Below are 115343 nucleotides of genomic sequence, written 5' to 3'. Positions count from 1 at the left end.
TCTCGCATAACTGAAGCCATCCCCCCGGGGCAAAGTTTTGAGCCATTGATGACAATCTTTTTGACCAATGAAACAACCCCACAAACCATCGCCGAGGCGAAGGCGTTGGGAGTCACCGCAGCCAAGCTTTACCCCGCAGGAGCGACCACAAACTCTGATGCAGCAGTAAGTCAATTAGACTATCTTCAAGGAGTTTTCGAAGCCCTTGCTGAAAATAAGATGCCACTGCTCGTTCATGGAGAGGTCACAGATCATCACATCGATATCTTCGACCGAGAGAAAGTTTTCATCGAATCCAAGCTCGTTCCTATCGTCGACCGGAACCCTGATTTAAAAGTTGTTTTAGAACATATCACCACCAAAGAAGCTGCTGAGTTCGTACTTGCTGCATCAGATCGCGTCGCGGCCACAATCACCCCGCAGCATCTTCTTCTTAACCGTAACGATCTGCTGGTAGGTGGGGTTCGGCCTCACAATTTCTGTTTGCCCGTATTAAAACGTAACACTCACCAAGAAGCTCTTCGAAAGGCTGTAGCCAGCAAAACCCATAAAATTTTCTTAGGTACTGATTCTGCGCCTCATGAGAAGTCTAAGAAAGAAAATGCCTGCGGATGTGCGGGTTGTTACAGCGCTTGGAGCGGCATTGAGCTTTATGCACAGATTTTTGAAGACCTTGGGATTCTCGATCACTTGGAAGCTTTCGCTAGCATCAACGGGCCCAAATTCTATGACTTGCCCATCAATTCGGATACTATTACCTTAGAAAAGTCTGCCTGGCAGATCCCCAAGGAGATCATCCTCCCCAACGGACGGCCAATCGTACCGTTTTTTGCAGGGGAAACTGTTGCTTGGCGCTTAGTCGACGGCTCGAAGTAAGCGCGAATACTAAGCTTCCCCGTGCGAATCGTTAAACGGTTGTCGGGGACTGCCCACACCCCGAATTGCCGAACCCCCTTCATAACTAGTCAAAATTAAAAAAGAATCTTCACCTTGCCAAGAAGTTGTAGTAAATCTTTCATATCATTCTAACTTCAAAGTCTGTTCTTGCTAGTTTAGCCACGGCCCTGAGCCTACTATCCTGAGCTGTTAGCAAATATTGATACCATTGGAGTTAAAAATGAAACGATCTTCCCTTCTTTGTGGAGCTTTTACCCTTCTGGGATTGGCTTGTCATCGGTCCGAACCTTCTGCCTTGGATGGTGTTGTTGCCCTAAATTTTAAGTGGCAAGACCCAAGTCGTATCCCTGTATGCTTCATCAATCCAGAGCAAGCCTCTGGCTATGATACTCTGCTAGAGGATTTAGAGACGAAAGTTCGAACTGAATATGAAAAAACCAGCCAAGTAAGATTTGTCTCCTGGGGTGAATGCTCTGAATTAACGGCAGAAACCCGCGACAACACAGTTCGTATCTATCTCGACCGCGACGACTCGTTTTCTATAGGTGGAGGGGTCAGCCTTGTGGGTGCGACGCGAGGCAACCAATTAGATGATTGCGAAGACTGTACTATGCGGATTGGTATCAATCACTACGATAAACCTTGGGGGAAAACAGCAACATTAAGCACCGCTGTCCACGAGTTCGGTCATGCTGCAGGTCTTTACCACGAGCACGAGCGAGCAGATCGCAGCGATGTTTGCCAAACAGGAGGCATTCGCCATACGCGAGTCAAAGATGAGTCAAGCTCCATCCGCTACATCGACGAATACGACCCCGACTCGATCATGAATTATTGTGCTGATCGTGATATCACATCCCTTTCGCCATCTGATATTCGCGCACTTGACTATCTCTATGGTGCCATCAAAACCTTTGATCAAAACGCTTTTACCTATTTGAATGGTGTACTCCCTGTAGCCAATTACTTTCGTTCGTCACAAGATGCTGGATTTTTAGGTATGGAGATACCAGAAGCATACCGAGGAAAAACAATTATGGCTCAGGCATCATTCGCGATTTTTTCTGGCTGTGCTCGAGTCGGCTTGGTTTCTATGGACACGCCGAATCAGGAGCCCCTCGCCATCGGTGACGAGGAACAGTGCACCAACTGGATTCAGCCTTTTGCCTTGGAGCTTACCGTACCCGATGAAGGGCGATTCGCCTTTGGTATCATCCTTAACAAAGGGGTTGGTAGCATTCCCATTGAGATTGCCTACGAGAACTTAGACTTTCTCTCTAATGTGGATGCACCTCCATCCACTGACGAACAGGATTAAAATACCGCGGGCCGCTCCATGAGGATCCTAAAACTAGCTGCGATACTGCGACCGGGGGCTGTAATAGCGAAGCTCCCTTCGGCAAAAACTCCGGCATCTTCGTGAACAAGGCGAGCCCGCACTCCTTGAGCATTACCTACAGCTGGCCGAGGTCCCCACTTTTTAGAATTGGCTGCGAAGGGGAATGCGAAGGGACTTATGGTTAGCTCATGACCATCCAAGCGCAACCACAAATTTTCCCGTTGATCGGTGAGCGTTGTCAAAGGAACCATCGTAAAGCCCAAACCTCCATTGGCAAGCCTGATGCCTTGCAGCTCCAAATACTCAATTTGTACTTCAGATCCTAGGGTAAGACTTACCTCCATATAGAGATTTTTAGGAAGCTCATATTGGGGGTTAGTTGCAACTACAAATGATTTGATACGATCAGCGGTGAGTTGACCACCGGTGATAAACGGTAGGCCTTGAAGAACCTTAAACTGATATCGTTCTCCCAGCTGAAGACCAGCTTTGGGACTGGCGACAATTCGCAAGCCTTCAACGGATACCTCCACATCCACAGCCTGGCCAGAACTATCAAGCAATGTAATATAATCAGCAACCGCTTGCTTATTGAGTCGCAATTGGTGTTGATCGATCGGATCGAAAAACTCGACCCAAGGCTGGACATTGGGATACACCGATGAGTTCTCATAGATTTCGGGAAACATGCCACCAGGAGCACTGCCTTTAGCTGTAAGCTGACTGACGAACGCTAGAATCTGCTGACGTTCCTGATCTGAAAACGGACCACGGCCCCACGATTCTGAGCGATCGATAAATTCATTCACGGCCTGTTTCAATGTAGTTGCTCGACCATCTTCAAAGTATATCCCATGGCGGTACGCACCAAGTAGACTAGGGACATCAAGGGACTTTCCCGATGGCAACGGAATCGCTGTCTGATTCGTAAAAACAGGTCCACTGTGACAAGCAACACATTGGGCTTCGCCTTCAAAGAGCACTTTGCCTTTTTCAGCTTCCAAGGTGAAGCTCCCATCTCGATTCGTCGCACCATTAGCTCGGGGAGCCCCTATGAGGGAGTCCATAAAAGCTGTCATAGCCTTTGCTTCATTGGCGCTCAAGGGCTGGGCGACAATGGAAGCAGGAGCTGCAATAGCATCCACCGACGAATTAGCAACATAGGAGTACCAATGATGAGGAGGCGTCGCCGCCAAGAGCTGCAAGGGTCTGACATTGGACCATAGTGCCGACCCAAACCTCCAGATCATACCTTCGTTTTGCCCTTCTAGATGGCAGCTATCACAAGAGTGATTGCTCGCATAGAGATTGCCCGGCTGATAAAAGATCTGCTCTCCCTGAGCAATCAGTGGGGAGCGGGAGTCTTCCGCTAAGCTGATTATTTGCAAAACCTGCCCTTTGGTCGAAAGCAACCATAGTTCAAGGCTTTGGTAGCAGTGCACAGCTAAGACACCACCTCCCAAGTTGATGATTCTCCTCGGCCCCTTACCCACATTAACCCGTAGGACTTCTTCTCGGGAGCTATGGTCCAAGGCGATCACTTGGTTTGACGATACCGCACTGAGCCAAAGATACTCTCCCCCACGAACGACTCCAGATGGCCCTACAAAGGGCCCCGAAGAGCTTGGTTGATGGCTGAGATCCACCCGTGTCACCACACGCCCGAAATCTTTGTTTGCCGGGTCGCCTTGAACCCCCACCAATTCATGAACGAACGGTAGTACTCCCTCATCGACAGAATAATCTCCTTGATTGGGATAGGGATCACCATTGGTAGCCGCAACCCAAAGCAGCGACGACATGCCATCGAAATACAGGGAGCGATTGACCGCAGATACATCATTGATTTGTCCAAGGACGGACAACCCCTTCACATCGATTATCCAGATATCTCCTGCCACCTCTTCAGGGTAGCTGCCATAAAGATCCGTATTTTGGTTCCGTGACCGATAGGAAGCTACAAAGAGGAGCTTGCCATCTGACGAAAGACTCATGGCTCTAGGATCAAAGCCAACATCAATGTACTTGATGAGGCGTCTCGATTGAATAGCGACCACAGCTAGTTTGCCCATCGTCGGTAGACTCACAAATGCCAGTTTTCCATCATTTGAGATGATGATTTCCGTTGGCTCGTCCCCTACCCAAACGCTGTCAATGAGTATCATCCTTCTAGTATCGATGAATCCCAAGGTGTCACTCCCACGATGGGCCACCAAAAGATAAGGACTTGCCTTTTGCCATGCTACCGCTCCAGGCCATGAGCCCACCTGAATCTCTCCGGTTTTCTGCCAGGCTCCGCGAGCGGTTCGCGATAGCTTGGAGACAGTGTAGGAGGAGCCATTAGCAGTCCATAGATCGTCATCCACTTTGGTCACACCTGCATAAGGGGGCAAATAATGGTTTCGAAATCGCTTCTTTGGCCCCCAATCGTCTACCTGTAGAACCAATTGATCTTGGATTACCTTGCCGACGTCTTCTAGGGCAAATCGATAAATCCCTGGTAAATCGGGAGTAAAACGTGCGTGATCGTTTTTCATGTTAACCACTGAGTTCTGGCTACCAGATGGAGCTCTTTTAATAGTCCAACGAGACGACTTTTGACAAGGTTTCAAGATCTTCGGCAAGAAAAAAGTTTCGCCCAGGGGAAATGACTTTTGGTTTTGCAAGGGCAGCGGAGCCTCGTGGCACCGCGACTCCTGTCTAAATTGACTTTGGACGGCAGTTGCAAAACACAAACTGAAACAAAAGAAGAATGCCCCGCAGAAATAGGGTTGATTCATCACACACCTATGAGTTGAATGGAGACCGAAAAATTCTGCTCAGAATAATTCGCGAACCTAGAAAACTCAAGTGGTGGAAACCCTTAATTCACTTGCCTTTGGGGAAGCTGAATCAACCGTTCATATGAAAATCTATTCACGAACGATCTGGATCTTGGTGTTACCTTCAGAATAGACAAATAGCTCATCGACGGCGACACCAGGTGCAAGAGTCAAAAGAAAGTTGTTATTCAGTCCTTTATCTTTCAGGTAGATCCCTTTGAGAGAGACTAAGCTTGCTACATCGATAGTGGCCTGGTTGCCAAGAGAGTACACACACAAGTAAGACCCTTCGGCGTCGTACCCCATAGTGACATCGATGGTTTGTTCGTTGCCACTTAAATCGATCTGTTCCGATTTACTGAATAGGTATTGACGGGCTAAACGATCGTCGGTAACAACTGTTTGCGCTGCATCGGTGCAAGACCCATCAATGGTTGCCTCGTCTACGGGGCTCACCTCAGATGGAATTTCTTCGGGGCTTGCAGCCACCACTGGATCGGGTTGAATTTCACTCACTGCTTCAGGACTCTGGTCTGTGTTTGCCTGCTTGCTCTCATTCTTACCTAAAAATCCTGATTGATTACAAGCCACCCCAAAACTAATACACACGACAAATAACAAAGTCTTCATAGTCCTACCCTCAAATCATAGGTCTCAGTAGCTCACAAGGAGAACTACTTACACCATTCGTTCTCGCCATTTTCAATGGAAAAGCTGAAACATTTTATTATGATCATAAATATATTAGATACTTGCAAGATATTCAGACTCCATTCAACGGTAGTGATTGGCCTCACCATTTTCGATACGTTTTCAAACTGTATCGTGCTTAGACGGGGGAAGGATCGGCGAAGGTTCCCGAGCTGGCGATCTGCCTTATCAAAAACTCAAAGTATCCCCTAAGAGGTCGATACGACTAGGGGCCGATCTAAAATTCAAAACTTTCATGATACTTGGTTGATTCGATGTTCATTCATCAGTTTTTGCTGATTTCCATTTCTGTGGCATCGATGGCTTTCATCGAAACAAGAGCGATGGCGAAAGCTTTTGTCTTAGGTGAGGCCCCCCTCCCCAGCTCGCTGGGGTTATACTTGGATCTTGCCGAGGAGCCTCCCACCGCCGGTTGGTCGGTCGAGGATGCCTTACAGGCTTATGAAGCTCAACGATTTACGGCTAGCGAGGCAAGTATTCCAAACTATGGAGTAAATCCAGCTGTTCAATGGGCCCACTTCATCATCCATAACCCTAAAGAAGAAAATGTAAACGTTACACTGGTCAACTTTTTTCATTGGACCGACAAAACCACCGTCTTCCAATGGGTTTCACAGAATCGGTGGTTGGAAACTTCTATCGGCGATCAAACCAGATTTAGAGAGCGTCCCATAAAAACCAGAACCAGCGCGTTTCCGATCCGTTTACACCCTGGTGACAATCGATTCATGATTCGGGTATCTGCCCAAGGCGCCTTGCAACTTGATCTTAGACTTTACGAGCCCGAATCTTATCGAGACTACAATGTCGTTGAATCTCTGTTTATTGGCCTTTTGTTTGGCTTTCATATCGTTGTCGCTTTTTATAACCTATTTTTGTATCGAAGCTTTCAAGACCGTACCTATATCCACTATTTTCTCTACGTGATGGCCAATGTTTCCTATCAAGGCTTCAGTCTATGTGTGGCTCACCTTGTCTTGTATAGCTTGTTAGGCATCAGCGAAGTTCCAGGCCAAATGGCGATAATATCTGTAGATGCTGTTGTGATTACCGCACTTCTTTTTTCAGACAGGTTCCTAGATATCAAAACCTACATGCCTAAATTCCATCGTCTGAATAAGTGTATGATGATTTGGGCTGTCATCAATATGGTGATCACTCAATTTAATTTGTATCTCGGCGCAGTGATTTGTATTCTAGACGCAACGATTACAATTAGCTTACTCCTATTTCAGGGATTTTACTGTTTGAGTAAAGGCCACCCCACAGCTAAGTATTTCACCATCGCTTGGGGTGCCTATCTAGTAGGATCAACCGCCACTGTAGTCAATCTAGGCGGCTTAATTCCAAGCAACTCCTGGACATACTGGGGTCAGTTTGTGGGAGGCTCTTTAGAAATTGTGATACTGTCCCTAGCCTTAGCCAATCGGATTAACTTTTTGCAAGGTCGATTAAGCCGCTCCCTTCATCATCAAGAGCAAGTGGAAGGGATGCTTCGTCATTCCCAGTTTCTTGAAGAACGCCTTGATGAGAATGGTAGGAAAAATTTCCAATATGCCTATTGCTCGCGAACGGCAGACTCCATTGGCGGAGATTTTCTGGGAATCAAGATTACCGAGCAGAATGAAGCTTTTATCATCATTGGTGATGTCACAGGTCATGGAATCGAATCCGCAATGCTGTCTGTGGTCGCCTCTGGCATCATTCGGGGGGCCATTGGTGAGCAAAGCCTCAATCTTCAAGGAGTCCCTCTCGATCAACGAGTTCTGAGAATCATGGAGACTCTCAATCAGACAATCTTAGATATTTGTAAGAAGTACGATCGGTCCATGACCGTTTGTATTCTGGCTATTGATCTAGAGACTGGCCTGGGCCACTACTGTAACGGTGGCCACACTCCATTTGTATGGAAAAAAGGGGATTCCAGCTTATGCCTGGTGAATCGAGGTAGCATGGTTGGCCTATTAGAGGAACCACAATTCTCTGTGAGTGATATTCAGCTGCAAGATAAGGATATGATTATCATGATCACGGATGGATTGATTGAAAATGTTGGCCATTCACGGCGACTTTATACATTCAAGGATATTCAAAAGCATACGGAAGACAGTAGCAGTCCCTATCAGCTACGTGATCGCATTGAAATTGATCTCCAGGACCATTGGCAGGATATCCATCTGGAAGATGACAGTACTTATATCATCTTCCAGATGGATCGCAATACCAACCAAGCGGCATGAGACTAACCTACTCGATCGCTGACAGGTTGATGCTCACCGAGCCTAGATAGAAGTCATCGATGTCATTTACCCCTGTCACCGGTGCACTTATCATTTGAACCGTGTACTCTCCTTCAGAGAGGGCACCAAAATCATAGGAGACATCACCATCGGTAAGGTTTTGAAGAGCAATTCGTTCCCCACTCCCATCGAGAAGTTCCACATAGCTCGCAGCTGTAACCCCACAAATTTCTGAAGTCAGAACCGTCAAAGTCTGCCCTTCTGCGACAAAAAAGTTTTTACTTACACTTGGCTTCGATGGTCCAGCGACTAGATTCATGAGATCGATACATCGCAGTGGATTTGACCCTATCGATAGGCCATCTCCCATTTTCGCATTTTTTAGAAAAACTGTGCTTGATGCTAAAACCGGTTTTATAATTTCCAGGTCCATAGGGATCTGGTCGTCCGCAAAGCCGTCGATCTTTGCGACAACTCTATAATGACCCGAAAATGGAGTCGGAAACGAAAATTTGAACGGCCACTCAAGTTCGCTACTCGATTGGATATCAGTCAAACTATAGAAAAGCTCATCGTTAAACCATACGTCGAAGCTAGCCAGTGTACCTTCTTGAATGGCAATCGGGCCTTGATTTTGATCTCTCGCACCACAGGAAACATCGGCTTGAGCTATCTCATCGCCCAGCTCGGGATTCGCTGCATATCGTTGATCCACTCTACAAACGAGAAATGAGCCGGCAATCATCACAGGCTCTGATACCACTAAATCCTCGTCTTCTGCCATGGCTTCGGGTGTCTCTAATAAAGCGTCGGGCTGAGAAGAGGCTGCTCCTGAGAAACTCTCAGTGTTTTCACATCCTTGATTCAGGAAAAGTGAAATCACCAGAATGAGTCTGTAAAATCCAATCACAATAGCTCCCGTTTGGTTGTTCAGGCTACGATCATGCTATGCTAAGTGTAAAACTATTGATCTGTAATCTCTCTTCGGACGCGCCCTTCCAAGAGTCAAGTTATTTTGATTAAAGACTATTTTTCATATATTTTCAGATACTTAAACCATAGAACACAGTCACATTTTCGGAAACAAGCAAACCTTTCGAGCTTCAAGTAAGAACTCTATTAAGGGGAGCCGATCCTAAGTGACCAGGCTTAGTTTAGAGTTGTATGCTAGGGTCTACCAGACCTATGGTCTGTAGTTTTCAAGGATCACTAGGTAATATCTGACAACATGTCATCTCATATAGATTCCAAACTTAGCCGACAAGCCTTAATGAAACGCTTGAATCCCGCGAGTTCTTTATGTCTAATTTCGAAAATCTCCGTAATTTTATAATCATCTCGATTCCATACTTTATGTTAGTATCTACATTTCTAGCTACCCTAGTTTTCTCCCTAGGTTTTTGGCTGCGATCGAAGGATAAGAATGATGCTCGACAAGTCTATCTTGTAGCTGGCGTCTTAAATGTAACCATCTTTCTAATATGTGCCTTCTACCTGACAGTCCTGATTCAGTCTGTTCTCGATTGGGAAAATTACAAACTGTTTTTAGTAGCCACGTTTGTGTCAGGCCTCACAGCCTCCACCAAGGCTATGTTTGAAGCTCTCAATCAAGATCTGAAGTCAAAGTTCGAGGCGCGCTGGTTCTTATACTACGTGATCCGCCCCGTTTGTGGGGGACTCATCGGTGGAATATTAGCCTGGGCGCTGTTCTCAATGGTGCTTACTGCCAATGGTGAGGCTGTCAGTTCCAAAGACTACCCTCCCCTAATCATTTCTGCAGCTTCATTTGGTTGGCTCTGGGAAAAGGTTCAATCAGCTTTAGGGTCAAGCCGGGAAGATCAGCAACAAAGCACTCCAAACCCTCAAACTATCATTGTCCACCAAGAATCACGAGACGATGACAATCACCGTGCGGCAAGCTAATACCTACCTATCTATGCCGCTTTTTGACTAGGAAGTTCCTTTACCCATTGGATGAATAGCAGGCAAATATCATCGTCAATATTTGAACTACCAAAACGCTCTGTGACTAGCTTACAGAACGTTTCAGATGTTTGATCAAAGTCAGGATTAGTGAGGATTCTCCTGATAAATCGCGATTTGATGGCTAGATTGGTGTTGATATGATTCTCAATCAGCCCATCGGTAAACAGAAAAAGGTAGTCTCCAGGACTAAGGCGAAACTCTCGCTGGCCGAAGGTGCCATTGGGAACACGGCCAAGGGGATCTCCAGGAATTAAAAGACTATGAACCATGTCGTGATCATGAACTAGCACCGGCCGATGACCAGCATTCAAATAATATCCTTCTCCAGTTTCGATATTGAAGCCAACGAAGGCCATAGTCATATATCGCGAGGTAACTTGGCTATAGTAGTAAACCACACGATTTAGCTCCTGAGCCAAAAGTTCAAGGACATCTTTACAGGTAAGACTCTGCAAGCGGCTTAGATAGTTCATCGCTAGCTTGATTGCTCCCGCAACAACAGCAGTAATCATCGCCGACGGCAGCCCGTGTCCTGTGACATCACCAATGAAAGTGAAAAAGTTGCGATTTTTCTCGTCATAGAAGTAGCTGTACCAATCACCACCTACATTTTCTGCTGGCAGGTAAAGCGAATTGATCTTTACATATTCCAAAGGAGGTGGTCGCTCAAATGTTGCTTGCTGGATTACTTTTGCAGCATCAAAGCTGGACTGCATTTTCACTTTCTGAATTTCGAGCCTAAGGTTCTCTAGCTTGATAGATTCAAGTTCTTGAGAGATTTTGTTCGAGTGATTCAACTCACTCACCAGAAGGCTGAGTTCGTCTTGATATTTCTCTGATCGCTCCAGGCTTAAAGGTGGCGATGATGAATCTCTATCGCGACTGTAAGACTGGATGTAATCAGAAATGCGATTAAGATGCCTGGTAACCAGCAGGTAGAATATGATAAGTATTAACGTTGATACAATGATCGTCTTAAGGCCTTGTGTCAGAAAAAAAACAAGTGCTTTATCGATCAAGCGCTTGTAGATAGCTCCCTTAGAAACTACCACTGTTGCAAGGCCGATTTTTTCCTTTGGTTCTCCAAAATAGAGGGGAAATTCATTCTGAACGCGAAACTGAGCAAAAAATCTATCAGATGGATTTTCCTTTCCTTCTGCGAAAGCCACTTCGCCAGTACTATGAGTAATTGTGATCTCTTGAATGGCTGAAATTCCTAAAACTCCCTTGCCGATAGTCTGCACCATCTCCTGATCCAGGTTGTAGAGCGACTCTTCAAGGCTTGGAATGGTAGATGTTTGAATGCCGTGGAGGGTTTGATCAAGAACACTCATTTCGGAGACATAGTCGAGCCAAAAAGCAATTGCAGTAAAAGCCGTTGTCGTTACCGAACTCACAGCCAGGATCCAGATCAAGAGGCGTTTGCCTAAGCGATAGTTGCTAAATTGTTTCATCTTTTGGCTTTACTCAGGGTACTATGTCTATACCTGTTATCGGTTGTCGCAATCCAAATTCAAGCCCGGAGGGAAACTTATGCAAGCTGCCATCATTATTGCAATTTTTTGCATTCTTTCAACCCCTCAGAAAAACGTTTACGCTAAAGAGCAGGGGCCCATCAGCTTGGTTGGTGAGGATCTGGAAGACATCACGCAAACAGATGGAAAAGGTCTTTATTGGGAAGTTTTTGAGAAGATTTTTTTAGATGCAGGGTTCCAGATAGAAAAAAAAATTCAACCCTACGCTCGCGGCCAGCATCTGGTCCAACACAAAAAAGTGGATGGCTTAATAGGTGCCTACAAAGACGAATTCGATCAAGCGATCTTTCCAAAACTGCATTTTGACCACGACAAGGTTCTCGCCCTCTTTCGCAGCGGAGATTTTAAGAATTGGCAGGGGCAACCAAGCTTATCGAATAAGGTTGTAGCTTGGATACGAGGCTATGAGTATGATGCTTACTTAGAAATTAAGGATTTTACCATTAAACAGCTTAAAAACCGAAGCCAGGCGTTTCAGATGCTGAAGCGAGGCAGGATTGACATTTTTCTCGATCCTAAAGAAGATCTCAATAACGAGCTTCAAAAGCAAATTGAAAAGAAAATGGTGAAGAAGGATGAGTTTAAGACTCAGCTCGCGATAACTCTAAATCTATACATTGCATTTCAAGACACAGAACGAGGCAAGAACTTGGCTAGTGTTTACGACCAGCAGATTGCCAAGTTTGTTAAAAATGGCAAGCTCAAGCCACTTTTTGAGAAGTGGGGCGTGGAATACCCCCACTAGTGCTTAGTCACATTGGATTCTCAGCTAGGCGTCGAGGAATGATTGAGGAGATAGTACTCCCGTACAGCGACGATTGAGAGACGAAGACAACAACGCTGAGGATTCAATGTGACTAAGCACTAGTGCCTAGGACTCTATCCCCGGCCACGGCGTCGAGGACGGCGACCCTGCGACCCTGACTTCGATCGCTCCCGAGGTCGCTGACCTTGCTGTGAACGACCACCTTCATCTCTGTTTCCAGATCGTTGGGGCCGCCGCCGCGGCCCAGCAATACCATCGAGAGTTTCATTTTTTGCAAGGTAGTTAGAAATTTGAATTCCAACTTCTTTTCGCAATAGAAGGATCTCGTCTGGAGTGAGTTCATAGGGGCTTTCTTCGAAAGACTCAAAGAACGAAGCAAAGTAGTAATGTAGTGTGAGAGCCTTGACATTGTTTTCGGCTCGTTCAAGAGCCACCGAGCCCTTGATAGGTGCCGTGTCGATGTCCACCCACTGCTTTCTTGGCTTCTCCTGGCTGACAACCCGAAGGACATTTTCGAATGACTCGTAAAGGACTTCCTCATACTGATCCGAGTCAAACGGCGTATTCAGTAAGCGAAAGATCATGGGGAAAGGAACATTCATGGCCCGCAAGGCCTTGGTCCCTGATTTATCGATGCCGAGTTCCTTCGCGACACGACTGGCAGCCTGTTCTAGGATTTGAGCTTTATTAAAACGCTCAGAATCGACCATATGAGCTTGGCGAGCCTTCTGCCACGTGTACTTATTTTTAGCCGCTAGCGTTTGAATGATCGACGAAAGTTCATGATTCAGAGTCTGATAGGAATCCCAAAGCTGACGGTAGGTAATCGACACATAGACACGATCGATCTTACCTAACTTCTTATAGAAGCCATCGCGAATCACAGATTCATCAACCTGGAACTTCGTAAGTCCAGGCACAACACCAACTTCACCGGCCTCCTGGAACATCCCGTAACGACCAGCTCGACCCCCAATTTGGATTACTTCAGTACCTTCAAGGTCTCTGATGGATTCACCGTCAAACTTATCACTTTGAGAGAATAGAACCCTCTTAATCGGTAGGTTCAAACCCATGCCGATGGCATCGGTAGCCACCAGTATATCAGTTTCGCCGGAACGGAAACGTTCAGCCTCGGATCGCCGCACATCTGGTGATAGGGCACCGTAGATCACAGAAACCGTATACCCCTCATTCAATAGACGGTTACGGATCATATGAATCGACTTCTTAGTAAATGCAACGATCGCAGTACCTTTAAGATCGTCTTTCGTGCCTTTACCCAAGGAGTAGCGGCCAATCCAGCTCAGTGGATTCTTCCGTTCCAAGCGTTTAACCTTGAAAAGGTCCCCCGTGAGGCTGCAGATTTCCTGAACAATCTCTACAGCGTTGTCTGAGCCTGTGAGCACGACCTTGTCGGCATTGATATTAAGGAGAGCTTCCATAAACGCACCACCGCGCCCCTTATCGGAGATCATCTGAATCTCGTCAATGATCGCACAGTCATACTGCTGCTCACGATCAAAGGTTTCGATGGTCTGGCTAATGTGAGTTGCGCCGGGAACGATATCTCGCTCCTCACCAGTGATGAGGGATACTTTCTTACCGCGCTTTTGTAATTCTTCAACCCCCTCAAGGGCCAGCAGTCTCAGCGGACCGAGATAGACGCCGGTCTCATATTTGGCAAGCTCTTCAAAGGCCATATAGCTTTTGCCACTATTTGTGGGGCCAGCGTAAAAGAGTATTTGCCGTACGCGACGGTCCTGATGACCCTTAAATATATCCGCGTGGCTGGTTGCAAGGCGAGCGAGACTAAAGTCAGCAAAGCGTTTCTCCAGAATGGCCTTGAAGTTTTTGGCTTGTTTTAAGCTGCCACAGGCAAAGGAGTTATGCCGCTCTGCAAAGGTATGAAAACCATCTTTCTCCATGTTTTGCTCAATGAAGAACTTACAGGTATCGAGATACTTATCACGCTTCTTAAGAAGCCCATCGGAGTTTGGTAGCTTGTTTTGATTGAGAAAACCTTGCAATAGTGAAAATTTGGCCAAGTCTTGAGCAACTTCTGGCTCCATCCCCAGCAACAGCTGCCTTGACCTTTTGTGGCTCAAAACACCTTTATAGGTTTCTTTCCAAAAGCTTTCAATTTTGAGCTGGCAGCGATAGCCCTCAACTAGATCCTTAAACTGGAATCGATAGTCAACTTGTAGCTCCCAGGGATGCCGCGAGTGTACTTCAAAGTGGGTGTCCACCTCGACATCAGAGTGTTTCGACAGCTCATCATAGGCCGCAACTTGGTGGCGATATAGAGGCTCCAAGTCCAGCGATCGATCGAGCTCAAACACAATGCGTGGAGCAGCTGGGAGAATGTTAGCTTCTTGACTATTCTTTACTGTATGGACCTTCATCTTGAACGCTTGCTCGAAGCTACTCCCCACCTGGAGCATAAGACGCTCCATCGTTTCTAACCAAGGGTCGAGTGCAAGACTTGATTCTATCTTGGTCAATGCCGCTTGGTAGCGATTATACAGAGGATGTTCTAAGTGAAGCGTCCCTTGGTTTGATAATATAGTGACCAGGTACTCACCTGCCTTGGCAACAGCATTCTTAACGGTGAGCTTGACTTTTTCTTCTTTAGTCCAAGTGACAAACGAATCACGAAAGTCTGGATCGTGAACTGCATCCTGAAGCAAGCGGTTGAGGTGATCATAAGCTTGGGTAAGCGATTGCAGCTCATCAGCTAAAGCCTTGGTCATGGGCTCTTGGGCCTCTCGAAGGCTACTTTCGTAGGATTCAATCGTTTCATTTATACCGGAGACCGGGGCAAACAATGAATGCTTGGCTAAGCGCTCTTTAAGAGCTGCCAGATCTTTGAGAAGGCGTTCAAATCGCACCTGCACCTGGCCCATACCTTCGATGTGGCCGCTGGGATCGTATTGCTCGTCGAGGTAACGTTTGGCCTCCGCAACGATAGAATCAAGTGCTTCGTCGAGACGGCCGTGGACTAGTTCGTCGCGAACTCGCTCCGACTCTTCAACCATCTCCTGAATCACTCGCTCAGCCGCTTCAAAATAATGAAGATTAGGTTTCTTCACCCAAATGCCAGCTCGCTTCTTAGATATGGGAGGTATCACGAGAACATAGCCTGCCTGCCCCGCTGCCACCGCAGATAGCCCAAGATCTGAAAGTGTCACACCATAATCGAAAGCTGTGCTTAGCTCGGGAATTTGGCTGTAGGGTTTTCGAAATGCATACTCAGCTAGGTAGGGGTATGGAATCAAGCGTAGCTCCTCATCATCGTTCCAAAAGGCATCTGCCAAACTGTTAGACCGTCATAGCTATCACATCGGCCTCAGTAAAATCACCACAAACTTCTACACCTTTAGAATTACAGCATATTCTTTTCATTGACAAAGCAAAATTAGCGGCCACTCAGGCTCTCAACAGCTAGAACAAGCCTATAAAGCCCGGATGGTGCTAGAAAAGAACGATAGCTCTGGGGGAGAAAATGGCAATTTTCCCGACTATCCTGGCCACTCCCAGCCGCCTATACTTGATGCGTCTTATTTGCAGTTGCTCGGATCGTAGAATACCTTAGGGTCTTGATAAATGAGGAGGATACATGCGAGTTGCGATTGTTGGGGCAAGTGGATTCATTGGCGTAAGCTTACTCAAAGCCTTGACTGGCACCTATCAGTGCCAAGCTCTGTCGCGGAGTCGGCCGCGCCTCGACGACGGTGAGTACGACTGGGCTCCCTGCGATCTTCATAACCTGCGAGATCTGGAAAAAAGTCTCTCCGGCTGCGACGTTGCGATCTATCTGGTTCATTCGATGCTAGCATCGGCCGGCCTCAACCAGGGAAACTTTCAAGACTTCGATATTTCCCTAGCCGACAACTTTGCTAGGGCAGCCCGTACCTGTGGTGTCAAGAGGGTGATTTACTTGTCGGGACTCATTCCAGATGGCAAGCGTTCGACACACCTGGAAAGCCGGCTCGAAGTGGAATCTCTGCTACGCACCTATTACCCTGACGTCACAATTCTTCGGGCAGGAATTATCGCAGGATCTCGGGGTTCGTCGTTCTCCATGATGTATCGCCTATCAAAGAAGTTACCATTGATGCTTCTCCCATCATGGACAGAGACCTTATCCCAACCGGTTTATGTGGATGATGTGGTCCTTGCTATTGAGCACTGCCTAAGTCAAAGCGAAACTTCCGGCCACACCTATGACTTAGGCAGCGAGCCACCCTTGTCCTATGAAACCATGATGAAGATGATTGGCAAGAAAGTTGCTCGCGAGCCTAAAATCGTGCATATCGACACTTTCTCACCGACTCTTTCGAGCCTATGGATAACTCTGATTTCTGGTGCGCCTTTGGAATTGACGAGACCTCTGGTGGGAAGTCTTAAACAACCTATGCTCGTACGCGATCAGCACCGGCTTAAAATTCCAGGCCACCGATTTGTCAGCTTCGCCGAGGCCTTAGATAAAATTTTTGCTAGTAAAGATATCGAATCATTCCGCCCCCCACATGCCTTCCGTTCGTGGTTTCGGAAGCAAAGTGGGCGCCAGGTTCGCTCTATCCAGCGCCTCAGCCTCCCCAAGGGCTGGACGGCAGATGATGTGGCTCACGAGTATTTAAATTGGCTGCCTCGGGCCATGCGCTACATCATATCCGTTCGCGTCGAGGATAACTGTGCTTATTTCTACATTAACCATACGCGAATCGATTTACTCAAGCTCCAGTACTCCGCAGAAAGGAGCGAACCAACTCGAAGCTTGTTTTATATCAAAGGGGGAATCTTAGCCCATAAGCAGAAGCAACGAGGACGCTTGGAGTTCCGCCAACTGCCTCACGAAGACAGTATACTGGCAGCGATCCACGACTATGTCCCAGCTCTGCCCTGGATGGTTTATCGCTTCAGCCAGGCGATCATTCACGGCTTGGTCATGAGACAATTCACCAAACACCTCTTTTCAGCTAAAGCGAAGTTGCCCGTTGCGAGAAAGCATGATCGCTTAGCGGCCCAGGAGAGACCACAACAGACGCAAGCTTAGAAACCAGCCCAGCATAAGAATGGGTATAGCGATCAATGTCATTGCCGAAAGACTTGGAGTTTTCCCATGAGACGTCGGCGTCAAGCGTTGATCCATCTTCCAAACTTGATAGAAAAGATAGTGGATTAACGCCCATCCTCCACCAACACTGAGAATCCAATCCGTAACCCAATGCTGCATTTGCATAGATCGACTGACTCCCATCGCAAAACTAAGTGAGATTGAAGCCAGCAGTGCTAATACTAGGATCAAACGGGTCTTTTGCCGATAAAAACGATGATAGATGCAGTAGGATAAGGTGATAAGAATCAGAAAGGTCGAGGTATGGCCGCTAGGGAGGCTTCCCGAAAAACGATCACTCATCCAATCAAAGGCACCAGGCAGATACCAAGGGCTAAATGGAGCTTCGTCTTTCGCCACCAGATAGGGTCGAGCTCGTCCCCATAAGTGTTTCAGTGGATGGATAAAGCCAATAGCTGTGACCAGTCCCGAATAGAGGATAAAACTCGACCAAAGCCAAAGCCGCGCAAGGCGATCATGCTTGGCCTTCCAAGGCAGGATCAAGATCAATACCACTAGTGCAATGATGTATAGGAAGACCGGATAATCGCTGGCCCCAATAGGATCGCCTTCAAAGATGCTTTGATGCCAATACTGGGCAAAGCTTGCCACGCGATGCTCCGCTAGCCAATGAGTCAATGGTTGATCCCAAGGCCCTATAGCGGCCAACACAAAGCAAGTCGCTACGAGAATTTTTATGGTGCCAGCCTGTGGAACTAGCTCTTGAAGCCTGGTCAGCGCTAGCTTTTGATGTTGCAATACGCGATTCCTAGTGAGACTCTTTCAATCCAAAGGTGCCTAGAACTGGGTAGTGATCGGACACCACTTCTCTAATGATCGCCGAGTCTAAAGAATCCAATCGGTCATTGTAAAGCAGGAAATCGAGACGTAAGGTTGCTAGCGTGTCATTCCGGAAGGTAAACCCGCCAAACCAGCTATTTTCGAGACGATTGTCTTTGAGGTTTTTACCTAAGGCTTTCAAGGGCCAGGAGCCTGGGGTTGCATTCAAATCTCCCCCAAGAATGATGGGGCCATCGAGCTGGCTTAAGTAGTCTTCGACAAAGGCAAGTTCCTGCTTCTGAAACTGAAAAAGCTTCAATCCCCACCGAAACTTATCCCACGGATGATGACTTGGTGCCCGGCCAGCGATCAAACGCAAGGAAATCACATGAATATTCTGACCGTGAATCCTCACCACAGCATGACCGAATTGCCGCCTACTCATGTTAGAAAAGTTCATATCGGTGTTATGCCGCGTCAAAGACACTTCAGGGGATGGCAGCGGCACATCCGTATAGGAAACCAACTCGTGGCGAGTCAACACGGTCGTTGAAGATGCGCTATGTCCCCAGTAGTAGTTGGGAATATGCTCCGCAGCGAGATCCTCGCCATGCTCCTGACGCTCTCGGGTGAGACAGTTTTCGGAAAGTAGTACGACATCTGGCTGAAAGTCTTCGATAAAGCCAAATACAGCCTGAACGCCCTTGGTATAGCATTGGGCGTTAAGAGCGAGTGCTTGGACCTTTCGGTCTTGATTTTTACCATCAGCGTAAAGCTCAGCGCTCTTGATGGCTTGGCTAAACAAGCGATGATCGCCGTCGATACCATAGCTTAGCCCAGCAATGGCAATAGCCACCAAGCCCATCCTACTATGGCCTACCGATGCCAGGAGAGCAAACGCTAGGATAGCCAGACCGATAGCAAAATGCGTGGGTAGGTACGATGCTACAGCTATGGGGTCCCAGGCAAGTGCTGCTGGGATCGCCGCCATTGAGCGTAGTAGAATGAGGGAAAGCAATAGCCAAGATATCCCATAAGCTATTATTTTGTATATGGTTTTCAAGGGTGAAACGACAATGACCATAGCTTCCTCACAACGTCAGTGGTCCCCATAAGGCCTCCCATCGCTAAATGGCGAGACCTTAGCCTAGGCTACAAAGCTGATAGAGTACGCCAATAAATTTTCGATAAATGATTGCAGTATGTTTCATAATTGGTATTTAAATTTTCCGAGGCGTAGGTTTGAAAGATCGGGCTGAAATTTCTCGCTGAATGATTTAGGATCGGTCACCTTGTGAGATGGTGAGTTTCTGCCTCGTCAGAGATTAAGACTTTTAACGGGAATTTAGTTTGTGAAGGCCATATGACCTCCTTTGTCAGCTCGTACCGCACGGCACTTAAGCAGTTTTTCGAACAATCATGGCTTGGCTACCTATTCATTGCTCTGTATGGCATCCGCTATGGGATGGCAGCAAGCATCCCTTTGGGCAATGACGAGGCCTACTACTGGGATTGGGGCCGCGCGCTCCAGCTTTCCTACTACGATCATCCACCCTTCGTAGCCTGGCTTTCAAAACTCGGCCAGTGGGTATGGCCCTTTTCTGGCTACCTGGAAGGCCGGTTTTGGATTCCCATCGCCCACTTAGGCCTCAGCTTGAACCTCATCTATATTGCTAGCAAACTGAGTAGAAACGCTCTTAGCGTAAATCAGAAGCTTGTTTTTCTTCTGGCAACCCAATTGGCCCCTATTATCAATCTTGGTGGGTTTATGCTGATGCCAGATGCTGGGCTACTTCTTTGGCTTTCTGCATTTCTCGCCTTAGGGATTTACATTTTAAAAGAGCAGCACGGTCAGCTTTCTAGTTTCCAGGGCTTTCTTCTAGGCTTGCTGGTGGGTCTCTCGTTTCTAAGCAAATACCACGGCATTGCTATCGGTGGTGCTGGCAGCCTATACTTATTCCTTGCTTGCAAAGACTGTCGAAAACTCAGTCGGGTAAGTGCCTACCTGGTGGGCTTTGCCATCGCAGTGAGTCCCGTGGTCTTTTGGAACATAGCCAATCAATTTGCATCCTTCCGATTCCAACTCAGCCATGGCTTTGCAGAGCCTAGCTTCCATCTCGACTGGGGACTCAGAATCATAACAGCTGAATTACTCCTACTCACGCCCTTAGTCCTGTGGGGGCTGATCAAAGGCGTAAGACTTGGAATAGGTAACCAAGGGGTTCAGCTCCTGTGTGCCGCCTCCTTACCCTTGCTTGCCCTTGTCATTGCCATGAGCTTTTTCAAAGAAGTGCTACCTCACTGGCCTCTACCAAGCTTGTGGCTATTGAGTCCGGTGATCGTTTTAGGCAATCCATCGGCGAAGTCGTGGTGGTTCAAGGGCAATGTGATTTATAGCACAGCGTTGGTAGGAATTCTGGCTCTTGCCGTTGGGGTTCCTTCCCTTCGACAAAGTTTGCTGACGAGCCTGGGTGGTAAACCTCAAGGACTTGGTGAACTAACCCTTTGGCCTTATCTAGTCGAAGACCTAAAAGAGCGAGAGGCCTTTAGTCCGGCTCACTTTTCCCACCTCGACCTTCCCGCACACTGTAAGGACCAGCCGCGGATTGGCAGTTTCCGCTGGTTCTGGGGTGCCCAACTTTCGTTTTATATGGATGGTCAGCCATCGATTCATGTATTCGATCAAAATCGCCCCAGCTACTACGACTTCCGGGATGACCTTTCATCCGATGTTGGTTGCCCTATAGTTTTTATCGGCGACAAACGCCATGCGAACCAGCCATGGCTTTCTCAGTATATTGACACAATCGACACGGAAGTTTTTCTGCCCTCGATGCACCAGGACCGAGAATCCATTATCATCTGGGGAACCATTCGCAAGCCATTCAATCGATTATCCCAACTGGGTAAGGAAGCAAGTAAGGGTAAATCCTAGCTCTTAGGCCGAGGAGTCGAGGAGCTTATGCTTGGTATCAAAGTCATTGCGAAACGCTAGAAATCTGGCCTTCGAATCATCGCGGACCCGATAATTTCGGTCTTCTAAGTTAATCACACGGAATCGGGCCTGCTCCTCTGGAGGCAACTCCTCATAAACATCCTGCTGAATCGTAAGTATATTGGAGAGGGGCACCCCTTCTCGGTCAAATATCAGCTTTCTCATCGCCTCGTACCTTGTGGCGAGTACCACTGCTGGCCCCCAAAGGTCGTGACGGATCGCCCCAGCTTTTGAGAAGTAGCCCTTCACCTTTCCCTTAGCAATTCCGATCGAGCAGTTAAAAGGCCTCTGATAAGGGTCTTTGTTCATGATTTCATTGAATAGACTCATGAATTTCAAAGCTAGGTCTAAAGCGCTGCTAGACTGATTGTTACCAACCTCGCGAAACGGAAAGCCCACTGAGCAAAGAAAGACATCGCCCATTTCTTTGATCAAATAGGCTGATGATCGCAGTGTTTTCCTATCATAGTCGTCCGTCATCATTATCCGGCACTGAGACATAAATTCTTCCCAATTCTCAGCAAAAAACTCTGAATCAGCACGAGAGCTACCGATGACATCAAAGGCCAGCACACAAGCTTGCTCGATCCCAACTGGCATGGTGCTTTCAAGAACTGCACCTTGCTTCATCTGTTCCAGCTGATGTGGATAGAAAACCTTTGCTAATTGCCGGTAGCTATGTTCCCGCTCCCGCTCAGTCACTAGAATTTTTTGGGCCATCGCGGCAAGCATAAAGAGGTTTTCAAGGCTCGTGCCGTAGAGCATCGCTCGTTTTAGGACTGGATAATCTAGCACGTTGAAATTATATAGGACATTAAGCAAAACGCTGACAATCATAGTTCCGTAGCCCACACAATAAATAAGTGCATAAGCCGTGCGATCTCTGATGGCGACAAAGACTCCACATGCTAACAGGAATGGTGAGCAGAACAGCACGATGGTTTGTAGAAAATCAAATCCTTTGAGGGGATAAAACATGGTGTAGACGGTGCCCAACACCGTCATGATACAAGTTAATTGGCTCAGCCTAAAAATAATTTTAAAGCGGCTAAGGCTTAGGAAGTACATGGAGTAGAGCGTGGCGAATAGAGCCATCACTCCTGCGCTCACTCCGATTCCATCATTTTCCCCCCAGAGACCGTCGGTAACCCGCCAAACAGATATTGCCCAGAAGGCAAAGCCTACTAGATAAAAGAGATAAGAGAGGCTGGTACGATCGGAATAGGCGAGAAACAGCATGATATTGAAGAAGAGGCTCATGAATATGATGGCAAGAACAATCGAAAACTCTAGGTCTCGTTGATGCCGCGTTACCAAATATTCACTTAAGGTATCCCAATAGCGAAGTGCAAAGATGATCTCTAGCTTTGGCTGAATTTTGAAATGAACAGTTATCTGTGTATCAGCTGGAATCGTAAGTGGAATCGATCGATGATTGTGAGATTCCCCTAGCCGAAGAGTCCCTCGAAGCTCTCCGTTTACAAACATATCCGTCTGTCTATAGCGAAAACCATCAGCATCGAAGTAAATAGTTTTTGAGTGATTTCCTGAGTTAGCGAATTGAAAACGAGCCCATATGTGGCGGCTACTACCGTGGATCTTGGGATCAAGGCTCGCAAAATGGAAAAAGTCTCTGGAGCCGGCAACAAACTTCACCTGATTTTCTGGCTGCAAAATATCTTGGATAGACATTTCATCTGCTACCAGAAATTGCCCATAAGTTCCAAGAAAACGCCCCTGCCACTGATCGCCCGCAACATCAACCACACCAGCCCAGGAGTGCGTGCCTAGTATAAGTGCAAACGTGATGATGGTAATCCGAAGCATACAAACCCTAACGAACGTAAGTTTCCTCATGTACCACTCGGCAGACTAGATACTCGACTAGCAGGCAATTTTTACTGGCCTAGAACGCAACATTTTGGTTTTTGACTGATTGGGTGAATTTTAACAGTATTGGGCAAATAGATTAGGCCTGTCGACGACAAGCCACAACGTATGGCGTTCATCAGGGCATATCAATTGTTTGTGTTCCCAAACGTCAACAGCCCCTAGTCAATGCCATCGTTCAATGACCATTGCTAAGACTAGACGAAGAAAATTTTACGACAGTTTGGAGGACGAGCTTTTTTAAACGAAACTTTTCCCTCTGTGAACTGATTAGGGATTTCTTAATGGGGCGCTCTCAGGAGCGCCCTGCTTCTTTGTTCCTATTGCTTTGCAACTTCGTAAACGGTGGTTGTTCCGCTCACTTCATGGCCAACAATCAACAGGTTGCGCCCCGTTGGATTTTGATCGGCACTGACAAAAACCAAACCCTCAGGACCTAAATCTCCGGCACCATCTTGGCTCGCATCGAGAGCTTCGAAATTACGGCTGCTAAAGTAAGTAAGATAGCGACTGTTCGCTGGATCGGTGATGTCATAGACCATGATACCGCTCACACGTTCCAAACCGATAAATGCGAGAGTTCGTCCATCGATTGTCCCCAGAGCAACACCCTCCGGCTCCGGCCCTTTATCATCGCTTCGATTGTCAACACTTTGGTTTTTATCATTGGTCTGATTGAACTGATTTGGAAAGTCTTGGGCTAAAATGGATTCAAAATCCGATGCACTGTCAAACACTAGCTGACCATCGTCCTTAAAGATACTGAACGAACGTGCACCAAAGGAATATAGCTTCTGGTACACACCCAAGCGATCCGCACCTTGGGATGCCGTTACAGTAAGCCTTAGATCCTGAAGTTGGCCAAACTTCGGCCCCAAGTCAAGATCTGAAAGCCGTGCTTCTTCATAATCTCTGGCATCTCCTTCGTTGGCAGTAACGATAAACGTCTCACCTTCGACTGCATAGCTGGCAATGCCATCTGGCTGATACATACCGTAAATGCCTGGATAGGCTGAAAGCTTGATGCCATCACGATCGCTGATATCGAGCTTGTTAGCCTCGATGCCATAATCTTTGTAACCCAAACCTACAATCTTTGCGATTCGCTTAGCCTTGAGATCAACAACTGCTAGAGCATTGTTTTCCTGAAGACTCACAAATGCTTTGCTGCCGTCATGACTAACGGTGATGTACTCTGGTTCAAGATCCTGGGCAACAGTTGCTCCAAGGCCAAAGATCCGCATTTTATCGAGATCTAGCTCTTGATGACGGCTGGCTCCTTTATTGAAGTCCTTAAATCCCAGGTGAGCCACCTTCCCCGTCGAACCTTGGCTCAGATCGATGATCGAAATAGAGCCTTCAGGGTCAACAGTCAAGTCTCCGTTCGGTTCGCCTTCATTTGCCACAAGGATCAACGAACCGCTAAAGGTCACCATATCAGGTAAGGCCCCCACTTCGTAGACCGACTCCACCTTCAAACTCACTGCATTCAGTACAAAAACGTAGCCTGGATCTTGCTTAACAGCAGCTTCCACCGCCACTGCGATACGATCACCGCCGACAGCCACACTATTGGCAGCGCCTAGGGGGCGCTTGATCCCTTGCCCTTTACTGAGGTCCGACACGCTAAGACTTTTTTCCAAAGCAAGTGATCCGCTGTTGCTTAACGTCATGATGTCTAGTGACGTGGTTCCCGCGTTCACCGCAATAACCCGATTCGTAGGCGTATGATACTGAATAATCTCGGAGCCGCCTTCGTCGAATAGCCCTGTCTTGTAACGGGATAAAAGCTTCAGCTCGACGCCGAAAGGCTTCGAACTGACTAGGTTTTGTTGCTGTTCTTCCACTGGGGCTGGCTCTCGCTCGTCGCTAGAGGACGAACAAGCAGACACAGAGAAAATTGTCATACTACTCAAAAGGGAGATCCAAGACCTTCGATTCAGAACCATCGCAGTAACCTCTTTGCTATAAATAAGTGGACGCCAATTTATATTGACCATGTAAAGAAAGTGTGAAGCAAGATTAAAGAATAATTGAAAAAAGTTCCAGTTGGTGGGAACTCCGATTTTTCATGAAGCTTCCTCAAAACTTAGACAACTGTCAAACATGACATTCGCGCCATTGACGCCTTTGATTCTCGAAGTTTCTCGTATTCAGCCTCGTTTACTTGAATTAGACTGACTCAACTATCTTTCTAGAGACGACAATTCATTATGCGGAGGGCAATCGGGTGAATCAAAAATATTCTCCAAAGTCACATGGAGCAGCTCATTCAGGGAGTCTGGGTCTCGTTGTGCGGGAGCATTTAAAAGAGAATTACCGCGATATCTATACTCCCGAAGCCATGAGCGCTCTTTCATACATGGCTCAATTTAACCAAGAACAGCATCTCCTCATGCAAAAACGCTATGTACGAAGAGCTGAGCGATTTCGCGATAAGCTTGCCATAACGTTCTTGGATGAAAATAGCCAAATTGGGAATACCAATATCACCGTAGGAGACGCTCGGGAGGGAAAGTTCGTAGGTTCGCCAATTCCTGACGATCTGAAGCGGCAGTGGATCCAAGGAACCGGCCCAGCGACAAAACCTAGAGCAACTTTGGCAAAAAGCCTTAGGAATGTTTCCTATGCCCTTCTTTCGGGAGCAGATGGCTGGATGTTTGACGGCGAGGACGCTCTTGGTCAAACCGAAACCATGTCTCTCGATAATCTACGCAATCTAAAACTCGCCAACACTAGCGATCCACTCTTTCTTTCAATCTCGGAACAAGTTGCTACCGAGATGAATCGCTGGTCGCAATCATTTTTATCGAAAGATATTATCGATGATGTTGAGAAGCAGCTGAAATTTACGACACGAATTTATCGGGCCCGAGGCCTACACCTCGATGATCGGCACATCCGTACTGAGGCTGGCCAGGCTCTATCGGCTTCTATTACAGACTTAACACTGTATGTCTGCAACAACTACCGAAGCTTGATGGAGCAAGGCCGTTCTGTGGTTTTGTATCTACCGAAGATTCAAACCGCAGAGGAAGCTGGCTTCTGGAATCGCATGCTCTGCGCTCTTGAAGACTATCTAGAAATTCCTGTGGGCACGATCAAGGCCTACGTTCTCGTCGAGCAGTTGGAAGCAACCTTTCAGCTCATGGAAATCAGAGCGGCACTGTCTCCCCATTTTGTAGGCTTTAACACAGGGCGTTGGGACTACATCAATAGCGTCGCTGATGCTATGGCCTTTGACCCGAACTTCATCAATCCCAATATCGAAGAAATTGGAATGACTTATGGCTATATGCGCAATTACGAAGACAGGGTCAGACGCGCTGTCAATACCCCAGACTTAGAGGGTCAATTTGCACTCTGGCAAGGGGGAATGGAGCCAAACATTCCAGTCGGATCTTCCGAGGGAGTCGAAGCTTCCATGAAGAAAGCCGTCAAAGGTGCTGAAAGAGAGCGTGAGGCTGGAGCTAGCGGCAAATGGGTGGCTCACTGGAAAATGGTCCACATCGTAAGGCCGGTCTGGGAGAAGGCAGGGGAAGAAAACCAATGCGGTCGCTCATTCCCCCCATTGACCTACACCAAGGAAGATCAGGATGGCCTAACCCTTCTAGAAGACGCCACCACCGACATCCGAGGTGCACGCAACCTGATTAGCGTTGCCCTCCAGTATGGCAATGCGTTTGCTCAAGGCTTTCAAGCGGCTGCATTGAAACCTGCCGACTTTTTTAATGATCCATCCGTACTCTACTTGATGGAAGATATGGCGACAGGCGAGATCCGGGTGAGCATTCTTTGGGAATGGCTCCACAAGGGGGCAAAGCTAACTGAAGCAGACTCCGCATTGAGTCTGAAGAAGGGCGATGTCTTCAATGAAGAAATCTTCTCAAAGCTCATGGAGCAAGAGTACCAAAAGCTTTTGGATGCTAAGGATAAAGATGTTCATGACGACTCAAAAACAACCACCCTACCCATAGCTCGAAGTATTGTGGATCGATATGTTCGTGAACCTAAAAAGTTACCTTGGTACATTGACCTTTTAAATCTAAACTTGGGTATTCATAACTTAATGACAGCTAACGAGCGAATTGAACTTTTCATTAATGAATTTCAGCGTAATGGGGTAAGAATGACTGAAAATCTAGACTTCCGGGCACAGGACAAAACCTTGGTGGATCTTGACGATCCTAATGAGTACAACAGTCAGCTCGAAGAACTGAAAGCGTGGATGAATGGCCCTCGTTTTTCAGAAATCAAGCGTCTTTACACAGCCAAGCAGGTCTTGGAACAAAAAGGCAGCATCGTAGAAAGCTTTCCCATCGCTCAGATGGCAGCAGAAGGTTTCTATGAATTACTGCGAAGCAAGTTCTCTAAAGGAGAGGCCATTACAACTTTTGGCCCTTATTCTCCTGGTCAAGCAGTTGCGATCAAACGGATGGGAATCGAAGGAATCTACCTCGGTGGCTGGGCAACATCAGCCAAAGGTTCGAAAACAGAAAACCCTGGGCCTGACTTAGCAAGCTATCCATTAAGCCAGGTGCCCGATGAAGCCGCCGGACTCGTAAGAGCACTCCTATCAGCGGATAAGAACCAAACCTACAGTCGCTCTAAGATGAGTCATGAGGATCGTGAACGCATTCCAAAGCATGACTTTCGGCCATTTATAATCGCTGATGCTGATACTGGCCATGGTGGCGAAGCCCATGTCCGGAACCTCGTGCGTCGCTTTGTTGAAGTTGGGGTTCCCGGCTACCACATTGAAGATCAGAAACCTGGCCTCAAAAAGTGTGGCCATCAAGGCGGTAAGGTCCTTGTTACTTCAGAGGAACAGATCAAGCGCTGTAACTCCGCGCGCTTCCAGCTCGACTTGATGGGGGTACCGGGAATCATCGTAGCTAGAACCGATGCAGAAGCTGCGTCACTACTTGATTCCTCAAGTGACGAGCGGGATCAGCCTTTTATTTTAGGTGCGACCAACCGCGAGGTCCCCAGCTATCGAACCTCTGTTATGGCTATGCAAAAAGCAATCTACGACCAAGGGATCACTGATATCAATGGCTTCCTGCTCTATAGCATAAGCAATAGCGCCTATGAAAAAGCAAACACCTGGCTAAAGGCGAACGAAGTCTTGCTGGTGATCGACCAAGAGATCGCCAAGTTTAGAGAGTCTGGCAAAGAAGACTTTGGCGAATCCTTCGATGTGATTTCTGGAGAATTTCATAAGCGATGGGAAGCTGCTGCCGGGCTAAAGATCTACACTCAGGCTGTCGCTGATCAGCTAGAGTCTGGCTCAAACGGTGGTATCAAATACGAATGGACGGTGGAGCAGTGGAACGACTTTGCAAAGGATGCCACTCACGAAGAAGCGGTACAAAAAGCCAAGGACATTGGCGTGGATGTGATCTGGGATTCAGAGCTTGCCCGAACTACCGAAGGTTATTATCAGGTTCGCGGTGGCATCGACTATGCCATTGCTAAGTCACTGGCTGTTGCTCCTTACTGCGATATCATTTGGATGGAAACTAAAACAGCTAACCTCGCAGATGCAAAAATTTTCGCCGACGCGATGCATGCCGTATTCCCTGATAAAATGCTGGCCTATAATCTCTCGCCTTCATTCAACTGGGACACCACTGGCATGACAGAAGACGAGATGCGAGACTTTCCCAAGGAGATTGGTAAGCTAGGTTTTGTGTTCAACTTTATCACCTATGGCGGTCACCAAATCGATGGTGTCGCCGGTGAAGAGTTTGCCACGGCACTGAAAAATGACGGAATGCTAGCTCTCGCCCGCATCCAGCGTCGTCTGAGACTATTGGAATCACCGTACAAGACTCCGCAAACCCTGGTTGGAGGCAACCGCATGGACGGTGTGTTGATGGCTACCTCAGGCCGTACCGCCACCACCCGAGCTATGGGTAAAGGCTCAACTCAGTTTCAACACTTAATCCAGACTGAAGTACAACCTAAAGTATTAGACTCCTGGCTAAAAATTTGGGGCGAAACCCACGATATAGGAGCGTCTGTAAGGGCCGAGCTTCGGCCTCATATTGCTGGTTCAGAGTTGCTTGAGTTGACCATTCGTAACGAATCGGCGCAAAGCCTAGCTAATGTGATCTTTGCGAGCTATAAAGATCGCAAAGACAAGATGATCCTATCGGTACGCGATCAAAATACAGATACCAGTATTCGTCGTAAGCGACTTATGCTCTTAGCACACCTATTCCTTATCTATCGCTATAACGTAGATTCGGTTCATTATGTAAGCCCTAGTGACCTTAATCATAAGCAGGCTGATCGGATGAAAGATCTTGGTATCTATAGTGATGTTCATAATGAAGTGGGGGATATTATTGTTGCCCATGTTGATAAGGATCTTGCTAAAAAGTACCAGTCCAATGATTTGACTGAGATTAGTAAGCTTATTCGGAAGGACTAGCCTACAGCTCAGTCCTGGACCTTTATAGCCCTACCTAGCTAGGCAAACTGAAAGTATCAGCTCGCAGCCCCAAGGGCCTGCGAGCTTCCTTCAGCTGCACGCAGTTCCAATGGTAAACGAATTTCAAATTCAAAAGGAGCAAAGCCAGAATCAGAAGGCTTCCCTAGCTTAATCTCAATAGAGCCACCCATTTTCTCAATCTCTGCCTTGACCGCATCCATACCCACACCACGACCGCTGATATCAGTCACTTCTGAGGCAGTGCTGACGCTGGGTCTAAATATAAAGTTAGCAACTTCTTCATTGCTAGCATCGTCAGCGAACGAACCTAACTCTCTAAGCTTAGGCAGATTCAAGCCGCGACCGTCGTCTTTGAAAAGCAACTTAATATTCTTGGGGTCAATCGTACTTTTCAATGAGATGGTTCCATACTCTTCTTTACCAGCAGCCGTGCGCTCACTAGCAGGCTCTAGGCCGTGGTCGAGAGAGTTTCGAATCACATGGGTAAAGATTCCGGAAAGCTTCTGCCAGTTATCTGGAGAGATTAAAACAGCGTCACCATTTGCTGAGAATGCTGGAATCTCCTTACCTAGCTTCTCCGCATCTTGCCCCACCTGGGCCACCAAGTCTTCGAGCAAGCTGCCTAGGTTGTGATTGGCATCCTGATCCAAAAGCATATGAATCTCTTGAAAAAGCTTATCCGACGCGCCACTGTCGTCCAGAAAACTAGCAATGCGGCTGCGGATCTTTTCCAGGGATTCCTGAGTCACCGCACTGGCTTGATTCGCACGGCCTAGCTTGTCATCGTTGATGTAGCGATACGATTCCATAATCTCGATAGCATGTTCCAGTCGTGAGATGAAATCTGGTGCTCGGTCTCGCTCCATCTGCTCAGTTACCGCTTCCGACTTATGAGGGAAGTCCTCTTCGATATCATGCAAAGCCGAGCTGATTAACTTCAAACCATAGGTTCTAAGTAATCCTTTCGCCGTGTGGATATTTCGAAATACAATATCTTCCTTGCCAACTGGATCACTCTTGAGTGCATCGATACATTCATTGAGAAGGGAAATGGTATTTTGATAGACCTGCTTGAACTTGCTTCCTTCAAGATGAACTAACTGATCGATCATCTCTAGATCCCGGGCCTTCTCTTGAGACGCAGCTTCAAGTTCCTTTAATTTTGTAACATCACGAACAGTGACCATGATCTTTTCGATTTTCTTTTGCTTTAATATAGGGCACCAGTCCAGTTCCAAGAATCGTTTTTCATCATCAACCGCTATGGAGTATTCTTTGGGGAGATGTTTGCGATTAAGTTTGAAGGCAATTTTCGTATTACCTAGAGATGTTAGAACGGTACTGCGACTGCATGATAGTTGCTCACTATCAAGGTCGGCATTCTTAAAGAGAAGCTCTTCAAACTCAATCCCCGCAAGATCCTTCCGATTAAAAATAGACTCAAGATAGGTCGAGTACTCGGGACGGATATTACTTTCCTTATCGATAGTGAAGATACCCTGCTCAATATTTTGCAGAATCGACATGATATCTTCAGTCTTTTCATCGATTAACTCCTGAAGATTCTCGGTGAACGTTTTTATCTGAACACGCATTTGGTCAAAGCCCACGGCGAGTGTGCCCAACTCGTCTTTTCGCTCCTTATCGATATCTTTATTCTCGCTGTAGTTCCCCTTAGCTATTGCTGATGCCATCTTGGATAAAGCTAAAATCGGGGTTGAAAAGCGCTTTGCTGAGAATTTTGCAGTTACTGTTCCGAATAGAAACAGACCTACGGCAGAGCCGAGCAGGACGATAAATAAGTTGCGCCGTGATTTTCGGCTCAACTTCGCCATAGTTTCCTCGGACTGCTTGGCACTATCTAGCTGTTGTGCCAGGATAGCATCCATCTCACCTTTGGTTCTCTTGATAGTGGTGTTAAGGGCTTCTAGTGAGATGATGTAACGCAGAAACCCGACTGGTTCTTCTTCTTCCAATCGCTCATCAATCTCGTCGATGCTGCCCTCTAAAATAGGAGTCATCACATCATAGGCTTGAATTGTTCGGGTTTCGCCATTAGGACTTTCAAATTGATATTCCTCAAGTTTTCGAACCACCGGCTTCTTTTCTGCCAGCAAATCCATAAGATTAGGATCGTAGATCGATTGATCACCTTTTGTTAGTTTCCATCTTTGCTCGTCTTCGTCATAGCTAACTCCATCGCCGACACCCTTTGGGTGTTTAGGAGTAGAAATCTGGATAGGCTGGATATCCTCCCCTTCCATACTGTAAAAGCCGGCGAATACAATATCTGGATCAACAGACTGTGATTGGATGATGTAATCTTTGATAAAGAGAATCTGATTTTCTACAAACGTTGTCGTGAGCGAAAGCTTATCCTTGGAGATCAATTGCTGTCCCTTGGCCTCGGCTTGTTTGGCATAAATCGCCACAATTTCCGATTGGGAGTAATCAGCAGCTTTGTTGAAGTTTTGAATGACTTCCCCTGAGAAGGTCTTGCTTTGACCCTGGAAGGCACGAATCAAACTTTCCCCATAAACGGCACTGATTACTGATAGAATCAGAACTGATACCATGATCGATGTGGTGATAGTCACCATTAGTTTGGTTTGGATCGACTTCAAGGCGGAGACCCCTATCTAAAGTTGTCAGCCTTAGGTCTATCGACTGCAGATGGGAAAAGTTAAAGAAATCAGATCCAATCTGCCTTTCGTTTTAGGCTTCGCGTACAGAAACTGTATTCGTCAGTAAGGGTGATACCCATCATGTTTTCCACAAATTTTCAATAGCTTATACCACAGCACGCGCTAAATCCGAGCCTGTATCCAGCCTTGAATACGCATTTTGCCTAGCTGATATCAATGAAACCTAGAGCATGCCGATAAGGTTCCCGAAACAAGCATAGAGGGACCAAACAATGAGACTCAGCCAAAGCAAGATGGCCTTTGCCATTTTATCCATTTGTATATTCAGCCACTTAGCCTGTGAAACCAAGAGGGGCAAAGTCAAAGTTAGTGGCAGTGGAAAGGGATCCGCCTCCGCTGCCGGCGTTCCCAATGCAGAGGCTGAAAGCCTACCAAGTGCCGACATAGGCGCTTCACTACCCAATGAAACACCCCTGGGAATTTCAGAGGATTTTCTTTCGGTTGCAGATCATCCCATGTCTACATTTTCCGCTGACGTTGACACTGCCTCTTACACACGATTTCGCGAGGGATTGACCTATGGCTACATGATGCCCCCTGAGCAAATCCGCGTTGAGGAGTTTCTAAACTACTTTCCTTACGAGTATCGCGAACCTAGTGCCGACGAAGTATTTTCATTTAATTTTAGCCAAGGTGTCAGCCCTTGGGCTTCCACTAACCGGCTGCTACGATTTGGTATAAAAGGCTTTAGTCCCGAGGGTATGGATCAAGCTGCAAAGAACCTGGCGATCCTTGTCGATGTCTCAGGGTCCATGTCTGGGCACTTGCCATTGGTGAAAGAATCACTGAATCTACTTGCAGATAAGCTAGGTGCCAATGATCGCATCAGCATTGTAGCCTATGCAGGAAACTCTTGGATTATCTTGCCTTCGACAACCGGAGATCAAACAGAATTAATCAAAGGGTCCATTGGCCAGCTCCAGTCTGGAGGCAGCACCAATGGCTCGAAGGGGATCATCACAGCATACGATCTTGTTAATGAGTATTTCATAGCAGGTGGCGTCAATCGTGTGATTCTGGTAACCGACGGTGATTTCAATGTCGGAGTAACCAGCGCTGATGAGCTTGTCTCGCTCGTCCAGGAAAAATCTCAACAAGGAGTGTTTCTCAATGTCCTCGGGTTCGGTAAGAATGGCAATGACCCGATGCTTGAAAAGCTTACAAACGATGGGAATGGTACCTATAACTACGTTGATTCCATCAAAGAGGCTGATAAGATATTCGGAGTCGATCTATACAAGGGCCTAGTTACCATCGCCAAGGATCTTAAGTTTCAAATTGAGTTCAACCCAGATCTTGTGGATCAGTATCGTCTCATAGGCTACAACAACCGTCGACTCGAAGACGATGACTTTGCCAATGATCAAAAGGATGCTGGCGACACCGGTGCTGGCCACGAAATTACAGCTCTATATGAAGTGATCCTGAAGGATGGAACTGATTTTAGTGCAGGCCCACTATCGGTAGGCACTTTTAAGCTTCGTTACAAGGAGCCTGAGGCTTCTGAATCCCGAGAATTGAGCCAAGAGATACAAGATGATGGGCTTGATGGGATTCTAAGTGATGCAGACTTCGCCTTTCAGGCGGGGATCGCCGCGGCAGCAATGAAATTCCGTCAGTCGGAACACACTTTAGACTATCAGTTTCAAGGTATCAGTGACTTGTTAGCACCTGGCCTCTTAAATGACCCCTTAGGAATCCGAACTGAATTTCAAAGCTTGGTGAACCAAGCTCAAGGCATGATAGTTTCCCAATAAAAAAAGCCCTTCCACGAAGGGAAGGGCTGAACGATCGTCACAACGAGAGCCAACCTTGGCTCTCATGCAGGATTAGTTCTTTGCAGATGTTGTCCAGCCAGCTGTCCAATCATTGTCTGCGTTCTCAATTGCACCAACGAATGTTGTTGCATCAAGACCTCCAGTTGACATTCCTTGAACAGCATTCACCTTAGCTAGGTCGCTATAAATCTTCTTAGGCTCGATTTCAGCTTCAACGTTGCCTGCTTCAGCCAAGAATAGCCCTTCAGTATCGGTCTCGTCGCTTGGGAAATTACTTTTGCAGTTGCCGACGACAACATTATGAAACTCAACTTCGCCTGCATCAAATGTTGCCTGGTCTTCAAGATTGATACATGCTGACTTAAATCCTGTTACAACTGAATTGTAGATCTTAGCACCAGTACCACGTCGAAGATGGAAGCCGTCGCCACCCTTCGCAGCTGCCTCAGAGGTGCCAAGCATTGTGAAGTTGGCTAGGTTTGGATTGGAGCGTGGACTACGATTCATAGACTTGCTCGAGTTATCAGCTTCGATGCCGTTATTGGCCTTGTCTCCGTACTGCTCGATCAGTACATACTGGGCATTACCAACCCATCCGTTAACCCAGTCAAGAGAGTCATCACCGTTACCAGTTAGGACTACATACTTCACATCCGCAGCACCACCAAAGAACTCGACGCCGTCGTCAGCGTTCATATGAACTTGGATGTATTCTGCTTTTGTACAGTAGCCAACACCTTGGAAAGCGATTCCATTTAGCTCGTTTTCAGGAGTGATTTCGTTTCCAGCATATTCGACACGAACGTAGCGTAGAGTACCGCTGTAGTCTTCAAACGTATCGCCACCATAAGTTCCTGTGCTACCTTCGCCTTCTGCAGTACAGGTACCTAGTTTGTCTTCACAGCCGATTGGCGCGTTACCATTGATAACAAGTCCACCCCAATCACCTCTGCCACGCTCACCAACAGCCTTTGACGAGGTGAAAACAATGGGCTCATCCTTGGTGCCACGCGCTTCGATCTTGGAACCTCGACTAACCACAAGGAAGTCCGCACCAGACTGACCAATAAACTTTGTGCCTGCCTCGATGTTCAGCGTTGCTGAATCAGTGTTATCGCCACCTACGAATACGCCACCACTGAGGATATAGGTGAAGTTTTTGGTAAGAGTCAAATCCTTTGTAATCTTGCCTTTTAGGATACAGCTACCCTCTGAAGTTCCCTTGGTTGTTCCTTCGGGACATGAGCTGCGATCTTCAACTTTCGAGAAATCAAATGCGTCTACCGCTGCACACTGAGTTCTGACGAGACTAAATCCTCCACCATCAGTAGGTGGTGCTGGAGGATTGTCGTTACCGCTATCGGAATCCGAATTACAAGCACCTAGTGCGAGAGCTAGAATCGATGAACAAAAAACCTTAGCCTTCATAACTTCTCCAAAAGTTGGATGGACAATGTGACCTATTAAAGACGGGGGGACTGTAGCAGAGGGCCTGCGAGGATATATAAATCAAATATAAATTTTTAATTCAGAATAAACTAGCGTCGAAATAACTAATATTTACTGAGTGTTGAGAGTCTGTGAAGCATCCTACCTTAATAACAATTAATAGAGCCAATAAAAGCACACTAAACTAATTCTAAAGCAACGTTCATCGATGTTCTGGTGGATTCACTCAGCTTCGTCTTCAAGATATTCACTAGAAAGCAAGCTCCCCGTGCTTTAGACTGCCACTATTTAAATCGTTGGCAGATCGATCACTCCATCCTTAAATTTAAGGACCACAGAGTAGAGAGGTTCTCTTTGAGTTTAAAGTACGTTAAGCCCGCTGGATTTAGTCTGCTTGCCATTCATGGACTCGCTCTGATCTCACTTTTCTGGCTTCAGTGGGAACTCCAGTGGGTGCTTCTCTGCATCGGTTCCTATTACATCCGGATGTTTGGTATCACAGCTGGCTTCCATCGCTTATTTTCACATAAGTCTTTCAAAGCCAAGCGCTGGTATCAGTTCCTATTAGGTGCCTTAGGTACCGCTGCCATTCAACGGGGACCCATCTGGTGGGCTGCCATTCATCGCCATCATCATCGCCATTCCGATAAGACTCTCGACATTCACTCCCCAAAGGCTCATGGTTTCTTTCAATCACACCTTGGCTGGGTATTTGATCGCTCGTATAAATCCGTAACGCAGGATCACGTTAAGGATCTTCAAAAGTTTCCCGAGATCGTCTGGCTCGATCGCCACTATCTCGTGCCACCTGCAATCTACGGAGCCATTCTGCTAGCAATCTTTGGCTGGCAGGGCTTTCTTTGGGGCTTCCTTATCAGTACTGTCTTGCTCTGGCATGGTACTTTTCTTATCAATTCTCTTTGCCATATTGTTGGTTCCCGTAGATTCGAGACCCGCGACGATAGCCGGAACAGCTTTCTCCTCGCACTATTGACTATGGGCGAAGGCTGGCATAACAATCATCACTTCTATCCCGGTTCCGCCCGCCAAGGATTCTATTGGTGGGAGGTCGATTTCAGTTATTACTTGATCAAGCTGTCTGCATTGTTAGGATGGGTTACCGCCATCAAAGAACCAATAGGGTTAAAAAATTTAAAGCTGTCGCCGAGGTAAGTATGGAATCTCTCGCAATTATTGGCTCGGGCATTGCCGGAATGGGTGCTGCTCATTTTTTGCAACATGACTATGACATTACCATTTTTGAGAAGGAATCGTATGTCGGTGGTCACACGAATACCCTATTCGTTTCAGAAGAAGGTGAAGAAGTCGCAATTGATTCAGGGTTTATGGTATTCAATCATGTCACCTATCCTAACCTGGTGCGCCTTTTTAAAGAACTCGACGTGCCCACAAAGAAAACCTGCATGAGCTTTAGCGTTAAGGATAGCCCAGGAAAGTTAGAGTACTGCGGATCAGGGCTTAATGGTCTTTTTAGACAGCGACGTAACATACTCAGGCCCCGCTTCATCAAGATGCTCCTCAGTATCAATCGCTTCAATCAGGACGCCATCGATATTCTCAATGATCCAAACTATGATGATGTCACAATTGAAGAACTAGTTGAGGAAAGAGCTTACGGAGACGACTTTTTTGATAAGTACCTGGTACCCATGAGCGGTGCAGTGTGGTCGACCCCACCGGATAAGATGAGAGGCTTTCCAGCAAAAACCTTGATTCGGTTCTTCTATAACCATGGCTTCCTTGGCCTCAATACCCAGCACCAATGGTACACCATGGAAGGTGGTAGTGAGTCCTATAAGTCGCGACTCATAGACCCATTCAAAGAACGTATCAAACTCAACCAGAACATCGCTACCGTCCGTCGGAGCAACGGCAAGGTGAAACTTGGTTTTAAAGATGGCAGCCACCGGATTTTTGATAAGGTGCTATTTTCTTGTCATGGCGATCAGGCCTTAAAACTTATTGAAAGTCCAAATCAACAGCAAGAACAATTACTATCGCCATTTAAGTATCAAAAAAACCACGTGTTGCTTCACACTGATCGTAAGGTTATGCCTAAAATCAAAGGTGTTTGGTCTAGCTGGAACTACAGGATGGAGATGAATCACAGGCAGGAAGTGATACCATCCACCATCTACTGGATGAACCGTCTGCAAGGAATTTCTAAAAAAACAGACTACTTCATATCCCTCAACGATACAGGTATCATTGATGACCATAAAGTTCTAAGAGAAATTTACTATGAACACCCTCTCTTTGATCAGGCTGCTGTCCGTGCCCAGCAAGAACTTCAACAATTAAATCAAGATGACGAGCCCTTCTATTTCTGCGGCGCTTACTTCCGCTATGGATTTCATGAGGACGGGTTTCAATCAGCGATCAATGTCTCAGAAAAGCTATTAGGGAGGCCTGCTTGGTAGAGCATCACGGTCTCCTGATCGGTGAGGTCTCACACACGAGGATGATCGAGTCAAATCAATTCAAGTATCGTGTGTTCTATCTATGCCTTGACCTCGACAAACTTGAGGAGTTAGAACGATCGATTCCTATTATTTCATCCAAAAGACCAAATATTTATCGGCTTCACCCCGCGGACTATATCAACTTCGATCGAAATTCCATCAAAGAAAATGTTATGGCATGGCTTTCAGAGTTTGGATTTAAGCAAAGAGTCGAGCGCATTCAGCTCATCACCTTACCGCGAACCTTTGGCTACAACTTTAATCCAATCTGCTTTTTTATCATCTATAGTCATGGCGTACGATATGCGCTCATAGAAGTCAATAACACATTTGGCGAAGCTAAAATGTTCTGGGCTGGCGCCCTGGATGATCAGGGTCGAGCTACAACCAAGTTACCGAAAGACTTTTATGTTTCTCCGTTCATCCCATTGGATACCCAGTTTCATTTCAAGCTTCGCTTTAACCCACAAGGGTTTCAGGCCCATGTTTGGTCGAAGGATCAAGAAAAGACCTACCTGCATGCAGGACTGAGTACAGTCAGCAAGCCTTTGACAACAGGATCCCTGTTGGCAACCATATTCCGCTATCCTTTGATTACGATCAAAGTTATCCTTGGAATTCATTACGAAGCAGGAAAACTCTTTATCCGTCGCCTACCCTATCTAAAAAAGGCGAACGATATTCATAAGCAAAGGGGGTACTATGATCGCAAGCACCATTCCAAGTTCGTTTCGTAAGTTAGAACAAAAAAGTCTCCCATTTTTTGTCGGCTTGATTAAGAAAAACTTGGGTCAGATGAAACGAGGACGCCTTATCATTCGCGATGCTCATGGCGCAAACTACTTGGAATTAGGTGAGGGAGACGAGGTCAGAGCTACGATCAATGTATATCGTCCTTCGTTCTATAAGCGCCTTGTCCTTGGTGGTGATCTTGGTCTAGCTGAAACCTATATGGAAGGCCTTTGGGAGACAAATTCCCTAGAGGATGTGTTTAAATGGTTTATCTTGAATTACGACTCTAGCCCCACAATGTCGGGAACTCGCGCCCAATCTAGTTCCATCGTTAGCAGCCGGAAGGTTATCGATCGCGTTCGCCATAACCTGAATCGCAATAGCCGAACTGGCTCAAAAAACAACATTCAAGATCATTACGATCTAGGGAACAAGTTCTTCGAGATTTTTTTAGATCCAACTATGACCTACTCTTGTGGGGACTTTTCCGAGACCCAAGACTTGGAGCAGGCTCAAGTCAAAAAATTTGAGAGATTGGCTAAAATCGGTCGCATGGCTGATGGATTGAAAATTTTAGAAGTTGGCACCGGCTGGGGTGAGTTCTCATGCTTTCTCGCGGAACATTTCAATTGTGAAGTTGTGACGACAACAATTTCCGATCAGCAGTACCATTTTGCTAAGAAGAAAATCGAAGAGCGAGGATTAAGCCACAAGATCACAGTGCTTAACTGCGACTATCGCGACTTATCGGGGCAATTTGATCGAATATTCACCGTAGAGATGCTGGAAGCGGTGGGCGATCAATTTTTATCGGAGTTTTGTAAGCAGGCACATTCTTGGCTCAAGCCTCAAGGTCTAATAGCACATCAGGTCATCCTATGTCCTGACAATCGCTATGAAAGCTTTCGCACTGGCGTTGATTTTATACAACGACATATCTTTCCTGGCTCGCTAATCCCATCACTGCAAACAATATTGGAACGCATGAATCGTAACGGTGACTACCTCCTACTTGATCTACAAGATATTGGGCGTCACTACCCCACGACCCTTAGAGCATGGCAATCCAATTTCAACCAACATGCTACTGAAGTCAAAGCTCTAGGGTTCAAGGATGATTTTATTCGGAAGTGGAACTACTACTTCTCCTACTGTGCAGCGGCATTTGCCATGAAGCATATCACCGTTGCTCAATTCGCCCTAACACGTGCGAACAACCCTTCTATTGATAGGTGACCCATGGAACAACTTCTAAGCCGCGGCGTGATCCCTGAGCCGCTCATCCGCATAGGGATTCGGCAGCTTCTCAAACGACGGATTTCCGAATCAAGCAGTGATGACGTATCCGTACATCAGGAGCGGATCAATCAATTGGTTGCGCAACTTCGCAAGTCACCCATTGCAATCGAAACCGATAAGGCAAACACTCAGCACTACGAACTACCGTCCGATTTCTTTCGCTTGTTCATGGGTCGATATCTTAAGTATAGCTCGGGCTACTGGGACCCAAGCACTAAGACTCTCGACCAAGCTGAACAAAATATGCTTGAGCTATATATTCAGCGGGCCAAGATTCAAGATAACATGAGAATTCTTGATCTGGGCTGTGGTTGGGGTTCGTTTTCCCTGTTCGCTGCTCAGAACTATCCTCATAGTGAGTTTACTGCAATCTCGAACTCACGTATCCAAAAAGACTTCATAGAGAGCCGCATCAAAGCCTTAGGCTTAAAAAACTTAGAAGTTCTCACCATGGATGCTAACAACTTAAACCTATCCACCGGATTCGATCGAATTATTAGTATTGAGATGTTTGAGCATATGCGAAACTATGAAGCTTTGCTATGTCAGCTATCAGATATTCTCAACCCAGGTGGCAAGCTCTTCGTTCATATATTCACTCACAAGAATTTAAGCTACTTGTTTGAAGATAAGGATTCTACCGACTTCCTAAGCCGCAACTTCTTTAGCGGTGGTATCATGCCTAGTGATCACCTTCTATATTATTTTAATCGCGACCTTCGAGTTCAAAAGCATTGGGTGGTCAATGGTCAACACTATTCTAAAACTAGCGAAGCTTGGCTTCACAACATGAAGCGGAACAAATCAGCCGTGATGAAGATATTCAAATCCCATTACGGCTCTGACGCAAAGAAGTGGTGGGAGTTTTGGAAGATTTTTTTCATGTCTTGCGCAGAACTTTGGGGTTATGAAGACGGTAACCAATGGCATGTGAGCCATTATCTTTTTGGTAAAGTGAATGACCCTGACTAAGCCCGGAACCTTATGGCTCTACGGACTCGGTGAGTGGGGCCCCAGTGCTCTAGAAACTTTTTTTCGCATCAACCTTCTAATCTATTGCACTGACGTGCTACTCATAGCACCAGGTGCAGCAGGGCTAATGGTAGCAGTAGGTGTGATTTGGGATGCAATTACAGACCCATGGATCGGTAAGCTCTCTGATTCCTCCCTAAGCCGCTTTGGACGTCGGATTCCGTTTATGGTTCTTGGGGCCATCACGCTTCCGATTTCAGCAAGCCTTATGTTTTTTGTCCCTCAGAGCAGCACTAGTATCTATTCCATTGGCTTTCTCTATTTATTGAGCAACACCAGTCTCACCCTCATCAATGTTCCTCACTCAGCTCTAGGGGGTGATATATCAAAGCAGGACTCGATCCGGCAAAAGATCTACGCTTGGCGTTACTTATTCACAATAGTGGGGCTTCTCAGCGGCATTGCCATACCCGGCTTGCTGCTCGAACAAGATCAAAGAGTTCAAAGTTACCAAGCAGCAGCAGTGATCATAGGTTCGATCATCTTACTGGGAACTCTGATCTGCTCATGGTTCTTCCGCGACCCAAAGCTACAAGGCCAGCCTCAAACCCCACAGCGTGGGATCGCTCAGTTTCTAAAACTTCGCAGTAACCATGCTTTTCTTATTCTTGTTGTTGCCTACCTTGCTGCCACCATAGGCCAGGCTATCAATAGTGCTACCGCACTCTACTACTATCGCTACCGTTTGCAACTTGAAGAGTCCCAAACTCAGGGAGTCCTCATTGTTTTCACTTTAGTGATCTCACTATCCATAGTTATTTGGCAAAAATTGGCCGAGCGTTACGATCTTCGCTACTTACTATTTGGCTCCATCTTCAGTCTTGGCTTAATTGGTAGCATTGTTTACCCAATGTTTCCCGTTAGTGAGGTGTGGCCAGCGTATTCCATGGCGGTGGTGGGAGGTATTCTTGTTGGTTCGATTTTTCTAATGGATGTGGCTCTAGCAAACGTCGTTGACGCTGGTGATGAACCAGACAGCTATGGTCGCTACTTCGGTTTCTGGAAGCTATCAGCCAAAGTTTCTCGGGCTCTAGCCATAGGCTTGGCTGGACTCTTACTCGAAGCTATTGGTTTCGAATCTGGTACCAAACCAGATGCCGAAACCCGATCGTATCTGGGGTTCATATTCGGCCCCGGAGTTGGGGTATTTTTCATGCTTGGAGCGGCACTGATGCTAAAATTTCCCTCAACGAAAGAAGCAAACAAAGTAGGAAAGGGCTCCTAGGCGCACCTAGGAGCTACGGATGGAAGATTGGAGCTTGTGTCTTCCCGTTTCTCAAAAACACAAACCCCCAAAAAAAGTTCTCTAAGAGGCCATTGGGATGGAGTCAAAGCTCAAGACTTCTTGGAAAGAAGTGCTCGACCTTACAGGAGACTTTTCGCGGGCGAGGCCTTTCAGCGGACTAACTTTTCTTAGCCTACGAAAAGCAAGGCAAATTCAGGTGATAAACCTATTTCACTTTCCTCGAAACTCCGCACTCCTTTAAAGAAAGACTCGGCAGCTCGCGATTTCAAATGGCTAAATGCCCGAAATATTTTCTATTTTGATTGTGGCTTTCATCAGCTCGTACCTGCGCATCAGCTTGTAGTTTGTCCGTCTCATCTTTCCTGCGCATCGCAGCCTGTAAACAGGTCAACGATTTTCTTAAGCTATGGACCCTAGGTGCCGATACAAAGCAGAGGTGTTATATGAGGGGATATAGTATGGTTCGCCAATTTTTGATGATTGCACCATTTTTCATCATGATTACTTTGACTTACTCGTGTTTGGAGCCCACTGGGGACGAAGGGTCTGCTATTGGGAAAAATACTGGTGATGAGGATACGGAAGGGGATTCAACCGAAGATGACTCAGAATCGGGAATTGTAGCAGTAACTTTTGCAGACGTAAGTGATGCCATAACCCAAGGCTGTGTCGAAGGTTGTCATGTTACTGGCGGAGTTGTTACCCCTGTTCTAGAAACCGAGGCCGATTGGAAGGCAGAATCCGCAGATGGAGTATCCAACGGAGAGTCTTCACTTGCCACACTTCAACCTGAAGCAGCGACCCCTATGCCTCCTGTAGGAGCAAGCCAAACGATTCTTCCTGAAGATAAAGCCAACTTAATTAAATGGATTGAAGATGGAATGCCTTAATTTGACATGGAAACACAAATCTTACTAAGTGCCTCATGTTCTTCTTTCTTTAAAACGTTTTCTACCAACCCACAAGTTTTCATAAGCTGGTTTTCAAGATTCAGATCCCATAGATAGAGTACATTGTCTTTGAAGAATGATACCTTGTCATGTCCAGCAAAGGTAGCTCTCACATTACCATTATTTACCCCGATATTAGGATTTCCAAGCTTTGCTCCTCGAAAGTGAGTTTTGTGCTGTACTGAAGTCTCCATAAAGTCATCAAAGTTGGCATCCCACAATGAAACAAAGCCAAACTGCTTACCGTCTTTCGTACCTAAAGTTGGACTCAACAACCATCCTTTGGTGTTCGACGGCATCCAGAAACCCACTAGTTGAGGTGAACCTGCATCTGACAACCTGAAGTCATGCATTAACGCCTGAGAATCACCGGTATAAAAATGGCTCAAATCTTTGCTAATACCTGAAAGCTGTTTCGATTGTCCAACAAAGTTGAGTGTTTTTGCATCGTGAGATATCTTAGTGCTCACAGCACCAGAATCTAAATCAATGATCCGCGAAAATCCTGTTATCCAGCCTGTAACCGCTAAAAGCTTTTCATCCGAGGATAGTGATATTTGACTAATATAGTCACTACTATCGTAATGTATGGGTTCCCGTTTTGCAGCACCATTCAGAATCGTCCAACGATCGACCGACCCATCGTAAGACGATACGATGAAACGACCAAAAGAGTCTACGATTACTCCAGATATCTGCTTTTTGTAGGCAAAGGCACCAAAATCAATGGGGTTCCCATCCTGATCAAACCCAGCGATGGACTTGTACCCACCTACTATAGTTCCTTTATAAGACGCAAAAAAGTTCAAATACTGCGAACCAGTTGAATAAGAGTTCTTCAGGCGACCCGATATATCGTATATGCCTATGTATCTATCGCCCCCCACTGAATATGACACAACAAGCTCCTTCATTGGATCATCGAATTCAACCGTGTGTAGTTTTGCCCCCTCATCAAACCGCACGATCTCTAAGAACTCTTCATTCCAGTCTTTTAAAGACCAAATGTAACTTGTATTTCGTCCGGTAAAACTCGTTGACAAACGACTAGAACCATCAGTTCTTAAGCTCGAAGCAGAAGTACCGCTGGAAATAACCAAGCCCCCATCTAGGATCTCGTCAGGTTGAAGGTTAAAATCTAACCTGACGATCTTTATGGAACTACCTTCCTTGTAAGCAAGGGATCTACCGTTTTCTAAGAAGCCAACTTGACCTAATGAGTCTGCTACTGCCTTCCTACCTAAAATAGCATCAGTCTTCGTATCAATTATGCCTAAAGTTTCGTTACTGATAAAGGCCAACAACTTCTTTTCAGCATCATAAGATATTGACCGAATAAAGTTCGTTTCAAAAACTTGACTGACACCCGGAACGCCAATGGTTAAGGATCTTAGTCCTGTTGCAAGCGAAGATTCACTCGAACACCTGTCGGAAGTCCCAAAATACAATTTATCGTCATCAGTGAGCTGTAAAGCCTGACCCACACAAGAAACTGGCTCTGTGATATCTTTGCTGATATCATCCCTAGGTATAAAAACAAACTGGTTCGCAGCTTGATTCCGCAGTTCATAGCTATAGTAAGCTATCCATTCATCGTTGACCGTTAAGCTACCTCCACTGATAGTATCTCCAGTCAAGTCATTCCGCAAAAGCACGAGTCCTGATTCTTCACTCCATCGATAAAGGCTCTTCCCAGCGATAACAATTACACTCCTGTCATCATACTGTGTGATATTTGAAATTTGATCACTACCAGACTCTCCTGAAACATCAAACTCAAGAGACTCAGATGGGTTTTCTGTGTTATAGATCACTAGCTTCTCAAGTCCCTTTCGAAAAATAAAGTACTTCCCGACAAATTGAGCTAGCCTCGCAACGACATCAAGTTCATCAACAAGAAGCACGTCACTGCTTCTAGATTCATAAAGCGATTTGAGTACAGCAAAATCAACTTGCTCCTTTTCAGCCTGCGTTACCAAGCTATTGCGTTCGCTATAAAGATCGATCGCATGAAACATATTTTTGAGACTAGACTCAAATCCTACCGTCTCCTGATTCAGCCGGATTTCAGACGAAGCCTCAGCGCGAATTCTCTTTATTTTGTCCAGGTCATAGTAAAGCAAATACTGAGGATCAGACCACGATGAGACATTTCCAACATCATCGATACTACGATATGTCAGTTGCCAATAACCCGAGTTGCTTTCACGATTACTCCGAATTCCGCCTTGATAGGTTTCTGGCTCCTGACATTCACGCGGCTTATCTTCCGATATCAGCTCCTGATAGTTAACTGGAGTAAAGCAATACTCGATTGTTTGGCTATCTGAGTCACCGCTTACTAGGGTAATGTTGCTATTTGGATCAATTTTGATAACTTCTTTATTATTAATATTTAGGCTTTCTTCTTCAGCCCATTTGGGAAGCCTAGCATCAGCAGTAGGGGCACTGCTATCGAAGGTCACTGGGCACTTGATTTGAGACCTACCCAGTGTCACGAGGTCGTTTACTTCTACTTGTAATTCTAGCCCTAAGTCTTCTTGGAAAGTGGAGTTCAGTTGCAGCTTGATACTTTTTTCTGCAATTCCATAGCCGGATAGTTGCCTCTGTGGATCTTGAACCAGCTGATAGCTCAAGGAAGTTTCGTCCAGGGGAATACCAAACACTTCTTGGAGATCCACTTGAGGCCCTATTTTTAAGCTTGATGGACACTCTAGCTTTAGAGTTGACGCCCTTTTAACTTCCAATGTGATCGATTTTGCTTCTAAAGACTCAGCCTTCGATTTCCAGGACCAGCTAGATTCTGGTCGATTTACAACAAGCCACCCTGAAGCTAAGGTATCGGTTCTTACACAGCCTTTTTCTGTAACTGCTAACGTTTCACCTGAAATATTGCTGTCAGTGTAGAGTTTGGCTTTAACCTCTTTGCCACTGAGGGGTGTACCTTTTGGACTTAAAATCTGGGTATAAGAGCCTTCGGGAACTACAGAAGGGCCACAGCGTAAAATATCATCTGCTATTTCATTAGTTTGGCGCTGGCAGGAAAGGCTGAACAAAATCACTAGGGAGATAAAGTAGTTAAACATTGAAGCTCCTCCGACATTAGAAGCAGCTTCAATACCACTATGACCTACATAATTCAACTAGTAAATCAACTGGTCCCACTCTTGTGGGAATAGCTAGGCGAAAGAGCTAGAGCAATGAGTGACTAACTCGCAGGCTAGCTTATTGGTCACGTATGACCAACGTACTTTCATCCAGCGACAGTAAGTCGCTATCAACCATCTTCACTTCTAACAACTGTCCAACTGCGCTCAATTTGTCTTTAACTCGTACAGTTGTCACATCTACCCCCTCTATGGATAGGCGAAGCTTAGCTCTCAAATAATCGTTCGAAGCTGCCTCCATCACCGTTGCCCTTTCAAAGCCTCCGCCGCCACCTTGGTTAGACGCGAAAACAGGGAAACTTGCTAGAATGAGAAATAAGAATCGAAGTTTCATGATATATCCTCCACGTCTTGAAAATCCGCAAGAATGTTGACATTTGCAATAACCTCTGGCCCAGGAGTAGGGTTTTCCGAAATATCTTGAACGGTATCCCAGTACTCTTTAGCGACAGCTCTTAGCCTCTCATAATCCGGCCAGCTCATCGAGCCACTGAAGTGGCCATAATATGCCCCATGACCGATTTTGTCTTTGTTAAAATTCCGTGCGGACTTTTCTATTTCAATCAGTACACCATCAATACTGGGAATATAGTGGTCCTCGCACAGTATCCGGCCATTAACTTCTTTCAAAACACCTTCATTCAGTAGGTGTTCCAATCTTTTTAGACCGCTAGTGTTGCCGTGCTCCCATACGATTCTCTCCCTAGTTGTACCTTCTTTTGCTCTTGCAGCAAGAATGATACGCTGGTCAAGGTCTGTTAGAACTATCGATTTGTCTTTATATTCCGAGAACGTTTTGATGAAGTCGGCCAATGGTATATCATGCAAGGAAAGGAACTTCGCTACGTCTTTCGTAGGCATTATTTGGGAAAGAATTGGAATAACTGTCTTCTCAATCGAAGGGTTACCTACTTCATTTTGAACTATCCTGCGAATAGTGGCATAGCTCACCCCTGATTTACGTTCAAGAGTTCTAAGGTTTCTGTTTCTGTGCCCGTCGAGGTAATGTCGAATCTCGACCGCCAAATCATCTACCAGACTCATATGCACCCCTCTCATCTCAGTAGAAATTTCGCCGTGAAAATTTAGTTACTCATCGTGAACACATAGTCAAGCTAATTATTTCAGAGGGCTATCCTTTGCCACCTGTGGACGTTGGCAGAGAGATGTAGCACGATGAGCACTTTTATCAGGGAACAATCTTTCATCGCGAAAAGCTTTGTAAATTCGAGTGCCTAAACAACCTTGAATTAGACACCTTAGGTGCTATGTTCAGCATTAATTACAAGGAACTAGTTGAGATGAAAGGAGGTTAATATTTCTTTAACAATGCTCTGAGTAAACCCGTTGCGTTTTCTCAGAGATCGCAATCGAATCAGCTTGGCAGGTCAATAATTTAGGTGCAAATGAAAAAGCCGACTTCAGTTATGCACCAACTGTAACTCACAATCAAATATGAAATTTAAAAGGGAACAAATGAAATCAAAATTGATCTCAATGGCATTACTCGCCCTATTTCAGGTAAGCCATAATGCGTATGCCTTTCCTACTAAGACTTGGAAGGGCCCAGAATGTGGAATCAAGGCCTATGAACAAAAGCAGAACTCTTCTTGCGGCGAGGGTAAACGAGAACAAGTGTTAACAGGTAGGGAAGAAGTAAAAGAACTAAGCCTTAGTTGCCCAGGGGCTGTCCAAGAGGGATTCACGACCATCCGAAAAATTGGCTATGCGATTATGGATGCTGGTACGAATAGAGCGAAGCTTAATAAGCTATGCCCGAGCTCTTACCCAATCTTCGTGTCACACGAAAGGAAGAGTTGGCAGCAAGGCTATGACACCTCTAATGTACGTTGCAAAAGAGAATCGAAGGCTACGTTGTGTTTTCGGGGTAAATACAAAAATATCTATGAAACAAGAACAGTTTATCCAAAGTGTGATGATAAGACGAAGCCGATATGGAACAGCTGCAAATTGAAAAAGACAGCTTCCGAGCTTGAGAGTTATCGTCTAGATATCGAGCTTGAGATGGAAGAGAAAGTGGACGAGGTAATCATACGACAATCAGCATATCTGGAGAAAGCTGAAAGCACTCCATTAGTTGCTTGTACAATCGTACGCATGACAGACAGTGGAGACCCTTTCCTTGTTTCAGCTATTTCCGAGCTTGAGACTCTGTATTTCGAACTAACTGATGATATCTTTGATTATTCTCAATGGGCAGGGTATGACTGCGCCGCCAAAGATCTCACTCCTTCCTTCGGAACAATGTCCTGTAACGACTTCGATGACAAGAGGGAGCTTTATAATCTAATCAAGAAATCATCAGGGGCGGAAAGACAATTCTACACAACTTGCTATGCAGGGCTAAGCTTGAATCAGTCTCTAGCATGGTTCGTAGATACTGAATCGGAAATCGAAGAGCTTATTAAAGACATCAAGAAGCGGGAGAAGATTTGGTCATCCGCTGCGAGTCACTTAAAGAAGCTCAACACACTAAAAGCCGACTTAAAAGAAACCTCTGAAACCATCACGAACTAAAAGAAGGATTTTCTATGAAGCGCATACGTTTGCTATGCGCTCTCGCAGCAATAGCGGGAGCCTACACAAGTGGATTTGCCCAAGAGGGCTATAGGCGGGTCGTCTTAGGAGAGGTAGTTTCGATCATGGAGCCACCTCCACCCGGCCTAAAGGATAATGACTATCATCGACGATACGAAGCTCATCTAAGGGAAAAAGTTATACCGCGGGTACAAGAAATATATGCTTGTGCTCACTACTTCACGGAAATGGAAACAGAATTTAGGTTTTGGAACGACATTGTCATTGGAAGTTCGTCGGAGCAAAAGAAAAGCAAAGCCAACCTCTACCACAATGTTGAAAAAGTGAGTGCTGAAAAGAGCAACTTTCAGCGGGACTATGATGCTTTTCTCCTAAAGTGGGAGTCAAAAGCAAGGTCCAATCGAGTAGGTATGGAAGATATTGAATCTTTCGAAAAGGCTGTCGTTAAGATAATTGATGCGAATATAAAGGTATCAGATCTAGAGTTAGCGACAATTTACCTTATGAGAAAGCATCGTACTTTCCTATCTGAGTATATGGATGCCTTATCTAGTGAAGTATTCGAACGTGTGTGCGGCAACCCAGCTAACGTTGTGAACGGCTGGATCGGAAATTTTAAGAGACGGCACGAGAAATACAAGAGTACTCTTAACTCATTCTTCGACGATTTTGTAAGTGTTCGTGAGAAAAGATTGCAAAAGCTCTCTAATGTGATTACACAAATTCGATTTGGCTTTAGAGAGTCTTATGCACAATCTCAAGGTAGATCTTTTGAAAATCTGAGCGCTCAGTTAAAGCAATCGATTGAAATTTTCAAGGTTGGCGAAGAGATCTATCACTGGGGCAAGAAGCTAGCATTTCAAGGCTACGCAAATCGATACGACACTGTAGATCTTTACTATACAGGTGCTGTAGAGACCCTGAAAAGGAATAAAAATAGGGCGCTGGATTACACGACTGTGGTCAAAAGCTATGGAGCAGCTCCCCAGGCAGCTAAGGATAAGTACCTAAACTACTTGAAAAGCAGAATCAAGTTTATCGATCACAATATTCAAAAAGTTGAGCGTATGGGTTGGAAAGGTTTTCTTGATCGCCAGAAGCTCTATGTCGAGAAAAGCCTTGAGCTCGTTGATCGGTATCCAAAAGGGTGTAAGGAAATTTTCGAAAGCTTTCTGGAAGAAGCTAAGCGGATTAAGACTAAAAGTCAGTTTTTGGCAATAGAAACCCTTTATTCGTCAAACAAGAAGAAATGTAAGGGGGTGGCTCGATGAAAAATATTCTCTTAGCAATACTTCTATCAACAAGGTTAGTTGATGTTGCGTTAGCACAGGGGACCGTAACTAAGTGTGCTGGATCATCTTGTTCAGATACAAATGTGCCTCCTTCACCCTATGATCCATCAAGTGATCCTTGGGACGGTGAAGACAAGCCATCGGGACTTCCAGGAAGATTAGATACAAGTGAGCCTTGCCGTGCGGACTTATGCGAACTGGTCGAAACAATTGCAGGACCTATAGAAGATTTTTTTGGCCAGTTCGATGCTGGGTACAACAAGCGTAAGAAGTTGCATAAAGAGCGAGATAAGCTTGTTAAAGCCATCGACTCATATAGGAGGAAGATAAGCGAGATACATGAAATCGGGAGAGAGTTGCGCCGAACTCACGAAACAGCTAACTATCGAAGTATCGACAGTGTTGACAAGAATCTTCCCGGCTATCTAGAAGAGATTGAGATTGAAGAGGTTGATCTCGGTAATCCCGACACAAGAACACTTCCAGACTTCGAATCATCTGTGGTGAGTATCGGCGGTGAAAAAGTTCGATCTGCTTGGGAATCATACGAAGATAAGCGAGATGCTGCTCAGAGCTTAGGTATAGAAAGCTTTGATACATATGGCGAAGCTTCCAAAAGGGCAATATTCAAAGCTGATAGAGCTTATTCGAAAGGAAATAGTGAATTAGGTGACATCGGAGTCGCGGTTGCAAATGAAGCCAATCAAATCGGGATCTCTGGTTCCCCACACTATGGCGCTGGCAAGGAGTGGTATCAGGCGATTACAGGTCAATCCCCTACCGGGAGACTGCTGTCGTCGAGAGCCTGGGGAGGGTCTACTTACGAGGTGGCAAACGTTGTTTGGGGAAACAATGCCCTTTCTAACCACCCGCTCTATAACCCCAACCCTCAAGGACCTAATCCTTTTAGAGTTATTCAAGGAGGAGGTGGTAGTAACCCTGGTCCGTCCATATGGGCTGCATTAAGGGCGGGTGCGGCTGCGGCGGCGAGACGCTACTGGCCTGTAGCTGGAGTTTTTATTAGCGAGTCTACTGGAAAAGGAGCTGATGGTCGTTACTTTGATGAGGCAGCGATAATTTTTCCAGAGGATATCGGTGACCCTAGAATCACTCGTAAGTCGCCACCTCTAAACGCTGACCCATCAGAGTGGGCTGAGTACATTACTGGAACCGGTCGCTACGATGATCAGATTGGCTTAGTTGAGCCAGCTGATCGAGACCTTGCTAAGTCGGTCATTGAAGCTGGCTATCGAGATCCAGCTCAGATTGCTAAAATAACTGGCTCTGCACGTAAATTTGGGGACGATCTAGCTAGGTTTTATGAAGCTCCGACAAATGTGCTGGGTAGACGAGTTTATAAGCATAAGACAGCTATCAAACCAGGTGTTCCAGAAAACGTGCATTCAAGTGTCAATCCGTCTATTAGGCAAAGAATAGCCAATGGTGAGACAAATGTAGACCTGATGAGAAATGGCAACGCTCCGATTGGCTCTGATGGTAAACAAGTTGAACTCCATCATTTGCTTCAAGAAGAGCCTGGACCGATGGCTGAAATTGTCAGTAGTATGCATAAGGATTACCACAAGGTTCTGCATGGGCTTAGGGAAGAAAGTTTCAGAAAGAACCCTCAACTAAGAAGGGAATACGCAAAGTTCCGTAGAAACTACTGGAAGAAGCGAGCGGAGGATTTTGATTGATGGCTTTCGACAAAGCAAAAATTGAAAACTTAGTTGCAGAAGTTAGGAAGGCTGGATTAGAGGTTGATCTATCACCTGCGGGGGCTTCGACAGAGTCTCTACTTGAGGTAGAAAGCAAGTTAGGGGTGACTTTGCCTGATGACTTTAAAACCTTTCTAAGAGAGTACGGCAATATTCATGTTTCCGGTTCCTATATAGCTGGAGTTTTTAATGATGACCTGACAGAGGAATCAGAAGGCACAGTAATATTCGAGACTCTTCGGTTTAGGGAGGATAGTAGGACAGATCCTAGACCTTCATTTCTGGTCTTAAGCTGTGAAGGAAATGAGTGGTACATGGGAATTGATACTAAAGATGGAAGAGTATTGGGTTACGACGCACTTTCTCAAGAATTCACTGAGCAGTACACTGACTTTTTTGAATATCTAAAGAGCTTTCTTATCGATCTAGTTTAAGGAGCTTTAAAAGATAAGTCAGAAAGCCATGCACAATTTTCATTGCTGATGCCACACCATATACACTAAAGTGTAATAAAATTTGTACCTGCGAGGTGCTGCAAGTAAGCAGCACCTTTTCTGTTGCCTGCATGACAAGCTGTAACACAGCTACCAGTAAGCTATTAAAATCACTTAAAACTCAATGGACTGGCTGTTTCCACATCCTGAGCCTTAAAATTGCCGTATAGATCAACGGTAAGGCCGATCTGAGCATGACCAAGGATGGCCTGGAGCTGATGCAAGTGGGGCCTCCCTTGTTGAGAAAATGTTTGAACTTTTGCTGAGAGAGTTGCCAAACAATTGCGCCTGCTCTAAAAATGCTTGTACTTTGGTTGCCATTAGGAAGTGCTATAGACTTATCTAGCTCTAATCATTGGCCTGAAACTTGTAGGAACTCCTAGAACACCGCTCAGTGACGCTTTAATACCGCATAGACGTTAAACTAGGAAGCTCCACAATATTCCGAACATACTCAACGCACTAGAGAGGTTGAGAGGTGAGCTTGCCTCAGAAGTACTGGAAAGAGCGAGCCAAGGACTTTTGAAAGGGTTGTTAATATGTACTTTAATGACAATGAACTTAAGAACCTTCTCGATAGGATGAAGCAACTAGACTGGGAATTAGAATTTAGTCCAATAGGAGCCAGCGAAGCTACTATTACCGAAGCGGAGTCTTCTTTACGAGTATCATTTCCTCAGTCCTATAAAGAGTTCCTAAGCAAGTACGGACTATTTGCTGCTAATGGAAACATCATAGCAGGTATTTGGAGGGATCTTAACTCTCCATCCGCAAGCAACGTTGTTACATTAACCGAGGCATTCAGAATTTCGAATCTAGTGCACGATGTTAAAAAGAATTTTGTTGTTCTAAGTTTTGATGGAGATTGGTATGAAGGTTTGGATACAAGCCGATCAGTAAACGAGGGTGACTCGTCCTATCATTGCATATGATCTCACAGCAAAAAGTATGTAGAACAGGAGTGTACTTTTGCCGAGTATGTGAAGGACTTCTTGTTGGGAAAAATAGAAGTAGCTGAAGAAAGTTAGAGTGTCTCTCGCTAAAATAGAAGGATGGGGGTATCCCACCCTAACAATTGAGCTTATAAAAACATATAGGAAATTGGCTCTTAGGTCTTAATTGCTATGCGATTCCTGCAAGAGTAACCAGTCCTAGGAGACGTAGTTTAAAAACTTGGGAGTGTAAGCAGCGAGCTTGCTTCTCACCATGAACTTAAGAGATAATTATGGAAATACAATTCTCTAGACTAAGCCCTATCATAATCACCAAGCACTTAGCGATAATGTTTCACTGGTCATTAGCAATCATGATTGCGTTGTTTCACAAGAATCCCTTCACAGCACTTAGCTATATCACGATTCTGGTTTTTCACGAGCTTGGTCATGCCTTTTTAGTCCATCTTCGTAAACTTAGTATAGATGGGCTTTCTATATATTTCTGGGCTGCTGAATGCCGTTACTCTGGATTTGAAATCTCGGAGCGAGACGATATTATTATAAGCTGGGGAGGTACCTTAGGACAATTGCTGCTGCTCGCTCTCGCATTTCCAGCGGCAGAACTATTCCCAGCGTTCAAAGATAGCGTTTCATACAACATGTTCGTAGCAGTTAATATTGCACTAATAGCCTGGAACCTGATGCCAATGTATGGTTTGGATGGTTATACCGCTTGGAAGATCTTCTCAATTCGTCGTATGGTGAAGAAAGCCAAGGTTCAAGGGTTAGATAAACAACCAGCACCAACTAAGAGAGACATCCTCCAGCGTGAAGGCATTATCAAAAGTGATTACCTTAAGTACTGAGTTGCAGACTAAAAGTTACCCACAAACACAACCCCTCACCATCTCTTTACCAAAAATTGATGTTCTTGACCTGAAAGGCTTCCACGAAGTCTAAGAACGAATTACAAAGACTCCACCATTGTAAGCTAAAATTCACACTGTTAATCTAACGCCATCATTGACTAGTATCACCAGTTTAACTTAGGAGTGTCTTTATGCGTTTATGCATGTACTTTATTTTAAGCACTTTGCTGACACTTAGTTGTAGCAAAGTAGACCAAGAAACCTCGCAGCTTCACCTGCGACCACTGACCGTAGAGGATAAGTTAGTTGACTTTGATGTGGCTGTGAATCAGTTCAAGAATTACTACGCTCCTTATCAGTATAAGGAGCAGAGATTCGGGGTCTCTTTCGAAGAAACGTTCGCAGCACTTCGGCAAGAGGTCATCGATTCCCAGTCTGATCAAGAGTTCTACGATATTTTGGGAAAACTCGTAGCAACGTTTAATGATGGACACGTTAGTATCACCATTCCTAACATGGGTTCTTATGCACTTCCCTTTGTGGTTGATCACTTCAATGGCAACTACGTAGTAGCCTCCGTTGAAGACATATTCTCTCAAGAGACAGGGCTTATGGTAGGTGATCGGCTTGTCTCTATGGATGGCCGTGATGCAGAAAGCATCGTCAACGACCTCATGCGCTATCAGTCTCTCGGCTACGAGCGTTCGTCTCGTCGCTAGGCTGCCTTTCGTCTCACAAACAGAACCCACCAACCACCTCAAAGATCTCGCGTCAATCTCACGTTCGAGCGCGGTCTCGATGGACAGCAGTTCTTTATTACTAGCTATTGGTTTGTTCCTGAGCTAAGTCAAGCCGAATCTATGGAAACCACTTTTCAGAACTACTACTCCTACAGCACGGGTATCGAGCGCTTTGGCGCCAGCATTCCGTTCTACTATAATCCCAAAGTCCAAGATCAATATAACTTTAAGGCAGCTAGTATCACTAAAGAAGAATGGGAAGATGCTGGCAACACAGGCTTTCCTTACAGCCCCTTTGCCATGACTTACAATCATCAAGGCAAGAAAATTCTCCTAATGAGAATTCCTAGCTACAATGTCACTTCAAAGGAAGCCACGCGCAACGTAAAAACGTACGAAATGCTTCTTAAGAAGTACCAAGACCAAGTGGATGTCCTTGTTCTGGACCAAACCCATAATCCAGGTGGTAGCGTTTCCTACGTCCAAGATTTGGCAGAACTGTTCCTTAAGTCTCCTGGTCCCGGAATCGCCTTCGCGCCGCGAGCCGATCGGGAATGGCTCCGCCGCTGGAATTCATTCTTATCAGAACCAGATCTATCCATATTCGAGAAGAACTTTATCCAGCAAATCTACCGTGAAATCGACGAGGCTAATGATGCCGGCGATTTCCTAGCCCCACCGATTCCCCTTACAAGCATCAGTGGCACGATACCAGGCAAATATGTTTGGCAGAAACCGGTGCTGCTTTTAATCGACGAACTCTGCGGCTCCGGTGGCGACGCCTTTCCAATGATCATGAAAGGCAACCAAGCTGCTACTCTTTGGGGCCACCGCACCTCAGGCTTAGGTGGCAATGTTGATGCGATTTCCCCCTTGCCAATCACAAAGGCTGATCTAAAACTAACAAGGAGCTTATTCTTCTTGGCCAATGCCAACGATACGATTCCCGATGGACCACTCATTGAAAATAATGGGGTTGAGCCAGATGTCAATCGTGACTATGGATATCAGGACTTGATGGAAGGGTACACTAGCTATATTCAGGATTTCTCAGACTATGCTGTTGGTCTCGCAAGCCCAGCCTCTTAGCACTGCGAACACTGAAGGGCAAATCCTGATCTGAGAATCAGGGTTTACCCTTACCTCTAAGAAAGCTTCGTCTGGCACTCACCTCTATCTGGCGAATAGACCATTGTTAATCGAGATTTCTTTTGTCAGGAGGAGTTCCTTTGGAGTCTGATAAGCAGATGAAAATCCTATATTTAGACGACGACCCAGATCAACTCGAATTCGCGGTAGAGATGCTCGCAGAGCACGCTAGGGTCACTACAGCTCGCAACCCCAAAGAAGCCTTAGAACAACTCAGAGAAGAGACCTTCGACTTACTGGTCACAGACATTATCATGCCCGGCTCTTGTGGAATCGATTTCGCCAAGAAGGTGCAAGTTGATTACCCTGAACTACCAATGGTCGCTGTAAGTGGAGCTGGTCTGCAGTGCCGTCAGCAACTGAGTCAGGAGCTCCAGGCCGTGTTTATGGACTTCCTAGAAAAACCTAACACCTGGACTGAGCTGCGACAGCGATGGTTATAGACCAAAAAGGCTAATACTCCCCTCGGTTAGCGAGTAAAACCGCCGGAATCTTGAATATTACCCAATGTAATTATGAAACTTAACTTGCTAATACCTATAACCTTTTCAAACTTTATTCCGACTTCATGGGGAACTTCCGAATAGAAAGCTGTGGGACTAAAAGGGGAGATAACAATGAAGTCACCGAAGGTGCATCTCGCAGCTCTGGTCGGGCTATGGGCGCTCAGCCTATCATGCACAGATTCCAAGCTCGATTCGCAAGCAGATCTAGCAGCCGAAGCCAGCCAAGACTCAAACGTTGAGGATTCCAAGAGTCAGCTAGCATCAGAGCCTGTGAGCGTTGGAGGAGCATTTCTTCACGTGCGCTGCGGTTCCTACACCGATGATCTTTACGGCTGCGGTATCCATGAAAATGGCAGTAAATATCAAGATAGCACCATTGAGTCTGTTAAGATTGAAGGGCAAGACCTTGCCATCAACCAACTAACAAGCAGTGATCCTTGGCACGTTAGCTTTTCCCTGCCAGAAGACCTTCAACCAGGCATAGCACCCGATGCTATCGAAGCCATAGTTCAATTTACAATTGCCGATCAGTCTTACGAACGCCGTTCTCCAGAAGGACTCAGCGGTGAACCTCTAGTAGTAGCTAATCCCGAAGCTCAGGGGCCATTCGGCCTAGTTGATATAGCAGCACCAGAGACATTCCGCTATCCCGTAGACGAAGATGGGACTGTGACATTTAAAAACAACTTCGATCAGTCCCCCATCGTTGAAGACTCCGATGGCGACGGTACCGCTGATTGGAGACTTCGTGATCCCGGAGAGCTTGTTGCCAATGCTGTTGAGAAAGGGATCTTTATCAATCGCGAGCAAGTTCAGTTGAAATCACAGCCGGAAGCCAATACACCTCACGACTTGATGTCGGTGGAGTATGCAGCTGCCCATGTTTCAAACGCGGGCATGGGTGCAGAGTTTTGGATTAGTGTGAACTACGGAGCTAATGTCTCCGCCGTTGTTTTCGTCCACCTGCAAAATGTTGGTACTAGCCAAACGGCAATTCTTTACACCAAAGAGGATGGCAACCCCCGTGTGGAGTTAGCTCGATTCGAGAACCTCGCCCTTGGCTTTCAAAGGGTCTCTCTATTCGTTGATACAGGCAATCGGCTGGTGTCCATGGCTATTGGCCAAAACGAGGTGACAAGCCTGGCCTTCCCTACCTTCACCGCTAACGAGGTGAATCAATTTACCATTGCCGGACGTGACTCCGATGTAGCATTTGCCTATGTCCATTCTGTAGTGGACCCTAGCGCTGGGGGTGTCGCTGGCGCTGGATTTGGTGTTGGCTTCGGTAACGACTAGGAGAGCCTAAAAAAGTCATCTGGGCCAAGACCTTAGAGATCACAAGGATACATATTTTGCTCGACCCAGCTAGAATTACGTGCTACCTTCCGCCCCTATTCTGGACCAAGTGAGGATTTCCCGTGCCCCAATACATCAAGACCTACGAGCAGGCAATTCCAAGTGAGCTTTGTCGCGACCTTATCCAAGCTTTCGAACAAGACTCTCGTGTGGCGAAAGACGATCAACCAGATTATACCACCCGAAGGTTTCTCTACCTTTCAGACAAACCGGAATGGTCTTCTTTATGCTTAAAGCTAACAGAGGTTGGAAACACCCTTGTGGAACGATACTTTGATAGGCCTGATGAGCTTGCCGCCACGCGGCCTGCGGACTGGATCGATGACGGCTATGTGATGGCTTGCTACGATGAAGGGGATACCATTGCTATCCATACCGATGGCCAGTGTCCCGTCGAGCCAGCTAATGGCCTAAGGCTTGCGACCCTATTGATCTACCTCAACACGGTGGATGAAGGAGGCGAAACCTTCTTCCCCCTTCAAGATGTAGCAGTCAAACCAGTGGAAGGTCGCGCTGTGATATTTCCGCCGGGTCACATGCATCCCCATGGGGTCCATCCCCCGAAGGGCAAGCGATATATCGTCCAAACCTGGATCACTGACCCGGACTTAGTGGTCAGCGAGCGTAGCGGCTGGTAAGTCATGACCATGGCGCTTGGCATGAGCATGGGAGCAGGCTTGGCAATTCACCCACTCCGCTTGGCCATCGCTGTAATGTTCCTTCTTCCAAACAGGGAGACGGATTTTCACTTCATCTATAATGTACCGACAGGCTTCGAACGCTGCATCCCGGTGTGCCGAGCTAACTCCAATCCACACAGCAATATCACCAATATTCAAAAATCCTTTTCGATGAATCCCATAGGCCTCTTTGATCCCGTATTTTTCTATGGCTTCTTGGATAATCACAGCACCTTCTTTTTTAGCCAGACTATCGTAGATTTCATATTCCAAGGCATCCACCGATTGCCCTTCGTTATGATTTCTTACCCAACCTTCAAAAGACACAAATCCGCCTGCTGCGTCATTCACGAGTTTGGACCGGGATAGCATCGGATCGATGGGGTCACTGCTAACTTCAAACATGATCAACCTCCAGATACAGGTGGAATGAATACAAGATGATCACCAGGATTGAGTTCAACGTCCATCCCCTGAAAGGATTCATTGACGGCAACCCGAACATGTTTCGCGCCCATCCCGAAGTGGTAACGTTCCGCCAGTTCCTCATACAGATCACCAGCGGTGCGAGCTGTGGTCTGCACCTCTTCGGACTCCCTTGCGGCCTTTTCTCTAAACAGCGCGTAGTACTGAAGTCTAACTGTTTTCAAGTCAATGCTCCTTGTTCTTTGAAGGCTTGGTATTCACTTTGATAGTTAATATTCTCAAGAGTATTGGATTCACCTAATTCCAAAACTTTACTAGCTGAATGGATCAAAACCTTGCGAGGGCAATGAATGCCTTGGCCTAGAGCTTCAAACAACCTTTCTTTCATGCGACTCTCATAAATCGCACATAAAGGCTCCGGCAAGCCATCATGAAGGCTCCGATAGCAAGTTGCGAGCTGCGTTGCTTGGCGCTCATTTATGAGTCTCTCGATCGTGTTGGGATCAAGCCTCGGCAAATCACAGGCAACGACCAACCAGGATCGCTCTGGAAAGGCAAGCATCGCAGAAAGTATACCGCCCATTGGTCCAAAACCTTCGAAGCGATCTGATATTTGTGGCAGCTCTGCCAACGGGGTTCCCTGCCACTGCCCAGGTCGCGATGAGATGTAAACCTCCTCTAGGTTTTGCTCCAGCAGATCGAATGCCACCTGAGCCTGGGGCTTGTCGCCATAGCGCAGGAGCGCTTTGTCTTGGCCCATACGGCTGCTCTGACCACCGGTTAAAACGAGGCCAGAAAGGGGCTTGCCTTGTAGGACTTCTTGCCAATTCTGAGCGATAAAATGTGCGATCGCGGCAACATCATCCCTACGAAAGTATGGGAGACCGCCTTCAGGGTCGGGGTGTTCATTGGGTTCGCCAATCCAAGCTAAAACCTCCGTGATCTCGCCATTGTTCACCATTGGCTTGAGTTCTGGATTCCAGAAGAGTAACTTGGGAATCTTGCTCGCCTTATGGCCTTCAACCAAAGCGAAATCAAAATCCCGAGACATGCTACGCTGCTGGAACATGGAACTGGTCCCTCGGCTTAGGCTAGCAAAATGCTCTTGATCCGCAATAAATACTTGTTCTGCACCAGCCTGCCAGGCCAAGGAGGTATCTTTCCCTGGTCGATCCATAACAAACCGATGAGCGTCGTGCTTGATGTAAGCCACCCGATAGGAGTTTCGCCAGATATTTAGAAGCTGGCAAATCAATGTTGTTTTGCCGCTACCGCTATACCCTGCAATGGCAATTTCTGTTGGGTGATAGAGATGTTTAGCCTTTTTTCTGGACATCTCGTTTACCTCCCGTTTTACTGATAAGTTCGGTTTTGGCGATGACAATATCATGGGACATCGCCTTGCACATATCATAGATGGTTAGTGCTGCAACACTAGCTCCTGTGAGAGCCTCCATCTCGACTCCAGTTTTGTGGAAAACCTCTACCTGACATCGGACAATAATCTGATAGCCATCCGCTTCAATAGTGATCTTGCATCCTTCAATGGGTAGGGGATGGCAAAAGGGTATGAGTTCATGGCAGCGTTTAACAGCCATGGTTCCTGCTACGATTGCTGTCGCAAACACTGGGCCTTTCTTACTAGCAATTTCTCCATCTTTAAGGTGCTGCATCACCTCGTCAGGAAGCTCGACAATGGATTGCGCCACGGCTGTTCGTTCCGTGGCTTCCTTATGGCCAACGCTTACCATGGTGGGTTGATTTTTATGATCTACATGGGTCAGCACTCTAGCCTCCGATCTGGTACATGTCTTGGTCTATCTTTTCGATGCGACCTGTGGGTTTCATTGTGAGCAAGCGGCCAAGTAGCTCGTCGTATTGCTCTACAGGCACATTCCGAAGGTTGACCCCCTTCTCGCTCATCAAACAAGCTCTCAAGTGACCATCAGCTGTGAGCCGCCAACGGGAGCAATTACCACAGAATGGTTTGGTTTCGGAGGCAATGAAGCCGATCTTAGCCCCATTATTCAACTGATAGACAAAGGATGTGGAGTCTTTGGCAACCGGCACTGTCTTCAGCTCGTGATTTTTCAAAAGGATGTCGATAGCGTCGTCTGCAGCCATAAAGCGATTGCGCTGATCAGTTCCGTTGGCCTGCCCAATCTTCATGAGTTCCAGGAAGCGCACCTCGATCCCATAGCGGGCAGAGAAATCTACGAAATCATCAATTTCGTCATCATTGATACCCTTCATGAGAATACTGTTGACCTTCACATGAAAGCCCATATCCTGAGCTTTTAGGATATTATCGTAAACCCGTTCGAAGACCTTCCGCCGTGTCACCTGAAAGAACTTATCAGGGCTAAGTGAGTCGAGGCTCACATTAATGCTGCGCAAGGCAGTGTGCTGCAATTCGTCGAGATGCTTATCAAGGGTCACGCCGTTGGTCGTCAGCCCTAAACTTCTAAGGGGTAAATCTGAGAGCAGCCGCATAATCTCAATAAATTCTTGCCTCAACGTGGGTTCTCCCCCTGTCACGCGAATCTCTCGCAATCCATAGGCCACTAAGGTCTTCGCCATCTCGTAAATCTGATGGGGTTGTAAAAATCGCTCGCGCCCCATGAAGCTCATGTGCTCTGGCATGCAGTAGGTACACCGCAAATTGCAAGCATCCAGTAGCGATATTCTGAGTTTTTGTATGCGCCGACCGTAGCGATCTTCTAGTTCGATCACGCTAGACCTCCTTGCCAAAGATAAAGGGGAAAAACCTCACCCTTTTTATGATACTCGTTTTCCTGCGGCAGCTCTAAAAAGCCATCGGATGCGCTCAGGGCAGCAAAATCTCCCGAGCCATTATTTTGGATTGGGTGAGCTACAATGATTCCATCGCGGCTCCACCGAAGACGAACCGGCAAAAAATAAGTTAGATCTTTTTTAAACACCACATCTTCAGCCAGGATAGCGAAAGCCTGCTTTCCTGATGAATCAAGGCCCAAACCTTCTTGGAGAGCGGGGATCACATAGCGGTGAAGACAAACAAGAGTCGACACCGGATTCCCGGGTAAACCGAAAACCAACTTTCCCTCTGGGTTAGTACCAAACCACATGGGTTTGCCGGGTTTTTGCTTGATTCGATGAAAGATTTTGTCGACTTGAAGTCGTTCTAAAACTTGTGGAACAAAGTCAAACTTTCCACGAGACACGCCTCCTGTCAGAATCAAGCAATCAACTTTCAACAAAAGGTCACCCAGCCGAGATTCTAAACCTCGTTCGTCATCCGGAATATGATAGATCTCAACCCTATCGAAATCGTGTATATTTAGTGCGGCCTTGATCGCCCACGAGTTCGACATGCGGATCTGGTGGGCTTCCGGCACTTGGTCAACCGGTACGAGCTCGTCACCAGTGCTGACGACAGCAATACGTGGAGAACTACTGGTCTTGACGGATGCCTTACCTACCGATGCTAAGATTGACCACTCGGGGGACCTAAGCCATCGCCCTTTGCTTAAAAGCCGATCACCTGTGCTATAGTCACTGCCCTTGCCGTGAATATTCTGGCCTTGGACCACGTTGATGGCGGCACCAAGGTAAGCCACTCCCTGCCTGATTTCGATCTGCTCGTAAGGGATCACGGTATCACAGGACTCTGGGAGGCTCGCGCCAGTCATGGCTTCTAAACAATTTGCTTGGTTTTGGAGCTTAAGCTGTGGCGATCCTGCTTTCTGGCAACCTTCAACAATGAAGCTGCGCCTGCCCGCTCGGAACTGGTCGAACGCAATGGCGATCCCATCCATGGCCACACGATTGAACGGAGGATAAGACCGATCGGCGAAAATATCTTCCCTAAGAACATGAGAACCCATTTCTTCAATCTGAGTCAATTGGGACTTGAAGGTATAAAGAGCTGATGCGATAGCTTTTTCAGCTTCGTAGGTAGAAATCATTAGCATCCTTTCCAAACACGGGAGGCTACGACCTTTTCAAATCATAGCCCTGGTAGCGCAAAATTTGTGCTACGACCCAGCCCTCTTATCCCCAAGACTTAGAGAGACTCGGCTCGGATTATGTGCTCCCAAGGTTATAGTAGCCAGTGGGTCCGAGTCAAGGTACGCCGTGCCGTTGCAACATTCATGGCACCAGGCCGGAAGCAGTTACAAAATTTTTGAATTCTGCTAAGAATGGAGGCTCGCGAAACTTGGAGAAACTCACGAACTATGTCTTTTTTACTCAGCAAATGGACCATCCCCCTCTTCGCTTGGAGTTTCGTTCTCGGAACAGGGGCCTTGAAAGCTTCGCAGCCCTTGCGAGTGGCTGTCGCGTCAAACTTTGCAAAGCCATTGGAACGGCTGATTGAAGAGTTTGAGAAGCGAAGTGGGATTAGTGTCGCTGCCAGTTCGTCATCATCAGGAAAACTGTATTTTCAAATCATGCAGGGAGCGCCTTTCGATATATACTTGGCTGCCAATCACGAGTACCCATCACAGCTGTACCAGCAAGGGAAGGTTTTACAGCCCTTTGCGTATGCTAGAGGTCGCTTAGTGATGTGGTCTCAAGACCGCTCATTGCCGCTCTCCCTAGGCTGGCTTCAAAAAAATTATCGTGAATATCGATTTTCTATCGCAAACCCTAAAACGGCACCTTATGGCCAAGCTGCGAAAGCCTTCTTAAAGACCATGAACCTTCATGATGTTCAGGTGCTACAGGGGGAAAGTGTCGGCCAAGCCTTCCATTTTGCAAGATCGAGTAAGAAAGTCCTCGGTTTGGTAGCACTCAGCCAAGTTCGAGGGCTTTCCAAAAAAGATCAAAGCCGATTCTGGGAACTACCTCAGGATAAGTACCCAGCTATTATACAATCTGGCGCTATTGTCAAAGGCCGGCCGCAACAGCAAGAAGCGCAGCAGTTTGTCAATTTCATTCTATCGTCGAAGGCACAAGAGACCATAGCATCCCTTGGCTACCAAAGAGGTGGATGATCGAAGCGCTCGCAACTTGGCAACCATTGCTACTGACTTTCTACCTTTCAGCAGTGACCACATCAATTCTTCTGCTTATCTGCATCCCTGGTGGCTGGCTGTTTCTTAAGCTTCCAGATAGATTTAGAACTCCCATGGAAGCTGTTATTGCCTTACCTATTGTATTGCCCCCATCTGTACTAGGTTTTTACCTACTTATGATCTTATCGCCAGAAGGACCGTTGGGCCGCCTATCCTCGGCATTTGGAGGACCAGCCCTCGCTTTCACCTTTGAAGGCCTTGTCATTGGCTCTGTGTTCTACTCCCTGCCTTTTGTTATGCAGCCTATCGTATCAAGCTACAGCCAGGTACCACAGCAAGCTCTCCAATTATCGTCCTCATTGGGTGCCAAACCTTGGGATCGCTTCACTTCGGTAGTCTTACCTATGAGTCGCAGAGGTATTTTAACCGGCGCTATCTTGGGATTCGCCCACACTCTTGGTGAATTTGGAGTGGTATTGATGATTGGAGGCAACATTCCTGGAGAAACTCGGGTTGTCTCAATTGCAATCTATGATCATGTGGAAGCCCTAGAATACCAATCAGCACACCTTCTATCTGCCGTTCTTTTGGGGCTTTCTCTGGGAATTCTGATGCTAATCTCCTTCCTAAATCGTGGTCGATCTATAGGGGTGCGCAATGTCTAGGCTATCGATAAATATTAGGCGAGCCCTTTCAGACTTTTCCCTCGATATTGCCTTAGATCACGACTTCAAGGGAGTCACAGCTGTCATAGGGCCGTCTGGAGCGGGGAAAACAAGCTTTCTGCAATGCCTAGCAGGTTTTGTTGATGGAAGAGGGATTCAGATCAAAGTGAACGGTGAAATCTGGAACGATACAGAACGAGGTATCATTCGCCAACCTCATCAGCGACGCCTCGGGTATATCTTTCAATCCCCTTATCTATTTCCTCATCTTTCAGTTGAGGATAACCTTTTTTACGGCATGAAGCGTCGTGGCCAGTTAGCTGACGATGAGATTGCACAAGTCATCCACAGCCTTTCTATTCAGCCTCTATTAAGGCGTTCACCAAGCGCTCTATCCGGGGGAGAAAAACAACGCGTTGCTCTAGCGAGAAGTCTGCTCACCAAGCCAGACCTTTGGATTCTCGACGAACCCATGAGCGCATTAGATAAGAAAAGTCGGCAAGAGGTTATCACTATGATCCGGCCCATTCTGTCTCTTTCAAGTGCACCATCGTTTTACGTCTCTCACGCCCTTGATGAGGTTGCACAGATGGCCGATTCCGTTTTGGTTATAGATCGAGGGCAAGTCAAGTTCTTTGGCAGCATCGATGAAGCCAATGATCAAGACTTGGGAATCCCAGGTCTTCAGAATGAACCGGGAGTAATCTTAGAGGGTGTGGTCAAGGACTTTGATGAAGAATACGGTCTCTTGCGATTGAACATCGACCACCAAGACATCTTCCTTCCAGCGAGGAGCCGCCCCAGTGGTCAACGCCACCGCTTTCGCATCCTGCGTAAAGACGTAAGCCTTTGCCTATCTTGCCCTTCTAGCAGCAGTGTTCTCAATCAGATACCATGCATTGTGATAGCGCTAAAACCTGCTTCAGACTACCAGACACATGTGAAGCTTGCCTTTGGTAAGCACATACTCTGGGCGACGCTCACCCGCAAGTCTGTTGACAATCTCAGGCTTGAGCCCGGCGTTTCAGTCACTGCCATGATCAAGGCCGTTTCTTTATTAGGCACTCATTGAATCCTCCAAAAAATTTTTCTCAGAGGATTCAGAGATATTAGTGCCTACAATCGCAGCAACTACTTATTGGAGTTGATCCAGTCTTTGTAGTAACGTACATCAGTTGAGTTGCTATTGCTGCCAATACAGCCCAAGAGCGGAATCTCGATCCCAGTGCTTGCAGCACCTACAAGCTGTAATTCTCCATCAACCTCGGCATAAGCTGGGCCACCTGAGTCTCCAGCACAGATTCCTTTGAACCAAGAGCCATGACTGACTCGTGCGATATTGCTGCTTTCACTACTGAAGCTGTTTTCAAGAGTACGAAGAACCCCAGTGTCATTGGTGTTACGACCCCGTGTCACTCCGTATCCAGCTAAGACAGCTTTCTCGCCTCTAACTTCAAGCCCAGCATCAGCAATTTCAACGGGCACCATGTAGTCTGGAATATCCTCGGAAAGGATGATTAACCCAATATCGTTGGGGCGACTGCTAGGGAATGGCGAAAGGGTTTGACTTGGATTCCAATCAGGGTGTGGAATCACTTCCGCTGCTTTGATATAATCTCCGCCACTGGAAACTTCGGTATCGAAATGAACGAGATAGTCTTCAGCCTTAGGGAAAAGCAAATCTCCTTTGGTCGTACGTCCCTCAAGGGCTTGAATGCAATGAGCTGCTGTTACAATAGTCCTCATTCCAATAATGGTTCCCGAGCAAAATGATTTTCCTTGTGATAATGGAGATTGCCCGCTGGAACCAGCTACATCTGTGGTAAGAGCTACTGTCGACATCCGCACAGCAGTAAGATCACCATCAGAGACAACGGTTCCTCCTCGGATTTCCAAATCAGACGTTTGTTCTACTCCACAAGAGAACGAGAGAGTTGCAACGGCGGCGAGTGCTACTGGAATTCTGATCACGTGAGTCATACCATCCTCATCATTGTTATTAAAAATTTACTGATTGCATTGGTATTGGTTATTCTCTTTATCTCATTTTTGGTCAATACTGAAAATCTCCCGCTGTATCTAGGAAATCACGCCATCTACCCTATACCCTGGAGTATGACTGATGCGACTTTCATGACGATTTTCTAGTTAGATTAACTAGTTCATGAAACCTCAGTGTTTTATTTCTTTTCAAGGATGAACGATTTTTATAGACAGATAGGGGTCAAGTCTGAGCCTTAGAATCATTCGACCTCTGGACTTTGTGAATATTCCATAAAAAGAAATGTGGTATCATCAGCGGGCGGGAAGTTCTTCCAAGTTTTGGCAGTCAATTCTAAGAGAGCAGCCTTCGCCTCCTCAATGGAAGAACTCGACTTAAGAACCGAAAGCAGTTGTCGCTTCTTCAGCCTTTCTCCTTTCGGCCCTCCATTTTCGATCAGACCGTCGGTATACATAAAGATTCTGTCATCACTACTCAAGGCAAACTCTTCTACTGCTAGCGAAATGTTTCGATCCAAACCAAATGGTTGGGATGGAGCACATAAGCTATGCAGCTTTCGATTCTTTGGCGAAAAATGATAGGCTGGCTGGTGACCAGCGTTGCAGTAATAGGCACGATTCGCCTTGCAATCAATACCGATCATCGCCATAGTCATCAGCCTATCAGCCCTTGCGCCTACAGCTAGAACTGCCTCATTCAGGCCCTTGCTGAGGCTTTGAAGAACTAAAGGTATAGGGGCTTTATCAATCACATCACTTCTTGTGAAAAAGCTTTTGATAGCTCCGGAAGCCGCTCCTGTTACCAACGCCGAAGCAACTCCATGCCCAGTAACGTCCCCCGCAAAGGCAAAAAATCTTTGGTTATCTGAATCGAAAACAAAATCGAAGTAATCACCTCCGGCCTGCTGATCAGCCACTTGATAGAAGGATTCGGTTTCGATCGGTCCAAATTTTTTTTCATTTGGCAGGAAGGCACTCTGCACAATCTTTGCTTCTTGCATGTGAATCTGCACCCCAACCGCACGATGATGCTTATCCGCTAGTAAGATAGCTTGCCCTAGGAACATCGCGATAAGTGCAAAATACATGGTATTGGCGGTTTCCCATAGATAATGGGCGTAGCCAACATCATTTATCAGTGCGATGACAAACACCATACAAAAGCCAAGGTTAATCCTAGCTTCAACGCGATGTTTAACATTATGTCGGCTATGGTAAATGAGAAGGCCGACCAGCGCAACTGCCGCTAATAGATCATAAATTTCAAACCATGTGACAAACTGTCTGACGGATGGATAGTCTGGTGCAACAAAAGGATAAATAAGTGGTATCAAAGATAAGATCATTGCAACCTTCGCCAGTCGATCGTTGATCAGAAAGCCCTCTATAAGATGTTTGTAGTATTGAAAGATCAAAAGTGGAACTAGAATCATAGTTGAGTAGAGGATTCGAAAATTGATCTGATCGTAGGCAGCGGCCCCACCAGGAAACAGTGATTCTATAATACGATCGGCACTTAATTGTCGGAATACCATGACGAAGCAGCCTAAGGAAAAGTAAAGACTCGTAAGATCCCCTTGTCGACGGCTCAAGTAAAAGAGTAAATGATAGAGCCCAAGCAATAGCAGTACCGCCAAACCAGATACCCTACCGAGCAGGTTGAGAAATGTCTCTCGAATGAGAATCTCATAATGGCCGATCTTTGGCGGGATCAAGATGCCTCTCGCATTGAAGTTGAAGCTACTCACGCGAATGAGCAGGGTTAGTTCAGAATTTTCGTGGGTATAGATAGGGTAGGTCCGGCTGAGCCACCAGTGAAGCTCCGTCTCACGGCTAGTGCCTATTTTACCAGAGTAGGCAACAATTGCCCCTGTTTCTAAGACCTCTACCTCAAATGCTGCATTCAGCCCAATATTCTCTTGCCAAGCGATGAGGCTTAGAGACTTTGGAATATTTAATTTTAAAATATAGGTGCCATAGGACACCCCACTAAGACCAGCTTCCGTCGTCCAGCTCTCCCCGATTGGAACCTCGACTGCCTTAGAAATACTATCGGCATAATTTGCCGCGTTTACGAAGTGCTCCGGAATGAATTGAATCTTGCCAGTCGGTCGCACATAAGCCTTACCCATGGTTAGTTCATTGAGGTCGAGAGTCGAGTCTACTAAAACTCGATCTTGTGCATAGCTAATGCTGCTACCCGTTGCTAGAGCTCCCAGGAGCAGAAAGACTAAATTTAAAGGTTTGACTTTCACAACCCAGCTCTGAGTAAAAGACCGTCCCTTTTCATTCGGAATTCTTGGGGTTTTAGAGATAGGCAAATTCACCCGTACTAACGAGAAGAGCCTGCTGAGAACTATCAACAGGCTCATAAACGCTTACTGGGTTCCGTCTACGACAATAGTAACGTTCCTACGGCAAAGGGAGGCTTGCCGTACGAATCTCAAAGACACCTCGGCTATAGCCGAGTATTTGAAGCTTAAAACATACATTCTCGTCAGTCACCAGATACACATCGCCTTTGGATGTGACACTGTGAGTCGCAAAATCATAATCATACCAATCGTTTAGTATTGGATTTCCGGAAAAAGTCCCTGATCCAGGGGGGCCTGGAACTGGAAGTTCTTCGTCATAAGCCAGGGCATCAAATACACATTCGTTAACAGCCTCGAAATCTTTTTTACCGCTATGAAACACTCCGATTGCACCATCGCCACTAGTTCCGGAATTAGTCTGAAACTGAGTGCGCTTGACACTGAGATCCCAAGCCGAGTCTTGCTCTGCAACAATCAACCCTTCTTCGAACTTAAGGAAGATTGGGTTCTCATATGACGAGGCATCCACTGTAACTGTAACTGGCTCTGCAGCGATTCGTTCTGTAGATTCCCTGCTTGAGCTTGGCTTGGTATTCTCTCGTGCTAGTGCCGTATCGTTCGACTCATTGCCCGATCGTTCACTACCTTGCTCTGATCCACAAGCTAGGAGTAAACAAAGTGGTAAGGCATAGTATAACTTCATTTGAGATGTCCTTATATGATAATTATTCTCATTATCATTTTCATACCGCATACCCAGAGTTTTCTACAAGGTGTTTTTTTGTAAAACCTTCAATTAAAGTGGGACTTGCCTCTTGAGAATGAGAATTCCATTTATAGCCAAGACCTCTAACAGTGTGTATAGCCTGCCCCATAGGCCCTAGTTTTTTTCTCAAAGCCTGGATATGGACATCGATATTACGAGGAATGATCTTATGATTCGGAGCGATGGTCCGCAGAAGCTGTTGTCTGGATCGCACCACTCCAACCTTCCAGAGTAGCGCTGATAAGACCCGAAATTCGCTGAGTGTTAGATGCAATGAACGCTCTTCATGGAACGCTTCGTAATTCTCCAAATCTAATTTTAGGCCATCGCACTCTAGGATCGCTCGTTCAAACTCAATCATGGGAGACCTCCTGCGTAAGTAATTCAGGGTTTAGCTGATTATTTGACTTTACTGCGACAGCGAAATCTGCCCTCAGCCCATAGCGCTCATCCTGAAGCTCAGAGATGATTTCAGCGGTAGTTTGGCCATGGTCCGAAACAAAAGTAATCACTGTTGGATTAAACGGCGAGCGACGCTCTAGTTCTTCGACGACTCCGTGGCGATAGTCACTGTGAAAGCTACCACAAAGAAGGAATGATAGAGGAAATTGACGCTCAGCAAGAAGTTCTTTTGCCATCGTATTATCCACCAAAGACTGAGCCGCAAAGTAGTTATCAACTTGGGCTCCGCCATGACCACCCATAGCATCTAAGAATCTTTCGTAGTATGACAGTGATCCCAAGGCGAAATCCTGGGGAAGCCACTCTGGGTCGAGCGCTTCCATGCCTCCTTGAGAAACCTGACTCTTGATAGATCGCGATAGATTCAATGGAATCACAGAACCATTGAGGCGCCGTATGGCCTCTAAAACGACCCCGTAGCTCTGATTTCCCTCGTAGGGCCCGAGCAGCTCCCCCAAAGCCTCTTTTGTAGAGGTTTCCTTGTTCCAATAGCGTTTGAGAGCCATGTTCACCTGCTCTTTTTGGTCGATATTCAAAAACTCCCAGCCAAAATCAAAGGAGTTCTGGTTTTTTTGGCTGCGAACGATACCGGCAATTAATTTTGCTGTAGCCTTCTGGATTTCATCGGTGTAGTGCTGCTCTCCCACCACAAAGATTGGTCCCTCAGAAGCTAGATCACCAAGGCTCACCTCTTTGCCATGATTAAGATCGATGATGCGTGCCATGCCTGTGCTTGAAAACAAACCAAGACACATAAGTGTTACTATCCAACGACTCATAAAGTCCTCCGTAGGATTCGTTTAAATGATAATTATTCTCATTATCATATTTAGAATTCTTGTCAACGAATTTCGATGTCGCTATGTCTGGATTGATAGGATCTCATGATGAAAGGCAGGCAAGCTGCTGGTAAGTGACCAGCAGCAAGTTTTTTTATTGGGCAGCTACTGTCGCCAGTAGGTTCCGCCAAGACTCTAGTTCAGGCTGTCCCGGCTTGCGTTCACCAAAAAACTGACAGATAAGCTGGCCCTCATGACTATAGATCTCTAGGCTGGTGATGTCGCCATCGACACTGGGTTTAGTCACTTTGTATACTGAACCTACATCTTGGGCATTAAAATGAAGGTTGAACTCGCGATCGAGAAAATTCAACCAAGAGCCCATCTTTCGATAGGTCTGAGCTTTCCCGGTGAATATTTGAATCATATCATCGTTGCCCACGAAAGCCATAAAGTCTTGCTGTTGCTCAACGACTCTTTGGAAGAGGACCTCTAAGGCACTCAATGGCAGTCTTTCCGTATAAGTTCCTTCGGCTGCTTTCATCGCATCAACCCGAAGCAAACCATGCCGTTTCAAAAGCTGGAAGAATTCGTGTGTGTCTTTCAGCTGAGCCCATTCTTCTAGAAACAGTTTTTTATCGTAAGGCTTCGAAGACTGTGCCTCCGGTTTTGATTCAACCAAAACGAATCCAAAGTCACGATCATCCCGAAGATCTTGACTAATCTGTTCAAAGGCTTGCTGCTGCTCTTGATCTAAAGCGTAAATTTTATGGACCGCTTCCCCAAAGCGATTGAAGAATTGAATCGACCTTAGAGTACGATCTTGCTTGCGACTCTCCACAGCGTACGCATGGCGCCAATTGCGGAGAAACAATCGTAAGTCGATTCCTGGGTTCAGGGCAAGCCCCATGGGTCCATGAAACTCTAATTTATCATAGACCCCCTTGGTTTCAATCACGCAACTAGGGTTCCTGGTAAGAGCCATAACTTTTCCTAAGCTTCTGATAGACTTCAAGATCCGAGGCATGTCTGCCACGAGTGGTATCACGCTCTGATTCTCGTCAATGAGAAGTAATTGCTCCTCACTAACCTCTAGCTGCTTGGCCGCATCGAAAATCCGTACTTTGGGATTCTGGCTACTAAATTCCTGCCATCGATTTTTTATCTCTTCAGCTACATGTGTCATAGTTCTTTCCTTTATTGGGATTTCGTGAATGGATGAATATGAGAATGACTGCTAAGGTCATCTAGATTTAAGTCAAATACTGAGCAAAGTCGCTCTGGGCTAAGCGCCTCTTCAGGGTAGCCCACAAAATCAAGTCGGCCGTCCTTCATCAAAACAATTCTATCTGCCAGTAACTTTGCTAGATTCAAATCATGTAAGACAGCACATACGGCATAGTTTCCCGTTTCACAAAGCCTCTTAAAATTCCTCATCACTTTGATCTGAAAACCGATATCTAGAGCAGATGTAGGCTCATCAAGGAAAATACTATGAAAACCCTGATCTTTCGTTAGGGCTTGCAGGTAAACCCGAGCGCCGTTGATACGCTGGACTTCCCCTCCAGACATTTCAGTGATCTTCTTGTCTAAGAGATGAGTCAATTCGAACACACGAACCCCGTGGTTCCACGCTGCTTGATCTGGCTTCATCATCCCCATCTTTAAGATCTGTCGGCCGATGAATGGAAAACTCGCTATCAGTGACTGCTCAAGCACCGAACGGGTTAAAGCCAAGTCCTGGGGACTGTAGTCTTGAATAGCCCTCTGTTTGAGAAAGACTTGGCCCTGCTCGGCCTTGAGATCACCAGTTAAATGCTTCATCAAAGTGGTCTTTCCTGAGCCGTTAGGACCCAGTATCGCCACAAATTCGCCAGCCCTTATCTCAAGGTTGATATTGCGAAGAATCTTTGTATGTCCAATGCCAAAGCTAAGGTGTTGAACTTGAATCATAAGTGCCCCCGTTTCTTATAGCGAAGGAGGAGATACATAAAGAAAGGTCCACCGACACCACTCGTAACGATTCCAATCGGTAACTCCGCTGGAAATACCACCGTTTTTGCTACGTAATCAGCAAGTAGGATAAGACTCGGGCCTAAAATCACACACCCCTTCAACACTTGCCGATTCTCTGCTCCCCATATCATCCGTGCTATATGGGGCACAACAAGCCCCACAAACCCTATCAAGCCACAGAATGACACCGAAACGCCAACGCTCAAGGCAATCAGGGCAATCGTTTGAACCTTGATCTTTTCCACTGAAAATCCCAGGTGTCGGGCGACACTTTCCCCGAGGGATATCGCGTTCAAGGCATCTGCGAAGCGAAAGCTAAAGATAACAACTATCACCGTTGTTATCGCTGTGATGAGGACTGCCGACCACTCCTGCGACCCTATACTTCCAAGAGACCAGAAATTGATTGATCGCAGGCTCTCATCATCGGCCGAGAATATCAAAAAGCCTAGTAGCGCCCCGCAAACGGCATTCACAGCGACACCGGCGAGTATCAATATAGCGAGATTGCTCTTACCAGCAATCCAGCTGAGTCGAAAGACCATCAAACATGTTAGGCTTGCCCCTACAAAGGCCGCCATGGGAATCGATACACCGTCCAAGAAACCTAGAGCGAGTTGGCTACTTGCGAAGATAAAGAAGGCCGCAAATAGCGAGGCTCCTGTTGAGACTCCAACAAGGCTGGGAGCAGCCAAAGGGTTTTTGAAGATAGCCTGAGTCAAAGCCCCTGCCAGGGACAAAAGTAATCCATTGCAGATGGCCATGATCAGTCTCGGCAGTCGCAGATGCAAAATCAACTGAACATCGACTTGCTCTAGGAGCTGGGAAATCGTAACCCAGGCCTCGATCCGAGGCCAGTCATCCAGAAGGTAGATCCCACTCATAAGAAACAGCATAGCTATTAGAAAAAAAGCAGAGTACTGTTTCATATAGACGATCATGATCGCCATTGTAGGGACTCCAAACCTCGGATAAGATCAAGGGCAGCTTCCCCAAGACGGTGAGTGAAACCCAAAAATTTAAGATCATCAATAAAGAGAATACGTTTTTGTTTTGCTGCCGCGGTATACTTGATTCCAGGGATCATCTGCTGAATCTCTTGAACAGTCATTTTTTCTTTGCTGTTTTCAGGAAATACAATCACGTCAGGGTTAAGCTTCATAATTGCCTCACCTGATACAGGCTTGAAACCCTTGCCGGGAAATGCATTCTTAAGTCCTAAGATTCGAAACATCTCATCCGGCCCGGTGTCACGCCCTGCAACCATCATGCGATCGCGCCCTCGAGAATAAATAAATAGGATTTTTACTCCCGGACGAATGGTCTTAGCTTTTACCTTGGCTCTACTAAGATCCGACTTCATCTGCTTGATAAGCTCCCTAGCTTGATCTGCCTTATTCAGCTTGGCTCCAAGCTTCAGAATTCTATCTTCTGCAGCTTCCACAGTTTTTTTAGAGCTTAGAGTTTCAATTGGGATGCCTAGGCTTTTGAGTTTCTCAACTTCTTTTATGGGTCCAGCACTGTCGATCATAAAGATTCGATCTGCTTTCTGTTTTACAACCCCTTCTGCACTCAACTGGCGATAGTACCCCAAATTCGGGACTCTTTCGAGCAGATCACTAGGATAAACACTAGTCGCATCGGCAGCAACGATATCCTGACAATGGCCCAAGGCACAGATGACTTCAGTAATACTACCACCGATGGCAACCAAACGTTGTTCTTTAGCCTGTACGCCTGTACTCAATAGCATCACGCTGGCCAATGTCACCGCTATCTTTTTTAAATTCATAGGTCTTCCTCTTCATTAATTCAATGATAGACTAAGGTTCAATTTTCTGAATTTGAAAGCTCACGTGGGCTGGAGTCCCAACGTTGTCATAGTAGCCAAGAAAGCTCATGCCATAAAGCTGATGATCGGTAGTATAGACAACATAGACACGAGATGGTTTTGGCGTCAAGACGTGGCTATTGATATCATAGTCGTACCAAGCATCCTCGCCATTGAACACATAACCATCCTCTGGTTTCTCAGCCTCTTGATCAACCTGAAATGCATCCCGGCCCGGGCTCGAAACTGAACCAATACTTCCTTCTAGGATCGCTGCGGCAGTGGGTGGAGTAGAAGCCTGGTTAAGCTTGATACGGTATCTCTGAATCGCAATATCCCATGGTCCCGCTTCATCTACGGCAAGGGTATCTTGGTCTAAGTCCAGGTAAATCCAGGCATCTTCCGCAGTAGCGTCGATGCTTATGCTATCGTTGCTGGTTAAGTCCGTAGCTTCATTGATGGTTTGCTCCTGGCTATCATCTCCTGAATCACCACACCCTTGCAGAATAAGTAGCGGTAACGCTAAAGTCACAATCATTTTCATAGTCGGGTCCCCCAAAGTTGGTCAGTAGTAGGCACAACGCCTCAAAAGATTATTTGAAAATCGATTCAAAAATATAGTTAAGGCACTAATACCGTGCCCTCACCGAAACACTATAGGATCTAGGCTTGATAGGGAGGTACCGAGCATCACCCTCATCGAGAAGATTGTCACCGACCAATCCTAGCTGCCAAGTTTGATTCACCTTATATTGAATTGCCAATCGGCCGCTGACGTATGGGTCTTGCCATAGATCTTCTGCCTCCCTATAGAACACTCGTTTTCCGAAGTGATTAAGACTTAGCAAAAGGTCTAGAGATTGATGAGGGTGGACGGTAACTGCAAGCTTGCTGCGATGTCGGGGCCGATCTTGAATCTGACGATCCAATTCACGATCTCGGGAATCAATCTCACTGTGGCTCATTTTCATGCTATAGTACTGATTGCCGTAAATCTGTAATTCAGCACTGTAACCCTGATAGCGAGCTTTTTGAATATTTTCATAGCGATACATAGGGCTAATCGGAGTGGACTCTGAATTCAGTGTCGTTACAATTAAGTTATCGAAGTCATTTTGAAAAACAGTTAAGGCAAGGCGCAAGCGAGTCCATTGCCCCTCTAGATTGAGAGATGTGTATTGAGATGTTTCCGGCTCCAGATCTTGATTGCCTGTCACTTCATAGCCTACAGATGTATTGACGAAGTTCATATACAGCTCCTTAAAACTCGGGGCTCTGAAGCCTTCGCTATAGGTTGCTGAGAGCTGAAGGTGATCTGTCAGTTGGTAGGCTAGAGAGCCATGACTGCTTTGATGTTGCCCAAACTGACCATCGTTCTCTAGCCTAGTGCCAAATACGCCCGTTAACTTTCTCCAATTCACCTCGTCCTGGATATAAAGATCCGTCACGGATTTCTCTTTGCTGTCACCAGCAACTCGATCTGAATCAAAGCTAGTTTCGGTTTGATCGAAGCCAGCTGATAAACTGTGATGAGAAATCTGTTCATCCCACGCTAGGCCCACTGATTGGCTTGTTTCTAAAGTATCCTCTTTGGTATCGAGGATATTAGCGCCTCGTTGGTCAAGTTCATAAGCGTCATCATATCGATCGTAGCTCGCCTTAACTTTAACCTGACCAGTACGATCGTTATTATATGTGTGCTGAATCATGGATGAGAGGAGGTGAATGTCATTACTCCGGTCAATGACCGCACGGCTAATAGGATTAGCGTCTGTAATGCCAATCCGCCGATTCTGATATTGGTTGACGAAAACGGTTTCACCCCAACGCCCTAAGTCCTGTGAGAATTGAATACCAAGCCCTACTTCGTCAAGGTCCGGAGTCTTCAAAGTGCCCGTATCGTCATTGCGTTCATAACCAGGGTTTATGTAGCGATCACCCTGAATCTGCAACCCTTGGTCATCGGTGTTATAGACGGCTTGAGCACTTAGTCCACGTTCGCCGAGCGACCCACCACGAGCCATTACTTCGACCTCCTTCAAAGTTCCCCAACGAGTGATGATATTTATGGTTCCAGCCATAGCATCTGAACCATGAAGAGATGAGCTTGGGCCTTTGATAATCTCGATACGCTCGACACGATCAAGCTTGATCCTACTGATATCATATTCACCATTAAGTCGACCCAATAGGGGCACCCCATTAATCATGATCTTGATATACTTCCCTCCCACTCCATATAGAGTCAGAGTTTTGCCTCGATGGCCATCCATCACTCGAAAACCTGGATAGCTTTCCATCAAGCCCGAGAGGTTGGTCGCCCCACTCAACTCGATCTCATCACGACTTATGATCATTGTCTTGGTTCTGGTTTCTGAAAAATTTTCGAGCCTTCGGTCGATAATCGTCATATTTTCCATGGCTAGGGCAATCCCCGGAGCCATTAAAAGCATAATTAATACTGCGTGTTGCATGGGTCCCCTCCAATTGATCGAGCTGCAGTATACATATAATGAAAATCATTATCAATATCACTATCGTCTTTTTTTTGGAAAACTTGAGAAAAAATAAATTGAGAAACAGAGGGATAGGGAAAACCTACGCCCGCGAAGGCCTCTAAGTTAGGATTTTCCTTGAATTGCGTACGCCACTTCGTTATCTTCTGTTCGCTTTTTCAAACAACTGAAGAGAACCCCCTACCAAATGAGGTTTTTATGTTTAAGTCAGTTCAGTATGCTTCCTTACTCGCCTACCTCTCGCCCACCTTGGCCTTTGGTGCTACCATTCCAGCTACAGAAGACCTGAATCGTGAAACAGAGTTTTCTGGCTTTGCTGAGCAAGAACTCGAACCATTTTTTGAATCTGGTGATGAGCAATGGATTACTGGAGAGAAAGGGCTCTCTCTGAGACTTCGAACCTTCCTACAAGACGGGGACAAAGCCATTGTCATGGCCCATGGCTTTGTCGAGAATATTAACCGATACAAAGAAACAATCTACGACTTCTACCAGGCGGGATACTCTATTTTCGCCTACGACCATCGTGGTCATGGTGCCTCCGATCTGATAGCAAAAAACCCAGATGTTGGTCATGTGGATCGCTGGGACAACTATGTGAAAGACTTCTCTCAAGTGGTCGAGCTTGCCAGTCGCGACTTTGATAAAATCTACTTGTTCGGTCACTCCATGGGCGGCGCAGTTGTTACCACCTATCTCCAAGGAGAGCCAAACCCGAAAGTGGCAAAAGCAGTACTCAGCGCCCCCATGCATGAGATTCCAACTGACCCTTATCCCAAGTTAATTGCCCGCGGAATTGTTGGTAGTGCTGTCCTTATTGGACTTGGAGAAAAATGGGCTCCAGGAGAAGGCCCCAACGACCCGGAAACCTGGACAATCGATACTTTCAATGAATCCCGTTCTAAAGCACGGGTCGATTACTACATTGCAGAGATGAAAGCCTTAGGTTGGGGGAGCCGAGCCGGGGCTTCAAATAACTGGGTGAAAGAGGTCCTTGATGCCACCAAAAGGATGACTAAGAGTTGGCAGATAAAGAAGATTTCGACACCACTCCTTATTTTGCAAGCCTCAGACGACGATTTTGCTCTTCCAGGCGGCCAAGAAAAAGTATGTGCCGAAGCTCCTAGCTGTAAGCTGGTACAATATGAAAACTCATTTCACTCACTGTTCATAGAAGTCGACCGAATTCGCGTCCCCTATTTTCAAGATATCTTTAAGTTCTTAGCTGAATAAGTGCAGGTCGCCGCTTGGCAAAAATGCTGAGCGGCCTAGACATGTTTCTGATAGCGAAGCAGATAGTTTTGAAGAAGGCTTTGAACCCAGGATGTGTAATCTGAGTTCTCGTCGAGGATGGTTTCACAGCTCTTTAAAAATCGCCCTTCCTCACGGCTAAGACGGACCATGATTCGGTGAGGCTCTTTGTTTGAGCGAGATCTCAGTTTCACTAACTGGTTTAGGAATAGATTCTTACCAGCAGAAGCTAGAATCAAATCATCTTCTCTAGTCGCTGGGAGTAGCAAGAAACCTTCGCCATCACATTCTAGCCTTTTATCTAAGATTTCCATTAGATCATATAGGGTCAGACTCTGTTCATGCCTTGCCAAGCGCCGTTTTTCATCTAAACTTAGCAGGCTCCTATCAAAGAATGGTGGATTGCAAAAAATTACATCGTAGCTTTGCTTCAAAGTCGGGATATCATTCCATTGATTGATATCCCCGTGATTGACTCTAAATCGATCTCCCCATGGGCTGCTAACAGAGTTAACATGTGCCTGACTTGCCGCTTCCTCGTCAATTTCAAGCCCGTCAATATACAACTTGGAATAACGCTGACATACCATCAAGCTCAAAAGTCCAGTACCGGTGCCGATATCAAGAGCCGTTCTTGCGCCAAGCTTTGGCGCAATCCACGCTCCGAAGATATTACTATCGGTGCAGACTCTCATTCCACAACGATTTTGCTCCACTGTAAACTGTTGAAACCTGAATGCCATAGGCCCTCCACTCCGTAAGCGGCTTGTTCTACCAGAGCGTGATTGAGAGGGCAACGACAAGGTGGGAGATGAGTGGAATTTAGAGCTGATTTAGATTCTGCGAAAACTACAAAAACAGTTTAACCTACGCTAAAATCATTAGCGGAGACTTGGGGCCAGGTCTAGTTGGCAAAATCTCGGGCTTAATTGCAGGTCTTACCCCATCCTCTTGCTTAGAGGATGCACAGACCCACTCTTACTACCCTTTGCTTGTCTCCTGAGCTTTAGTAGCTTGTCGCTGCTCTTCACCCTCGTGCTCGGAGCGAATGAGTTTTACGACCTTCTCGATTTCATCTTTGTTTAAAGCTCCATCCTTTCGGAAGATAACCTTACCATCGCGATCAAACAGTATAACGTCATAGGAATCATCTTGAAGCTCCCACTCTTTTACTAGGACTTTGTCTTTGTCCATAACATATAGGGTATTGGGGTACTCTTTTTGTTTCTTTTCCAGTACATTTTGTATAGCAAAGTTAGGTTTCCAAGTAGCGGCCATGTTGATAATAGCCACTGAACTGAACGCATTCGGGTTGAAATTCTCGCTTTTCAAGCGCTGGGTCAGAGCTTCATTCATTTCTGACTCGTCGGGATCTACGTAGACAAGCAGATGGGTTTTGTTCTGCAAACTATGGCTAGACCAAGAACTTTCATCTTTAACCAAGCCACCTTTGTCTCCTTGTAACTCAATGGTTTTCGGCTTTTTATGAAGCTCTGGAAGGCTTGCTAGTGCTGTAGAACTTGATAAGATACCTAGCGCACAGGCGACGGCGAAATATTTGTTCATGCGTTATTCCCCTCATTTGATCACATATCCATAGAATCTGGGATACACCATAAGCAGGCTCAAAGCCAGTAAAAAGCTAGCTACAAATTGATCCCTAGGTGCTGCGGATCGTGAAAAGGTAGAGGCGAGAAATCAGATTTCACTTTTAAAGAGTATTGTACACCCCAATTTGAATCAAACAAAATTTGCTGCCACTTAACAGGGCTAAACAAGGCAATGAAAGAATTTTATTTATGTCAATTGGAGAGATGGGAAGGTTGAAAGAAGGCATTAGATGTAGCTGGAATCAGGATCGTTTTCTCTCTGCACCGTCCCATTGACCCAAGTTAGCTATGGAGATCTCGCAGGGTCATCCATATTGAGTTTGTTCGATGAAGCCAACCTTATGCCACTGGACTCTCAACATGATTAAAATGCGGCTTAAACAGCCACATTCTAGATTCACTCCTACGACGTCTTCCATAGCAAATTGGCCGAATGCGGGACGAAATTGTCATCACCAATGGGGCTGTTGCCCCCGAGAATCCCTATATTTTTTGGCAAATACGGGCTTTCTTCCAGACTTTACCCGAAACACAGGACAGATCGCCACCGCAGTCGCTGTCTGTCTCACAGATGCAATTGCCATCCCGAGCGCAGCTTGGGAACCGGTATATTTGAGGGCTTTCTTTATCGAGAATCCTTTGCCACCAGGGATTCGAGAATGTGTTCAAGGGGTCAACCTTGTTCTTATAGGCGATAAAATCCTGCCATTTTTCGTAGTGACCCTGACCTACACCATAGAACGCTGCGGCTTGATTCTTGCCCCAGTGAGGCCTTGCATGATATTTCTGGAGAGTCAGCTGCTCAATTTCTTGCAAAACATGAAAATTTTTGGGAAGGGCAGGCACCTCGACCACTTCACCATCATCCGTCATCCCGCGAGTATTCATAAAGTATTCAAGGTCGATGAATACGCTAGTACGACCATAACTCGGGGCAATCCAAGCATCACTCGCCTCACCAAACCGAAAGTAAATTCCATTTAATGGAAAACAAACTCGATTCAAAAATGTACTATGTTGATCGATGATCTTTTTTACATCGGCAACCCACTCTGGCAGCTGATCCATGGCAATCGCGTATCCCTGGATAACCATGGGCAGAATATCCCAGGGGCAAGTTCCATTCTTGTTACACTTAAAATATTGCATTTGGTCGGACCAACCAACTGGATTTTTCTGCCACTTGCCATTGTCATAAAAATAGCTTTTCGATCGTAGAGTCTTTCTAAACTGGGCTAAGGCACATTCAGCAATTGGTCGGTTTGGTTGCACTGAAAACTGATAGGCTGTTTTAAAAGCTTTGATCATCCAATCAGGAAGTTCAGCTTGATTATTTTCCCCTTTTCCAGGGGTATCATTTGGAACAAAGTCATACAAAGTCGCTGTGTATTCTTGCAGTCCTGGGAACCAAGCAACATTTGCAGAATAGTGGTTTTCAGCCAAACGTTTCATCACTGCTGCAACTTCGTCATCTTTGCCCTTTTCAATCGTAGCCTTGACCTTCTTTAAGGGTTCTACGCGAAGCGTTGCGTCAACAACCACACCGAGAACACCCAGGTTCACTTTTACAGCTTCAAGCTCTTGCCCCTCAATAGTCCGAATACTACCGCGGCCATCCACCATAGTGACATTGATAAGATAGTCTGAAAGGCTTGCTCCCTGGGTCAGTGTTGAACCGTGAGTGCCACTTCCTAGCATCCCTCCGATAGAGAAAAACCCCCCTTCGGCAACCATATTGATGGCAAGCCCCTTTTCGTGTAGCGCACGATTCAGTTCATGGAGTCGCACTCCAGATTGAACCTTTGCCACTTGTTTTTTTTCATCGATCATCAGAATCCGATTGAGTCGCTCAGTGGTAATTTGAATTTGATGGTTGCCAGCGCATGCTGCATCGATCTGGCTATTAAAGTTTTTGGTCCCAGCCATCACTTTGCGACCACTGACTAAAGCCCTGCCTACGATAATCTGGACTTCTTCGGCACTTTCTGGTGAGATCATTTCTGCTTCGGGGCATTGAAAGGTACGCTCATAGTTGACATTGGTATCCCAAAGACCTGTGGTTTCAGCCTTGGCTGGATAGCTGCCTGCTATCGAAGCTACAAGAAACCATTGCTTTAGCATCATCCTCATTAGTAACTCCCTTTTTCTTGAGTAGGGCAAACAATGTTACAAGATATCCGAGCCGCTCACCTCACAAACTACCAGACAACTATTATTTGCTGCCATTGCTCCTTTGCTCATTGAGCTAGTAGAACTCCAACTATAAACTCTCTACCTAAGCTGGGGAACTGATAGTCAGTATTGAAACAGACCCGAGTATTCCGTTTATCAAAGTTTGCTAGAGACCTTTAAAAGTTTTGGAGATGTCTAACATAGCTGCATGATCGTTAAAATAAGGAATTTTCAGATTCAATTTTTTTCAATAGACTTGTATCGTTTCGCACTTTTAGCCTCTAGTGGAGCATAACGCCTTAGACTTCTTTCATTTGATCAATTGTTGATGAGTGCCAGGGGAGACAAACCCATGAGACAAGGCTTGGCTAAAAAGTGCGAGGAAATAGTAGAAATCGCAGAGTGACGAGTATTTTCAGGTGCAGGGAAGTATGGTTTTGCTCCCTTTATTAGGAGATCGAGCGTAATGCCTGGGTCGGTTGTATAAATTTAAAGTAAAAAGAAGTCGCTTCCTGGTGATCGCGAATTTTTTCCCCTTGAGATAAATCGAAGCGAATGAGGCTTTGCTTAATATCTTGAGAGAACTCTTGATAAGCTTCTGTTTGAACCACTAGAATGTGACCTTCTAATTGATTTCTAAAAAAACGTTTCCGAATCGCTTCATAGCGACTAGCCAGAATTACTGGCCGCCCGAAAAGATCATACTCAAGAACGCCAGACACAGGATAGAACCCTTCCACTTCACCGAATGTGATCGCCGCAGAGCAAAGACTCTCACCATGCAAACCATTCCGCGCCATAAGCTGATCGAATTCGTGAAAGAAAGCTTGAATGAGTTGGAAGGCCACATCCCCAGGGTTTAGACCATCAGGCACACAAAAGGGAAATCCCACAGAGCAAAGAAAGCCGTCGCCCAGCTCCTTGATCCGATAGGCTCGGGCTTGTAACTGATCTTTACGATAGTCTGCCATCATAATCTTGTGACAATGGGCAAAAAACTCACTAAAGATCTCTCGTTTATTTTGATGACGAAGGTTGGTGCTATTTATGATATCAAAGGCAATCACGAAAGCGTTCCTCTTCTCACATGGCATGGTGTTTTCTAAGGACTCTCCATTCTTAATACGCTCGATTTGATGAGGATATACCATCTTTTCCAGCTGCTCGTAGCTATGCCTTTTAGATTCTTCTTTTTGGACCAGTTCGCGGATATAGGCCTCCTTCTGCTGACTCGCGCGACGCTGCATATAATTGAATCGTTCTCCTAGAGCAAGGGATAGAAGCACCGCTTCGATGGTAGCCCCAGTAAGTTGACTCCAGCTTGTGATTAAGTTGATGGGCAACACTCCACCAGTTTTTAGGGCTACGATCAGTGTGCCACCCAAAAGAAATCCCCAGGCAAGAGTATAGTAGTAAGCGGGTCGATAGCGTCTGATACTTGCGACGAATCCAGAGTAGAGCAAGGACAAGGATGCAAGTACAGTAACTATAAATACGACACGACTGTTAAAACGATAAGGAAGAGCGAGAGATATAAGCCCGTACCCCATAAGAGCTGCAAACAAGAAGCTTAGATAGCGAAACAGACGAGGCTCTTTATCTTTCAAGTTTAGAAAAATGATCGTAAACCTCACACAAAATGCCAGGCTTATAAAAATACATAGGTGGAAGCCATCATTATTGAGCCAGAACTTTAGGCTACTATCTGCCATATGATTGAGGAGTGTTCCTGTAAAAATACACTGCACGACGAAGAAGAAGCCTAGATACCCCACATATAGAAGATACTCACGATGCTTTAAAGACAGGTAGAGAAAGGAGTTATAAAGTAGTGTCACAATCAATGCCCCTAGAAGGGCCGCGATATAAATGTGTTCGATCATCGCATGATGGGAAAATTCATCGTAAGTCCACGCATCAAATCGCCCTGATACGTTTCCCTCGCTCTCGATTCGAATAATGATCGTCTGCTGGCCTTCAATCAATGGAATCAGAAACGATAGAGCACGGGCATGAGGAATCGATTTTTTGAAGCCAATCCGATCTCCTCCTTGCCAATGCCAAAGGTAATTGTCTCGAAAATGCCAAACATCCATGCGATCAGTATGCACAAACAGGTGTTCCAAGACGAGTTCCACCTCAAGTTCCGCTTCGACCTTCACTTTTAGCCAAAGCGGATGTGACAAATGTCCCCAGTACATCTCGCCCTCAATATCGGCCCAAGGAATTTCCTTTTCACCCAGCTCTTGGAACTCTAGAGCTGAAGATTCATCGATAAAGAACTGAGTGTAAGGCTTGATATCCACTTGGCTCAAAGGCCTTCCATCGAGACGCAAAACCTCCGCAGCCCAGCTTGTCGCTTCAGACAGGAGTAAAGCTATGGAGACGAGAATCCATAAATTGTTGTGCAAAGCTAGGGCCTTTTTCAAGGAAACCGATTCGGTTAGTCATCGTCATAATAAAAGAAAATTTGAGCCGATTCCCGATTCTACAAACAAGCACCCAGTGTGAAACACCTGCGTTTGATTACGAATCGAGACCCTTCCCCACCACAGTTTCGTTTCAACCTTGGACACTCACCTACCGACGGCCAATCCAGCTGAAAAGCATCGTGATTTCAGTGAGCTAGTTGATACTTCGTTCGCATTTGCGCTTGCTTGGCTATGCTTTGGACAGCTCCAAACTCAATTTAGACAATATTTACAGCATCTTATATCGGCATACATCTTGAATGTTAACCCGAAACGTTTTATTATACAGGGGACACCAATGAAACTCATCCGGGGACTCGTATTCGTCATGGGCTCATTACTAGTTTTGAGCGCTTGTGACGAAGCAAAACAAAGTGGGGATGGCGATCAAGCTGCTGCGCCGGTCGAAGCCGATGCCACCACAGATGCCGAAACGGAAACAACCGTGGACCCTTTCGAAGAGCATGCTGCTCTCTTCTCAGAAGAATATAAAGCGTACGCACAACGATGTATCGCCGCGACGTCGATTCAAGGCGGCAACTTCAAGTTCTATTCAGGTTTTGTCGATGCTGCGACAACTTTTTCAAACTATGCCGTCATCACCATGGGCTGCGAAAGTGGGGACATAACCACATTGCTAAACCTAGCTGATGCATTAAATCAAATCAATCCTCAGGGCTTCTTAGACCTTCTTTCGAGCCTGGAAGTTGAGACTGGCCTAGATACTCATTTTCAAACAGTTGTCGATTCAACTACCGTTGCCGCAGCGGATAATCTAACTATTACCAATAGTTTTTGGAACTTCAGACCCGAAGGTAGCTTCTTTATATCAACCTTCGATGCATCTGCAACAACATTTACTGATGGTGTCAATACCCCAAGCTCGATCACCTTCACCTACGGTGATCAAACGGTACAATCAGACGTTACAGTGTATTCTTACACTCAGGCACAGATCGACTTGGGGCAAGCACGATACAACGCAGCGTTCACAGACGAAAATGGCGTTGAATCACCATCATGTGCTAGCTGTCACCAGGCTGCCAACGGTGTTGACCATTCACCACTTCTTATCGGTACATGCTCTGACGTAGAGATCATTGGAGCAGTCGAAGCCGGTGCTTATGCGCCAGATGCCGATAATCCGAACTCATTCTGCGCTGGCTATCAACTAACAGTAGCCCACAGCTGGGGTTTTGCTAGCCCTGAAGAGCGCGATGGTGTGATTGCCTATCTAAGGACTCTGCCTTTGAACATCACGCCGCCAGCTGCTGAGTAACAGAAGGTTAATTGACAACAAAAAGAGGGTTTGTTCAATCAAGAACAAACCCTCTTTTGATCTCAAGCCACCCCATGCTGGCTTGTAAGACTCTCGGCAATAATCTTTTCCATAGATCGAACATGGCTCGATTCAACCTTGCAAAACGTTGGCACATGTGAAGGAATCAACGAGCGTATCTCTTCAATATCATGGCCTGTAAACACCATTACGGGAATTCGACTCTCTAGAGCAAGTTCAACAACCATCTCACAGGTATGGGTATCAAGACAAAAGTCTGTGATTATCAAGTCCCAAGATTCAGCCTGCTGAATTTTTTCAGTAAAGCTTGTCACTGAGCAACTGATATCAGGCTCGTGACCAATGAGTTCCAAACAATCCGATAACACCTTGCTAAGGATGGGGTCATCCTCCACGATCATAATTCTAGCCATAGTTAGTTTTCCTCTAGATTCGTTAGCCTTAGGCTTTCATAGTTGCTTTACGACGACGATCTTGTTTCGCTCGTTCCTCCTCTTGATACGTCCAAGAAGGCACGTATTGATACTCCTTGCGCTTTAAGAGCCAAGACGCAAAATCGAATTCCATCCGCTTACCTGGATTCATGAAAGCCTCCTCTATTTGGCTGTCTTGTTGTCCTAGAAACCTGTTCGTCTGGAATAATTAGCTGACCTTAGTGTTTTTTTTAGAACAGGCTTACCTGAGCCAGAGCGAGATAGCTAACCAACGGGAACATTAACGATTTTTTCCCTAGAGTGTAAAAAGTATAACAAGCTACAAGGCCTTGGTTTTTCTGTCCGAAAACATTCCTCTTCGAAATTTTATAAAATAATCAACCATTCATTATACTTATAGAAGCCGTCTTCAGCGCCGAAAAATTACCCATCGACAGCATTGGAAAAAAAAGTAAAGTCTTGTGTGAATCTAATCCCTTACACTTAGACCAAAAATCTTTTTGATGACTGAGGTATAATGATGTATCAGAACTTTTAATCAACTGCTACCTCCCCAAAGAGCTTAGCGAGCATGAAGCCATTCAATAGTCTCTATCTCATTGCCCTGCTCCAACTACTAGTTACAAGCCCGGCACTAGCCAAGGATTGGGAAGCTGGTATTTCTCTGGACTCCATTTCTTCCGGCACTCTAGTTTTGAAATCAAGCCATACCATGACTGAATTCGCACAAACCTTCTTCGCACGCTACAAACTCAAGTACAAATTTAAGTTCCTGGGAAAGGATCACCACTTCATGGTTGGCGGTCACATGAGTAATGGCGAGGTCAGCTATACGACTAGCGTTGTCTCCCGACAGGGCTACCACTTCAAGCTAGGCATAGACGCTTTGATTCGAAGCCAATGGAATAAGAATTATCAGTCTACCATAGGTCTTTCCATTCACCCTCTGACCAGCATTAATGTCTTTTCTCGGGTAACAAGCCTAACCAACGATGAAACGGTTACCAGCACAAACCATACGAAGCTTTCAGGATGGGGGTGGGCTTTGCCAATCGATGGTATGCGTAAGTTCGAAGTGAGATTGCTGGGGAGTAAGCTTGCTTTAGCAGCGGGCCCCCAAATCAAGCTGAATTTTGAAAGCTATTCAACAAGAACGGACCAAACCGTTCAGATAAATCAATCAACAAAAGAGGTTGTCAACGTTAGTTCCTCCAGCAGTGGCAGCTTCAGCTCGAACTATCTTTCTTTTGGCATCATTTTTCTAGCATTGTTTTGATGAGATCTTTGCAAGGGTCTTTATGGGACGTCGACTTCGCGAGTGATAAGCTCACCACTAGTAAGAGTATAGTCAACAGAGACTTTAGTTCCAGACGGCGTGCAAGCCAAACCTTCTTGATAAGCAATATCAGTATAAGTTTCTATGCAACCAGTAATGGTCATGGATTCCAACTCGATGATGTTGCTTGTTAGCAAGGTGTAAGGCGAGCTTGACCCTTGCAGAACAATAAATGGATTCAGATAAACACCATCCCAAACCTGTGGAATTTCAACATTGTTAACTCTGAATTTGGCTCGCACCCAGCGGTGTCCTTCGCTAGGGCTTAGAGTCAGTGCCACGGACTCTTGATAGGGAATCCAAGTACTTACGTTAGGTCCTTCGATTCCCCCAAACAAATACATTTCAACAGTGTCCGAAGGTAGATAGTCTAGCCTTGTATTTACTGTAACGAGCTGCGACTCCGTCCAGATAGGGTCGCCGTCGATTTCGATAGCAGCTGGTTCGTAATCCAAATTATAAATAATTGTTTTTTCTTCTCTAAGGCAGAAATTCTCCGCTACGTCTTTGATTTGGATTGTAATATTTTTTGTTCCCACACCCCGCGATAGCTCCAAGTCTACCTGAGCGCGGCCAGTAAATTCGTGGAACTGGAAATCATTGTTGGTGTCACCATACACCCTGTACTGCAATACTGAACTATCGATACCTTCCACTTCAAAACGCATAAATCGGGAGTTGGTACTCGATGCTACATGAACCCGACAGCTTTCAGGTGGGCTAGATTTAAGGGGAATGCTCAATGTAATGACTTCAGACTCTATATCGGCTTTATTACGAGTTTTGACTTTGAGACTCTTCAACGACTCACCTGGACTCAACTTGATCGGAATGATTCCAGTAGAAGGGATCTCTCGCCAAGACCCGGTGGGTGAATCCGAACCATCGAGGTCGCCCTCAATCCAGATCTCTTCCATATAAGTGCCTGTATGCCCAGAAACCAAGAGAAGTACATTTTCATCACTGGTCGCTTTCTCACTTAAACCGATGGTTGGCAGAGAAGGAATGGATTGATCGTACACCCAGGACAGAGTTTCTTTGGCAAATAGAGTCCCATCCTCGTAGTAGATCCAAACATCAACAGCATACTCACCTTCACTAGCATAAAAAAACGTCGTTTTTTCTTGAACGGGAATCACCCCGCCCACAGTCCCATCGGTCTCGTAGTCGCCAGTGTCGAGTTTGTAAAGGAAATTGGAAGAAGAGGCTCTGATGATAAGGCTATTGCTCTGCTTGTTGGTAGCTTCGTACTCTAGGAAGACATCGAAGTAAGGTACTGAGCTTTCTTTTATCTCGCTATTAGCACAAGATAAAAGAAAGCCCACAAAGTAAATCAAGACGATTTGAAAATTAACCTTGACCACTGCCTTGATCCTAGTCTACCTTAAGGTGTGTATGTCAAAGTAGTTACATCAATATTGAAGTACTGATAAGATGTATCAGCTGCTTCAAGTATCAATATCATGTTCGGATTCGAATGCATCGCATCAGGTCCAGTAAGTGTCACTGTTACGAAACCACCGTTCGTCGCGGTAGCATCACCGAAATCCAATCCATCAGTACCCACAGTTACGACTGACTCACCAGTCGGGAACAGTGCCGATGCGTCTGACATCGTTAGAGTACCCGAATAAGTGTCCTGAATGAGTTTGTAAGTGATGTCCGACAATGGAACTCCATCGCAGGCAATATCGGAACCTGCAACAGAACCTGAAACAGCGTTAGCACAGTTTAGAGTAATACCGAACTGACCCGCGCCTGTTGCAGTTAGGCCAGTGAAGCTAACAGCAGCGATGGTGAAGTTAGGAGCTGACTGACCAGAGACTGTGATTGCATGAGAGTCCGACACAACATTCTTAGCAATGGTTTCATCAGCGCCAGCCTGGATTTCTGAGAACGTGTAAGATATTTGCTCGGTTCCTGAAACTGGGTTATCGAGCTGGCTTGCTACCACAACGCGAATTGTATTTGTGTTATCCGTGGAGTCTTCAAAGGTCGCAACGTCGCCAGCAAGCCAAGAGGTAAATGGATCACCTGAACTTGGAACCCAAGTCACACCACCATAAACGAATTGGTTAAGTTTCACGACACAATCTTGGTCGAACTTATAAACGTCGATATTGGGATTGGTATCTTGAATACTTGCGTAAGTCAAACCTGAGACGCAATTTTCCAAGGACATGTCAAAAGAAGTAGCGGCAGCGAGGCCGAACAATGGAGTGGAAGACTCTTGAACGCCCACGCTAACAGTTGCAAACTCTTGGCCGGCTGTTAGATCCTCTTCAGAATTAGATTCGCTAGGATTGATCATTTCCGGTCCACACGAGGCTAGCATACTAGCCATAAAAATCGAATACACCCTCTTCATTGAAACCTCACAAAGGCAGTGAATGAACGTCTCTAATTTTGGGTGCAGAGACCTATTCGTCTTCTTCAGGCTTCCTGATTAGGGACATCAATAATCTGCAAACTTATTAGGGCCTAAGGTCTCAACAATTCGAATCTTGTACAAATAAGGTTTTGCAAAGGGCTTGCGGGAGCCTCAATCTTTACTTTAGTAAGAGTTGGCTGCTGCCCGAGTTTTCGGAGACATAAAAACCCAGCAAGCCCCGTCCTGAAGCTTGCTGGGTTTATCAGAGAAGCCCGCCTCCCTCCGAAGAACGTCTTCCTTGTCCTTACTGTGGTAAGCTTTGCAGCAGGGCCACGACATCTTTATAAAAGGGTGTGATGGGATCCGACCAGCTGTTGCCGAAGCCAACGACCTGCATATGATCGAAGGTTCGCAGGGTGCCCAGGTGATTCCAGACACCTGGCTGAGGGGCGCTTCGCTGATCGAAAGAGTGCACTGGGTCTTGGCTATTGATCGTGGGTGAGATAGTACTTCGGGTATTCACCACAGCATCGTTTTCAAGCCAGCTATTATCAAGTGAAGTCCCGTCATCGCAGTTTTTCACACAGCTTCCCAAAAAGCTTGCAAAGGGTTTGAAGATACTCGTTACGAAAGACCGTGGCTTATGTCTTCCAGATAACCATGATCCATAGGTCGCCGAGGTTCCATAAGAGAAGTAATAGACATCAGGATGGATGGGTACCCGGCGATTCATTGCCGCGGCTCCCCGGGGCGCTAGGTCGTAGAGACTATGATCCGTTCCTCTAAGGGCAGGGTTGTTGATAAAGCGCTTGAAGTAATCGGTAAGAGGCTCACCCTCCCGTGGCATCAGATCGAAATGATCTAGCTTTAGGTCGTATACATAGTCTGCCAAGCCGGTCTTTTTGAGAAGGACATCGGCAGCCCCAACAAACTTGACTATAAATGGAATGTACTTTTCAACAGCTGGAGCTAAGGTCGTGCCGTCCATCACTCCTGCAATGGTCACTAGGCTCTTAGCCCACTCACTCTTGCCACCTTTAAATAATGGATTCAAGGGTATGCCGTGCTCTTCAGCATAGCGCCTCTCGGCTTCATCACCGTAGGCGAGAAGATGGATCAACTGCCTTACCGTTTGCGCCCCTTGGCTGTGGGCGATAAAATGCAGTTTTTCGAGAGCGCCATCAGCTCTCACAGTGCCCCACTCAGGAAAGACACCGGGGAAATCTCGGCCGTATCGTTTGTGAGAATGGTGAGCAGCGTGTGCCGCCCCGTAATCAACACGACCACCCTTAAGGTAATAGTAGGCTTCGATGGCCCGATCCCAGTTGCTGGACACCGGACCGACGGTCACTGCAAAAACTTCTTTGCCATCGCGCTCCAGATCGCGAAGAAGATCTTCATCCAGCCCTCCCCAATAATTGAGAGGTCCCAGCTCTCCATCACCCCAGCCTAAAAAGCCGTGAACAAATGCTACTGAATAATCGTTGCGTTGTTCTGCGGAAAGTGATGCTGGCAGAAAAGAGATGCCGAGCGCAATAATCCATGGGAAGAGACGGTATGGCATATTCCATCCTCCTTCGAGCGATAGCTTTTGATCCCCAAACGCTTGTGGGTGGCCAGAGTCAATGGGCGTTGCGACCTATAACCACTTTTTAGCGTGTCTCTAAGTAACCACAGCCTAGGCTCGCAAACCATTTAGATATGCTAAAAGAGCGCCACAAGCCTTGTCAGTCAAGGGGTACAGGTAATTTACAACGTAAGTTCCTTTTCCTGCGTAAGATTACTAGGGGATTTAGGCATAATTATCGCAAGCTGGACAGCCAGTCAGCTCTTGAGACATTGGTTGGCGTCTTCAGAGCTTGAATTCCTAGGTTCAAGAGGATTTCAGCCAGCCCCTTATTTACTTTGTTCATAGCTAGCGGTATAGCTATAGATTCCGTGTCATTCTTTGAGGATATGCCTTTGAAAGCGGTCGTTTCGCCCCGTAAGATCCTAGTTACCTGCTTTGATAATATTGGCGACCTGGTTTTTATCAGCTCTGTCACCGCCAACCTACGGCACCATTTTCCAAATGCCGAAATTGATCTATGGTGCAAGGAATACACAAGCCCTTTGGCTGGGCTTATTCCTGGAGTCAATCAGGTCATTGCGAGTGATCCATTTTGGGATAAATCACCGTTTCGCCCTAAAGGCTCATTTAAAGACTTTTTAAGTCGTTGGTGGCAGGTCCGTCGCAGCCGCTACGATGTTGCCGTGGTCACCGGCGCGTGCTGGCGCTCAGCCTTATTCACTTGGTTAGCTAGAATTCCATCAAGAATCGGCTATCAAAAACGGAAGTCCAAGATATTTCTTAATCAGCTCATTCCTATGTTCAGTCGCCACAAGGGAGTCGTTCCAGAGTTGCAGCGCTTGCTAGCTCCATTGAACTGCCCGGCTCATTTCAGGCATTACTTTATCAACCCACCAGCGAAGACATTGTCTATTGAACTTCATGATCAGGTCATTGGCCTTCACCCCTTTGCCGGACATCCTCGTCGCTGCGCAAATCTCAGCTTTTGGGATCAGCTTGCCCGCCATTTAAAAAGTGATGGTCGAAGAATCGTGTGGATGGGCGCTCCCCAGGAACTGGAACGTTTGAAAGCCGAGTACGGGTACCAAGATCAGGAGTTCTATACCCATTACGTCGAAGGCCAAGACCTTCTAAGTATGGCTCGATTTATCAAAAGCTGCCAGCTCTTCATTGGTCACGACTCAGGCCCCCTCCATATCGCTGGAGCCATGGAAGTCAAAACTCTTGGTCTTTACCTGCCCAGCGAATACCAACGGACCTTTCCTCAAGGACCTGCCCAAGCTCGGTGGGTCGTCAAAGATCAACCCGCCGACTTGCAGCTAAAAGACTTGATTCCCCATTTGGATCAGCTTCTGGCCAGCCCTTAGGCTTGCAGAGTTAGAGGGAACGGACTGAAGATTTTCTGCTTATGTAAGTAACTGTTTTCTTGGCGGATATTGAGAAGTGACAGCATTTTAAGAGGCAGAGAAATCGGGTAAAGCCCCTTACGATACTGCTCAATTGATTCCAAGACATAGCGTTTCTCGTCGTCCCGTAAGCCTTCTTTCAAAAAGCCATAGATATGAAGAAGGGCATCGGAACCGTGCTTGGTCTGCCTCGTGCCCGAGAAGACTTGGGCCATGAACTTACGATACCCCTGGATCGACTCTCTGATATTACTGCGACTGGTTTGAGCAACCAATGGGCCCATCTGACGATAGAGCTTCGGGCTGTATGAAAGCAGCAAAAACTTATGGGCTCGATGAAACTCTTGCAGAGCCCGCGGGCTTGCTTCCATCGCTCCAAGGCTGTGATACATATATAAATGAGAGAGGAAAGCTTCCCGCTGGCCAAGGTCGTCCAAGCGAGGACCTTCGATGATGGGAACGTGAGGGAAACGCTCGCGGAGAGCTGCTGCAAAAAATCCAGAACCGTCTTTGTGGGGGATATCGTTCTTGGACTCGTAAACCTTAACAAACTTAAGCCCGCACATCGGTGAGTTTGCCATCAGGATAAAAGCGTCCACATCAGCGCAATCCCGGTCGAGAAGCTCGCGGACGGTGGTTTTTGCGAGCTCAGTCATGTCTTGACGTGTTTTACTCGTGACCAGATGAAGAGTCTTTGCTTGCGAGTCTTTAACCACTCTCATGGTCTCTCGGGGAGTACCCAAACCCATCGCCATCTCGGGACACAGGGGTTTGAAATCTACATAGTCCCGCAGCACGGTATCGATCCACCGGTTCTTCTTACCTGTGCCGTCGTATCGAACTTCCTTACCGAGAAGGCAAGCACTGATTGCAACTTTTGGTCTGGCATAAGATTCCATACGTCGTCCTCCTTCCCATTATAATTCGTCCCTTTCTCCTCGGAACTCAATGCCGAAAAACATGGCGTATGCGACCCAAGGAGTAGATTGCGCACGATCATTTTTACCGCAACATATTGGTGTCTTACCAAAGTTTTAGGGCTCCCTTACTCTCTCGCTTGTCTCACAAACATTATTAAAGGAGAAATGAAAATGAAGTTGATGACAATTGCGTGCGGATTAGTGCTTACCAGCCAGGCAGCCTTTGCAGGGATCTTTCCCAAGGTTGTACCCGATCTCGATCTTCCTCAATTTCTTGGGAAGTGGTACCAAATCGCGTCTACTGACCCATTCTTCCAGAGAGATTGTGTCTGCGTCACAGCCGAATACGAAATCAACGACAATGGCAATGTCGATGTGATCAATAGCTGTCGGAAAGGTGCTGTTGATGGTGAATTAGACGTTGCCATCGGCGAAGCTAAGACCACACGAAACCCAGCTAAGCTAAATGTTTCTTTCGGTGGATTCGGACTTCCATTTTCTAATTACTGGGTCGTGGACCTCGCCGAAGATTATTCTTATGCGGTGATCTCGACTCCATTCCGTACCCCCATTTGGATCCTTTCAAGAACCCCAGATATGGAAGACGAGTTGTACTCCGATATTCTTCAGAATCTAGATGAGCGTGGATTCCGCATTAACAGCATCAATCCCACTCTCCAAGCTGGTTGTGATAACTAGAAAAACAAAGGCTTCTTAGGAGTCAATTTTAGAAGATTCTAAGAATTCTTCGCATACCATAGCAGGAACCGATCACATTGAGGAGTTCCTGTTGTACCTTGCTAAAATCCTAGTCATCCTGCTCCTAGCTTCCAGTCTTCAACTTTCAGCACAAGATCAAAAGCTCGATTCTGCATTGAAGGCTTTCGAAGATGTCGAAGGCTCGATTGAAGATGGATATTTACAAATTCGAATCAGTAGCCGCATTAAAGAACAGATGCATGCTTACTACGAACTCCAAAATACCCTTGCCGCATCCACTCCAGTAGAATGGGAGCGCCCCATCATCGAACTATTTATTCAATCCCCCTGGGCATCCCAGCAAAGAATTGGCTTGTTGGGCGGTATGGGGCCTCTCAGTGATGCCCGTATCATTGATGCCCTAGGTGAGAGTATCGATGAAAATACTCTTTCTTCTATGAGTATCCATCTCCTATCCCTTCCCCCACCCCGAACCATGTGGCAAATTCTAAGAGGTGGTTGGAACTACGGCTATCACTTGCAGCGATTTATGCGTCACAACTATCAGAAGTACTTTCTCGTGAGTAATGCCGCGCACCTTAATCACTCCTTGATCTCATTTTTTAGCGGGGCTCATCGGGTCTTTCACCTGCCTCGCTATGTCGCCAATCATATGACACATCGCCATGGGATTCAGGACTCACCAAGCTTGATACTGAGCACTGATGCGCTCCGGCAAGCCAAACTATACCAGGACCTACTTCGCGCCAAAGGTATGCAAGCTTTGCAGCTTGATGACAGCGACCAAGGTCTGGTGAGCGCTTGGATTCAAACCGTGAAGCAAGGCCGCCTCAGCGCTACAGGGAAGGAGGAGTTCTCAAATTTTCTGTCACAAATGGCGGAAAAATATAAAGTAAAGTCATTGCTACTGGCTTGCACTGAACTCTCCATCGCCTATCACTATTCTGTCACACCCAATTCCCAGCAGGGTTTTACGATTATAGACTCGGAAAAGCTTCTCCTAAATGCGATCCAGAGCGCCTTGCAGCAGTGAACTCATTCTAGAAGATCAGAGATTTTACATAATCTGCCTAGTATTCCTTTTAATTTAATTCTGGAAACCTAGCAAACCAGTTCACAGGCATATCAGAGGCTGCCTGAAGAGCCTGACAGCGCGGTTTCAAACCCATGGATTTGGTTTGACCGAGGCTTTTTTATCTAGCAGTTGCGCCAAGATTTGGACTTTTCAGACAGCCTCTGCGCCGTCCGTTAACCCTTGCTATGGGATTGCACTATGAAATACAGGCTTGCTACGATTCCCTTACTTTGTGCCACCTGCTTCTTGGACGCCAAGATTGCAGTAGGACAAGATTCCGAGGCTGTGGAAACAATGGTGGTGACCGGTACTAGAAAAGCCGGTAAAACCGCAGAACAACTAGCCTCTCCCGTTGACATTATCGAGGGAGATGACTTAGCCAATCAAGGAGATACTGAGCTTACCGACTTGATGCGCAATCTAGTTCCCTCCTTCAATGTGACCACGCAACCGATTAGCGATGCAGGAACCATTGTGCGTCCAGCCAACCTCCGCGGCCTACCTCCCGATTCGACTCTAGTCTTGATCAATGGCAAAAGGCGTCATCGTGCTGCCGTAATTTCCTTCTTGGGCCAAGGTGTTTCCGATGGGGCTCAGGGCGTGGATCTCTCCATGATTCCTGCAATTGCAGTTGAACGGGCTGAGGTGTTGCGCGATGGTGCTTCGGCTCTTTATGGCTCTGACGCAATCGCAGGAGTGATGAACTTTGTACTCAAGGACAATGATGAAGGTGCGCGATTCGAAGCCAAAGCGGGTTCCTACTACGAAGGCGATGGCACCATGTTTCAATATGCCGGAAACGTAGGTACGAGCCCATTCGAAGGTGGATTCGCTAACTTTAGCTTTGAGTATCGAGAAGCTGATGCGACCAGCCGTAGCATCCAGCGTGACGATGCGGCAAGCTTGAGAGAAAGTGGCAACGCTTATGTCGCTGACCCAGCCCAGACCTGGGGACAGCCAGAAGTCAAAAGCGACGTGAAGCTATTCGCCAACTTCGGCCAGACGATCAATAACAACTTAGAGCTTTATGCTTTCGGAAACTACGGCACGCGGGACTCCCAGGGTGGATTCTATTATCGAAACCCAACCGACCGCCTCGGCGTTTATACAACGGAAGATAGCGAAGGAAACGTAAGCCAGTTAGTAGGCGATACGAATCCTGGCAGCGGCCCTGATTGCAGCAACCTCTCCTTGGACGCTGCGGCCGACAACACTACCATTCAAGGGCGCGAGTGTTTTTCGTTCACCGAAGTATTCCCCGGCGGATTCACACCTCGATTTGGTGGGCGCCTCGTGGATAGCTCAGGGGTTTTCGGTCTTCGCGGCGAATTTAACAATGGTTTTCGCTATGACTTAAGTGGTGGCGTGGGTCGCAACGAGGTGGAGTTCTACCTGGATAACACCGTGAATGCATCTCTTGGGCCCAATTCTCCTACGACTTTCGAACCAGGTGGCTATATTCAGGAAGACGAGCAATTCAACTTGGATGTTTCTTATCCTATGGGAGCTATCAACTTAGCTGCGGGCTTAGAGCGACGACGAGAAACATTTACTATCAACGCCGGAGATGAGGCCTCCTATGCAAACGGTCCTTTGAGCCAGTATGGTTTTTCCATTGGCTCGAACGGTTTCTCTGGTTTTAGCCCCGACATCGCCGGTAAGTTTTCTCGCTACAACAATGCTGCCTACCTTGATGTGGAGAGTGATATCACCCGCATCTGGTCAGTGGGGCTTGCAGGGCGCTACGAGGAATTTGAAGACTTTGGTGTGACACGCAATGGTCGTTTATCGACGCGACTTGATTTGAGTGACCAGCTTGTTCTAAGGGGGACAATTAGCACAGGCTTCCGTGCTCCAACTCCTGGCCAAGCGAATGTGACCAACACAACTACAGCATTTGAAGGAGGCTCTCTGATCGATCGTGGCACGATTCCCCCCACAAACCCAATTGCTCAGCTATATGGTGGGGAGCAACTGAAACCGGAAACGTCACAGAACTATACTTTCGGTGCGATACTAAAAACCGGTTCACTGCGCACGACGGTCGATTACTTCAATATCGCCATCAAGGATCGCATTGCTCAATCCGTATCTCGTGAAATCAGCCCTGAAGAGGCTGCCGCATTAGAAGCTGCCGGCTATGCGGGAGCAGGAAACTATGCTGCCATTCGCTTTTATACCAATGCGTTTGAAACGGAAACCCAGGGCGTTGATCTCATCATGTCGTATCCACTGAAGGCCCTTCCAGGCGCCAGCGTTCTGCGCTTTGCTGGAAACTGGACTGAAACAAAAGTCATCGACTACACTACGGGTATCTTGGATGAGAAGCGTATCCGCCAATTGGAAGAGGGGCTTCCCCAATATAGAGCCAATTTAAGCCTGTCAAACAGAGTTGGATCATGGCGTAGCCTGGCCAGAGTTAACTACTTTGGTCCCTACTACGAGGCTCACCTAGATAGTGGTGGTCTGCCAATTGAAGCGGGTGAAGAGTTCACCGTCGATGCAGAACTTGGAGTTGCCCTCATGGACAACCTATCGATCATCATGGGAGCCCAGAATATCTTCAACGAATTCCCAGATGAGCATGATCACCAGGGTGTTGCCGGAGCTAAGTATCCCGAAACAGCACCTATGGGCTTTAATGGCGGATTCTACTATGGAAAACTGATTTACTTCCTTTGATAAGTCGCGTAGGAATGGGGGCAGCTTAGGGAGCCCCCACTGGACTACCTCAAACCCGCAATAAAGTTGGGTTCTCGGGTTCCTTACTCTGTAATTACGAAGAAAGGATACCGAATGATAAAGCAAGTCGTCACCGCCAGCACTGCCTTTGCAATTGGAATGTTGGTCAGCTATGGCATCTACTCTCCAGACCAAGATAAAATCGCGTCTCAAATGTCCACTAGCGAACCAGTCGCTCAAGAAGAACAAGCGAGCCAAGAATCTGTCAACATTCCTACTGCATCTCTAGCTTTAAAGGAACAGGTTCTGCAGCTCAATCAAGAGAACCAAGAGTTGAAGTTAGCGCTCAAGTCCCTTCACAGCCAACCTCAAGCCACTGTAAGTGCCGATGGAGCTTCTAGCTCCTCGCAATATCGCTATACCCCAGCAGAAGATACTCCTGACCTGCGCTTGGGCTTGGCGGGAGAATACTTTGAAGTTATGGCAATGGATGAACAGATGTCGAAGATGATTGAAGTGTCCTTTGACTCCATGCTTCAGTCTGAAGAAGGTGAGCTGGATGCCGAAGGGGTTGCTGCAATGAAAGACGTGATGAAGAAATACATTGCCTGGGAAAAGTGGGAGCGCAGTTTCTACGAAATCTATGCTGAGTCATTCACTGCCAATGAGCTGCAAGCCTTGATCGACTTCCAAAAAAGCGAGGTGGGGCAAGCCATGGTTGAAAAGACGCCCGAAATCACAGCAAAGGTGATGCAAACCATGGGTGCTGGCATTCAAGAAAATCAAGCCAAAATGGCTGAAGAAATTGAGGCCATCCACAAGGCCGCTGAAAAGCGCCGCGGAAAGCCTGCCGAAACCCATTAGATTCGCTCCAAGCCAGTGACCGGTTGAGTCGCTGTGCTGGGCTCCTCCCGATCACGATCATCCCTCCTCCTCTGCTGAGCATTTTTCAGACGACCGTATCAATCAAGTTGCATATCCCTCTTCGCAGTAGCTTATGGGCCAATCTCATGCTGATAACGCTCACATTTAGCATATAGTTTCGTCTTTAAAATACTTCCCCAAGCCATCAGATTTAGCAGTCTGGGAACTGCATTCATAGCCTGGACACAATAAGAGGCAAGAAACGTCAATCGAGACGTGATTAAGTATAATTCTAAAAAGCGCGAAGAAAAGTGGTAAAACTATTTAAAGACTTTTTTGGGTGGATATCCGATTTAAGAGCGTCGGATACATCTGGAAATTTGTTCACAGCTCAAACATTGGTTTGAGACTACTCTTGCGTCATGTGGTAATGGAAAAAGGCTGATTGATGAATCTCACGTCCAAAGAGTACTACGATCTTTTGCTCATGAGGCTTAAGTATATTCGATCGCATCTCGACTATACACAACCTCAGATTGCTAACCGACTCGGTGTTAGCTTACGGCACTACCAACGGATCGAAAGTGGTGGTACCCAGCTTACTGTTCAAGAACTCCTAAAACTATCCGAAATTCTCGGGGTGAAGGTAAGAGACTTACTCACTGATGCGCCAATGCAAAAATGCGAGACCTTCGCCTTAATGCCCTTCGATGATATGATGAACATTCCGTTGATTAAAGACTCAGGGTCATCGGGCCTCTTCGCGTCTCAATTGCTAAAGAACTATGCCGCTGAAGATCATGACCATGAGATCTTAGCATGGAAAGACTTCATGGATGCCGAGCTGTGCCTGTTCTTTTCTAACCCGTACAGCAGCTACATGAATCGTAAGCTTCAGGAGCTAGGAGGCCGCCTTTCCAATAAGAAAGCGACAGCTACCGGGGTGATCAACAAACTCAACTATCTGCTCATGTGGGAGACGATTGTTTTTGATGAGCCTGGTTGCTTTACCTATGATATTGAGATGAATACCCCACTAGGCAAGCTTAGCGTCACCTCATATAACTTTGTAATTCCTAAGGTCCATGGCTCTGCCCCCTATGTGTTGGGAGCAATGGAGCCAAAGCTAGAAACAACCGTTCAAGCTCACTAGCGCCTAGTCAAGTTGAATTCTCTTAGGCGACAAGGAGCGGGCGAGGAGACAGTACGTGCTGGGTACAGTGACGAGCGAGTAACAAAGTCAACAACGCCGAGGCTTCAAATCGACTAGAGACTAGACGGATTTCTGAGAAGCGCTAGTCCCCTTCTCAGACACCCACATGGTGATATCTGCCCGCGAGACTAACTCGCCATTTATGTCTTTGACTTCGACAATCACATGCACATCTTGAGAGCCCCGATCAGGAATCACATCTAGCTTTGTTTCTGCCGTTATATCAGTTTTCGCCTTCTTTAGGTATTCGATGGTCATACCTTTGGGAATCCATCGCATGGAGCTAGGAAGACTAGCTTCCATCATGGTTCCTCCAGCGAGTTCCGCTGCGTTAGCCATAGCAATAGCGTGAACTGTTCCGATATGGTTGGTAACACTCCGGCGCTTCTTAACCCGAACGATGGCATGCCCTGGCTCAAGAGTCTCAAAAACTGGGTGAATCGAATTAAAGTAGGGAGCCTTGAAACAAACAATGCGACTGAACAATTGAGCCCCGAGTGGCCACTGCTTAAACTTCCGATAGAGCTTCAAAACAAAATTATGATCGTCCATTAAACTTCTCCATAAAGTGGCTCTGCTATTATTTCTACATATTATCCGTGGTTGGCCTCCCCCTGTTTTCTCGGTACTGATAGAGAAACGACATTAAAGAGGGGACGCCCATGAACGATCATCATATCAAAACTGTATTGTCGGAATCACGAGAATTTCCTCCTCCTGAAGCCTTTCAGTCCCGCGCCCATATCCAGTCTATGGAAGCCTACGAGACCTTATGGAAAGCCTCTTGCGACGATCCCGAGCGTTTCTGGGGTGAGCAAGCCAAAAACCTTCTGCACTGGCAAGAGGACTTCACCCAAGTGCTCGATTGGAAGGCCCCTTACGCACGTTGGTTTGACGGAGGCAAACTCAACGTCTCAGAAAACTGCCTCGATCGCCACCTCGATAAGTTAGGGGACAAGCCCGCCATTATCTGGGAGGGTGAACCAGGGGACAAAGCCACCTACACCTACCGTGAACTCCATCAAGCCGTATGCCGCTGTGCCAATGCTCTTTCGGATATGGGTATTCAAGCCGGTGATACTGTAAGTTTGTACATGCCAATGATTCCCGAACTAGCCATCGCCGTTTTAGCATGCGCACGAATCGGAGCCATTCACAGCGTTGTATTCGCTGGATTTAGCGCTGAGGCGCTAGCGGAACGAAACCGCGATGCATCGGCCAAACTTGTAATCACTGCCGATGCACTCTGGCGCCGAGGAAATGAGTTGGCTCTCAAGGACACTGTGGATGAAGCACTTCGCATTTACGACAAAGTCGATAAAGTTCTGGTGGTTCGCCGCACGGGTCGCTCGATCAATTGGGACTCAGGACGAGACCATTGGTGGCACGATACCGTTGAAAAGGCTAATGCTGACCACAAAGCCCAAGGGTTTCCCAGTGAACAGGCTCTTTTCATCTTATACACCTCTGGTAGCACGGGAAAGCCCAAGGGCATTCTTCACACCAGCGCTGGATACTTGCTGGGGACCACCCTTAGCAGTCGTTATATCTTCGATTTGAAGGACGATGACGTCTACTGGTGCACCGCCGATGTTGGTTGGATCACAGGTCACAGCTATGTAGTTTACGGGCCACTATCCAATGGCGCTACCATTTTTATGTACGAAGGAGCACCGGACTTCCCTCATCAGGGTCGCTTTTGGGAGCTGATTGAGCGCTATAAAATATCCATCTTCTATACAGCTCCTACTGCAATTAGAGCCTTTATGAAGTGGGGTGAAGATGCAATTGAGCCTTTTGATCTTTCGTCCTTAAGGCTTCTGGGAACAGTCGGTGAACCTATTAACCCAGAAGCATGGATGTGGTTTCGTGAAACCATTGGCAAAGACAAATGCCCCATCGTCGATACTTGGTGGCAAACGGAAACTGGTAGCATTATGATCAGCCCTCTTCCGGGAGCGACCCCCACCGTTCCAGGAACCGCAACCAAACCATTTTTTGGTATCCAGCCTGACATTGTCGATCAAGATGGACAAAGCCTTGCGGACAATCAGGGGGGCTATCTTGTCATTCGAAAACCGTGGCCTAGTATGCTAAGAACGATCCACGGTGATTCAGAGCGATACGAGAAGACTTATTGGTCACATTTTAAATCACTTTACTTCACCGGTGACGGCGCTCGACGAGACGAAAAAGGTAATTTTTGGATCATGGGTCGCATCGATGATGTTCTCAACGTTGCCGGTCATCGACTTTCAACCATGGAAATCGAGAGCGCGTTGGTTAGTCACCCTCATGTTGCCGAAGCTGCCGTGGTGGGCAAGGCTGATGATGTCAAAGGTCAGGCCATCGCCTGCTTTGTGACATTGCATGATCACGAGTTGGGGGATCCAGCTCTCAATCAGAGCCTCAAAGATCATGTTGTTCAGCATATTGGTGCCTTAGCCCGCCCAGAGACCATTATCTTTACCAAAGCTCTCCCCAAAACCCGGTCTGGCAAAATTATGCGCCGACTATTGCGTGATGTAGCGGCTGGAGAAGAAGCCCAAGGGGATATGACCACACTGGAAGACAGCTCAATTTTGGAAGACTTAAAAGAATCATCCGCATGATCCCGAACTGAGGGCTAGGCCCTCAGCGACCCGACCATTCAGTCCTTACATTAAAGGCAGAATCTTCTGAAGACCAAATAAAACCTGAGTCGTATTCACATCGAACACCCAACCCTGCGAAACCCTAGCAGTTCTGTATAATGTTTTACAGCGAATACCCGACCCAGTTAGAGACCTGGGAAAGCTGAATTCGAGCAGTATTTCAAAGGAAAGCAGCCAGGTAGCCCGCTCCGGTGTTTAGAGAATATTGTCTAAGGTGATTATGAAGTTTCTCGTGGTAGATCCATCTCGCTCCGTTCATGCCTTTCTTGGCTTGATTGCCAAGGATCTGGATTTTGAAGGGGTCTATTCCTGCGTCGACGCCATCAACGAGCTTCAATCTAAAAATTACGATCTCATACTTTTTGATTGGTCCATTGAAGACAAGCACATGCTACTAGAATTCTCTGATTATCCTGTCACCCGTATCGCCATGACCTCAACTATCAAGCGTAGCCAGATAAACAACATCATGTTGAGTTCTGTGGATGGGCTACTCTCAAAGCCGTTTACTAAAGAGCGCTTCAATGACTGTATTCTATACAATCGTCACCTTGACCCAGAGGCAAACAAGTCTCCCCAAGTTCAAGATCAAAACTCGGACAACCTAGTACCCATTCGCGTCTTGTTTTGCGAAGATGATGAACAGATGAGAGATATTATAGAGGCCGACCTCGACGACTTGGGGAACTATCAAGCGACTTTTGCCTGTGATGGTCTTGAGGGCGCTGATCTCCTAGAAAATGAGCAGTTTGATGTGCTCATCACTGACATTGATATGCCTGGGCTTAGCGGTATCGACTTAATCAAGAAAGTGCGAAAGTCGAATAAAAATGCCCACATTCCCATCTTTATCTTTTCTGGAGCGGTTGATAGTCAAGTGGAGCAATTTGCAGAAGAATATGTGATCAAAATATTCTACAAGCCTTTTGATATCACTGAAATTTTGAGAACCATTCACAATAAAATTTTTCCCGCACGCACCATTCCTTCCTACCATTCGTCGCTTGTTGACTATTGGTATGAGACAGTCAACGAAGTTCTCGCAAGCAACTTGGGTGACTGCACCTTTGGAACTTTAGAGGTCGTGGAATCATCCGTTTTTCAAGCCTACATTTCAAGTTCAATCGGAATGGTGGGTAAGAGCATCAATGGCCGGATTCATCTTTTTTGCGACTACAAGTTTTGCCAAGACTTTCTACAACACGTATTTCATGAGAATTATGAGAATGAGGTCAATCGGATCGAAGAGTTCATTGGCGAGTTAAACAATCAGTTGGCTGGTCGCTTGAAACTCAAACTTGAGGCCCATGGCATTGCCTTGCAGATCACAGTTCCTAGCACTCACTTTGGTAAGGAAGACGTAACGAAGGAGCTTGAGCAAAATAAAGTTTTGCTTCTTAACGGCCACTCAAAAACTGGACGTTGCCAGATACTCATTTCCATGTCGAAGATCAGTGATGAGATCTTTGGCCATAAAACAAAAACCGTCGTCCTTGAAGGCGGCTTATTTTTCTAGGGATTTGGGATGAAAGTAATTATTTGTGACGACTCCAAAGCAGTTCACTCGATGATTACCATGTACTTAGACGATACACCTTATGAAGTCGAGAGCGTTTTTGATGCAGTTGACCTAGTCGTGAAAGTAGAACAAGGCAAGGGTGATACATCCGCGATCTTCCTCGACTGGGAAATGCCTAAAATCAATGGTCTTGAAACCCTACGGTTTCTTCGCAAATCAGGCTGTTCCACGCCGATTATCATGTTAACAGGCAAGAATTCCGAAAGCCACATCCGAGATGCCATGGACTCCGGTGCTCACTCGTATGTCATGAAGCCATTCACAAAAGATCTTGTCATGGCAGCCTTAAAATCCATCTAAACAGCTCACCAGCCTAGTTGCGGATGCTATTGCAGGATGCTAAAGTTTAATCTCTGTAGCAAACTGCATTAGGAAAAATACCATGAAAATGAAAGCAGCTGTCGCATGGCAAGCCAAAGCGCCTCTTGAAATCGAAGAGATTGAAATCCAGGGTCCGAAAGAAGGTGAAGTTCTCGTGAAGATGGTAGCGACGGGTGTCTGCCACACCGATGCTTACACTTTGTCTGGGGCTGACCCAGAAGGGCTATTTCCTAGTATTTTAGGTCACGAAGGTGGGGCCATCGTTCAAGAAGTGGGCTCTGGAGTCACAAGCTTGCAACCTGGCGATCATGTGATTCCTCTTTATACTCCTGAATGTGGTACGTGTAAGTTCTGTACCTCAGGAAAAACCAATCTGTGCCAAGCCATTCGTTCGACTCAAGGCAAGGGACTGATGCCTGATGGCACGAGCCGCCTCAGCAAGGATGGCAAACCTATCTATCACTACATGGGAACCTCTACATTCGCGGAGTATTCAGTTCTGCCTGAAATCGCTCTTGCGAAAATTAACAAAGAAGCTCCTCTGGAAAAAGTTTGCCTGCTCGGTTGTGGGGTAACCACTGGGATCGGCGCAGTTCTGAATACTGCCAAAGTTGAGCCTGGTGCCACTGTTGCAATCTTCGGCTTAGGGGGCATCGGTCTTTCATGTATCCAAGGAGCTGTCTTAGCCAAGGCTTCCCGCATTATCGCAGTCGATATCAATCCAGAAAAAGAAACTATTGCGCGGCAGCTCGGTGCCACCGACTTTCTAAATGCCAAAGATATTTCTGGGTCAATAACCGAAGCCATTATTGATATGACCGACGGCGGCGTTGACTACTCATTTGAGTGCGTCGGTAGCGTAAAGCTTATGCGAGATGCCCTTGAATGCTGTCATAAAGGATGGGGCGAATCCGTAATTATTGGGGTTGCTGGAGCAGGAGAAGAAATTGCCACCCGACCATTCCAATTGGTAACGGGTCGGGTCTGGAAGGGCTCTGCATTCGGGGGAGTCAAAGGACGCTCACAGCTCCCCACTTATGTTGAAGACTATCTATCGGGAAAAATCAAAGTGGATGAGATGGTGACCCACGTTCTACCATTTGAAGATATCAACAAAGCCTTTGATCTCATGCATGAAGGCAAGAGTATTCGCTCGGTCATCACATTCTAGGGAGATCTTATGAATATCGAAACCCGCAAATCTCATCGATGTTTTGATGGCGAGGTACTTTTCCAGAGCCATAAATCTCCGACGACCGGAACGGACATGAATCTTTCGGTATTTCTTCCTAAAGAAAAGCCTAAGGCTTTGATGGTTTGGCTATCAGGCCTCACCTGTACGGAAGAAAATTTTATGGCCAAGGCCGGAGCGTTTCAGTTTGCATCTCGACAGGGTGTGGCTATCATCTGCCCAGACACAAGCCCACGGGGTACGGATTTGCCAGGGGAGCACGATGACTGGGATTTTGGTAGCGGTGCAGGCTTTTACCTCGACGCAACTGCCAACCCTTGGGCGCAAAATTATAAAATGTACTCCTATATCGTCGACGATATCTCACAGTTCATTGCCGCCAGCAATTTAGATCACCTGCCTCGTTGCATCAGTGGCCACTCTATGGGAGGCCATGGAGCCTTGACGATCGGCTTGAAGCACCCAGAGATGTTCCAATCGATTTCAGCCTTTGCTCCTATCGTGAATCCGATGGAGGTCCCTTGGGGCCAAAAAGCTTTTCGGAACTATTTGGGTGATCATGAAGAGTCTTGGAAGGCTTACGACGCCTGTCAGCTGGTGAAATCTAGCAAGTACAATGGCGAAATACTGATCGATCAGGGTCTTGCCGACAATTTCCTGACCGAACAGCTCCAGCCTGAAGCATTTGAGAAAGCTTGCTCAGCCACTGCGGTCTCATTGCAAGTAAGGAGGCAGAAAGGTTATGACCATAGCTATTTCTTTGTGAGCTCTTTTATTGATGATCATCTTAGCTTTCATTTAAGACAACTGAAGCTGACTTGATCAGGTTCGCAAGATTTTTCGTTCATTAGAGTCCTTGAAGAACAATAAGGTGGGCTAGAGATGCTCACCTACGTTCTAAGAAACCTAGAATAGAGCTTGTCCTTCCCAGCATCGCTTGATCATATCTCGTGCCTACCCCTACCAGGTGCAGCTCACTTTAGAAAACAAAATATAGACGCTATTTTGACTCATAATAGAAGTGGTTAGTTTCTTGCAGGTATAAAGCCCTAACATTTTAAAGGGGGCAAACATGAAAACGAACTTATACCTACTATCTATCGCCAGCACATGGGCTTTCAATCTGCAAGCTCTTGAACTAAGGAAGGAAGTGGCGATCAAACTCTCACCTAAGATATGTCATGTTATCAATAAAGCTGTCCCAGATGGTGTGATTCCAACACCTCAGCAAGTGGCAAAAGACGCATACTGTGCTGCAAACCTTATGGCTGAGCATGCGCCTTATGGTGCCATTACGATCTTTGGTTCGGCAAGAGCCAAGCCTGGAATGGAGAGTTACGATCTGACCCGCGAGTTTGCTCGTCAATGGACTACCGGCTTTAGTAAGTATCCAATTATGACTGGTGGTGGTCCGGGCATCATGGAAGCGGGAAACCGTGGTGCCCATGAAGCCAAAGGGAAAAGCTTAGCTATCGGTAGCCATTTTGCTGGAGGTCAAGAAAAACCCAATCAGTTTACGACTCATGGATACATGTCTTACAGTTTTGCTCAGCGAGAGGCTGATCTTGTAGACTATGCAGCAGCGATCGTTGTCGCTCCTGGAGGCTTCGGCACTGAATGGGAAATCTTCGAATCTCTTTCCAAGATGCAAACACGCAAGAAAACTCCCGTGCCTATCATTCTCTTAGGCGGAAAAAAACACTGGCAGACCCTCCTTGATCGAGTTCATCACCTCGATCGTATTCATACGATCAGTAGCGAAGATCTAGGGTTACTTTCCGTCGCCAACACCCCTGATGAAGCTGTAAAAATTATAGCCGCTAAGCTTTTTCCTAGTAGACAAGGTTGAGCATGGAAAGCAAAAAATCAGCGAACCAGATCCGAAGAGATAGAGACGATATAAACTCTAATACCAGCCACCAAATCTCTCCTGAGGTAGATAAAAGCTACCGCTATTGGCGAATACGAGTGATGTATTCCATGATGATTGGTTATGCAACTTTCTACTTTGTTAGAAAAAATATTTCCATGGTTACGAAGTCTATCACTGACGAGTTTGGATTTAGTAATACGGAGTGGGGAGTGGTCTTAAGCACTGCTACCATTGCCTATGCTATTTCAAAATTTGCTAGCGGTATCCTAGCAGACCGCATCAACCCTAAATATCTTATGAGCCTTGGTTTACTCGCATCCGCGTTAGCAAACTTTGCATTCGGTCTCTCGAATGCTTGGAGCGCATTTCTCGTGATCTGGGCAATCAACAGCTTGTTTCAAGGGATGGGCATGCCTCCTTGCAGTCGACTGCTGACAAGTTGGTTTAGCCAGCGAGAGATTGGCCGAGCATGGGGGGTATGGAATGCATCTCACCAAATTGGGGGAGCAGTTATTGTTGTTGTTTCGGGCTACCTTGTTGCCCATTTCGGCTGGCGCTCAGCTTTTTTTATTCCCGCAATTGTTGCTTTGATAGTTTCTCTTTGGCTCTATAATCGGTTGACTGATAGCCCAGAGTCCATGGGATTGCCACCAATCGAAGAGTTTAAACCCGAAGATAGTAAAGAGAAAACTCCAGAAGCTCTGCCTTTTGCAGTTGCGTTCCGCAAACATATCCTCACAAACAAGTGGGTTTGGATTGTCAGTATCGCGAATTTCTTCGTCTATATTGTTCGTATTGGAATACTAGATTGGGCCCCTAAGTTTTTGGAAGAGGCTAAAGGCTTCGACATTAAGCAAGCCGGTATTGTTCTGTCAACCTACGAGCTGGCTGGGATCTTTGGAGCGTTCGCTGCCGGTTGGCTGTCAGACACAGTATTCAAGGGCAAGCGTGGCCCAGTCTCCATTCTATTTATGCTACTTTTGGTCAGCTCCGTTTTTATCTTGATGCTTGTACCCTCGGGACAAATTCTCGCAATGAGCGGTATATTCATTTTGATAGGTTTCTTTGTCTATGGCCCGCAGATGTTGATCGCAGTGGCTGCTGCTGATTTTGCCAGCAGATCCTCAGCTGCAACTGCTGTTGGCCTTACAGGGCTATTCGGCTATATGGGAGCTACGGTTTGCGGAATTGGTACCGGAGTCTTGGTTGATCACTATGGTTGGTCAGCAGCACTCTATTTTTACTTAACTTCAGCTATCATTGGCACTGCACTCTTACTCAGTACTTGGCACCGATGAGCCAATTGCTCCAAGCGGCGTTTGTCGCCCTTGGGGTTGATCAAACACGTCCTATAAAGCAAGACAAGAGTTCTTGGAAGATCCTCAGGATTGTAACCAACAGCACCTAGCTATATTTAAAAAGTCATGAGGCTAATTTTAGGAGAGAATACAGAGGAATTATAATTTCAGTCTTAGTCCCTCGACCCAGTTTAGATTGGATGGCAATCGTACCACCCAAACGTTTGACTTCAGCCCTAATTGCTGACATCCCCACCCCTCGTCCAGAGGTTTGGGTAATAGAGCTTGCAGTCGAGAAGCCATCCCAAAAAAGAATCTGATAGGCATTGCTACGATTGATTCCTTCGTCTTTAAGCTGGCCAGCGAAGCCCTTTTCCACAGCTTTTTTGATGAGTTCATCCCAGTCAATACCACGACCGTCATCGACGATCCTGATCTTGAGAGATTGATTGACAAACAAAAAGCGCATAAAGATGTGACCTGTTTTGGTCTTCTTATTGGCAAGTCGTTCGTAAGGAGGCTCGATACCATGATCACAAGCATTACTGATCAGGTGAATCAAGCTTTTAAATAATGGTCGAATGGGGTCGAGATCGAGTTTCAGCTCTTCGCCAATGATCTTGAGACGAATTTCTTTCTCTTCCTGTTTGGCGAGCCGCTTAACAAGCGGTTCGAATTGCCCACAAAGCTCACCGATATGCTTATGTCTGAGCCTCGCCTTGATGCCCTGCCACGCCGCTCGCCGGGGGGCATCAACCTCTTTGAATAGATTGTCGAGAGCATTGAAGTCAGTCTCGTCGATTGTATAAGTTTTCTCTGGATTGGAACGGAAATCGATATCCAGAAGGTCTTTATGATGATCCAAAAAGCCCTGCAAGCATGATTCAATTTTATCTAGGTGGGGTGCAAGCTCAAGGTCGTCTTGCTCCCCTAGCAAAGTCTCCGTATCATGGATCAGATGCCCCAGCTCATAAATTTCAAATACTAAAGAATTACCCTTTAGGGTGTGCAGAATATGCTTCACCTGCGATCGATTTTCGAGATCGCTTCGCAGTTTCTGTAGCTGACCCTTAAAGTCAGCTACGAAGTCTGTAAAGGCATCCATATGCCTTAAGATGTTCATAATACATCTATTTTCCTGGAATTGCCGCTCTAGCTCCTGTCGCTCATGATGAGTTTTAGTGATGTCTGAAGCTACCACGATCACTTTATTGATCTCGTCGGAGCGACCTCGTACTACCGTATAGGTAAAGTCAAGGATCCTGCCTTCCTGGGTTTCCACTACTTTTGGCATCAATGAAAGAGACACCGCTTCGGGAAAGATATCCTCAAAAACCTGATCCAAGGCCATCGCCATGTGCCGTTCGATCTCGGGATCTTTGAAATTCAACGTACTCCCAATATATTGACGGGCGATATCAGTACCGAACATCTGTTCACAAGCTGTCGAAGTAGAATCTCCAACCTGGAGCTGAGGATCGACAAAGAAAAAGGCTTCATTGAGGTGGTCTAGAATTTCCTTCATCTGCTGGTTGATACCTGCAGCTTCTTCAGCAAAATCCCGTTGGGTTTCCGCCAGAATCCGACTCACCTTCTCCTGCTTCGCACTAGACTGCAAGCGCCGGAGAGTCTGCATAGTATTGATAACTTCTTCGTTCTTAAACTCGACTAAGCTCAAGACCTTTGACATTCTTAGAAATGTTTGGATTTTTGAAAAGATAACCCGAATATCTTCTTCGACAGTAAGAAAATCAGTGGCACCAGCCTCGTAAATACTCGCTACAAACTCCGGATCTGTATTGACGCTTGTTACCAAGATCGGCATTTGCGGTCTCTTGCTACGGATCTGCCTGATCTTCGAAATATCTTTGATACCTTCGATCAAACGGCATTCTAGAAAAACTAGATCAATATCCGCTAGCTGATCCTTCAACTCGTCATCATGATTCCAGTTCGCATAGGTGGTTTCGTCAATGAATTCTTTAGCTACCTCAAGGCGCTCCATGATTGAGGAGCGCTCTACAAGCACAGCAATCTTATAATCTGATGACCTCTCTTGAACAGAGGCCTCATCCATAGCGCTCAAAATATCGTCTAGGGTCAATCCGCTCATGAAGCTAGGCGACCTTTCACTTCCGCAAGTTTATCTCGTGCCCGTTCAAAATCTGGGCGAAGACGAACACAGTTTTCAAGCTGCCTAGCTGCTTCACTGAGTTGCCCCAGTTCGATAAAACAGATGGCGATATTAAAGTAGACTTTGTGATTTTCTGGATTCAGCCGTAACGCATGCTCGTAGGCTTCGATCGCCTCATCAAGATTGGAAGTCTTGCGGTGACACACTCCTTTGAGATTAAACTGCTCCGCAGATTCACCAAACTTTTCTTCAGCCTCTTTGATTTCCTGAAGGGCTCGATCATACGCCCCTTCTCCCACAAGAGCTCTTGATATTGCAGAATAGAATTCCGCGGCATCAAATCCCAGCTCACGGCCAGCCAAGGCAATGGTCTTTGACTCATCATAAAAATTATGCTGGTTGAGAAGGCCTACACAGCGACTGTAGTAGAATTCATTGCCATGCGCCTTGAGGAGAGTTTCAATAACTTTTACTCCGGCATCTTTATTGCCCCGTTTCAGGCTCATCCGCGCGCTTAGCATCATACTAGCAGGTGTGTTTTCCCCGCTGTTAGCTATGGTCTCAAGGACTTCATGAGCTCTATCATCTTCCTGATTCTGGATATAGGCCTGTGCCAGACCTACATTACTTCGCAAGCTTCCTTTAGTTAAGGTTTGTAGCTCGCTATATAGTTCAACCGCTTCTTCGCTGTTATGTTGGATTAAGGAGTCTTTTGCCTGAGTATATTTATTTTCAATTGTTCCCGAAGTATTCGCTAGGGACAGGGTCGAGTGAATGAGAAAGTCTAATTCAGATGGCCTCACCGGCAACTTCAAGTACTTGATCAAACCAAAGCGCTTAAGAACCTCTTCTTCTACTGGAGCATCATTGCGACCTAAAAGAATCGCTGGGATGTTAGGGACTTTTTCCGATAGCTTGAACTCTTTGATAAACAGCCAGCCATTGATTTGCTTCATCTCTTGGTCACAAATGACAAGATCCCAAGACTCGGAAGCCAGGATCGAAAGCGCTTCGAGACCACTTTCTCGTATCGAAACTTTTTGAAGGCCGAGATTTTTCAAGCCTACCAAAATAGCCTTGGCGTGATTGCGCACCGAGGTTACAACTAGAACTTTTGTATTAGAATAGTCGTTGCTCATAAACCCGTCCAATTTTTTTGCAACACGTCGGGTTCATCGGCGCTAAAAGTCAAAGATTTACTTAAGATTCTTTCGTTCCAGAATAGCTTGTAGCGACAAGCCACTGGATGAAAACTTTTAGTCGGTAAAACCATGAATAGAAGGGCAAAAAAGCCCTTCACAGTAAGGCAAAGAAACCATATATTGTAGCTATTTCAATATCTTACTAACTTTCTATGTAAGGTAAGAATTGCAGATCGTAAAACTGAACGCCTTCCGCTAAAAAGCCATCCAGGGTAAGCCTACGTGCATTGGAGTCGAGACCAAACAGCAAGTAGAACGAATCTCCAATCTCATTTAAATCGATGACTCCGTCACGGAGAACGTAAGTTAACCGAATAGTCTGAGCAAGAACTAACGATTCACAGGAATCGTTAGTTGCAAGATACCGATAAAACTCAATCACTTGATCGTTCAGGAACACATGCCAAACAGCAAAACTTGAGTCATTGAGACTCTGAGTACAAACACTTCGCCATGGATGCTCAGTTAAGACGATTTGATTGGCGCGAAGGGGATCTGCCACCCAACGGGAGTCATTGCTGAACGCTCGACACGTGTACTCAAGATTTTGCTCCATCGTTAGGATGGTCACCCCATGATAATCAGACGTGCATGGGGGAAGCTGCTCAAAGCTAGAAACCGCTTCTTGAAAAGGCAGGTTCAAACGCTGTGGCTCATCATCTCGGGATTCATCACTGCAAGACCCAGCCAGCACCCAGACTAGTAAGGCAAAGACTCCGCACTTCATCTACTTTCCTCCACCATGCCCAGGGGGCTTAGGACGGCCGCCACCACCACCGCAGCTGATGCTTCTTTGTGAGTCTAGACGACTTTCAATCACGCCGCCCGAGTTACAATAATGTCTAAAAGTCTTTTCCACACACTTCTCTGTTTGCTTATGATACCAAACGTCCCCATACCGGGTCCCATTGCTACAGGATCTCTTGGTGTTACAATTGCCACCTAGATAGAGGTGGCCAGCCTGGCAACTTCCAGATGAGGAAACATTTCCAAAACTACAGCTATAATGCAGGCTGCCATAGGGAATGGCCTGCGACCAACTTTGCCCATGACCATAAGATCCGCAAGGCTTGGGCTCACACAAAGTTCTGTCGCTACTATACCGATACTGGTCCGTTCGGCAAGTCGTCGAAAGGTAGACGACCTCCCCTAATGGCCCACACTGAAAGGTTTTCGCTCCACCGGAAATCGTCTCATTCCATCGATCCAGGTACTTGTAGTCACCACAAACCGATGGACTACAGCTGGGATCACTCAAAGAGCCATTGGGCACGTATCCTGGCTCACAGCTTAGCCGTACAGTGCTCAAACGACCATCGGCTAAACACCTTTCCAAAAGCTTACCAGCTGGAATGTCGCGAAAGGTTTCCTCACCGATTGCTAAACCACCCTCACATACCGGAGGTTCCTTTGAGCCGTATAGAGATTGGTAGTCTAAAAAACTCCACTGAAAAAACACTTGAGGAAGGATTCGCGGGTCTGCTTCCAAACCATAGTCTAGTAGGCGATTGAAATAGGGATAGATATCTTCAATTCTTCTAGACTTTAAGTATATATGCTCTGTGGCCTGTTGATTAACAGTAAGTTTTGCTAATAATCCTGCCCAAACGGGATGACCAGAATCAAACCCGAGACTCTCTGACCCTTCTATCAAGTCTAAGGTTGACTGGAGATACTTTGTTAACTCTCCTTCAGCTGGAGTTGCAAATCGATAAGAGTCCAAACTCAAAGAACTCATCGCTGCGAGCAATCGGGTTTCGAACTCAGCCTGAAGATCTCCGATGGGATGAATGGCGCCATCAAGCATTGGCAAAATCAGATCATCACCACGGCGAAAGGATTCGGGAAGGGCCCAAATTGAAAAATAGTGAAGCAGACGGGCATGCTTCCTAAACAGTTCTCGGCTCTGACTCGTTTGAAGAATCTGCGCTAGCTGGGGCTCCAATCGCCGAGCAAGCCTTTCATGAATCACCCCTTCCAAACTCGGACTAAGCTTCAGATCATTTCGAGTGACTCGCTTGCTTGCCACGCAACTCAAGATCGCCCCATCACTTTGATATTGAAAAACAACCTTGCGATCGCTCGCGACTTGCAAGAGTGATAAGCCCCCATAAACAGCCAGCCGATCCTGACAATGATATTCCACGTCTATTTCAACGAGGATATGGTCCTCGCCAGTCGCCGGATCATTCAAAATACCTCGGTGAGTCAACACAAGATCGCTGCCCCGACTACTCACCCG

92 protein-coding genes and 1 riboswitch (2 of these 93 cut by a window edge) are annotated in these 115343 nt (G+C 46.4%); of the genes, 46 read left to right on the top strand and 46 right to left on the bottom strand.

Annotated features, from left to right (window positions below; translation table 11 throughout):
• Nucleotides 1–876 carry the 3' portion of a dihydroorotase gene (pyrC, locus tag B9N89_RS20010; RefSeq protein WP_132321638.1) on the top strand. The gene continues 168 nt to the left of window position 1, outside the view, so the window shows 876 of its 1044 coding nt (coding positions 169–1044); its start codon lies off the left edge, out of view; the stop codon is at nucleotides 874–876.
• Between the two features lie 241 nt (nucleotides 877–1117).
• Nucleotides 1118–2215 carry a M12 family metallopeptidase gene (locus B9N89_RS20005; RefSeq protein WP_132321640.1) on the top strand — a complete coding sequence of 366 codons (1098 nt, stop codon included), beginning with the start codon at nucleotides 1118–1120 and terminating at the stop codon, nucleotides 2213–2215.
• On the opposite strand, the gene B9N89_RS20000 is transcribed toward B9N89_RS20005, so the two are convergent.
• Together B9N89_RS20000 and B9N89_RS19995 are read right to left on the bottom strand one after the other, a co-directional pair.
• Nucleotides 2212–4773, bottom strand: a complete 2562-nt coding sequence (locus B9N89_RS20000; protein ID WP_132321642.1) for a hypothetical protein — start codon at nucleotides 4771–4773, stop codon at nucleotides 2212–2214. The genes B9N89_RS20005 and B9N89_RS20000 overlap by 4 nt on opposite strands.
• Before the next feature lie 375 nt (nucleotides 4774–5148).
• A complete protein-coding gene (locus B9N89_RS19995; protein ID WP_132321644.1) occupies nucleotides 5149–5688 on the bottom strand; it encodes a hypothetical protein in 540 nt (179 codons plus the stop codon).
• A 404-nt stretch (nucleotides 5689–6092) separates the two neighbouring features.
• Here B9N89_RS19995 and B9N89_RS19990 point away from each other — a divergent pair, with 404 nt between their 5' ends.
• Complete coding sequence (locus B9N89_RS19990) at nucleotides 6093–8009, top strand: 7TM diverse intracellular signaling domain-containing protein (protein ID WP_159455509.1); 1917 nt, start codon at nucleotides 6093–6095, stop codon at nucleotides 8007–8009.
• 7 nt (nucleotides 8010–8016) lie between these two features.
• On the opposite strand, the gene B9N89_RS19985 is transcribed toward B9N89_RS19990, so the two are convergent.
• Nucleotides 8017–8919, bottom strand: a complete 903-nt coding sequence (locus B9N89_RS19985) for a hypothetical protein (protein WP_132321648.1) — start codon at nucleotides 8917–8919, stop codon at nucleotides 8017–8019.
• A 389-nt stretch (nucleotides 8920–9308) separates the two neighbouring features.
• Here B9N89_RS19985 and B9N89_RS19980 point away from each other — a divergent pair, with 389 nt between their 5' ends.
• Nucleotides 9309–9932: a hypothetical protein gene (locus B9N89_RS19980; protein WP_132321650.1), complete on the top strand. Its 624-nt coding sequence runs from the start codon at nucleotides 9309–9311 to the stop codon at nucleotides 9930–9932.
• 11 nt (nucleotides 9933–9943) lie between these two features.
• On the opposite strand, the gene B9N89_RS19975 is transcribed toward B9N89_RS19980, so the two are convergent.
• A complete protein-coding gene (locus B9N89_RS19975) occupies nucleotides 9944–11449 on the bottom strand; it encodes a PP2C family protein-serine/threonine phosphatase (RefSeq protein WP_132321652.1) in 1506 nt (501 codons plus the stop codon).
• A 79-nt stretch (nucleotides 11450–11528) separates the two neighbouring features.
• Between B9N89_RS19975 and B9N89_RS19970 the strand changes: the two genes are divergently transcribed.
• Entirely contained in the window at nucleotides 11529–12275 is a 747-nt protein-coding gene (locus B9N89_RS19970; RefSeq protein ID WP_132321654.1) for a substrate-binding periplasmic protein, read from the top strand.
• Nucleotides 12276–12409: 134 nt separating this feature from the next.
• Here the strand turns inward: B9N89_RS19970 and B9N89_RS19965 are convergent, their stop codons facing one another.
• On the bottom strand, nucleotides 12410–15613 hold the full coding sequence (locus tag B9N89_RS19965; RefSeq protein WP_132321656.1) for a helicase-related protein: 3204 nt from the start codon (nucleotides 15611–15613) through the stop codon (nucleotides 12410–12412).
• Between the two features lie 302 nt (nucleotides 15614–15915).
• Between B9N89_RS19965 and B9N89_RS19960 the strand changes: the two genes are divergently transcribed.
• Nucleotides 15916–17355: an NAD-dependent epimerase/dehydratase family protein gene (locus tag B9N89_RS19960; RefSeq protein WP_132321658.1), complete on the top strand. Its 1440-nt coding sequence runs from the start codon at nucleotides 15916–15918 to the stop codon at nucleotides 17353–17355.
• Here B9N89_RS19960 and B9N89_RS19955 read toward each other — a convergent pair.
• The gene (locus B9N89_RS19955) at nucleotides 17317–18174 is read right to left on the bottom strand and encodes a phosphatase PAP2 family protein (protein WP_132321660.1); all 858 of its coding nucleotides are present in this window, start codon (nucleotides 18172–18174) and stop codon (nucleotides 17317–17319) included. The two genes, B9N89_RS19960 and B9N89_RS19955, sit on opposite strands and share 39 nt — an antisense overlap.
• A gap of 10 nt (nucleotides 18175–18184) precedes the next feature.
• The gene (locus B9N89_RS19950) at nucleotides 18185–19279 is read right to left on the bottom strand and encodes an endonuclease/exonuclease/phosphatase family protein (RefSeq protein ID WP_132321662.1); all 1095 of its coding nucleotides are present in this window, start codon (nucleotides 19277–19279) and stop codon (nucleotides 18185–18187) included.
• 279 nt (nucleotides 19280–19558) lie between these two features.
• On the opposite strand from B9N89_RS19950, the gene B9N89_RS19945 reads away from it, so the two are divergent.
• Nucleotides 19559–21130, top strand: a complete 1572-nt coding sequence (locus tag B9N89_RS19945) for an ArnT family glycosyltransferase (RefSeq protein WP_132321664.1) — start codon at nucleotides 19559–19561, stop codon at nucleotides 21128–21130.
• A gap of 3 nt (nucleotides 21131–21133) precedes the next feature.
• On the opposite strand, the gene B9N89_RS19940 is transcribed toward B9N89_RS19945, so the two are convergent.
• On the bottom strand, nucleotides 21134–23017 hold the full coding sequence (locus B9N89_RS19940) for a 7TM diverse intracellular signaling domain-containing protein (RefSeq protein ID WP_234996134.1): 1884 nt from the start codon (nucleotides 23015–23017) through the stop codon (nucleotides 21134–21136).
• A gap of 383 nt (nucleotides 23018–23400) precedes the next feature.
• Nucleotides 23401–25029 carry a choice-of-anchor I family protein gene (locus B9N89_RS19935; RefSeq protein ID WP_132321668.1) on the bottom strand — a complete coding sequence of 543 codons (1629 nt, stop codon included), beginning with the start codon at nucleotides 25027–25029 and terminating at the stop codon, nucleotides 23401–23403.
• Between the two features lie 395 nt (nucleotides 25030–25424).
• Here B9N89_RS19935 and B9N89_RS32305 point away from each other — a divergent pair, with 395 nt between their 5' ends.
• Nucleotides 25425–29519 (top strand): isocitrate lyase/phosphoenolpyruvate mutase family protein, encoded by a 4095-nt coding sequence (locus B9N89_RS32305; protein WP_412535450.1) that lies wholly within the window; start codon nucleotides 25425–25427, stop codon nucleotides 29517–29519.
• 56 nt (nucleotides 29520–29575) lie between these two features.
• Here B9N89_RS32305 and B9N89_RS19925 read toward each other — a convergent pair whose 3' ends face one another.
• Complete coding sequence (locus tag B9N89_RS19925) at nucleotides 29576–32164, bottom strand: HAMP domain-containing protein (protein ID WP_132321670.1); 2589 nt, start codon at nucleotides 32162–32164, stop codon at nucleotides 29576–29578.
• Nucleotides 32165–32457: 293 nt separating this feature from the next.
• On the opposite strand from B9N89_RS19925, the gene B9N89_RS19920 reads away from it, so the two are divergent.
• Nucleotides 32458–34002, top strand: coding sequence for a vWA domain-containing protein (locus B9N89_RS19920; protein WP_132321672.1), 1545 nt, complete (start codon nucleotides 32458–32460; stop codon nucleotides 34000–34002).
• Between the two features lie 72 nt (nucleotides 34003–34074).
• Here the strand turns inward: B9N89_RS19920 and B9N89_RS19915 are convergent, their stop codons facing one another.
• A complete protein-coding gene (locus B9N89_RS19915) occupies nucleotides 34075–35451 on the bottom strand; it encodes a hypothetical protein (RefSeq protein WP_132321674.1) in 1377 nt (458 codons plus the stop codon).
• A gap of 375 nt (nucleotides 35452–35826) precedes the next feature.
• Here B9N89_RS19915 and B9N89_RS19910 point away from each other — a divergent pair, with 375 nt between their 5' ends.
• The 7 genes from B9N89_RS19910 (at nucleotide 35827) to B9N89_RS19880 (ending at nucleotide 43154) form a co-directional block, all read left to right on the top strand.
• Nucleotides 35827–36645 carry an acyl-CoA desaturase gene (locus B9N89_RS19910; RefSeq protein ID WP_132321676.1) on the top strand — a complete coding sequence of 273 codons (819 nt, stop codon included), beginning with the start codon at nucleotides 35827–35829 and terminating at the stop codon, nucleotides 36643–36645.
• A 2-nt stretch (nucleotides 36646–36647) separates the two neighbouring features.
• Nucleotides 36648–37913, top strand: coding sequence for an NAD(P)/FAD-dependent oxidoreductase (locus B9N89_RS19905; RefSeq protein ID WP_132321678.1), 1266 nt, complete (start codon nucleotides 36648–36650; stop codon nucleotides 37911–37913).
• The gene (locus B9N89_RS19900) at nucleotides 37907–38692 is read left to right on the top strand and encodes a DUF1365 domain-containing protein (protein WP_132321680.1); all 786 of its coding nucleotides are present in this window, start codon (nucleotides 37907–37909) and stop codon (nucleotides 38690–38692) included. Before B9N89_RS19905 ends, B9N89_RS19900 begins: the two co-directional genes overlap by 7 nt.
• A complete protein-coding gene (locus B9N89_RS19895) occupies nucleotides 38658–39923 on the top strand; it encodes an SAM-dependent methyltransferase (RefSeq protein ID WP_132321682.1) in 1266 nt (421 codons plus the stop codon). Before B9N89_RS19900 ends, B9N89_RS19895 begins: the two co-directional genes overlap by 35 nt.
• Nucleotides 39924–39926: 3 nt before the next feature.
• Complete coding sequence (locus B9N89_RS19890) at nucleotides 39927–40958, top strand: SAM-dependent methyltransferase (RefSeq protein WP_132321684.1); 1032 nt, start codon at nucleotides 39927–39929, stop codon at nucleotides 40956–40958.
• A complete protein-coding gene (locus B9N89_RS19885; RefSeq protein WP_132321686.1) occupies nucleotides 40945–42243 on the top strand; it encodes an MFS transporter in 1299 nt (432 codons plus the stop codon). Before B9N89_RS19890 ends, B9N89_RS19885 begins: the two co-directional genes overlap by 14 nt.
• A 479-nt stretch (nucleotides 42244–42722) precedes the next feature.
• On the top strand, nucleotides 42723–43154 hold the full coding sequence (locus tag B9N89_RS19880) for a hypothetical protein (protein ID WP_132321688.1): 432 nt from the start codon (nucleotides 42723–42725) through the stop codon (nucleotides 43152–43154).
• Here B9N89_RS19880 and B9N89_RS19875 read toward each other — a convergent pair.
• From B9N89_RS19875 to B9N89_RS19865, 3 genes are all read right to left on the bottom strand, one after another.
• The gene (locus tag B9N89_RS19875) at nucleotides 43151–46300 is read right to left on the bottom strand and encodes a WD40 repeat domain-containing protein (protein WP_132321690.1); all 3150 of its coding nucleotides are present in this window, start codon (nucleotides 46298–46300) and stop codon (nucleotides 43151–43153) included. The two genes, B9N89_RS19880 and B9N89_RS19875, sit on opposite strands and share 4 nt — an antisense overlap.
• Before the next feature lie 139 nt (nucleotides 46301–46439).
• Nucleotides 46440–46715 carry a hypothetical protein gene (locus tag B9N89_RS19870; protein ID WP_132321692.1) on the bottom strand — a complete coding sequence of 92 codons (276 nt, stop codon included), beginning with the start codon at nucleotides 46713–46715 and terminating at the stop codon, nucleotides 46440–46442.
• Nucleotides 46712–47425, bottom strand: coding sequence for a hypothetical protein (locus B9N89_RS19865; protein WP_132321694.1), 714 nt, complete (start codon nucleotides 47423–47425; stop codon nucleotides 46712–46714). The genes B9N89_RS19870 and B9N89_RS19865 overlap by 4 nt, the downstream gene beginning before the upstream one ends.
• Before the next feature lie 432 nt (nucleotides 47426–47857).
• Here B9N89_RS19865 and B9N89_RS19860 point away from each other — a divergent pair, with 432 nt between their 5' ends.
• The 11 genes from B9N89_RS19860 (at nucleotide 47858) to B9N89_RS19810 (ending at nucleotide 58637) form a co-directional block, all read left to right on the top strand.
• The gene (locus tag B9N89_RS19860) at nucleotides 47858–48919 is read left to right on the top strand and encodes a hypothetical protein (protein WP_132321696.1); all 1062 of its coding nucleotides are present in this window, start codon (nucleotides 47858–47860) and stop codon (nucleotides 48917–48919) included.
• Nucleotides 48920–48933: 14 nt separating this feature from the next.
• Nucleotides 48934–50211 carry a hypothetical protein gene (locus B9N89_RS19855; RefSeq protein ID WP_132321698.1) on the top strand — a complete coding sequence of 426 codons (1278 nt, stop codon included), beginning with the start codon at nucleotides 48934–48936 and terminating at the stop codon, nucleotides 50209–50211.
• Nucleotides 50208–51929: an HNH/ENDO VII family nuclease gene (locus B9N89_RS19850; RefSeq protein ID WP_132321700.1), complete on the top strand. Its 1722-nt coding sequence runs from the start codon at nucleotides 50208–50210 to the stop codon at nucleotides 51927–51929. Before B9N89_RS19855 ends, B9N89_RS19850 begins: the two co-directional genes overlap by 4 nt.
• A complete protein-coding gene (locus tag B9N89_RS19845) occupies nucleotides 51929–52384 on the top strand; it encodes an SMI1/KNR4 family protein (protein WP_132321702.1) in 456 nt (151 codons plus the stop codon). Before B9N89_RS19850 ends, B9N89_RS19845 begins: the two co-directional genes overlap by 1 nt.
• A 599-nt stretch (nucleotides 52385–52983) precedes the next feature.
• The gene (locus B9N89_RS19840) at nucleotides 52984–53376 is read left to right on the top strand and encodes an SMI1/KNR4 family protein (RefSeq protein WP_132321704.1); all 393 of its coding nucleotides are present in this window, start codon (nucleotides 52984–52986) and stop codon (nucleotides 53374–53376) included.
• A gap of 293 nt (nucleotides 53377–53669) precedes the next feature.
• Entirely contained in the window at nucleotides 53670–54245 is a 576-nt protein-coding gene (locus B9N89_RS19835; protein WP_132321706.1) for a hypothetical protein, read from the top strand.
• Between the two features lie 194 nt (nucleotides 54246–54439).
• Nucleotides 54440–54967, top strand: a complete 528-nt coding sequence (locus tag B9N89_RS19830) for a S41 family peptidase (RefSeq protein WP_132321708.1) — start codon at nucleotides 54440–54442, stop codon at nucleotides 54965–54967.
• A gap of 141 nt (nucleotides 54968–55108) precedes the next feature.
• Complete coding sequence (locus tag B9N89_RS19825; RefSeq protein ID WP_132321710.1) at nucleotides 55109–56077, top strand: S41 family peptidase; 969 nt, start codon at nucleotides 55109–55111, stop codon at nucleotides 56075–56077.
• A 140-nt stretch (nucleotides 56078–56217) separates the two neighbouring features.
• Nucleotides 56218–56580 carry a response regulator gene (locus B9N89_RS19820; RefSeq protein ID WP_132321712.1) on the top strand — a complete coding sequence of 121 codons (363 nt, stop codon included), beginning with the start codon at nucleotides 56218–56220 and terminating at the stop codon, nucleotides 56578–56580.
• Between the two features lie 174 nt (nucleotides 56581–56754).
• Nucleotides 56755–57939, top strand: coding sequence for a hypothetical protein (locus B9N89_RS19815; protein WP_132321714.1), 1185 nt, complete (start codon nucleotides 56755–56757; stop codon nucleotides 57937–57939).
• A 122-nt stretch (nucleotides 57940–58061) separates the two neighbouring features.
• Nucleotides 58062–58637 carry a prolyl hydroxylase family protein gene (locus B9N89_RS19810; protein ID WP_132321716.1) on the top strand — a complete coding sequence of 192 codons (576 nt, stop codon included), beginning with the start codon at nucleotides 58062–58064 and terminating at the stop codon, nucleotides 58635–58637.
• Here B9N89_RS19810 and B9N89_RS19805 read toward each other — a convergent pair.
• The 6 genes from B9N89_RS19805 to B9N89_RS19780 form a co-directional block, all read right to left on the bottom strand.
• On the bottom strand, nucleotides 58608–59084 hold the full coding sequence (locus B9N89_RS19805; protein ID WP_132321718.1) for a molybdenum cofactor biosynthesis protein MoaE: 477 nt from the start codon (nucleotides 59082–59084) through the stop codon (nucleotides 58608–58610). The genes B9N89_RS19810 and B9N89_RS19805 overlap by 30 nt on opposite strands.
• Nucleotides 59085–59086: 2 nt before the next feature.
• Nucleotides 59087–59329: a MoaD/ThiS family protein gene (locus B9N89_RS19800; RefSeq protein WP_159455508.1), complete on the bottom strand. Its 243-nt coding sequence runs from the start codon at nucleotides 59327–59329 to the stop codon at nucleotides 59087–59089.
• A complete protein-coding gene (gene mobB / locus B9N89_RS19795; RefSeq protein WP_159455507.1) occupies nucleotides 59326–60441 on the bottom strand; it encodes a molybdopterin-guanine dinucleotide biosynthesis protein B in 1116 nt (371 codons plus the stop codon). The genes B9N89_RS19800 and mobB overlap by 4 nt, the downstream gene beginning before the upstream one ends.
• Nucleotides 60422–60892: a cyclic pyranopterin monophosphate synthase MoaC gene (moaC, locus tag B9N89_RS19790; protein WP_132321724.1), complete on the bottom strand. Its 471-nt coding sequence runs from the start codon at nucleotides 60890–60892 to the stop codon at nucleotides 60422–60424. Before moaC ends, mobB begins: the two co-directional genes overlap by 20 nt.
• A 1-nt stretch (nucleotide 60893) precedes the next feature.
• Nucleotides 60894–61838, bottom strand: coding sequence for a GTP 3',8-cyclase MoaA (gene moaA / locus B9N89_RS19785; protein WP_159455506.1), 945 nt, complete (start codon nucleotides 61836–61838; stop codon nucleotides 60894–60896).
• A complete protein-coding gene (locus B9N89_RS19780) occupies nucleotides 61835–63052 on the bottom strand; it encodes a molybdopterin molybdotransferase MoeA (protein WP_132321728.1) in 1218 nt (405 codons plus the stop codon). Before B9N89_RS19780 ends, moaA begins: the two co-directional genes overlap by 4 nt.
• Nucleotides 63041–63183, bottom strand: a riboswitch (molybdenum cofactor riboswitch). It overlaps the preceding gene by 12 nt.
• Nucleotides 63184–63322: 139 nt before the next feature.
• Here B9N89_RS19780 and modA point away from each other — a divergent pair.
• The 3 genes from modA to modC are packed head-to-tail and all read left to right on the top strand — an operon-like array spanning nucleotide 63323 to nucleotide 65839.
• Nucleotides 63323–64081 (top strand): molybdate ABC transporter substrate-binding protein, encoded by a 759-nt coding sequence (gene modA, locus B9N89_RS19775; protein ID WP_159455505.1) that lies wholly within the window; start codon nucleotides 63323–63325, stop codon nucleotides 64079–64081.
• The gene (gene modB / locus B9N89_RS19770; protein ID WP_132321732.1) at nucleotides 64078–64767 is read left to right on the top strand and encodes a molybdate ABC transporter permease subunit; all 690 of its coding nucleotides are present in this window, start codon (nucleotides 64078–64080) and stop codon (nucleotides 64765–64767) included. Before modA ends, modB begins: the two co-directional genes overlap by 4 nt.
• The gene (gene modC, locus B9N89_RS19765; protein ID WP_132321734.1) at nucleotides 64760–65839 is read left to right on the top strand and encodes a molybdenum ABC transporter ATP-binding protein; all 1080 of its coding nucleotides are present in this window, start codon (nucleotides 64760–64762) and stop codon (nucleotides 65837–65839) included. Before modB ends, modC begins: the two co-directional genes overlap by 8 nt.
• A gap of 59 nt (nucleotides 65840–65898) precedes the next feature.
• Here the strand turns inward: modC and B9N89_RS19760 are convergent, their stop codons facing one another.
• The 11 genes from B9N89_RS19760 to B9N89_RS19710 form a co-directional block, all read right to left on the bottom strand.
• Nucleotides 65899–66747: a S1 family peptidase gene (locus tag B9N89_RS19760; protein WP_132321736.1), complete on the bottom strand. Its 849-nt coding sequence runs from the start codon at nucleotides 66745–66747 to the stop codon at nucleotides 65899–65901.
• A gap of 263 nt (nucleotides 66748–67010) precedes the next feature.
• The gene (locus B9N89_RS19755; protein ID WP_159455504.1) at nucleotides 67011–69023 is read right to left on the bottom strand and encodes a PP2C family protein-serine/threonine phosphatase; all 2013 of its coding nucleotides are present in this window, start codon (nucleotides 69021–69023) and stop codon (nucleotides 67011–67013) included.
• Between the two features lie 157 nt (nucleotides 69024–69180).
• Nucleotides 69181–69786: an HmuY family protein gene (locus B9N89_RS19750; protein ID WP_159455503.1), complete on the bottom strand. Its 606-nt coding sequence runs from the start codon at nucleotides 69784–69786 to the stop codon at nucleotides 69181–69183.
• A 40-nt stretch (nucleotides 69787–69826) separates the two neighbouring features.
• Nucleotides 69827–70210, bottom strand: a complete 384-nt coding sequence (locus B9N89_RS19745) for a winged helix-turn-helix domain-containing protein (protein WP_132321742.1) — start codon at nucleotides 70208–70210, stop codon at nucleotides 69827–69829.
• Nucleotides 70203–71090, bottom strand: coding sequence for a ChaN family lipoprotein (locus B9N89_RS19740; RefSeq protein ID WP_132321744.1), 888 nt, complete (start codon nucleotides 71088–71090; stop codon nucleotides 70203–70205). Before B9N89_RS19740 ends, B9N89_RS19745 begins: the two co-directional genes overlap by 8 nt.
• Nucleotides 71091–71244: 154 nt before the next feature.
• Nucleotides 71245–72276: a hemin-degrading factor gene (locus B9N89_RS19735; protein ID WP_132321746.1), complete on the bottom strand. Its 1032-nt coding sequence runs from the start codon at nucleotides 72274–72276 to the stop codon at nucleotides 71245–71247.
• Between the two features lie 11 nt (nucleotides 72277–72287).
• Nucleotides 72288–73043: an ATP-binding cassette domain-containing protein gene (locus B9N89_RS19730; protein ID WP_132321748.1), complete on the bottom strand. Its 756-nt coding sequence runs from the start codon at nucleotides 73041–73043 to the stop codon at nucleotides 72288–72290.
• Nucleotides 73040–74056 carry a FecCD family ABC transporter permease gene (locus tag B9N89_RS19725; RefSeq protein ID WP_132321750.1) on the bottom strand — a complete coding sequence of 339 codons (1017 nt, stop codon included), beginning with the start codon at nucleotides 74054–74056 and terminating at the stop codon, nucleotides 73040–73042. The genes B9N89_RS19730 and B9N89_RS19725 overlap by 4 nt, the downstream gene beginning before the upstream one ends.
• A complete protein-coding gene (locus tag B9N89_RS19720) occupies nucleotides 74044–74898 on the bottom strand; it encodes a heme/hemin ABC transporter substrate-binding protein (protein WP_132321752.1) in 855 nt (284 codons plus the stop codon). The genes B9N89_RS19725 and B9N89_RS19720 overlap by 13 nt, the downstream gene beginning before the upstream one ends.
• Before the next feature lie 31 nt (nucleotides 74899–74929).
• Nucleotides 74930–75481: an HmuY family protein gene (locus tag B9N89_RS19715; protein ID WP_132321754.1), complete on the bottom strand. Its 552-nt coding sequence runs from the start codon at nucleotides 75479–75481 to the stop codon at nucleotides 74930–74932.
• 85 nt (nucleotides 75482–75566) lie between these two features.
• Nucleotides 75567–77411 (bottom strand): TonB-dependent receptor plug domain-containing protein, encoded by a 1845-nt coding sequence (locus B9N89_RS19710; protein WP_132321756.1) that lies wholly within the window; start codon nucleotides 77409–77411, stop codon nucleotides 75567–75569.
• Between the two features lie 240 nt (nucleotides 77412–77651).
• Between B9N89_RS19710 and B9N89_RS19705 the strand changes: the two genes are divergently transcribed.
• The gene (locus B9N89_RS19705) at nucleotides 77652–78686 is read left to right on the top strand and encodes an alpha/beta fold hydrolase (RefSeq protein ID WP_132321758.1); all 1035 of its coding nucleotides are present in this window, start codon (nucleotides 77652–77654) and stop codon (nucleotides 78684–78686) included.
• A 35-nt stretch (nucleotides 78687–78721) separates the two neighbouring features.
• Here B9N89_RS19705 and B9N89_RS19700 read toward each other — a convergent pair whose 3' ends face one another.
• The 4 genes from B9N89_RS19700 to B9N89_RS19685 form a co-directional block, all read right to left on the bottom strand.
• Nucleotides 78722–79447, bottom strand: coding sequence for a tRNA1(Val) (adenine(37)-N6)-methyltransferase (locus B9N89_RS19700; RefSeq protein ID WP_132321760.1), 726 nt, complete (start codon nucleotides 79445–79447; stop codon nucleotides 78722–78724).
• Between the two features lie 238 nt (nucleotides 79448–79685).
• On the bottom strand, nucleotides 79686–80270 hold the full coding sequence (locus B9N89_RS19695) for a YtfJ family protein (RefSeq protein WP_132321762.1): 585 nt from the start codon (nucleotides 80268–80270) through the stop codon (nucleotides 79686–79688).
• Nucleotides 80271–80797: 527 nt separating this feature from the next.
• On the bottom strand, nucleotides 80798–82444 hold the full coding sequence (locus tag B9N89_RS19690) for an FAD-binding protein (protein WP_132321764.1): 1647 nt from the start codon (nucleotides 82442–82444) through the stop codon (nucleotides 80798–80800).
• A gap of 491 nt (nucleotides 82445–82935) precedes the next feature.
• A complete protein-coding gene (locus B9N89_RS19685; RefSeq protein WP_234996133.1) occupies nucleotides 82936–84897 on the bottom strand; it encodes a 7TM diverse intracellular signaling domain-containing protein in 1962 nt (653 codons plus the stop codon).
• 358 nt (nucleotides 84898–85255) lie between these two features.
• Here B9N89_RS19685 and B9N89_RS19680 point away from each other — a divergent pair, with 358 nt between their 5' ends.
• Nucleotides 85256–86236, top strand: a complete 981-nt coding sequence (locus B9N89_RS19680) for a hypothetical protein (protein WP_132321768.1) — start codon at nucleotides 85256–85258, stop codon at nucleotides 86234–86236.
• A gap of 62 nt (nucleotides 86237–86298) precedes the next feature.
• On the opposite strand, the gene B9N89_RS19675 is transcribed toward B9N89_RS19680, so the two are convergent.
• Nucleotides 86299–86670, bottom strand: coding sequence for a DNA-binding transcriptional response regulator (locus B9N89_RS19675; RefSeq protein WP_132321770.1), 372 nt, complete (start codon nucleotides 86668–86670; stop codon nucleotides 86299–86301).
• Between the two features lie 28 nt (nucleotides 86671–86698).
• Complete coding sequence (locus tag B9N89_RS31455) at nucleotides 86699–86842, bottom strand: hypothetical protein (RefSeq protein ID WP_159455502.1); 144 nt, start codon at nucleotides 86840–86842, stop codon at nucleotides 86699–86701.
• Nucleotides 86843–87262: 420 nt separating this feature from the next.
• Between B9N89_RS31455 and B9N89_RS19670 the strand changes: the two genes are divergently transcribed.
• A complete protein-coding gene (locus B9N89_RS19670) occupies nucleotides 87263–87967 on the top strand; it encodes a hypothetical protein (RefSeq protein ID WP_132321772.1) in 705 nt (234 codons plus the stop codon).
• Between the two features lie 20 nt (nucleotides 87968–87987).
• On the opposite strand, the gene B9N89_RS19665 is transcribed toward B9N89_RS19670, so the two are convergent.
• The 3 genes from B9N89_RS19665 to B9N89_RS19655 all read right to left on the bottom strand — a co-directional run bounded on the left by B9N89_RS19665 (nucleotide 87988) and on the right by B9N89_RS19655 (nucleotide 91962).
• Complete coding sequence (locus tag B9N89_RS19665) at nucleotides 87988–89391, bottom strand: hypothetical protein (protein WP_132321774.1); 1404 nt, start codon at nucleotides 89389–89391, stop codon at nucleotides 87988–87990.
• A 20-nt stretch (nucleotides 89392–89411) separates the two neighbouring features.
• Entirely contained in the window at nucleotides 89412–90395 is a 984-nt protein-coding gene (locus B9N89_RS19660; protein ID WP_132321776.1) for a hypothetical protein, read from the bottom strand.
• A 307-nt stretch (nucleotides 90396–90702) separates the two neighbouring features.
• On the bottom strand, nucleotides 90703–91962 hold the full coding sequence (locus tag B9N89_RS19655; protein WP_132321778.1) for a lipase-like domain-containing protein: 1260 nt from the start codon (nucleotides 91960–91962) through the stop codon (nucleotides 90703–90705).
• A gap of 398 nt (nucleotides 91963–92360) precedes the next feature.
• Here B9N89_RS19655 and B9N89_RS19650 point away from each other — a divergent pair, with 398 nt between their 5' ends.
• Complete coding sequence (locus B9N89_RS19650) at nucleotides 92361–93335, top strand: glycosyltransferase family 9 protein (RefSeq protein WP_159455501.1); 975 nt, start codon at nucleotides 92361–92363, stop codon at nucleotides 93333–93335.
• On the opposite strand, the gene B9N89_RS19645 is transcribed toward B9N89_RS19650, so the two are convergent.
• Entirely contained in the window at nucleotides 93332–94273 is a 942-nt protein-coding gene (locus B9N89_RS19645) for a YbgA family protein (protein WP_132321782.1), read from the bottom strand. The genes B9N89_RS19650 and B9N89_RS19645 overlap by 4 nt on opposite strands.
• A gap of 192 nt (nucleotides 94274–94465) precedes the next feature.
• Here B9N89_RS19645 and B9N89_RS19640 point away from each other — a divergent pair, with 192 nt between their 5' ends.
• From B9N89_RS19640 to B9N89_RS19620, 5 genes are all read left to right on the top strand, one after another.
• Nucleotides 94466–94993 carry a lipocalin family protein gene (locus tag B9N89_RS19640; RefSeq protein WP_159455500.1) on the top strand — a complete coding sequence of 176 codons (528 nt, stop codon included), beginning with the start codon at nucleotides 94466–94468 and terminating at the stop codon, nucleotides 94991–94993.
• Nucleotides 94994–95084: 91 nt separating this feature from the next.
• Entirely contained in the window at nucleotides 95085–96047 is a 963-nt protein-coding gene (locus B9N89_RS19635; protein WP_132321786.1) for an aspartate/glutamate racemase family protein, read from the top strand.
• 240 nt (nucleotides 96048–96287) lie between these two features.
• The gene (locus tag B9N89_RS19630) at nucleotides 96288–98771 is read left to right on the top strand and encodes a TonB-dependent receptor plug domain-containing protein (RefSeq protein ID WP_132321788.1); all 2484 of its coding nucleotides are present in this window, start codon (nucleotides 96288–96290) and stop codon (nucleotides 98769–98771) included.
• Between the two features lie 114 nt (nucleotides 98772–98885).
• On the top strand, nucleotides 98886–99635 hold the full coding sequence (locus tag B9N89_RS19625) for a DUF2059 domain-containing protein (RefSeq protein WP_132321790.1): 750 nt from the start codon (nucleotides 98886–98888) through the stop codon (nucleotides 99633–99635).
• Nucleotides 99636–100083: 448 nt separating this feature from the next.
• Nucleotides 100084–100788, top strand: coding sequence for a helix-turn-helix domain-containing protein (locus B9N89_RS19620; RefSeq protein ID WP_200820749.1), 705 nt, complete (start codon nucleotides 100084–100086; stop codon nucleotides 100786–100788).
• A gap of 120 nt (nucleotides 100789–100908) precedes the next feature.
• On the opposite strand, the gene B9N89_RS19615 is transcribed toward B9N89_RS19620, so the two are convergent.
• Nucleotides 100909–101400 (bottom strand): hotdog fold domain-containing protein, encoded by a 492-nt coding sequence (locus tag B9N89_RS19615; RefSeq protein ID WP_132321792.1) that lies wholly within the window; start codon nucleotides 101398–101400, stop codon nucleotides 100909–100911.
• Between the two features lie 110 nt (nucleotides 101401–101510).
• On the opposite strand from B9N89_RS19615, the gene acs reads away from it, so the two are divergent.
• The 7 genes from acs (at nucleotide 101511) to B9N89_RS19580 (ending at nucleotide 109765) form a co-directional block, all read left to right on the top strand.
• Complete coding sequence (acs, locus tag B9N89_RS19610; protein WP_132321794.1) at nucleotides 101511–103460, top strand: acetate--CoA ligase; 1950 nt, start codon at nucleotides 101511–101513, stop codon at nucleotides 103458–103460.
• 262 nt (nucleotides 103461–103722) lie between these two features.
• Nucleotides 103723–105018 carry a response regulator gene (locus B9N89_RS19605; RefSeq protein ID WP_132321796.1) on the top strand — a complete coding sequence of 432 codons (1296 nt, stop codon included), beginning with the start codon at nucleotides 103723–103725 and terminating at the stop codon, nucleotides 105016–105018.
• 9 nt (nucleotides 105019–105027) lie between these two features.
• Nucleotides 105028–105381: a response regulator transcription factor gene (locus tag B9N89_RS19600; RefSeq protein ID WP_132321798.1), complete on the top strand. Its 354-nt coding sequence runs from the start codon at nucleotides 105028–105030 to the stop codon at nucleotides 105379–105381.
• An 82-nt stretch (nucleotides 105382–105463) separates the two neighbouring features.
• Complete coding sequence (locus B9N89_RS19595) at nucleotides 105464–106573, top strand: S-(hydroxymethyl)glutathione dehydrogenase/class III alcohol dehydrogenase (RefSeq protein ID WP_132321800.1); 1110 nt, start codon at nucleotides 105464–105466, stop codon at nucleotides 106571–106573.
• 9 nt (nucleotides 106574–106582) lie between these two features.
• The gene (fghA, locus tag B9N89_RS19590; RefSeq protein ID WP_132321802.1) at nucleotides 106583–107416 is read left to right on the top strand and encodes an S-formylglutathione hydrolase; all 834 of its coding nucleotides are present in this window, start codon (nucleotides 106583–106585) and stop codon (nucleotides 107414–107416) included.
• A 250-nt stretch (nucleotides 107417–107666) separates the two neighbouring features.
• Nucleotides 107667–108443 (top strand): LOG family protein, encoded by a 777-nt coding sequence (locus B9N89_RS19585; RefSeq protein ID WP_132321804.1) that lies wholly within the window; start codon nucleotides 107667–107669, stop codon nucleotides 108441–108443.
• 2 nt (nucleotides 108444–108445) lie between these two features.
• Nucleotides 108446–109765 (top strand): MFS transporter, encoded by a 1320-nt coding sequence (locus B9N89_RS19580; protein ID WP_132321806.1) that lies wholly within the window; start codon nucleotides 108446–108448, stop codon nucleotides 109763–109765.
• Between the two features lie 124 nt (nucleotides 109766–109889).
• Here B9N89_RS19580 and B9N89_RS19575 read toward each other — a convergent pair whose 3' ends face one another.
• The 4 genes from B9N89_RS19575 to B9N89_RS19560 all read right to left on the bottom strand — a co-directional run.
• Nucleotides 109890–111878: an ATP-binding protein gene (locus B9N89_RS19575; protein WP_132321808.1), complete on the bottom strand. Its 1989-nt coding sequence runs from the start codon at nucleotides 111876–111878 to the stop codon at nucleotides 109890–109892.
• Nucleotides 111875–113038, bottom strand: coding sequence for a response regulator (locus tag B9N89_RS19570; protein WP_132321810.1), 1164 nt, complete (start codon nucleotides 113036–113038; stop codon nucleotides 111875–111877). The genes B9N89_RS19575 and B9N89_RS19570 overlap by 4 nt, the downstream gene beginning before the upstream one ends.
• Nucleotides 113039–113243: 205 nt before the next feature.
• Complete coding sequence (locus B9N89_RS19565) at nucleotides 113244–113828, bottom strand: hypothetical protein (RefSeq protein ID WP_132321812.1); 585 nt, start codon at nucleotides 113826–113828, stop codon at nucleotides 113244–113246.
• On the bottom strand, nucleotides 113829–115343 hold the final stretch of the coding sequence (locus B9N89_RS19560) for a hypothetical protein (protein ID WP_132321814.1). It continues 2424 nt past the right edge of the window; only the last 1515 of its 3939 coding nucleotides appear in the window; the start codon falls outside the window, past its right edge — the gene reads right to left on this strand; it ends in the stop codon at nucleotides 113829–113831.

This window comes from Pseudobacteriovorax antillogorgiicola (assembly GCF_900177345.1).
GTDB classification, from domain to species: Bacteria; Bdellovibrionota_B; Oligoflexia; order Oligoflexales; family Oligoflexaceae; genus Pseudobacteriovorax; species Pseudobacteriovorax antillogorgiicola.
This window is presented reverse-complemented; position numbering and strand designations above follow the sequence as displayed.

Excerpts from the sequence above, each read along its gene's own strand:
- B9N89_RS20005 (WP_132321640.1), top strand. The coding sequence starts at position 1,118 with ATGAAACGATCTTCCCTTCTTTGTGGAGCTTTTACCCTTCTGGGATTG.
- B9N89_RS20000 (WP_132321642.1), bottom strand. The coding sequence starts at position 4,773 with ATGAAAAACGATCACGCACGTTTTACTCCCGATTTACCAGGGATTTAT.
- B9N89_RS19995 (WP_132321644.1), bottom strand. The coding sequence starts at position 5,688 with ATGAAGACTTTGTTATTTGTCGTGTGTATTAGTTTTGGGGTGGCTTGT.
- B9N89_RS19990 (WP_159455509.1), top strand. The coding sequence starts at position 6,093 with ATGGCGAAAGCTTTTGTCTTAGGTGAGGCCCCCCTCCCCAGCTCGCTG.
- B9N89_RS19980 (WP_132321650.1), top strand. The coding sequence starts at position 9,309 with ATGTCTAATTTCGAAAATCTCCGTAATTTTATAATCATCTCGATTCCA.
- B9N89_RS19975 (WP_132321652.1), bottom strand. The coding sequence starts at position 11,449 with ATGAAACAATTTAGCAACTATCGCTTAGGCAAACGCCTCTTGATCTGG.
- B9N89_RS19970 (WP_132321654.1), top strand. The coding sequence starts at position 11,529 with ATGCAAGCTGCCATCATTATTGCAATTTTTTGCATTCTTTCAACCCCT.
- B9N89_RS19960 (WP_132321658.1), top strand. The coding sequence starts at position 15,916 with ATGCGAGTTGCGATTGTTGGGGCAAGTGGATTCATTGGCGTAAGCTTA.
- B9N89_RS19950 (WP_132321662.1), bottom strand. The coding sequence starts at position 19,279 with ATGGTCATTGTCGTTTCACCCTTGAAAACCATATACAAAATAATAGCT.
- B9N89_RS19945 (WP_132321664.1), top strand. The coding sequence starts at position 19,559 with ATGACCTCCTTTGTCAGCTCGTACCGCACGGCACTTAAGCAGTTTTTC.
- B9N89_RS19940 (WP_234996134.1), bottom strand. The coding sequence starts at position 23,017 with ATGCTTCGGATTACCATCATCACGTTTGCACTTATACTAGGCACGCAC.
- B9N89_RS19935 (WP_132321668.1), bottom strand. The coding sequence starts at position 25,029 with ATGGTTCTGAATCGAAGGTCTTGGATCTCCCTTTTGAGTAGTATGACA.
- B9N89_RS32305 (WP_412535450.1), top strand. The coding sequence starts at position 25,425 with ATGAGCGCTCTTTCATACATGGCTCAATTTAACCAAGAACAGCATCTC.
- B9N89_RS19920 (WP_132321672.1), top strand. The coding sequence starts at position 32,458 with ATGAGACTCAGCCAAAGCAAGATGGCCTTTGCCATTTTATCCATTTGT.
- B9N89_RS19915 (WP_132321674.1), bottom strand. The coding sequence starts at position 35,451 with ATGAAGGCTAAGGTTTTTTGTTCATCGATTCTAGCTCTCGCACTAGGT.
- B9N89_RS19905 (WP_132321678.1), top strand. The coding sequence starts at position 36,648 with ATGGAATCTCTCGCAATTATTGGCTCGGGCATTGCCGGAATGGGTGCT.
- B9N89_RS19895 (WP_132321682.1), top strand. The coding sequence starts at position 38,658 with ATGATCGCAAGCACCATTCCAAGTTCGTTTCGTAAGTTAGAACAAAAA.
- B9N89_RS19890 (WP_132321684.1), top strand. The coding sequence starts at position 39,927 with ATGGAACAACTTCTAAGCCGCGGCGTGATCCCTGAGCCGCTCATCCGC.
- B9N89_RS19885 (WP_132321686.1), top strand. The coding sequence starts at position 40,945 with ATGACCCTGACTAAGCCCGGAACCTTATGGCTCTACGGACTCGGTGAG.
- B9N89_RS19880 (WP_132321688.1), top strand. The coding sequence starts at position 42,723 with ATGGTTCGCCAATTTTTGATGATTGCACCATTTTTCATCATGATTACT.
- B9N89_RS19875 (WP_132321690.1), bottom strand. The coding sequence starts at position 46,300 with ATGTTTAACTACTTTATCTCCCTAGTGATTTTGTTCAGCCTTTCCTGC.
- B9N89_RS19870 (WP_132321692.1), bottom strand. The coding sequence starts at position 46,715 with ATGAAACTTCGATTCTTATTTCTCATTCTAGCAAGTTTCCCTGTTTTC.
- B9N89_RS19865 (WP_132321694.1), bottom strand. The coding sequence starts at position 47,425 with ATGAGTCTGGTAGATGATTTGGCGGTCGAGATTCGACATTACCTCGAC.
- B9N89_RS19860 (WP_132321696.1), top strand. The coding sequence starts at position 47,858 with ATGAAATCAAAATTGATCTCAATGGCATTACTCGCCCTATTTCAGGTA.
- B9N89_RS19855 (WP_132321698.1), top strand. The coding sequence starts at position 48,934 with ATGAAGCGCATACGTTTGCTATGCGCTCTCGCAGCAATAGCGGGAGCC.
- B9N89_RS19850 (WP_132321700.1), top strand. The coding sequence starts at position 50,208 with ATGAAAAATATTCTCTTAGCAATACTTCTATCAACAAGGTTAGTTGAT.
- B9N89_RS19845 (WP_132321702.1), top strand. The coding sequence starts at position 51,929 with ATGGCTTTCGACAAAGCAAAAATTGAAAACTTAGTTGCAGAAGTTAGG.
- B9N89_RS19840 (WP_132321704.1), top strand. The coding sequence starts at position 52,984 with ATGTACTTTAATGACAATGAACTTAAGAACCTTCTCGATAGGATGAAG.
- B9N89_RS19835 (WP_132321706.1), top strand. The coding sequence starts at position 53,670 with ATGGAAATACAATTCTCTAGACTAAGCCCTATCATAATCACCAAGCAC.
- B9N89_RS19830 (WP_132321708.1), top strand. The coding sequence starts at position 54,440 with ATGCGTTTATGCATGTACTTTATTTTAAGCACTTTGCTGACACTTAGT.
- B9N89_RS19825 (WP_132321710.1), top strand. The coding sequence starts at position 55,109 with ATGGAAACCACTTTTCAGAACTACTACTCCTACAGCACGGGTATCGAG.
- B9N89_RS19815 (WP_132321714.1), top strand. The coding sequence starts at position 56,755 with ATGAAGTCACCGAAGGTGCATCTCGCAGCTCTGGTCGGGCTATGGGCG.
- B9N89_RS19805 (WP_132321718.1), bottom strand. The coding sequence starts at position 59,084 with ATGTTTGAAGTTAGCAGTGACCCCATCGATCCGATGCTATCCCGGTCC.
- mobB (WP_159455507.1), bottom strand. The coding sequence starts at position 60,441 with ATGTCCAGAAAAAAGGCTAAACATCTCTATCACCCAACAGAAATTGCC.
- B9N89_RS19780 (WP_132321728.1), bottom strand. The coding sequence starts at position 63,052 with ATGATTTCTACCTACGAAGCTGAAAAAGCTATCGCATCAGCTCTTTAT.
- modA (WP_159455505.1), top strand. The coding sequence starts at position 63,323 with ATGTCTTTTTTACTCAGCAAATGGACCATCCCCCTCTTCGCTTGGAGT.
- modB (WP_132321732.1), top strand. The coding sequence starts at position 64,078 with ATGATCGAAGCGCTCGCAACTTGGCAACCATTGCTACTGACTTTCTAC.
- modC (WP_132321734.1), top strand. The coding sequence starts at position 64,760 with ATGTCTAGGCTATCGATAAATATTAGGCGAGCCCTTTCAGACTTTTCC.
- B9N89_RS19760 (WP_132321736.1), bottom strand. The coding sequence starts at position 66,747 with ATGACTCACGTGATCAGAATTCCAGTAGCACTCGCCGCCGTTGCAACT.
- B9N89_RS19750 (WP_159455503.1), bottom strand. The coding sequence starts at position 69,786 with ATGAAGTTATACTATGCCTTACCACTTTGTTTACTCCTAGCTTGTGGA.
- B9N89_RS19745 (WP_132321742.1), bottom strand. The coding sequence starts at position 70,210 with ATGATTGAGTTTGAACGAGCGATCCTAGAGTGCGATGGCCTAAAATTA.
- B9N89_RS19740 (WP_132321744.1), bottom strand. The coding sequence starts at position 71,090 with ATGAGTCGTTGGATAGTAACACTTATGTGTCTTGGTTTGTTTTCAAGC.
- B9N89_RS19735 (WP_132321746.1), bottom strand. The coding sequence starts at position 72,276 with ATGACACATGTAGCTGAAGAGATAAAAAATCGATGGCAGGAATTTAGT.
- B9N89_RS19730 (WP_132321748.1), bottom strand. The coding sequence starts at position 73,043 with ATGATTCAAGTTCAACACCTTAGCTTTGGCATTGGACATACAAAGATT.
- B9N89_RS19725 (WP_132321750.1), bottom strand. The coding sequence starts at position 74,056 with ATGGCGATCATGATCGTCTATATGAAACAGTACTCTGCTTTTTTTCTA.
- B9N89_RS19720 (WP_132321752.1), bottom strand. The coding sequence starts at position 74,898 with ATGAATTTAAAAAAGATAGCGGTGACATTGGCCAGCGTGATGCTATTG.
- B9N89_RS19715 (WP_132321754.1), bottom strand. The coding sequence starts at position 75,481 with ATGAAAATGATTGTGACTTTAGCGTTACCGCTACTTATTCTGCAAGGG.
- B9N89_RS19710 (WP_132321756.1), bottom strand. The coding sequence starts at position 77,411 with ATGCAACACGCAGTATTAATTATGCTTTTAATGGCTCCGGGGATTGCC.
- B9N89_RS19705 (WP_132321758.1), top strand. The coding sequence starts at position 77,652 with ATGTTTAAGTCAGTTCAGTATGCTTCCTTACTCGCCTACCTCTCGCCC.
- B9N89_RS19700 (WP_132321760.1), bottom strand. The coding sequence starts at position 79,447 with ATGGCATTCAGGTTTCAACAGTTTACAGTGGAGCAAAATCGTTGTGGA.
- B9N89_RS19695 (WP_132321762.1), bottom strand. The coding sequence starts at position 80,270 with ATGAACAAATATTTCGCCGTCGCCTGTGCGCTAGGTATCTTATCAAGT.
- B9N89_RS19690 (WP_132321764.1), bottom strand. The coding sequence starts at position 82,444 with ATGAGGATGATGCTAAAGCAATGGTTTCTTGTAGCTTCGATAGCAGGC.
- B9N89_RS19680 (WP_132321768.1), top strand. The coding sequence starts at position 85,256 with ATGAAACTCATCCGGGGACTCGTATTCGTCATGGGCTCATTACTAGTT.
- B9N89_RS19675 (WP_132321770.1), bottom strand. The coding sequence starts at position 86,670 with ATGGCTAGAATTATGATCGTGGAGGATGACCCCATCCTTAGCAAGGTG.
- B9N89_RS31455 (WP_159455502.1), bottom strand. The coding sequence starts at position 86,842 with ATGAATCCAGGTAAGCGGATGGAATTCGATTTTGCGTCTTGGCTCTTA.
- B9N89_RS19670 (WP_132321772.1), top strand. The coding sequence starts at position 87,263 with ATGAAGCCATTCAATAGTCTCTATCTCATTGCCCTGCTCCAACTACTA.
- B9N89_RS19660 (WP_132321776.1), bottom strand. The coding sequence starts at position 90,395 with ATGAAGAGGGTGTATTCGATTTTTATGGCTAGTATGCTAGCCTCGTGT.
- B9N89_RS19655 (WP_132321778.1), bottom strand. The coding sequence starts at position 91,962 with ATGCCATACCGTCTCTTCCCATGGATTATTGCGCTCGGCATCTCTTTT.
- B9N89_RS19645 (WP_132321782.1), bottom strand. The coding sequence starts at position 94,273 with ATGGAATCTTATGCCAGACCAAAAGTTGCAATCAGTGCTTGCCTTCTC.
- B9N89_RS19640 (WP_159455500.1), top strand. The coding sequence starts at position 94,466 with ATGAAGTTGATGACAATTGCGTGCGGATTAGTGCTTACCAGCCAGGCA.
- B9N89_RS19630 (WP_132321788.1), top strand. The coding sequence starts at position 96,288 with ATGAAATACAGGCTTGCTACGATTCCCTTACTTTGTGCCACCTGCTTC.
- B9N89_RS19625 (WP_132321790.1), top strand. The coding sequence starts at position 98,886 with ATGATAAAGCAAGTCGTCACCGCCAGCACTGCCTTTGCAATTGGAATG.
- B9N89_RS19620 (WP_200820749.1), top strand. The coding sequence starts at position 100,084 with ATGAATCTCACGTCCAAAGAGTACTACGATCTTTTGCTCATGAGGCTT.
- B9N89_RS19615 (WP_132321792.1), bottom strand. The coding sequence starts at position 101,400 with ATGGACGATCATAATTTTGTTTTGAAGCTCTATCGGAAGTTTAAGCAG.
- acs (WP_132321794.1), top strand. The coding sequence starts at position 101,511 with ATGAACGATCATCATATCAAAACTGTATTGTCGGAATCACGAGAATTT.
- B9N89_RS19605 (WP_132321796.1), top strand. The coding sequence starts at position 103,723 with ATGAAGTTTCTCGTGGTAGATCCATCTCGCTCCGTTCATGCCTTTCTT.
- B9N89_RS19600 (WP_132321798.1), top strand. The coding sequence starts at position 105,028 with ATGAAAGTAATTATTTGTGACGACTCCAAAGCAGTTCACTCGATGATT.
- B9N89_RS19595 (WP_132321800.1), top strand. The coding sequence starts at position 105,464 with ATGAAAATGAAAGCAGCTGTCGCATGGCAAGCCAAAGCGCCTCTTGAA.
- fghA (WP_132321802.1), top strand. The coding sequence starts at position 106,583 with ATGAATATCGAAACCCGCAAATCTCATCGATGTTTTGATGGCGAGGTA.
- B9N89_RS19585 (WP_132321804.1), top strand. The coding sequence starts at position 107,667 with ATGAAAACGAACTTATACCTACTATCTATCGCCAGCACATGGGCTTTC.
- B9N89_RS19580 (WP_132321806.1), top strand. The coding sequence starts at position 108,446 with ATGGAAAGCAAAAAATCAGCGAACCAGATCCGAAGAGATAGAGACGAT.
- B9N89_RS19575 (WP_132321808.1), bottom strand. The coding sequence starts at position 111,878 with ATGAGCGGATTGACCCTAGACGATATTTTGAGCGCTATGGATGAGGCC.
- B9N89_RS19570 (WP_132321810.1), bottom strand. The coding sequence starts at position 113,038 with ATGAGCAACGACTATTCTAATACAAAAGTTCTAGTTGTAACCTCGGTG.
- B9N89_RS19565 (WP_132321812.1), bottom strand. The coding sequence starts at position 113,828 with ATGAAGTGCGGAGTCTTTGCCTTACTAGTCTGGGTGCTGGCTGGGTCT.